Consider the following 115343-nt stretch of genomic DNA (forward strand, 5'->3'; position numbering starts at 1 on the left):
CTTGGTGATCTTTGTCGGATCGATTCCTTGATCGATCAGGTCAAGTCTAAAGCGGTCGGAAACCGCCAATACATGATCGGCATATTGAAATGACCTTACATGCAGGCCAGTAAACAGTTTTCCCTTTAAACCCTGGCCCAAAAAGTCATGATGGGGCGCACTGTGAACCGTGAGGAGCCAAGGTCGTTTTATGAGGCGCTTCAAAAAAGCACCGTATATATTGGCCCGCGGACCATGGGTATGGATGAGGTCTATATCATTTAGACGGATAAAGTCCCGTAAACGTTTCAAAATGGAAAAATCATATTTGGAATGCTGAAGGAAAAGTTCGGTTTTTATCCCTGCAGTCACCGACCGCCGGTATAGTTCCCCTTCTTCAAACACCCCAAGCATGCACTCCTCTTTTTTCAATTGGCCCAATAAGGACATGATATGGAACATGCCGCCTCCAGTTTCGTTACCAGCATTTAAATGCAAGACCTTCATCCAGTCCACTCCTTATGTTCAGGAACGCTGCACCTTTTTCCTTAAACGCTTTACTTTGAAAACGAACCTTGGCAGTGCAAGCATCCGTTTCCACCGAGAAGGTTGTTGGATCAGCCGGTACAACCATTCAAGACGCATCTTTTGCCAAAAAACCGGGGCACGGTTCACTTTACCTGCAAGGACATCGAAGCTTCCGCCCACCCCCATGAAGACTCCCTTTTTAAATAAGGGATAGTGCTTTGACACCCATTTCTCCTGCCGAGGAAAGCCCAATGCAGTCAAAATGATGTCAGGTTCAAGTTCCGCTATGGACATAGCCAAGCTTGCGTCCTTTATATCAATATAACCATGGTGGTATCCAACTAAATCAATTCCTGGGTATTGCCGTTTCACTTTAAGGGCGGCTGCTTCGATCACATCTTCTTCCGCCCCAAGCAAATATATTTTCAAAGCCTTGCGATCAGCGACTTGGAATAGTTCATTCATCAAATCGAATCCCGTAATCCGCTCTTGCAAAGGTTGATTTAGCCATTTGGAGGCCATAATAATACCAACACCATCCGGCGTGATGTAATCAGCCGATAAAATGATGTCCTTATAATCCTGATGGTCATTGGCATATTCAACGATTTCCGGGTTTGCTGTAACGACAAACGTTTTATCCTGGTTCATTATTCTTGGATAGATGATCTTATTCACAAATTCATCCATATTGCTATCGATGAATGGAATCGAGAGGATCTCTACAAACTTTTCAGTCATTTCACTTCAGCCTTTCATATGTACTATACATCCAAAGGGTGGGGTATTATTCAAGAAATTTTTTCATACACATCATAGAACCTGATTTTTGATACAAAGGTGGTTACTCATTTGAAGCTTCTCGAAAAACATGCCTTACCCATCCTTGTACTTTGCCTGCTCGTGCCAACGGCAATTCCTCACCCGATCATCGGCTATGTAGCGACGGCATTGATGCTCGTTTTCATCGGTATAAATAAAAAAAGTCTATTATGCCTTCTATTCATTTACTTCCCTGCCCGGCCCTTATTCATGGAATTGAATGGCGGACTAACTTATTCAGGTGACCTGATCATACTAACCTTATTCGTTTCATTGCTTATGGAAAGATTCAAAAATAACGATTGGTCGTTTTCCAAGTATCATTTCACCATACCCTTTTGGCTCTTTTGTTTAGTGGGTGCATTAGCTGCACTCGTAACGGGTGTCGGGTTCCTGCCCATCCTCTTTGAACTAAGGGCCTTGCTTATAACATTCTTGCTTCTTTACATTATCGGCGAATTAAATCTAGAAAGAAAGGATATCTTTCACTTTTTGAAGGCAACCCTAGTATTTACCATCATCCTTTGCCTTCATGGACTGGTCGAGAAAATTTTCTCGCGAACGATCCTCCTTCCGCACGCATGGGAAATGTGGAATCTCTCTTCAGCCAATCGAATGAGGATTTATGGAGCTGCAGCCAACCCTAATGTTTTCGCCACATACTTAAGCATTCAGCTGTTTCTTAGTTTCTTCCTGTTTCGGTCACTGAAAAAATACAACATTCTCGTCTTCCTGGCATCTATCTTGCTTTCCGGGACACTATTGCTCACCTATTCTCGGGGTACGATGATTGCCTTCGGATTGGCGGCGCTCGTCTTCGTAATATGGACGAGAAATAAATCGTTTCTTATATATGGATTAGGGGCCTTCGGGTTCGGCCTGCTTCTCATTTACTACCCGGTTTTGTTCGCTTCAAGCAAAGTGGAGCTATCCGCAGCCGTCCCGATGGATAACCTGGTGATAGGGAGCACGACTGCTTCCGATCATGACCAGGCCCTCTCCAGCCGTTTTTCGGAAATTTTTTCTGATAAAATTCTGCACCAAAGTACAGAGTGGGGACGCTTATATGTCGTTTTCAAAGGAATCGAAATCTTCATGGATCACCCGATCATCGGTACGGGGCTAGCCACCTTCGGGGATTCAGCCACACTGGCCTACCCTTCACCGCTTTATGAAAAATATCAAGTCGGGGAAAGGATGTATACCGATAATCAATACATTCAGATCCTGGTTCAAACAGGCGTGCTTGGTTTTCTTGCCATTTTTGCGTTCATCATTTTTGCCTGCCGTAAAATCTTGAGATCGGGGAAGGGCACTTTTGCCATTTTCATTGCCTGTCTCCTGCTGGAAGGCCTATTGGCAGGACTTTTTTACAATATCCTCGAGGATAAGACGTTTACCGTGTTTTTTTATAGTTGCTTAGGATTCATTTTACAAAAGGACATCATTTTAAAGGATTGAAAATATGCCTACTCGCTCATATTTACTTAAATCGGTCGGGCTCGTCACCATTATCACAGCAGTTGGAAAAGTTCTCGGCTTCGGCCGGGAATCGATCATAGCCGCCTATTTCGGGGCGTCATCAACGGCAGATGTTTTTTTCGTGGCAAGCCTCATTCCCACCATTCTGTTCACGGCTCTCGGCAGCGGCCTTCAGGCTGGCGTCATCCCCCTTTATTTGGAAAAGAAAGCGGAAAATCCGTTGAAGGCAGATGATTTCATCAGTTTATTAGGTTCCTTCTTCATGCTGGTCGCAGCAGTCATGACGATGGCCTGTGTGATTTTCACCAAGCCGATCGTGATGCTGGTTGCCCCCGGCTTCTCGGATGCCGAGCTTGAACTAACGGAATCACTGACCCGGATCATGCTGCCTAGTTTACTTTTTTTTACGCTATCCTACATGGCGACGGGCGTCCTCAATGCGAATAAGCGTTTCATTCTGCCTGCGCTTACTTCCACTGCCCAAAACACGGTCATCATACTGGCTACCGTAATGTTTGCCTCACCTCTTGGGGTGGAAGGTTTGGCCTGGGGCTTTGTACTCGGGGCGGCCAGCCAATTCCTTATTCAATATCCATCATTGAAAAGATACAACATCCGGCCCATCATCTCTTTCCTGGCTCACGGACGGCAGATCGTTCAAACGCTGTACACCTTTTATCCGATCATCATCGCAGCTTTGGCCATCCAGTTGAATAGCGTCGTGGACCGGATCATTGCCACCTCACTCGAAACTGGAAGTGTATCGGCGCTGAATTATGCGAACCGGCTGTTATGGCTGCCTTTAAGCATTGTCCTCACGCCGCTGATCACCGTCTTGTATCCTTCCATCGTAGAGCGGGCCCTTATTAGCTACAATTCTTTCCTGGGGTTGACCTTAAGAGGGGTAAAGTCGCTTGTTTTTTTAGCGATTCCTTTCATGATCGTCATGTTGATCAGCGGAAACAGCTTGATCACTCTTGCCTTTCAACGCGGGGCCTTTGATGCTTCGGCTACTGAAACGACAAATACGGCTTTTTTCTTTTATTCAGCCGCCCTCCCTTTCTTCGCACTTAGGGATTATTTAATGAACGCTTTCTACGCTTTGAAAAAAACAAAAGTGGCCATGTATTCCTGCTTGTTTGCCGTATTCCTTAACGTCCTGCTCAGCTGGCTGCTATCACGGCATCTCGGTGTCGGCGGAATCGCCATAGCTTCAGGGATTTCCATGCTCCTTCAATCTCTGTACCTATTTTGCTTCTTATGGCACAAGGGAGATAGGCGGACGGATGCCGCTTCATTCAGGGATGCCTTGTCCGAAGTTGGCAAACTGAGCATCATCGGCACCAGCATTTACGGATTTGTTCTCTGGCTTCACCCGATTGCCTTGACGTTCCCCATCATTGTGGAGCTCGTGTTTGTCTCGGTATTGGTATTCGGTCTGTATCTCGCATTATCGATGGTTTTTAAAGTGAGCGGCCTGCAGGCATTGAGCAGGTTCAAATCGAAGTGAAAGGAAATGGAGTGTCCATTATGAATATATTGATTACAACGATATTCGACTACCCTCACGAAGGGGGGCTATCGAGCCATATTACGACATTGAAAAAAGGACTGATTTCCAGGGGCCATACTGTAGATGTCTTATCTTTCTCCCAGTTACCCCCGCTCAAGAAAAAAATGCTCGCCCAGGCACCAGGTTTTTTATTGAATAAAATGAAGCAAGGAAGCGGTCAGCTTTTCAATGACAAGCAGCGCCAAAAAATATTGGCAGGATCGATAAAAAGCTTGAATAAGCACTATGATGTCATTAATGCACAAGACATATTCGCCACGCTCGCCTCCATTGAATCCGGGATTCCAACCGTACAAACCGTCCATGGGTATTATTCATTCGAGGCAGTCAGCAGAGGGGCCCTCCTGCCGGATAGTGAAGAAGATCTGACCATTCGGGAGCTTGAAAGAAAAGCTTATCGATCCGCTGCAAAAGTCGTGACGGTCGATCAGCGAATCAAAGACTATATACATCATTTGGCACATATCGAGGCGGAAACGATCAAAAATTTCATTGACGTGACAGCCTTTAAGCCGGAAAGTGCGAAACGGGAGCAAACCCGACAAGCCTTCCAGATCCCCCTACATAAAAAGATGCTATTCGTGCCTAGGAGGATGACAGAAAAGAACGGTGTCATTTATCCGCTTTTGGCACTGCCTGAGGTGCTAGAAACCTACGAGGATACAGTATTGGTCTATGCCGGTACAGGAGAGCAGCTCACCCGGCTCAAGGAAACGGCAGCAAGACTCAAACTAACCGATTCCGTTCTATTCATCGGGTCTGTGCCATTCGAGAATATGCATAATCTCTATGAAGCGTCAGATATCGTCCTCATCCCAAGCGTACACTCGCATGGGGTGGAAGAAGCGACCTCCATTTCTGCATTGGAAGCGATGAGCTGCCGCTCACCCGTCATTGCCAGTGCGATAGGGGGGCTGAAGGAAATCATTGTTGACGGTGAGGACGGCATTCTTGTAGAAGAGAAGAATACGAAGGCACTTGCCCAATCGGTCTTGACAGTGCTGCATGACCCTCAATTTGCTTCCGCGTTAGCCTCGAAGGCACGATTAAAGATGGAAAGCGAATACTCGCACCTCTCCGCAGCCAAACGATTCGAGATCGCTTACAATGAAGTGCTTTAAATAAAAAAACAAGCAGTCCCAAAAAAATTCGGGCTGCTTGTCCATTTCATACGAGCTGTGAACTGCGTCTTTTCATTTGTTCTTCTCGGTATTTTTTCTGTTCATTTTTAGACATGGCATTATATTCCTTCAAGAATGCTTCATATTTCGGCATGACTTCATCCATGGGACCATATGCTTTTAACTCTCCATATTCAAGCCATAAGGCCTTTTGGCAAAATTTCTTCATCTGACCGATTGAATGGCTGACAAAGAACATCGTTTTGCCTTTTTCCTTGAATTCATTCATTTTCTCCAAGCACTTTTCAGCAAAGTTTTTATCTCCTACCGATAAGGCCTCATCAATGATCAGGATCTCAGGGTCTATATGCACGGATACGGAAAAACCAAGCCTAGATTTCATACCGCTGGAGTAAGATTTCACCGGCTGGTCAATGAACTTCCCTAGCTCTGAAAACTCGATGATTTCAGGCTCGAGTTCCTTGATCCGATGCTTATCGAATCCAAGCATCAGCATTTTCAGCTCAATGTTTTCCCTGCCCGTTAACTGATTATTCAGACCCGAGGCAACGGCGATCAAAGCTGTCTTCCCGTTTGTTTTGACATTTCCGTCAGTAGGCGGGATAATGCCTGCAATGATATTGGACAAAGTTGATTTCCCGGAGCCATTCACCCCGACGAATCCGATAACATCGCCCTTTTCCGCTTCAAAACTTACATTTCTCAGGGCAAAATACTCTTCGCCATAGCTTTTAGGCAAGAGGAGATCGAGTAATTTTTCCGAGTTTTTATTATATAATTTATACTTTTTCGTTACATCTTTTACTATTACCGATTTTTCCAACTTTTCTCACTTCCAGTTTACTTAAAGTCAACAAAGCGATCTCTAAATCTAACATGCAGCGAAGAACCTATCATAAACAAAATGATAACGACTGCCCAGAAATAAAGCGTATATTCCCAATGCTCGATCAGATACCATGATTCCCCTAACAACGAAGCTCGATACCCATCCACGATATAATAGAGCGGATTCAGCTTCATGATATTAAGTATGATAGGGTGCTCCTTGGCATCCAACACCCAAAGGATTGGCGTTAAATAAAACAAGACTTTCATTAAGGACGCGATTAGATTATGAACGTCACGAATGATGGTTGATACTGTTGAGGTAATTAAACCAAATGAAAATAACAGCGCAACCGTCGCAGCAACGTAATACGGCAGTTGTATGATATAAACTGTAGGGAGGTATCCAGTGAATCCTAATAGGATGATGACGACCCCGAGCAGCATGAGATGCTGATACAGTTTGGCAAAGATGACATATGAAGGAATGACACTCATCGGAAAACTCATCTTGGATACCATATTAAGTCGGGAATAGATGGATTTGGACGTTTGGGTTGTTGCTGGATTCACAAAAAACCAAACAACGATCCCTGCCATCAGCCACGGAAGGAAATTGTCTCCGCGATTTAAGATGATGAACCCGAATACAAACCAATAAATCGAAATCTGGATCATCGGATTGATGATTTCCCATAAGACCCCTAAATAGTTATTACTATTGGCACTTTTCACCTCATAGACAGATAAGCGTCTTACCAAATAAAAATTGTTGATTTGCTCTTTTAAAACGGTCAAAGCTGAACTCATATATTACACAGACCTTCCTAAAAACACTTTTTCTACGACACGGCGTGAAGCCTGGCCATCCTCGAGGGCACAATACCGTTCGTGAAAATGATTGATATCATTCGTATTTTCAAATTTAATCTTCTTGATACTATCGATGACCGCATCGGATGTTTTTACTAAAGAACCAGGTGCATTTCTTTCGAAATCAAAGTAAAACCCGCGCAGCTTGTCCCTATAGTTTTCGATATCATATACAAAGAAAAGCATTGGACGGTGCAGATTTGCGTAATCGAAGAATACGGATGAATAGTCCGTTATCAATAAATCGGAAATCAGATACAAATGACCGATATCTTCGTAACTGGATAAATCGTAGGCGAACCCTTGATACGCCGATAAATCCATGTTCTCGGAAACCAAATAATGAAGTCGGAGCAAAATGACATACTCGTCCCCCAATTCCCGTTGCATTCGATTCAGATCCAGTTTTATTTCAAACTTATATTTACCCCTATCATAAAACTCATCGTCCCTCCAAGTAGGTGCATATAACAAGATTTTTTTCTCTAAGGGTATGCCCAACTTCTGTTTCAATGAGTCGATTGTATCACGATTATTCCCATTGTAAAGTAAATCATTACGCGGATAACCAGTTTCCAGAATTTTAGAAGGATCGACATTGAAAGCACGGGCGAATATTTCGGTTGAATAAGCGTTCGGTGAAATTAAATAATCCCATTTACTTGATTCGGCATGGAAGTTTTCTTTATATTTTTCCGACGTCGTCCCCGGCATATGAACTTCCTCCATATCTGCCGCAAGCTTCTTCAGTGGCGTCCCGTGCCACGTTTGCAAATAGATCGTATGCCTCGGCTTCGGAATCCAAAGCGGCAGCCTGCTGTTCGTTACCCAATAGCGGGCTCTGGTCATCTTAAGCAGCCAACTCAATGAAAAACGATGAAGATATGGAATGCCAGCCTCATCAAAATGAGCTTTATACCTTTTATCGACGCTCCAATACATTTTATATTCAGGATGGTGACTCTGCAAGTATTCATATATCGCCCGTGGATTACAGCTGTACTGCTTGCCCAAAAAGCTCTCGAAAATGACGAGCTTTCGGTCTACCGGCAATATCGTACCCGCCAATGCAAAAAACAGTTTATAGGCACTCGTGAGCAGGCCTTTCGCTTTCGAAACTATTGATGCCACATGTTTCCCCTCCAAAAAAAGAACCGACTGTTAAACAGCCGGCATATTTATAATGAAACTGAATGTGCAGGCTAATCAGCAGGATTGCCCTTTTCAAACACTTCATTCACAACGCGTTTAGATGATTCCCCACATTCCAAATAACAAAACTTCTCGTAGAACTCTTCAAACCGTTCACTTAACTTGAAATCGCTCCTTGAGATATTATTAACCTCTTCAATGAGTCCTTCCGTAGTTTGGGTCAAAAGTCCCGGAGCCTTCTCTTCAAAATCAAAATAGAAGCCCCTTAAGTTATCACGGTAGTCCTCTATATCATACGTAAAGAAAATCATAGGTCTTCTCAAGTTTGCATAATCGAAGAAAACGGAAGAATAATCCGTTACCAATATATCCGAAATCAAATACAACTCGCGTATATCCTCTAAATGAGAGAAATCATAAGCAAAGCCTTCAAATCCGGAAAGATCCATGTTCTGTGCAACTAAATAATGCATGCGCATGATCACAATGTAAGAATCTCCAAGTTCTTCCTGCATTCGCTTTAAATCCAGCTCCAAGTTGAATTTATACTTCCCTTTCCTGAAAAACTGATTATCTCTCCATGTCGGTGCATACAAGATGATTTTTTTATCAAGGGGAATATTGAATTTTCCTTTAAGCTCATTTATCTTTTCTTCATTGTTAAATCTATACAAAAAATCGTTACGGGGGTATCCTGACTCGATCATCTTCCTATCGAATTGGAATGCCCTTTGAAAAATCTTGGTCGAATACGCATTGGGCGAAACCAGGTAATCCCAGTTGCTTGCTTCCTTCAGGAAGTTCGTTTTATATTTATGTGTACTTGTTCCCGGCATGTGAACTTCATCCATATCCATTGCAAGACGCTTAAGGGGCGTTCCGTGCCAAGTTTGAATATAAATTGTATGTTTAGGCTTCGGAATCCATAATGGAAACCTTACGTTGTTAATCCAGTATTTTGCCCTCGTCATCATTAATAACCACCGGATGGAAAAACGCCTGACATATTCAACGTCTTTTTGAGAAAAATACTTAGTTGAAGCGCGATCGACACTCCATACCAATTTATACTCCGGATTATTCACTTTCATGTATTCATATATGGCTCTGGGACTATCGCTATATTGCTTGCCATGGTAGCTTTCGAATACGACCAATTTTTTATGGACTGGAATGAACAAGCTAACGGCTGCAAACGCGGATTTATACCACCTTTTCAATCGATTGCTTCTTCGTGTCTTTACCCATTTGCTTTTTGCCTTTTTAATGATCTGCGCTTTATAGTTATATTTATTTGCCGATAAAGAAAGGAACTTCGATAATTTGGTAGCTTTTAGTATCAATTGTATCATTTTATCATTAATTTTTATAATTCTATGTTCAGGCAGACCCTTCAGATTAACGCATTTCATCCGGACGCTTCTTAGTTCTTCCATTTTCCCATCCTTCTTATAGTGCATAACGATATGGAACATGAAATACTTCGGTTGCTCTACATCCATCTCGGAGCGCAGGTCGACATCACCTTGAAATCCAATATGCTCATGAAGCTTGATTCCAGGGAATGCTTCAAGGAGGTCCTTTCGGTCAAGAGATGTTAAAGGGAAGGTCATTTCATCATCATTTATATTATTCCTGACAAGCAGTTCAACTTTTTCGAATTGAATTTCATCTGTTTGAAATAGTGGGGGGTAATTAAAATGCCCTTTGAAGCCAAGCATTCCATCCTTTCGAAGCTCAATATCTTCAATGAAGGAAAACAATTTATAATCATTTGCAAAAAAGGATAGGTTCCCTTTTTTAGTCGCCAATGGATAAAACATTTTCTTTCGTTCCTCATGCAGGATGGAAAAGAAATTAAGTTGGCGATCGTTACTTTTTATCCTTGATTTGACAGGTTGGCCTTCAATCTGGCGAACGATGTGCAAGTCCCACATTTCACCATCCACAAGGCGTTCCTGCTGGGAATCATAAGGCAGCTTCACTTCAAATAATATATAATCATTCATTTTGTTCTTCACATAAAAATCCAAACGAATTTCATCATCAACATTATATCGATTCGTTAATATAAACGAGGAATCTTCCAACCCCTCAAGAAAACTTTGTTTCATGGCAATTTCTATATAATAAACATCTTCTTTAAGGCGGACATTCATCACTGTTCGATTCTTTAAAATATAATTCTCCATTTTGAAGTAATTCCCCTCTCGGCTGCAGACATGATATGTGCTTCAAATAAGAATATTATAGGATTACAAACATCTGATTTCAAACTTACTTTTACCTAAATTCATTCATTTTATTAATGAGGAAATAAATTTCCCCCTGAAGTTGCTGCATCCAAAATCCTTGTCTCGAATAATAAAGGAAACCTAAACAAGTCTAGCAAAAAAAACATATCCGGTCTATTTGACTAGCACTTTTTAACATAAATGAAATATACTATCTCTTTTAAGAAATAAGATATATGTTATACTTGAATTCCAGCTACCCGTTCTTGATTGACAAATCAATGATCACATCGAATTTACACAGAAATGTAAAAAATATGTGATTCTTTTGTAAAGTTCATGCGATATAATTGATTGGTCCAAGCCAAATATCAAGCATATTCTTTTCACTGTTCGTTGCTTCGTGACGACTGTGAAAAAATTATTTTAATATAAGCAGGAGGAATAAAAATGAAGAAAGTAATCACTTATGGTACCTTTGATTTGCTTCATTGGGGTCATATCAATCTATTGAAGCGCGCAAAAGATTTAGGAGATTATCTTATCGTTGCCATTTCCACGGATGAATTTAATGCTTTAAAAGATAAAAAAGCTTATCATAGCTTTGAAAATAGAAAAATGATACTTGAATCGATCCGCTATGTGGACGAAGTCATACCTGAAAACAAATGGGCTCAAAAGAAGGAAGATATCCTTCGTGAAGGTGTAGATATCTTTGTAATGGGAGATGACTGGAAAGGTAAATTCGATGAATTGGCTGAAGTTTGTGAAGTGGTCTACCTTCCAAGAACAATCGGCATTTCGACCTCCCAAATTAAAGATGACCTTCTGCAAGTTACCAATGGCTAAAGAATTCGCTATAGCGATATATCTTTTTTGCTTCAAGGTTTCATTCGCTATCTTTAAGCTTTTTCCTTTACATGACAAAACGACCTTCGTCACATCATTTGGGGATAATTGCCAATATATTGCGGATGAAATGGACAAGCAGAACATTCCTGCCCAGAAAGTGTTTCTAATGAAACCAGGCAGTCTTATACATGTGAAGGACGGTGGGAAATCCATCGTCCTTCCGTTTGAATCAAAAAATATCATGGCCCTGCTTCAATCGATTTACCATCTCGCTACATCGAAATGGATCATCATTGATAATTATTTTGGCTTTCTTTCTGCCATATCATTCAAAAAGCAAGTTAAATGTGTACAAGTTTGGCATGCAGCAGGTGCCGTTAAACAATTCGGTGCAAAAGATCCTTCCATTCAAAACCGTTCCGCCGGTGCAAGGAAAAGATTTTTAGATGTATATGACAAGTTCGATTATGTTACGGCAGGCTCAGAGAGAATGGCAGAAATTTATCAAGAAAGTTTTCAGTTAGAGGCATCCCGCATAGTGAAGACCGGGATTCCCCGAACCGATTTCTTTTTTGATATTGAAGCAAAAAATTCGGCACGCAGTGCGTTTCTAGCTAATTTTCCGGAACTGGAGCATAAGAAAATCATTTTATATGCCCCTACTTTTCGTAATGACGGATTGAATGATGGAGAGATTGCACTCGATTTGGAATTACTGTCTAAGGAACTGCAAGACGAAAATTATGCACTATTGCTTAAACTGCATCCAGCTGTTAAAGCAGATCATGATTTGCAGCGCAAATTCCCTGGCTTCGTTTATTCCGTCACTAGTGATACTCATATCAATCGGCTGCTGGTTAGCACCGACCTTTTAATAACCGATTACTCTTCCATTCCGTTTGAATTCTCGTTTTTAAACAGACCGATGATATTCTATGCGTACGATTTAGCTGCGTATGTACAGGAGCGGGGCTTTTGGGAGGATTACACCTCATCCATGCCAGGGCCAGTTGTATCCACTACGAAAGAGCTTGTGAAGGAAATCCGTGCCGCCGAGCACTCCATAAAGAAAATCGCTCCCTTTAACCAAAAATGGAATCAATACTCGACTGGAAGCTCAAGTCGGAATGTAGTTGACTTTCTCTTTAAATAAATTCATTCACCCACTTCATAATTTGAAGTGGGTCACTTTGGGTTCGAATCTTAAATTCCGGACCCCTTGTGAATTTCTCTTCGAATGTCCGCTACAATTTTATGAAATCAGCGCTCTACGGACCCCCTTTATAAAATTACCCGGTGGAAAAGGCTTCTTTCCGTGGTTTTCATGAAATATTGTGGGAATTTTTCACTGTCAATTAACAAGTAAATCAGTGGTATTTTAACAGCGTATGACAAGATTCGTTGACCTGAGTAAAAACATGAAAAAAGACTCACAATATAGAAAATATTGTTGGTTTAATCAACAAAATCAAACCAATATAAACCAGTATAATACTACTATTTTCCTCTTGTAACAAAAATGTAATATGTTTCCGCCCATTTATTTTGATAGAATAGGGAAAAAGACATATTAGAGGTGGAAAATCTTGAAAAAAAGTGTAGTCGCATTTTCGACAATTGCCATTTTATCTTCAACCTTTGTTTCTCCTGCCCTTGCCAGTACATATACGGTCAAAAGCGGCGATACCTTAAGCAAAATTGCACAGAAGCATAATACGACGGTACAAGACTTAAAACAGCTTAATCATCTAAAAACCGACTTCTTGAAAATCAATCAAAAATTATTGACATCAAACTCCAAAACAACATCAAACAATTCTTCGGTTTCCATGAAAAAAACAAAGAATACCACATATACCATTGTCTCTGGCGATACGTTAACCCGGATAGCGAACAAGCATAACCTGACACTAGCTGAATTGATGAAATTGAACAACCTTAAATCCGACAGAATTTATGCAGGCGCCAAACTTATCGTATCTAAATCATCTACAACCACTACCGTTGAATTACCCAACAGCTCCAAGCCATCCAATGATGCACAGACCCCAGTGAATTCGGCTACCTACACTGTGGTGAAAGGTGACACTCTCTCAGGAATTTCCAGAAAGACCAATGTATCAGTAGCGCAGCTTAAAGCGGCCAATTCGTTAAACTCGGACTTAATCAGAGTGGGGCAAAAACTAAAATTAAGCAAAACATCCGGTTCTGCCACTCCAAGTACAAATGATGACAAGGTGGAGGCACCAAGCTCAGGCAGCAAAGTTACCAAGCTCGTTTCCGAAGCGAAAAAATTGATTGGAACACCTTATTCGTGGGCTGGCGCCTCACCATCGGGATTCGATTGCAGCGGTTTCATTTACTATACATTCAAGAAGGCCGGATATGAAGTCTCCAGGCTTTCATCTTCCACATACTATGATATGGGCAAAAGTGTTAGTTCACCAAAAAGCGGTGATCTTATCTTCTTTGCAACCGGTTCAAATAAACACGTAGTTAGCCATATGGGCATCTACTTGGGTGGAGGTCAGTTCATCCACGCCTCGTCAAGCAAGGGCGTAACAATCACTTCTACTTCAAACTCTTATTTCCAGAGCAGGATCATTGGTTATAAAAGTTTATAACTTGCCATGTCCAGGCTTGCACTTATGGCCTGGACATTTTCATGTCAAAACGACACATCCCCATTCCTTAGAATAAAAAAACGGCGGCGAAGGGATCAGTTACTGACATCCTTCGTTTTTTTGATTGAAAATAGGTAAAATTGAACTCTACCTACAAAAACATACTATTCTATTTTCACCAGAAAAAAGGTATAGTTAGTACTGGGTACTTTTTCATGCCCTCCACTATAGCAGGATGGTTCAGGGAGGAATATAGATGAGATCTGAACGTAAATTAAAGAAAAAGAAACGCAAAACGCGTAAAATAATCGGCTTTACCTTACTTATCCTTTTCATAGGCGCAGGTGTTTATGCCGCGTCCGTTTATCAATCCCTGGCAGGCGCAATTCAAACGATGCAGGGCACGGAGCATAAAACGGATAAGCGTGTAGATGATATCAAGTTCAAAAGCAAAGATCCATTCTCCGTGCTTATCCTTGGTGTGGATGAAAGGAAAAATGACAAAGGTCGATCAGATACGATGATTGTCATGACAGTCAATCCTAAACAGGAATCCATTGAATTATTGAGTTTGCCAAGAGACACACGTACAGAAATCATCGGTAAAGGCACGAATGATAAAATGAATCATGCCTATGCATTCGGCGGAGTTTCCATGTCGATTAACACAGTCGAAGCGTATCTCGACATTCCGATCGATTATTACGTCAAAATGAACATGGAAGGTTTCCAAGATATCGTCAATGCTGTCGGCGGTGTCACCGTCGATAATGATATGGACCTTGCTTACAAAGGCTATAACTTCAAAAAAGGGACCATTGATTTGAATGGGAAAGAGGCCTTGATTTATTCCCGTATCCGTAAGGAAGATCCTCGCGGTGATTATGGACGCCAAATGCGGCAACGCCAGGTTATCCAAGCTGTCATGAAAAAGGGTTCAAGCCTTTCGACACTCACCAATTATGATGATATCTTCAAAGCATTAGGGAAAAACGTTGAAACCAATTTAACCTTCAACGAAATGCTCAGCATCCAGAATAACTATAAATCTTCACTGAAGAATATTGAACAATATACACTTCAAGGTGACAATCAACGAGTGAATGGCATCTTTTACAACATTGTCCCCGACGATAAAAAACTTGAGGCCCAAAACCGGATCAAAACACATTTGGGATTATAACCTGAAGAGGATGGAGATCCATCCTCCCATACCTCAGAGCAAAAGGGTTACGGAATGGTCTCATACCGTAACCCTTTTGGTTTTTTGTTGGTCTACCCTTCCTTGATTGGAGAGCGGCAAGTCCTTTCGGAATTTTCATTGGCGAGACTCTTGCGGGATATACGCTCCAGTGTAGATTCGGAACGAAAAGGCTCCCCTACCGCCTTTGCATAGAGTGCCTGCAGCGGAATGGAAAGGTCCAAGTTTCCCTACTAAATTATTTGAAAAGTCATTAATCATCTAGTGTTTTCAATCCCCGATTGATTAAAATAGTCGGTAAGGATTACTTGATCACTCAGATCGATCTCCTTTTGATCTTTTGGTGAAAATTCTTCTACCTTGCCTTCTGCATTTATTTTCATTTGGGAGCCATAATCCCCTTTCAATATCAAGGCACCTCCCGCCTCACCATTCAGCATGCTTTCGCCAAAGTATGTAGAGCTCTTAATATCAAATAAATCATAAAGCGTCGGTAAAATATCGACCTGACCCGCTACCTTTTCAATCGTTTTTCCTTCCATATCCTGCTGATACACGATGACCGGGATAGGCATATACTTTTCGATCCACTCCTCATCACTAATCTTATGCCCATAGTACCCTTCTACCTCATGCTTATCTTTTAAAAATAGCCCATCATGATCACCGTATATCACGATCACACTATCTTTCAGTTTGCCTGCATCCTTCAACTTACTAATGAATCCGCCGATGGCCGAATCCGTATAATGCATCGCCTCGAAATATTTAGTCAGGTAGCTTTCTTCCTTTCCCTCCTCAGGTTTCAATGTTATTCTTTCCTTCGGCAGCGAAAAAGGTACATGACTTGTCAATGTTACAAAAAAGGCATAATAAGGACCTTGTTTATCTTTTAAGATCTTATAGCTTTGATTGAAGAAGCTGCGGTCTCCCAACCCCATCGATATCATCTCATCTTGCTGCATATCCTCTATCGAAAAATAGTCGGAAAACCCCAATGAAGGATACGCATGCTGGCGATTCCAAAAGTCCTCCTCGTCCCCATGGAAGGCAAAGCTTTGATAATCCGTCTTTTTTAATTCTTTAGCAAGACCAGGAAAGGCATTATAAGGGAACCGAAAAAAAGTAGCGCCTTGCTTCAAAGGATATAAACCGGTATTCGCGATCAGCTCGCCATCAGACGAATTCCCGAATACTGTCTGAGGATATACATGCGGAAAATACAATCCGCCTTTGGCAAGCTCATTCATGAAGGGTGTGACTTCCTGGCCTCCACTCTTCTGAAATAGCGTAAAGGCCTGTAATGACTCCACTTGGATAAGAATGAGATTCTTTCCTTTCAACGAGCCTGACAAATCATGAACAAGCTTTGCTTTATTATTGAAGTAATCGGAAACGGCTTTTTTATCATTCGCTGACATCACCTTCTTGCCTGAGTCAGAAAAAAAGGAATATGTATCCAATGCATGATGCCCAATCGGACCCCAGTTGCGCAAAAATGTATTCGCCTCATAGCGCCGGGTTATATCGACCTTATCGATGAAAATATTTTTTATTGGCTTAAGTCCCGCGACCATCAGGAATAGCAGTGCCGGTATTAAAGCCATGTGCTTGAGGGGGTATTTTTTCTTCATGAAAGACTCTGCGATGGGAATGCCCACGAGGAGGAAGATGGCATCCTTCAAGTCCATCATGCTGAATATACTTTCACCCAACCCATTCAGGTTGCTTTTTTGCATCCACAAATAAGAATTCATGGGTGTCGCGTAATAACGATAAAACCAAATATCGGCCATGAAAAAGGACATGATCGAAAGGAGGAACAGTGAAAAAACCACGCCTTTCACGATCCTGCTCACTATCCACTCCTTCAAATAAACAATAAAGCCTGATATGCCTATGATGATTGTGAGGATCCCGATAGAGAGATGATTGCCCATATTGGCATTCGTATAAATGAAAAGCATGGTCACGATTGATACCGACAAAACTTCGAATAGCCGCTCCTTCAATCGCTTGTTTAGGTTATCCTTCATGCTCCTGCCACTTTCCTCTTCATGATTTCCAGGGTGAAGCCTGGTTACGGAAGATTCTTATAAATATTACTTAGCGTTGCCATTTATGAGATATTGCAGCCGGAATGGCACAAAAAAAGCCTCCATCGAAGGATGAAGGCCATAAATCCTTGAATTTCACAGTCGTTTTTCCCTACACTTACTTCCATCCAAATGCAATCTGCCATTCCTCATCAGGGATCGATTCTGCTAAAATATCCCCTGCCTCGAATAAAAAACGCCATACTATACTTGAAAGTGCAGGTATCTCACCGAGCGATGAAAGGTCAAAAGCTTTTTTTGCCCATACACATCCATTTTCATCCACGATCATTATATCCACGATTTCAAACCGGATCGCTTTCTCCAATGAATTTCTTATAAATGCGACGATGATCACATCTTCCTCTTCCCTAGTAAGCTTCACCCCGGAAATCGAAATTTGATTGGGCTTTAACGCTGGCAGCTTTTGATGGTGGAACCTATAGACATACTCCTCTTGCTTCGTAATGTCGCAATCTCCATGGAACATTAAGGAAGTTCGAACAAATTCAGCCTGAACGTCATGTTCATTCGAAGCTGCAATGGCATTCCTCCCATTAATCCCTTTATCCCTTTTCCCAAAGAAACTCATCATTCATCACTCTCCATAGCACCATCATCCTCCTGGTTGCTCTTCATGAATTCCAGGAAATGCACACTGATTTCCGATTCAATTTTATTCAACAGAAGGTTAAATCGACTAAGCGCTTCTCGTTCAAACAACATATACGGATCCTGTTGCCCATATCCGCTTAAACCAATCCCTTCCTTAACACCATTCATTTCGTCTAAATGATTCATCCAGTTCGAATCAATATGATGCAGGATGAAAGCACGTACCTGATCATCCCAGTCTGGATCATCTTGATAAATGTCCAGCACCGGTTTCAATTCGGCTAACGCACCCATCGCTTTGGCTTCAACCAGCTGGACATCGCCATTGCGAAAATCACTTTCCTGCCAGTCCAAGGAAGGAAGAACAAAGGAAAGCTCTTCAATTAAGGCGGATGGCCCAGATGCATCCGTATTCTCCTGATCATATTTCAAAGTGAGCCTGCGAATGTACTTTTCGATATATTCCAATAAAATTGCATGCAGCCGTTCCGTCTTCAAATCAAGAATCTCATCTCTCATCGCATAAATGATTTCACTTTGCTCATTCAGGGCACGCTCCAGCTTGAATGAATGGTTTCGGCTTGATTGATGCTGCTGCTCAACCGTTTCCTGCACCTTCCTCACGAACTTATCGGGGGCAGGACCAACCACCAGTCCTGTTTCATCCGTTTTGATTTTCTTTAAGTATCGATCCATTTCTTCTCGATCGTAGTAATTAAACAACGCATCTTCCAAAGAAATGATGAATTGCGAGGTGCCTGGATCGCCCTGTCGCCCGGCACGACCCCTTAGCTGCATATCAACCCGATTGCTTTCATGCCGCTCCGTACCGATGATATGAAGACCGCCCAGATTCCTCACGGCTTCATCCAATATGATATCTGTCCCTCTACCAGCCATGTTCGTAGCCAGCATCACCTCGTTTTTCCGCCCGGCCTTGGCGATGATTTCAGCTTCATCACGTTCCGTCTTTGCATGAAGGATCTGATGCTTGATTTTCACCCGCCCTAAATGAACCGATATTTTTTCAGATTGCTCGATAGAGGTCGTTCCGATCAGAATCGGTCTTCCCGTTTCATGAATTCGTTTTACAGCCTTGACGATTTGATTGATTTTTCCGATTTCATCCCGATAAATCAAATCCCGCTCATCCGAGCGAATGATGGGGTTATTGGCGGGAATTTCAATCACGGGAAGCTGATAGATTTCCCGGAATTCCGCCTTCGATGGCAGGGCGCTGCCTGTCATGCCAGACATTGAATCATATAAACGAAAATAATTTTGGATGGTGATCGAAGCCTGCGTTTCATTCTCTGCGGAAATCTCCAGACCCTCTTTTGCCTCTATGGCTTGATGAAGACCATCGCTGAAGCTTCGTCCCTCCATGACCCTGCCCGTGAACTTATCGATCAATGAAATGTGACCATCCATGATAATATAGTCTACATCCCGTTTCATGATCACATAGGCTTTAAGTGCCTGAGATACATTGTGTAATAACTCCTGATGCTCCAGGTCATACAGATTGTCGATGCCAAAGGCTCCTTCAATTTTGGAAGCACCTTGATCCGTAAATGAGGCAGAACCCGATTCAATCGAGACTTCATAATCGGCGTCTTCTATAAAGGTTTTCATGATTTGTGCCGTGATTTCATAAAGCGCAGCCCCTTCACTAGACTTACCCGCAATGATCAAGGGTGTCCGTGCTTCATCAATCAAGATGCTGTCAATCTCATCGACAAGAGCAAAGCTATGCCCTCTTTGCACCTTTTCCTCTCTCCTGAAAACCATATGATCACGCAAATAATCGAAACCGAACTCGGTTGCCGTTCCATAAGTGATATCTGCCGCATATGCTGCACGCTTTTCGGCGGCGTTCAAGCCGGAAATGTTCAAGCCAACAGATAGTCCTAAATATTCATGAATTTGTCCCATCAGCTCTTTATCGCGCCTTGCCAGGTACTCATTGGCCGTTATGATATGAACACCCTTTCCTCGCAAAGCATGTAAGTAGCTGGGTAAAGTTGCGACAAGTGTCTTCCCCTCTCCCGTATTCATCTGGGCAATGGCACCCTCATTCAGGACAAAGGCGCCCATCAGCTGAACATCATAGGGCCTTAGCTTCAACACCCGTTTAGAAGCCTCCCGAACGACCGCGAAAGCCTCGATTTGAAGTTCCCTTAAATTTTTACCAGCATTCAATTCATTTGTGAATCTTTCCTTCATTCTCCTTAACTCTTGATCTGAGCATCTTTCAAATTCACCCTCCAGCCGATTCACTGCACCTACCCATTTATCTATTCGCTTTAAGTCTTTGGAGCTTTCTTTAAAGAACTTTTTCATACCCGATAGCATATGGTCCCCTCTTCTACGATTTCAATTGAACTCTACTGAAAGTATATCAGTTATTTATTTACTGTTTATAAAAAAATTACCTACACATTGTAATCAATAGTAAATCTTTTTTCATATTTTGCCGCTTGCTCCAATATCGTCTCCATGCCGTGAATCCAGTCTTTTTTTTAAGCAAAAAATATTATTCGATTTTCAAAAGTAATATAACATTTCTTCATCACTTCAATGGCAAGTTAATGAATGAATACCCACTCATATTGATTTTTCATTTTCAAATCCGACTAAAGGAGCGTTTATTAGACAAATGAAACATTATTCTTTAATACTTTCTTACTAATTATCAGGATAAATCTTAAAAAAATTTGTAACATTGAAGGAGGATTTAGCAAATCCAGTCAGAATATACTGTGTTATGAATTGGAGCGGGACATTTCCCACCCCATTTCATAATCATCAAGTATGTAGGGGGTAATGTATGAAAGGTTCAGGGTTACAGTTTAGCGGCTCCACAAATAAGGCTGGTTGGATCATCGCCATACTAGCAGTCTTATTCATTCCATTCATTTACGCAGCAATCATTCTAACTGCAAAGTGGGGTCCGTACGATCATTTGTCTAATTTGCCGGTTGCCGTAGTCAATAAGGATGCAGGTAGTACGCTGGGAGATAAACCGGTTAATGTCGGTAAAGATTTAGTAGCGGAGCTAAGGAAAAGTGATACCCTTGGCTGGGATTTTGTCGATGATAAAAAGGCAAAGAAAGGGCTTGAGAATACAGACTATTATATGGTCATCGAAATTCCGGAAAACTTCTCTCAGAATGTAACGACGGTCTTAGACGAAAATCCTGTTAAACCTGAATTAACATACATTCAGAACGAAGGGCTGCATTACATGGCGGCTCAAGTCACCAAAAGCGCCACTGAACGCATTCGTGAGAATCTGTCGAATAAAGTGACGGCCAGTTATACGACCGCCCTTCTCTCACAAATGGCCGGAATTGAAAACGGTTTCAACGACGGAGCTGGTGGCTCACAAAAAATCAATGACGGAGCTGGGAAACTAAAAACCGGAACGGCCCAAATCCTCGAATCGTTGCAGCAAAAAGCTCCTGATATCGAAAAGCTGGCAGGGGGTGCAGCCCAATTAAAAGTCGGAACCGGAACCATGTACAGCTCATTGGCCGGTAAGCAAGCGGATATCGGTAAATTGGCGGATGGCGCTAACCAAGTCGATACCGGTATGCAGCAGGTAAACGGCGGCGCCCGGAAATTAAATGCAGGTGCCCAAAAATTGAATGTAGGCATGACCGAATTGAATTCCGGTGCCCAAAGGCTCACCGGCGGCATTGTTCAAGCCAATACGGGAGCCCAAAAGCTTAGTGGCGGGGCCAGCCAGGTGGATGATGGCGCACATGCCGTATATGCAGGGGCAAGGAAGTTAACCGGAGGCGTCAATCAAGTCAATGATGGCGCTCAAAACCTAAAGGATGGAGCAGGCTCCCTTTATACCGGGGCAAAGGAATTATCCGGGGGTGCCAATAAAGTGAATGATGGTGCACAACAGGTGAATGATGGTGCCGGCTCCCTTTCTGCTGGTGCTAAGGAATTATCCGGTGGCGCCAATAAAGTGAACGATGGTGCTCAAGAGTTAAACTTGGGCACGAAGGGTTTAGTCATTGGCGTAAAGGATTTGAATGGAGGAGCAAAGCAAGTATTGGATGGCCTCGTTAAGGTTGAAGCGGGCAGCAACGGATTGAAGTCCGGTTTATCACAACTGGAAGCTGGCAGTAGCAATGCTGCCAAAGGAGCGGCTGCCGTAAATGCAGCAGTTGGCCAGTTGGCCCCGGGTTCAAAGGATGTAGTGCAAGGTATCAAAAAGCTTGGAGAACAAGTTCCAGGCCTTAAAGACAGCCCTGAATATCAGCAGTTAGTAGCTGGAAGTGAAATGGTCGCGGGAGGTTTAAGCGATTTGGCTGGCCAAACCCCAACCTTGGCTGGGGGAACGGACCAAATTTCACAGGGATTGAAAGGCGCTTTAGAGGGCTCCACTGATTTAGAGGCAGGACTGAATGGGTTGCTGGAAGGACAAAAAAAGGTATATGGAGGAACCCAAGATGTCGTCCAAGGGGCAAACCAACTATCCGCTGGTGCCGAAAAGGTTGCCGATGGGACAAGCCGTGTAGCATCAGGTAATGAGGAATTGGCTGATAATTCAGGTACTTTGGCCAAAGGTACGAAAGCTGTGGCCGATGGAACGAATTCAGTAGCTTCAGGAAATAAGAAATTGGCTGATGGTTCAGGCGCGGTGGCAAACGGCTCGAGAGCACTTGCCGATGGCACCCGTTCAGTAGCTGAAGGAAGTGAAGCCTTGACTGCTGGCTCAAGCGCGGTGGCAGACGGTACCCGTTCGGTGGCTGATGGCAATAAAGCATTGGCTGAAGGCACGAGCACACTGGCTGATGGCTCGGTTGCACTTGCCGATGGCATCCGGTCAGCAGCTTCCGGAAGTAACGAACTAGCAAATGGTTCAGGCAAACTGGCTGACGGGACTGGTGAGCTTACAGCCGGAACCGGAGCCGTAGCTGCCGGTAACCAAACCGTAAAGGCTGGCTGGAATCAGTTAACAGCCGGTGCATATAAATTGAATGAAGGGATGATCCAGGTAAGTGACGGTACGAACACCGTAAAAGCTGGTTGGGGCCCTTTAGCTAATGGTGTCCAACGAGTCGATGGCGGGTTGGGTGCAATCAAAGATGGCAGCAAGGAGCTGGCGGCTGGACTTTCAGGCGGCGCCGGTAAATTGAGTAACATCCATGCGAATGAGCAAAATATCGCCATGTTCGCCGCACCTGTCCAATTGAGCGGGGAGGCCATCCATGCATTCCCTAAATATCGCTATGCTAATGCGCCATATATCCTTTCATTAGCGCTATTTGTAGGTGTTTTGGTCATGGCATGTCTTTTCGACTTACAAAAGCCTGCCATTACAGAAGTCTCGGGCTTCAGATGGTATGCCAATAAGCTAGGAACGATGGCGGTGTTTGCCGCGGCACAGGCGCTAATCGCCTCCATTTTCGCTTCCTTTTATTTGAAATCAACGTTAACGAATGGCATCCTGCTGGTTTTATTCGCGATATTCGTCAGCTTAACCTTCCTGGCGATCGTGTTTTTCCTAGTCGTACTGGCAGGTAATATAGGCAGATTCATTGCATTTGCATTCCTAGTTTTACAACTATCCACAACTGGTTCAAGCTTGCCTGTTCAGATGCTTCCTGAAAACCTGGAAAGAATGAGTCATTTTCTTCCGCTTACGCATTCAATCAATGGCTTTAAATCAATGATAACCTTAAACAATCATGAATTATTTTGGTCAAGTGTAAGCGTTCTTGGCGCCTTCCTTCTCGTGTTTATCCTTCTTTCGCTAACAGCGATCTGGTTCAAGACAAGGCGCACATCGCAACAAGCACATGTGGAAGCATGACGCCCATCCCCTCCTGAATATCAGGAGGGGATTTTTTATGGACTTTTACAAATAATAGGGAGACACATAGCAAACGGAGGGTTATAGATAATGGAAATATCAAAAAAATCATCATTACTTCAAAAACTTTTCCAGCCCGAGCGCTTTGGGTTACTCATTCTTTCCTGCCTAATCGGCATCTCCCACCCCATTCAGGCTGAAACGAAAAACACACCGAAAAATGTCATCTTGCTAATCGGCGATGGCATGGGGTTAGGTGCCATAGAAATTGCCCGGCAATTGGAGTACGGTAAAACAGGTGCATTGCATATGGAAAAACTGGAGCACGTAGCCTTGATGCGCACTTATTCCGCCAATAATTACGTGACCGACTCCGCTGCTGGCGGGTCCGCGATTGCCACTGGCGTCAAAACCAACAATGAGTCAATCGGCGTCGATGTGAATGGCAATGAGGTGGATAGTGTATTGGATGCATTTCAAAACGATGGCAAAAAAGTCGGGATCATCTCGACCAATATGGTCGTAGATGCCACCCCTGCGGCCTTTGGTGCAAGTGTACCGAACCGGTGGACAGGCAGCGCCCATATCGCGAGGCAGCTCTTCGACAACCGAATTGATGTCATTCTCGGCGGAGGCGCCAGCTATTTTGGCGCAGATAAGCAAAACGGCGTGGACTTAATCAAGAAATTCAAAAATGCGGGCTATGGGATTGCAACGACTAAAGAGGAACTCAGTTCCATGGATAAAACAAAAAAACTATTGGGGCTATTTCACCCCACTTATATGAATTTCAAGCTTGATAAGGAAGTATTGAATTCCCAAGAACCATCACTGCCCGAAATGACCGCCAAAGCGATCCAAACTTTATCCAAGGGTGATAAGGGGTTCTTCTTGATGTCAGAGGGCGCACGGATTGACTCGATGGAGCATGCAGCCGATTTCACAGGCATATGGAAGGAAACGATCGAATTCGATCAGACCGTGAAAGAGGTTATGAATTGGGCCAAGAACAGAAATGATACATTAATCGTTGTGCTGGCCGACCATGAAACAATGGGAATATCTGCTTCGGAAACGATGGATATTGCGGCATTGAAAAAAATCCCGGTATCAACTGAATATATGTCCAAACAGCTTACATTCAATGGAAATAATGAAATCAATCCAGAAAGTGTCGCTTCCGTATTCAAGAAACATGCCCATATATCCCTTACCGATCAAGAAGTGCGTCAATTCATTGACAATGTTAGAAAGAATCGGACGCTCGTCTACCCGCAGCATCGAATTGATTGGGAAATCGGCAGCACCATCGCCAGGCACCATAAAGCTGGTGTAGCTGACCGGAGCATTCGCGCTGCCAGCTCAACTGGAGGTCACACAGCCAATATGATTCCCGTTTTTGCCGCAGGTCCAGGCAGTGAAAACATAGATGGGGTCATTGAAAATACCGATATTTCTAAAATCATCACAAAAGCTGCCGGCGTCCCGTTCACACCTGGTGAACACAAAGCAAAAAGCGAGGAATGAATACATTCCCCGCTTATGGTGAAGGTTGCCAGCAGCACTCTTTTTTATTCATTTTTTTACACAATCATTAAATCATGACCGCTCCACAACCGCCTTAGGATAAGGGAGAGGCTGAAGTGCAATGAAACGCTCTTAGTCCTCACTCTTCCTTTTCATTATGGACGTTGTTGGTGAAATATCAGCGATTGAGATGATCCATCATTCATGAATGAAGTGCAGTGCCTTTAACCTTCATTTCTTTACATGTTTTTTGGGCACAAATCCGACTTGGCTTCCCTTTTTCACTTTATACCACTCACCTTGTTGAGCCAATATCGTTAGAGCTTGATCCTCATATAGCGTTCCAATGGAAATAGCAGTTGGATTCGCCTTTTCTTTTATAAGTAATTCGCTTGCTGTCACGATGCCTGTCGTCTTCCTGATCGGGAATTGTGTTGATACGGCATTCGGGTTAACTCCCCCATCCTTGGCCGATATCAAGACCGTGAACATCCCGTCGGATATATTTCCAAAATCCCAGTTAACTGATTGACGCCCTTTACTGAACTGCCTTTCGGCAAGGACCCCCACCACTTTACCTTTGCTGTTCTTGATTTCCACGGCCAATTTCGAATCTTCATTTATCGTAAATGCTATATTCACTTTTTCGGTACTGTAGTCACCCGTTGTTTCGACATCGGTAATCATGGGTGCCGACGTATCTTTTCTTAAGTCGATCTCCAGTGTCCCCCTTGCTTCATTTCCGCTTCTGTCCCTTGCAGATACTGCTGCTGTATATGGACCATCGCCTACATCACTCACTTTCCAGACCGCCGTGTGGCTTCCCTTTTTCAATGATTGGTTACTGATTGGAGTAGCTACCGTTCTGCCTTCACCATCTTTAATCATGAGTGATACAGCTGCATCTTCTTTAAGTGAGTAGGCAATGGTGACTTGATCCTTCACATGATCCGGATTCGCTTTCATCATTATTGATGCCTCACTATTGGTGTGAACCTCTTCCGTTACCTCTGGTGCCTCGCCATATTCCTTGATGATAGCAGTATTGGGATAATAAAATGCCAAGATCTCCTGATATGTTTGACCTGACTCCGCTCTTGTCTTCGCGCCAAACTGGCTTAACCCGACTCCATGTCCGTAGCCTGACCCTTCAATAGCTATTCTGGAAGAATCGGAAGCCATGTCGTCTACCAAATAGCTTTTCATCACATCCCGACCAAGCATTCCCCTGATTTTTGAAGCCGGTACATTAGTAAGCTCCACTTTTTGCTCGGAGAGTTTCCCGCTTTTATCAACGAGACCCCTTACATAGAAATTCAGTTGGATGGACCCCTTCGTAGCTCGCCCGCCCGTTTTTTTATCAGAAAAGCTTAAAACGGGAACCTTCGTTATTTTAATATCCCGGTTCTTATAACCATTCCTTTTCAGCCAAGCCTTAAGATTAGGCACAATCGTTTTATCTTTTTCCTGTACACTTGTCCACCACTTATCCGGCTTCGTTAAGTCTTTGGTTGACAGGTCGATTTGTTGCTTATCAAGAGTTATCATCCATTTGGTTTTCGGATCATAGGCATCTTGTTTAATCGATAAATAGGCTAGAGGGTTTCCGCCTGACCAAACATTGGAATTCAATTCGGTCACGCCCCCGTTGCTTGAGGAAAAGAATGCCTCAATTATTTCTCCATCATGCTTGAGTACCATACCCGCTGTCTGTTCAATGGCTGAATCCGTACGGCTGTCACCTTCCGCCCCTCCATACACTTGATAGGAAATCGTATCATCGATCAATCTCGATTGATGGTGAGTAGCATATGTCCGGGCTGCAACCGCTTGAGCTTTCAGTGCTTCTGGGTGCCATAGGGCAGGCATTTCCATCGGGACCACACCCTTTAAATAGTCCTCGATAGGCACATGATTGATAGGCTGAATATAGCCTTCCGCCACTGTAAATAAGAATGAGCCATGATACGGCCGGCCATTTAGGGATAACAGGGCATCATCCTTAACCGGGGTGATATTTAATAAAGCAAATATTCCTAGTTTAAGCGAACCTTTATACACGGCAAGTTTTCCTGATTCCACGTTCAATTTCATCTCTTCTCCTGCCTTGATGAATATCTCTCCTCCGGAAGTTTGATAGTCCCCTGTTGCGGTTAGTTTGACACTCGTTATATTTCCAATATAATTCTTCAATTTCACTTCCATCGTTGCATTATCTTTAGCTGCAATTGCTCCATTTGTAGGAAATATAGCAAAAATGATAAAGAAAGTTATTAATAAACCCTTTGGTAAACTTCCCATTCTTTTCAACCTCTTTCCTATCTAGTTATCTTTCAACTATTTTCAACTTCTATCATCCGATTCTTTTTTCCTAATTCTAAAATAAACCTCGTTTATACATTCTGGATATCTTGCTTATAATCCTTCATTCCACATTACAACTTCCTTGCCGAACTCGCATGAAAAAACTGGACATGGAAAATCCACATCCAGCTTTTTAACCGTTTTACTTCAAATACTTTTTCAAAACGGGCTTCATATGATCAATAACGACATGGCTGCCGCCCCTTCCTTTTACATCTTCAACCATCCAGGCCATGAGAAGTTCCGGATTTTCCGTGTCCATGGCTACAAACCAGCCATTTTCCGTTCCATCGGAATTTTTGGATGCCTTGATTTCAGCCGTTCCCGTTTTGGCTGCGAATTTGATGCCAAGATCATTTATACCATGTCCGCTTCCCTTAGGATGTTCCACTACCTGTGTCAGCATTTTGGTGATCGTGTTCGCCTGCTCAGCAGTTATGGCATTTTTCTTCCATATTTCCTTTTCTTTTTTATCTCCTGTCAGCAACGTCGGCTTGACGATGTTCCCTTCATTTAAGAAGGCTGAGTACGTCATGGCCAGATGAAGCGTGCTCATTTGGACCTGTGCCTGACCATATCCGGCGTCAGCCAAGCGACCTTCACTGTCGATTTTTCCAATGCTCGATGCTTTGATCGGATAATCGTAGTTCAATGGTTCATCAAAACCAAATGCTTTCAGTCCGCTTGTGAATTTTTCCTTACCAAGCCCCAATGCTTTCTGGGCAAAATAAATATTATCAGAATAAATTAACGCTTTCTCCATATCGATGGCGACGCCCGGGTCAGAGACCCTTGTTATGGAATGGTCTTTCCATGTGGATTTAGCCCACGTTTTCCCCTGGATGCTGATTGCCTCGTTCGGATCGACTCCATTTTTCAAGGCGATTGCTGCCGTAAGGGCCTTGATCGTCGAGCCTGGTGCGAAGGTCGAACTGAAACGATTAAGCAGCGGCTTCCGGGAATCTTCCTCCAGCGCTTTTTGCTCTTCCTTTGTTATCCCCAAAATATATTTATTGGGGTCGAATGAAGGACTTGATACGAGTGCAAGCGTTTCGCCCGTTTTTGGTTCAAGAGCCGTTGCTGAACCAACTTCGTTCTTATATTGCTCGAAAATATCTTTTTGAAGCTCCGCGTCGATGGTTAATGTAATGGTTTCTCCCTCTTCGGCAGGCTTTTCAGCAATCACTTTTTCTTCGCCAGCTTCTGTTTTAATATAGATCTTGCCTCCTGGCTTTCCTTTCAAGCGTCCTTCCAAAACTTCCTCAAGGCCACGCTTGCCAATAACGTCGCTTGCGGTATACCCTTTACCTTGCAATTTCTCCAAATCTTCGGCAGATGCCTCACCGACATATCCAATCAAATGGGCCGTAGCTTCTTTGTAAGGATAAATCCGGGCTTCCGTATTATTGACTGACACCCCAGGAATGGCCAAAAGCTTTTCCAATGCTGCAGTATTGTCACTCGACATTTTCTTGATTGGCACAAAATAACCTGGTTTCACCCAAGATTGCTTTAACTTCCCATTAAGCTCGTCAGTGGACATATTGAGCATTCCAGCGACCTTTTTGACCGTTTCGGTTTCGCTTGTCATTTTCTCCGGCACAATCCCCACTTCGGAGACTGTTCCATTCATGGCAAGACCGCGCTCGTTCCGGTCGACAATTTCCCCGCGGACGGCCGGATATGTTTGAACCGATATCTTTTCACCAGCTTTTAACTGTGGGAATATGTAGCTTTCATTCCATTTGATGTACCAATTCTCCTCATCACCCTCGCCTTCCTTGACAAGGGTAGCTTGATGCTCAGAACTGACTGCCCCTGCCATCGTCGACAAATCAACGGTATAAGCAAGGTTCACTTTTTCTCCATCTTTATGCTTTTTTTCTTCTTTAGGCTGTTTATAATCCACTTTTAGGCGGTCGACCTCTATGCCCTTATAGATTTTTTCATAACGCTTCGCAAATTCATCCGCGCTAATTTCCTTCTTCGTTTCAGGTGACAGATATTCATACATTTTTGTGAAATCCTGTTTATTCCAAAGCTTGGTGTATGCCGCAAAGCGCTCTTCCGGGCTTGGCTCATCAGTACAGCCGGCCAGGAACAGTACGCTCATCAACAATAAGCTGGAAACTAAAGCTAGTTTCTTCATAAGTTCCTCCTAATAAATAGTTAGAATGATATACGTATAGTTTATCAAAATATTAGAGGAATGGGGAAATATGTATGAACATTTTCTTCATTTTGCTACTTTATCATTTTTTTGCTGAAGCAAAAGTCCTGTACACCAAGACCATGCCCAGAATATAGAAAACCTACAGGCCTATCTATATATCTTAAACCCCCGCACAAAAAAAAGGACTGAAACGTGCTCAGTACAGGTAATCCAAACTTTGGAAAATTGGAAAGAAGCATTTAAATGCAAAAACAAAAAACCGCAGACCCCTTTCATCTTCAAGGTTGTCTGCAGTTTGAATCCTGAACCTGAAATCAGGGCTATAGCATTCTTTTTTTGCGGCTTTTTTTCTCATGAAACCATTTCTTCAAGAAGAAAAATCCTAAAACGGATGAAATGATAAGCCCGCTTGTCGTCACGAATACAGCTACCCATTCATACAAGGTATAATCCATATACGTTTTCCAAGGTAATCTTTTCTTCCAATCCTCAATGTAAAGATTCATCCCGAATATTCCTGAAACGACCGTATAAATCGTTAAGATCTGCAAGAGATAATTACTGCTCTTGCCAGATAGTTTATCCTGATTCTGATAAAGGTAAGAAAGCGTTTCTTTCACCTCTTTATAAAGAGGAGCAATCCTAAAGGTTTCATCCGTTATTTTGAATAGCTCCTTGCCAGCCGCCGTGCTGTTAACTTCAGTGAATAAATACTTGGTAGTAAACTCCGTGATCATGAAGATCAGTTGTTCCGTATTGGACTGATCCTTTTCGATATCAATTTGGGAGTGCTCATGAACCAACTTGAGCAGCACAATTTTATAATAGAAGAACAGCAATATGGAATAAAAGTTTTGGCCGTACATTTCATTTGCCAATTGCAATTCCAGCTTCCCTTTCGCTTTCGTGACACAAGCGAATTGGTACATGCTTGTTACATAAAAGGTTTCCTCGCCCCACCTGTCATACACCCGCTTCTGATAATACTTATCAATATAAGCAGGGTTCAAGGCGCCGATGTATGGTTCTCCATCATTGTCGTATCCATTCAGTTCACTGGCCCGGAATAAATCTTCTTTACTGATGACACGATCCTCGGGGAATGCAATATAGCTGACGACATACATTCTTTCGTCGATAAAGAAGGGTAAGCTGCCGAAATAAGAGGGATCCGTCTGTCCTTCATCAATATATTGCTCCATGGGCGGCAAGAGTTCGTTAAAGATGAAATCCTTCACTTGTTCATAATGATTTTTCCTGCAGCCGACTTTTGTTTTCCGTTCATCTTCAGCAATCGGTTCAAGGATTCGAAAGGTATCGGCAAAATAAAGCACATCATTATACGAAAGGCCTTCAGGCAATGTAACACGCAGATTCATCATGCCAATATGAAATGGGCATATGAAGATATCGATAGAATTAATAATGAATGAGGTAGTTAAAAAGGGGGATTCGAAGTTGCAATCAATATCGAGCTTTTTTGTAAAACGCCGCAATCCTTCTTTTTCCTTCAAATTCGCTGGAAAAAGTATCGGCTCGATGTAGGGCATGAAATACTTTTCCAAATTACGGTGTGAAATCTTATGCTCTCCGTAATATTGGCCTTGCTGGTCCATATCTCTTAAATTCAAGAAAGCGAAATTGTCTTCAAGCAACTTATCAACAAACGATTCGATCTTTTTCCCTTCAAGCGCGAACGGAAAGAGGTACTGCTGGAAACTTCGCTTCGTATGATCATTTTTTTCTAGCTTAATTTCCATGATTATATTCCTCCGATTAACCTGGGATGTTCTAAGTTCACTTCACCTTGTTTCTTATGTTTACCCAAGTATACGTAAACAAAACGGAACATATTATAGAAATGAATTGGACAATTACCATAAGAAAAAAATCCCCCAAGCAAACGCTCGGGGGCCATCGAAAAGGGCTCTTCAACCCTCTTCACTTTAGGGTACTAGAAACTGATGTTTCTAATGAAAAATCCGATATTCGGACCATTTTAGCATGTATTTTCAATATGATAAAACACCGAATACATTCATATTTGGCCTTCTCACCTTATTAACGGCTAATTAAGCAGTATAAACAGGAACTGGCAAATGAATTTATAACTATAGGAATAATGATCATTCTTTCTTTTGTCAGCTTAGCCTCTTTGAGAAATCATGTTTTATAAAGGCGGAAAGGGGTAAATGAAAAAAAAGCAAAGGAGAGACACCCCCATGAAATCCGATAGCAATAAGCAAGCCTTGAAATGTATTAAAAGAACACATGGTTCAAAACCAACTGAACGAAAACAGATGAGCGATTTCATTAAAAAAATGAAAATGAATCATCAAAATTCTCATTTAAAAGGTAAAAACTCATGACATAATGGAAGGTCATGAGTTTTTGCGATTAAAATGCGATTTCTTTTCCCTGCAGGTTTTGCCTCACACATTTCTTGATACCGATTACATCCAGAAAATGTTGAATTTTCTTCATGGACGTTGCCTGATATTCATCAACGATGGAGAATTCTTTAATATAAGCGATTTTTTCTTGTACATCTGTATCTATATGATCTTGGTTGGATTCTTTTCCATTTGATTTTTTGCATGTGTACACTACAGCCTCACCAATTTTCCTGGTCGCCTTATCAAAATAAAAAGAAAACACAATGGCACATTCATCATCATAAAAAGAGGGTTGAACTTTCATATTAATATCAAGCATTAATTTACACCTCTCTCCTTTTTGTTATCTACACTATAACAAAATTCGTAAAGGTAAATGGGTGTTCCAAACCACACTCCCGCTTCCTCTGCACCCACCAAATGGACCTTATATCCCCCATGCATGGATAATTATAACTACAGGAATATGCGCAAAAGAATAACCATTGAAGTTAGGCCAAAAAAAGACACTCCCTTTAGGAAGTGTGTATGATACATTAGTTATTTTATGCTTTAGTGAATACTGAAGGTAATTCAAAAACGCTTGGCAATTCATGTGGTGTAACGCCACCTACTAATACGATAGCAGTTACTAAAAGAAAGGATACCGCGATTCCCTTAAAATTTTTCTTCATAGGTACTTCCTCCTTAATTTTATTAAAAATATTGGTTATAATAGAAATAAATTCTATAGTTGTATTTAACCATACTTTTGGTATAACAGTTTTGGCTATTCTGATAACGAGATTTATATTACAAAGGGTAAATTCTATTTTATACTTCTATTTTCCACTAAAAATATAACTCTAGGAATATTTTAAGGAGAGTTAACATGGATTTCTTTGCAGTAGGAAAAAAAATAAAAGAACTTAGAAAACAAATTGGTCTTTCTCAAGAAGAACTTTCAGAAGGCATTTGCACTCAAGCCCAAATCAGTAAAATTGAAAAAGGCGATGTCTATCCATATGCGACTACTCTTTACTTAATTTCTAAAAGGTTAGGTGTCGATGTGAATTACTTTTTCGACATCGGTATGACACCTAGATTGGATTATGTGCAAGAGGTTTCCCACCAGTTAAAAATCGCCCGAAGAACAATGAACTATCAAGAAATGAAGGAAATTGTTAGAACGGAAGAAAAAAATCCTTTATTTACTCAAAATAAACAAAATCACCAATTACTCATATGGCATAAAGGCATATATGAGTACATGATGAATAAAAATCTCGATAAAGCCATTCAGTATCTCGAAGAAGCGATTGCTTTATCAGATTTAACGGACAAGGTTTACTCTGAGCGGGAAATTGAATATTTAATTAGTATGGGCGTTATATATTTTGAAGAGAAGCTCTATGAAAAGGCCCGATATATTGATAATTTGGCTCTTACTCATCTAAACCACTTACCCTTTTTGAATGATAAAACGATAAAAACAAGATTATTTTATAATTCTGCCAGGGTTTCTACACGCTTGGAGGATTATAATGCATCCATTGCCTACTGTAAGGAAGCCATCAAGTGGTGCTTACAGGAAGATCACTTGTATCTATTAGGGGAGTTACATTATCATCTAGGTTATAACTATGAATTGCAGACAGATTATAAAAATGCTAAAAAGTGCATGGAACGAGCCCGATTGATCTTTGATTTACAAAAAGAAAAACGATTTGTTACTTTTATTGATGAAAAATTCAAAGCTTGGGAAATCAATTTAAAAATTCATTAAGAAAAAGCCATTCCTACTGGAATGGCTCTTTCCATTCGCCAGGAATATATATAATTTGACACTGATCATTTCCAAAACCTCTATTCTACATTTCAAATTCCAAGCCAAAATGAAGTATAATAAAAAGATGCTTCAAAAAGGCATCTGCCCTCAACATTTAGTTTCGTATAAAGATGATGATGGTTTTGAGGCCCCGTTAATGTAAATGTCCATCATTACCCTATAGAGGCCTTTATATCCGTTACGCACCGCTTATATTCAGGGCGGTTTTTGACGATATTGACTTTTATGGAAGTTAAATGAAAACTGGTCTTGTTGTTTTGAATGAACTTGTTCGTTTATATGGGGATAAGATGGAAATTGGTATGTAAAGCTATACATGCAGGCATGAATACAATTGTCAATGCACTGATCATGCATGGATCAGGCAAAAATATAATCTTGTTAAACAGGGGTAAACCCTGAAGGAGGAGAGTATGGAGCGGGAGTTGTTGTTAGTTGGGGAGCGGCTGGGCGAATTTTTGGAGGCCGATAATCCAGATGATTCGGACGTGGTGAATCAAGGGCTCCATTTATACCGTCAGGGGCTTGTTGAAATTAAAGAAGAAGCGGCCGATACGATAGCGGCCGAGGTACAGGATGTAACGCGCCATAAGGCCAGGCTGAATCTCCTCTTCCCTCAAGAGGGCAGCTGCACATGTGAGTCAAGATTCATTTGCCGGCATCAAATGGCCGTTTTCTTTTCAGCGTTCTCCGAACACGCGAGTGTTTCCGATTGGCTGAGCGAATGGAAAGCACCAAAACTGGAATCGCCTTCCCAGGCGCTGCAGCAAGTGAAACGTGCAAGTGAGTTACTGAAACAAGCGGAGGAGAAATCCATCATTTTAGATAAAAGCTATCCATCATGGAAGCAATTCGTGAACGTCACCTTCTCGGAGCATGTCGAACCTCATATTGGCGAACCAAACTATATGATGGAAAACCATATACAAACATACTTTAAACGCCTTAGCTCCAAGGCTCCCATGGAAAGGGAGTGGAAACTGCTCTACCAGTTCGTTACGCAATTTTGCACGATGCAGCTGACACTCAAAATGATTCAGCTACATACAAGCCAGACACACACGATCAGGGTCTTTTATGCAATCGCCGTCGACCTGGCGGAAGAATTGCATGAAACAGTACAGCCGCTTAGCCGGCAAGCGAGACCATTTGCCTTTGATCCCTTCGTTTTCAGCATCAAGGAAGATGTTGCTAAGCTTTTGGATGGAGTATTCGGTCTTGAATATGAAAAAATCGATCTCTACAGGGAAATTTGGACCTATTTATTCTCCAACTCCTCTTGGCGCAGAGAAGAGCTGGAACGAATCAAAGAAGAGCTTCCAGACAAGTATATGGGCACGACTGAGAGAACGTCCTATTCCCTCGCAGCCATTCACCTATCCCTTCTGGAGAATCAAGATAAACAGGCCTTTGAGCTTCTCCATGAATTAAAGAAGGAAGCCTGTCCATATATTTTCTATTGGCTGAATCTCCTGGCTGAATCAGATAACCGTTCACGCGGCATCCCATTCATTGAATTCATCATCGCCAATGTCCAGGAATTCCTCGCAGATCTATCCGATTATTATCAGCGGGTAGACTTCGTAAGGACCTTTACGACTGTGATCAGCAGCTACTGTCATAAATTGAAACGAATGGACTTACTGGAGAAATTTTACAGAGCCTCCCTTCCTCACAGCTATTGGAACTATGCTAATTTTCTTTTTGAACAAGGACAATACAAAAAATGGGTGGAAATGCATATTTACTCTGAAATCAGCATTGATTTAATCAGCAGTGAGTCCATCAAAGAAGTAGTCTCTAAAGAGCCGGAGCTAATCCTGCCCCTTTACTACCATGCGGTACAGGAAAAGGTTTCGTTAAAAAACAGACCTGCCTATAAGCAAGCTGTCCGATATTTAAAGAAGATGCGCACCATTTATAAAAAGACCAAAAGGGAAGACATATTTGAACGCTATATATTATATGTTGCCGATTCAACTAAACGGCTTCGCGCTTTCCAAGAAGAATTAAAAAGGGGTAAGCTTATCGATGTTTAATCCAGGGAAATTAAAAATAAAAATAGCGGCTCTCGAAAACGGAGCCTACGCCCTTGGTGTCGTCAACGAGGACCAGGCCTTCCTTAACACGAATCATATACGCCGGCTGCTCTTCAATTGGGATGACGCAAGCTTTTATGGCACGAAAATGACTACGGATACCATGGATGGCAATCCTGTTTTCATTCTTGATGCGTGGGGGCTTCTCAACTTTTTTGCGAAGGAGAGCTTCAACTCCTTCATAGAATGGGAATGGTCCGAGATTTCTTCCCTTTGCCTGTCAGCTGCGCCCGTTCTTCATGAATCCATCGAGGAGGGCATCCCGGTACCCGATTTCACCAATTTGCAGCTTGACGCCATTGGCTGGAAGCTCCCGGAAGAAGTCGAGGAGGAATTCGTCCCTTCATTTTGGGAAGAAAGCATCGCATTGGATCTCCCTTCGCCTGAAGCGGAAACCAATCGGTCATTCATCGAAAAGTGGTATAACGGTGCCGCTAACATGTATTTAAGGAATTATTCACCTATGCATCATAAATGGAGCGAAGCCATCGGGGCATTAAGTGATTCGAGACTATCGCCCGAAGAATTGCAGGCCTTTTTTGATAAAGAAAGCTGGCAGGAATGGCTCGGAACAAAGCCAGATCCGAAACCCTTCACCATTGGCCTGCGGTTAACGGAACCACCTGACGGCAATGGACCCTGGATACTCGACGTAACCCTTCGTTCCAAAAGGGATGAGAATATCGTCGAAACCTATACCGGAAAAAAACTGCCGCGCGGCTGGAACAAGTATGCGAGCGAAGTCGTGCGGGCCACGAAACGCTGGCAGCTCGTCGTGCCCTGGTTAGGAGAAAATGGACGGCTAAAAAGGGAGATTTCGGAAACGGACGCATGGGAGTTCTTGACGGATGCAAGTGAAAAACTTCTGTTCCTTGGCGTCGAAATCCTCCTTCCATCCTGGTGGCTTGCCTTGAAGGAGTCCTCCTTGAAGGTGAAGGCCAAAGTAAAGAGCCAATCGAACCGCGGTCCTTCATACGTAGGTTTGAAAGCTTTGATGGATTTTGATTGGCGCTTCTCATTAAATGGCAAGGAGCTCAGCGAGGCGGAGTTCGCGGAGCTCGTCGACCAAAAAAGACGGCTCGTCTTCATCCGCGGTCAATGGGTCAAGCTGGACCCGGCTTTCATTAAGCAAATTCAGGTGCTGATGGAAACGGCTAATGAAAAGGGGCTACAGCTGTCAGACTTACTGCAGCAGGAATTATTGAATGGCAAAAATGAAACTGAGGATATCGATTCTGAAAATGATGATATGCTCCGAATTCAATTTGAATTGAATCAGGAGCTCCGTAAGATGATAGGAAGGCTCAGGGAAGCTAAAAACATTTCCATCCTTCCCGTTCCCGATGAACTGCAAGGTGACCTGCGCCCCTATCAAAAGCTGGGCATGAGCTGGCTGCTTTTTTTAAGGGAGCATGGCTTTGGTGCTTGCCTTGCGGATGATATGGGGCTGGGGAAAACGGTCCAGATGATTGCCTACCTGCTTCATGTCAAAAACAACGAAGGGGCAGGTAAAGAGCTGCCCATCACATCCAATGATGAGCAAACGAGTGAAACGATCATCGTCGAAGAGGAAATCGGCAGAGCGGAGAGTGTAGCGGAAGATATCATTGCACCCACTCTGGAACCCGTTTCCGTACAATCAGCGCTCATCGTCTGCCCTACTTCGGTCCTTGGCAACTGGCAGAAGGAATTGGAAAAATTTGCACCGACCCTTAAGGTCCACCTGCATTACGGTTCTAATCGATCAAAAGGCGAGGACTTTGCCAAGAAAGCTGCACAGCACGATATTGTGTTAACCTCCTATGGCCTGACGCATCAAGATGTCGTTGAACTGTCCTCCATTCAATGGAGCAGCGTCATCCTTGATGAAGCACAAAATATCAAGAATGCCCAAACCAAGCAATCCAAGGCGGTCCGCAAGCTCAATGGCCGGCATCATATCGCTTTATCAGGTACGCCGATGGAAAACCGCTTAAGTGAGCTATGGGCGATTTTCGACTTCATTAACAAAGGCTATCTCGGAACGCTGGCCCAGTTTCAGGAAAAATATGTGGCCACCATCGAACGGGATGAACAAAAAGATAAAATCAAGGAATTACAGCGTTTAATACAGCCGTTCCTGCTCCGTCGTACAAAACGGGATAAAGATGTCGCACTCAATCTTCCCGATAAGCAGGAGCAGAAGGAATTCGTCCCGCTTACCACCGAGCAAGCATCGTTGTATGAACAACTGATCAAGGATACCTTCACCGATATTGAACAGCTGTCAGCCTTTGAGCGAAAAGGCATCATCCTGCAGATGCTGAACAAGCTAAAGCAGCTTTGTAATCACCCTGCTCTTTATTTAAAAGAGCTTGATAAGGAAAACATCATGAAAGCGGCGAATCGATCGGGCAAACTCGAGAAGCTTACCGAGCTTGTCGATGCCGTCCGCGAACAGGATGAAAGCTGTCTCATTTTCACGCAATATATCGGGATGGGCAACATGATGAAGGAATTGCTGGAAAAACGTTACAACATCGAAGTTCCATTCCTGAACGGGAGTGCCAACAAGAAGCAACGTGATGAAATGATTACACGATTCCAAGATGGAGAATTCCCTATATTCATTCTCTCATTGAAGGCTGGCGGCACCGGCCTTAATCTAACAGAAGCAAACCACGTGATACATTATGATCGCTGGTGGAACCCGGCTGTCGAGAATCAAGCCACCGATCGCGCTTACCGAATTGGACAGCAACGATTCGTTCATGTTCATAAGCTGATCTGTACAGGGACCCTGGAAGAAAAAATCGATCAAATGCTAGATAAAAAGCAAGCATTGAACGACGAAATCATTAGCAGCGACAACTGGATCACCGAGCTTTCCACAGAGGAAATCAAGGATCTTGTCGCTCTTCAATAAGCTCGAAAGGAGAATGCCCATTCGAATGGGCATTCTCCTTTTTCGATTGGAACCGCCGCCGCATCCAGCTCGTACACAAATCGAATGAACGTCGATTCAAAAAAGCGAACTCATCATATAGAGAGCCGTAATCCAGATGATGATTGCCGAAATTTTATTTAACAGCTTAAGGAACTTCCCTGATGTATCAGCCTTTTTCAACAATCGCCCTGCAAAACAAAGTCCATGGAACCAACACCATGACACCGCGACGCACGTTGCGGTGAAAATCACTTTATCCGTTCCTGAATAAACAAGCGAGCTCGAACCGATCACACCGATCGTATCCAAGATGGCATGTGGATTCAGCAATGACACCGATAAAGCAAAAACCATTTGTTTTTTGGCGGACATTTGCTTTGTTTGAGCACCCGCTTGGAGATTTGTACCGGAAGCCCAAATCTGAAACCCCATATACAATAAAAATATGATGCCAATAATGATTAATGCCAGATGCAGCCAATCATATTGCATGACAATCAACGAAACACCCAAAACGGCCAACAGTATGAGTGCTGAATCACAGATGGCAGCTGTGATCGTTGCTGGCAATGCTTTTTTTATGCTCGGCTGGATTGCGCCTTGATTGAAAATAAAGACATTCTGCGCTCCTAATGGGAGGATCAGGCCCAATGCCAATAATAATCCATGAAAAAATGGTCCCATACGACTACCTTCCTCCTTCATTTTCAGTATAATGAAAAAAACAGAGGATTTGACCATCCAATTGGGAGGGTCCAGACCCAACCAATTGAGAAAATATCATCCATGAAAGGAGTGGTTTTCGTATCGTTATCGATTGGAGACCGAACAGGAAATCAAGCCTATCCCTTCACCAGCAAATAGTGAATTGGATGAAACAACAGATTACAAGGGGTGAATGGCCAGTGGCGACCAAGCTTCCATCGCAACGCTCATTGGCAGATTCTTTTGGTATAAACCGAAGTACGGTCATTACGGCCATTGATGAATTGATTGCAGACGGTCTACTGGATACAAAGGTAGGGTCCGGTACATTCGTATCGAATAATACTTGGAACGTTCTAGTCGCAAGCAATCAGCCTGACTGGGGGAACTATGTCCGAAATGGCCTGCATGAACCTAATTTACAAACGATTCAGGACATCAATCTCCATGAAACGGACACGACCATGATCAGATTGGGCACTGGCGAGCTTTCCCCTTCACTACTGCCAATTAAGAAAATCGAGCAGACGCTGCAATCCATTGCTTTTGATGCACAGTCATTAGGGTATTCCGAGCCAAAGGGGGATAAAAGACTGCGGCAAAGCATAAGTGATCATTTAAAGGAAAAAGGAGTAATCGCAAGTCCCAGCTCGCTCATGATCGTATCCGGAGGGCTTCAGGCACTACAATTGATTGCAGTCGGCTTGCTTCAAAAAGGCTCATTGGTCTTACATGAATCGCCTTCTTATATAAATTCGGTTCATCCCTTTCAATCTGCAGGCATGCAGTTGACGGGGTTATCAAAACAAAGCAGGGAAACTATCCCGAAACAAATAAAGAAAATCAACGGGAAACAGAAAGCGTCTCTTTTTTATACGGTTCCAACGTTTAACAACCCAACCAATGCAACATGGACAAGGGAGGAGCGATTGGAACTCCTATCTCTATGCAAAAAGGAACAGGTTCCAATTATTGAAGACGACGTTTATAGTGATTTATGGTTTGAAAAAGAACCGCCGCCCCCCTTAAAATCCTTTGATGACGATGGTCTCGTCTTGCACATTGGCAGTGTATCGAAAACATTAAGCCCAGGGTTACGCATCGGGTGGATTGCAGGGCCGATGCCTGTTATTGAACGTTTGGCAGATATTAAAATGCAAATGGACTACGGATCGAGTGCACTGTCGCAGCAGCTTGTGGCAGCATGGCTATCACAAGGCGAACATTCCAAGCATTTAGATTGGCTGCGGGGTGAATTGATCGCACGCAGGGATTTAACACTTGCTCTTCTCAAGCAACATTTTCAAGGAATGGCTAAATGGCAAATACCGCAAGGCGGATTTTATATATGGTTAGAATTATGCAAACCGATTGTAAACCCAACCCTCTTCAAGCAGGCGCTAAAGGAACACCTGCTCATCAATCCAGGGTACATATATGAACCGAATAACCATACCCACCTTCGGCTCTCGTACTCATATGCATCTGAGGAACAACTCGCTTATGGGATTCAAACCCTTTCGGAAATCATTCGGCGTTTGATCTAATCATGGGATACACATTAATCGGGCCAATAAAGGGCTGCCACGGCAGCCTTTTTATTTAGCTAAAGAATTGCTCCACTTTTTACCGTCTTCCCGCTCAAATTGTTGATGAAAAAAGAATGGTGTTTTCCATGATCGATCATGATATGCTCCAGAATTGCATTAAGCGCCCTGCCTTTATCAAGCTGATATTCTTCCGAACTTTCCTCGATCGTGATCACTTCTTTATGCGGGTCATAATTAATTGATGTTTTGGCACCCTTCTCAAAGAAAGACAGGGTTACTAACTGGCATAGTGGATAATTTTGATAAGTTGAATCTGGGAGGGGCCTTCTTTCAAATGGAGAACTGACATGTTGAAGTGCATCAAAAAAACTTGGTTTTGCCAAGGAAGTGGGGTTACTGTCCCTTCTTTCGATCTTCACAGTGATTCCACGAACATCATCATATTTCATAGAGATCCTCCTTTCAATAGGTTCCTTATACCTAATTCTTTTTACTCATATGAATTACCTGCTAAATTATAAAAATAATTTACTATAACCAAAAAAAATGCTCCATGCAACTGTCACCGTAAACAAAATAGCTTGTAAACCCGTTTTAATGCACGAATGGTTGTTTTTTGGAACGAAGGCTGCGAGATCCCTTCGGGAAGTGCGACTAAGGGGAAGAAAGCAAGGAGGCCCATGGACCGCCTCTGGACAACCTAGCTCCGCGAAAACAGCTTATGGTACGTAACTCGCGTGTTTTAGACTTGCATCGATTGAGGTAGGTTTTCTTTAAATTGCTATTTACAGACGCAATCGGGATTGTTTCTCGTCAACTTCTTGTGTTACGCTCAAATTCGGCCCGGGTTCTTCGCATAATCATCGCTTTCTTACACCATTTTGGCGCGTTACTCGCCAATTTAGCTACTTTACTCGCCAATTCGACACTTTTACTCGCCAATTTAGCTACTTTACTCGCCAATCCGACACTTTTACTCGCGAGTTTAGACTCAATGATGGTTCCACCTTCGCCTTCGCCCAAAGTGGAGTGCAGCCTCCAAGTATCAAAACAAAAAACTGTAGACAAACTCCGGATTGCCCGAGTTTGTCTACAGCATAAGATTTATTTCTTTGCTTTGAATATGTTGAATTCCTTCTTCGATTCATTTCCAGCAAGATCGGTCACTTTAAATTCAATCTTGTTGTTGCCCGATTTAAGCGGCAGCTCCAGCTTCTTTATTTCCTTCTTAAAAGCTCGCATTTTGTATGGTTCCTTGAATTCATTATAGAACACTTCGCTTCCATTCAAGTAAAGGCGGATTTCATCGAAATTATCCTCCACCGTCACGTCCACTTTCGGGTTTTTCGCTTTTACGCCCACAGTTGCCGGTACGCCTTTAACCTTTAAACCTGGTTTTGTCGTATCAACCATGAACAGCTTTTTAAAGGAAACCGTGTTATCCCAATTGTCTGTCGCTTTAACTGTCATGCTTTGAACGCCATCTGCATATTTCTTTTCATATGAGAATTCATATTTCTTATTCGTTTTGTTATACGTTACAGGGACCGTTTGATTATCGATTTTAAATTCCTTGATCTTCGATGCTTCCTCGATTTCCCCTGTTATTTTGATTTTGCTTTTATTGTTCACGCTTAAGGTTTCAGGACTTTTAATTTTTACAGCTGGTGCATAATTATCGATTGGGGCTGAATCCTTGGCTAATTCAGTTTCAGCGACCTTTTTATTGCCTGCATTGTCAATCGCCACAACCTGAACCTTTTCCCCTCTTAGATCAGGCAGGGTGAATTGTTTCGATGTCGCCGGAAGCGGCTTCTCAGTGATCGATTTTCCATCGACCTGAACTTCATAATAAGCTATTCCCGATCCATTCAGATTATCTTTACCTTGGATCGTTAACACGTTACCCTTTTTCGAAATCCTGACCGTTGGTTTCACTGTATCGATTCTGATCGGCATTTTAAACGTCTGCCATTGTGCTCCCTTGTAATCTATCAGAGCTTTAATTTCAAAATAATAGACACCATCTTTGGCGAATGCATTATTGACCTTCCCATCCCATTTCCGGGCTGGATCTAGTGTATAAGCAGTTCCTTCCCCACCATCATAATAGTTCTTGCTCACATTATTCTCCGTGCGAAGTTTCCGCACTTGTTTGTTTTCACTATTCAAGATGCTGTACTCTACCTTTTTGGCATTCCTCAAGAATGATAGAAGCGGAACGAAGTCGTCCTGTGAGCCGTCACCATTCGGGGAAATCGCTATGCGTTTGCTGCTGAATGTATCGGCTGCTGGATCGTAGCCAAGGTAATCGAAATCTTTACCTACTGTCGTCACAGCACCTGCCACGCCATAGAAAGACTCTTTTTCATATTTTGTTCCATCAAGGATCGGTGCCTTATCCCACTCTCCCTTGAACCCTACATACGGTACATGCAGCTCCGGATTAGTGTCTGCTGGATCCTTCAAAGTAACGAATCCTTCTACAAAATATCCATTCGGGAAGACCTTATTAATGTCGACAAGCGTCTGAAGATCATCGCCAAGCACTTTTCCTTTGGATATGTCGACTTTCACTTCAAAGGTGACCGATTTTTTCGCTGGTACAGTGATTTTGTTTGTGTCTTTATTATTGATTTTGATTGAAGCGTCCTTAATTTCCTGCGCTTCCAACTGATGAGCGGAATACCCGAGTCGACCTTTGAATGAATAGTCCGTTTGGATATTTCCTTTTACATCGTATTTGACTGCTTTGTTGCTGAAATTCTCAACCTTCAATTTAAATGCGAACGTATTGCCGACCTCTTTCATGGCTACCTTCGCTTCTTTCGTATTAGCCTCCGTCACGACGGCTGGCGTGGACAATGCTGAATGAAGCTGCATGACTCCAGCTCCCTGCCTGCGTGGCGAGTAAGGATTTTCCCAACCAAATGCCTTGTTGACGACTCCTTGATCCTTGACGGGCTTTGACGTGTTCATCATCAAATTCTTAGCCAAATTGGTCCGGGCAGGCCCTGTTAATTTAAACTCTTTATCGACTCTTTCCAGAACAAGGGCAGAGCCGCCTGAAACATGTGGTGCTGCCATCGAGGTGCCACTCATCATCCCATATTCATCGTTGTTCAACGTCGAGTATATTTGTCCTCCCGGAGCAGTGATTTCTGGTTTGAAGTCCAAATTCGGCGCAACGCCCCACGAACTGAAGGCACTCATTTTTCCAGCTTCCGGGTTTGCCGATTTTGTTTTATCGCCATTGAAGCTGACCTTAACCTTTTCTCCAGCAGTTAAGGTCGTTTTCAGCTTAGCTCCATCTGATTTCAGCATGAACAGCTGGGGAATCGTTATGCTTGCATCCGTCGCCATCGAAATGTAGCCATCGGCATTGTTAAAAATAATCACGCCTGCTGCCCCTGCTGCCTGTGCATTTTTAGCTTTATCGATAAACGAGAGCGTGCCGCGCTCAATGAGGGCAAACTTGCCCTTCACATCAACTTTCGCAAGCTCCTCTGGCGTCCCGATTCCTGCCGCAGCAAGGTCATACGTTTTTTCCTTTAAAGCATTGGGATGCACGCTTGACGCCGACATGAACGGAGCCTTGCCTTCTTTACCGCCAATATCATAAGTCACCGCATCCAAATCCATAAAGTTATTCTCGACGGATGCCACTTGGACCGAATCATAAGCAAGTCCTGGTGAGCCTGATACGCCAATATCAGGGTTGGAGGCTGATGGATTGGCAAATCCGTTACCGAAGTGAGCCGAGTTACCTGCCGAGATCGACATGAGTATTCCATTATTTACAGCTCTCGATACCGCCTGCTGTTCGGGATCGTCCTCTGATACAAAGCCTGCAGTCGAGCCAAGGCTCATATTCAGTACATCTGCCCCTAAAATGATGGCATCGTCAATGGCCTTGATATAAATATCTCCCCATGTCGTCTTCATGGCAGGATCATTTCCGAATACCTTCAAAGCAAGCAGCTGGGCTTCTGGAGCAACCCCTTTAATGCCTCCGTGCGCTTCATCTCCATTTGCGCCAGCCGTTCCTGCGACATGCATCCCATGCATCGAGGCACCTTCACCAAGATCAAGGATTTCTTCATTTTCATCCATGTAGTTGTATCCATAAGGAACTTTAGGCGTAAAGTAGTTGCCCAATAGATGGCTAGACTTCTTCATCCCCTTTACTTCACTTTCACTTAGCTCCGCCTTATTCTCTTCGTTCAGGACCATATCACGGTGTGATGGATCAATTCCCGTATCGATGATCCCGATGACCATTCCTTCCCCTTTATAACCATATTCCCGCCAAGCTTCCTGGGCTTGGACAAGTTCTTTACTATAAATCATATCGGGCTTTTCCACAGGCCGCTCATATTCATTCGCAATATGTACTTCAGCAACTTCAGGCATGGCCTCGATCTTTTTGATTTCACCATACTGGATTTCACCGCTGAACCCATTGACTACTGTCGTAAAGCTTTCCAATTCCTTGAACGCGATTTTTTTCTCTTTCACCTTATTTTTCAACTTCTTCTGGTTAGCCAGCTTTTCAGACTTCAATTGCTGTTTCTTCGTTTTTGATAATTGCTTAAATAGCTTGCCTTCCTTGGAAGCTATTTCAATCGCGGGCGCTTCCTTCATCTCTACGATGACCCTGACTTTCTCGTTACTTTTATAATTCTTTCCGATATCATCTTGCTTCAACTTCAGGATACTCTGCTGATCCTTCTTGCCTTCGCCAGAGCCGCTCGGTAAATTCGGAAGCTTGGCTGCGGAAACGCTTGCAGTAAATGCTAATAAAAAGATTGCTAGAATGGACAAGCTGCGTTTAATCAATGAACTTTTCCTCCTCTAAAATAATCAATATTTGGAATTTTATTACTAATTATAAAAATACCACAACTTTTGGGGTGATTTTAAGAGATAAAAGTCACTATTTTCCTATTTGAAAATAGGATTTTGTCATTATTTTTGATATTTTGATAGATTTAAATAAAAACGCCAGAAAGATGGTGATGTTAAACTAACATCACCCTTTATTCTCTAGTTTTTCATTCGCGGATCCAAAGCATCACGCAGGCCATCCCCCATAAGATTGAAGCCAAGGACCGTAAGCATGATTGCTAGTCCAGGAAAAAGGACCGTCCAAGGGGCCTGAATGATAAAAGATCTTGAATCGGCTAGCATTTTCCCCCACTCTGGTGCTGGCGGCTGTGCCCCAAGACCGAGGAAACCGAGTGCTGCACACTCAATGATGGCAGTGGCAATCGCCAGGGTCCCTTGCACGATAATCGGCGCAAGGCTATTTGGAAGAACGTGATGAAGAAGGATCCGCCCATCTCCCATTCCAATGGCCTTTGCAGCCGTTACGTATTCTTCTTCTTTCACCGTTAACACCCGTGAACGTAAAAGCCGCCCGAATATCGGGACATTAACGATGGCAATGGCAATGAGCGCATTGCGAAGGGAAGGTCCCAAAACCGCTACCACCGCAATGGCAAGCAGGATACTTGGAAACGCCAAAATGATATCAAAAACCCTCGAAATGATCGTATCTATCCACTTTCCATAATAACCGGCGATGATTCCAAGGAAGGACCCGACCAAAACAGATCCGGCTACAGATAAAAAGCCGACTCCAATCGATATTCGCGATCCATAAATGACCCGGCTTAAAATATCACGGCCGAATTCATCCGTTCCAAACCAATGTTCTGCAGATGGCGCCAAATGTTTATCACTTAGCTTTTGTCCCTCGAATGAATATGGTGCAATGAGTGGAGCGAAGATGGCGATCAAGATGAAAAATAAAACGATGCCGAGACCTACCAGGGCCACCTTATTCTTCTTAAAGCTCTTCCATCCTTCCTTCCAGGGAGAGATGACTTGATCCTCTGCCTCTTTATGAGGAAGAATTGGCGATGTATTCGTTGCTATTTCAGGCATGAGTTTCCCTCCCTATTTATACTTGATCCTAGGATCGATCGCTGCATACAACAAGTCCACAATTAAATTGATCATGACGAATAAAAAGGCGATGACAAGAATCCCGGACTGTATGACCGGATAATCCCGGGATAGGATTGCATCATAGATATATGTACCGATACCTGGCCAGCCAAAAATGTTTTCCGTTAAAATGGCCCCGCCCAAAAGCAATCCTGTCTGCAGACCGATGACCGTCACTACGGGAATCAAGGCATTCTTCAAGGAGTGCTTGTAAACGACCCAAAACATTTTCATTCCCTTAGCACGGGCGGTGCGGATGAAATCCGACCTCATGACTTCGAGCATGGATGAACGTGTCATCCTTGCAATGATTGCCATCGGAATGGTCGCAAGCGCCAATCCCGGCAAAATGAGATGCCTGATCACTTCAAAAAACTGATCGAGCCTGCCATTCATGAGTGTATCAATCAGGTAAAGTCCAGTTATGGCCTCGACGGGGTCCCTGATGTTATCCCGGCCTGTCGTCGGAAGCAAGTCCCATTGAATGGAGATGATGTATTGCTCCATCAATCCAAGCCAGAATATCGGCATGGACAAGCCCACCAACGCGATCACCATCGCCACATAGTCAAACCATGAGTTTTGGAACCAGGCCGAGATGATTCCCGCATTTACCCCAATGACGACAGCGATGATCATGGCAATCAATGCCAGCTCTATCGTGGCCATTAAATATGGCCCAATTTCCTCGGAAACAGGACTATTCGTTTTTAGCGATACACCGAGATCACCCTGCACCAATCCTGCTAAATAGTCCCAAAATTGAACGAACCAAGGCTTATCCAGTCCTAGTTGCTTGGTCATTGCCGCAACAGCCTCTTCTGTTGCTTGCTGCCCAAGAATCACCTGTGCAGGATTACCTGGAATCGCCCGAATCATCATGAATACAATAAAAGCCATTCCGAGCAGTACTGGAATGAGAGATCCTAAACGTCGTACGGTATAGGAAAACATAACAATCACCCTCCTTTAGCATAACGGTCCTTTTTAGCGTCCTTTATTCTTTTGAAATGCAATCCATAACAAAACCGGGAAGCATGCAAAACTACATACTACCCGGTCCTTACGGTTAATTTTCTAAAGAAACGTTAATAAGGGATTGCGAACCAGTTGGATGTGGAACAAACCCTTTGACAGTCTTGGATCCGGCTAGCTGAGGTAAAGAATGGACAAGTGGAACCCATGGTGCATCATCATGGATGATTTCCTGGGCTTTTCCATATAACTCATTACGCTTGGCTTCATCTGCCGTGGACTGGGCCTCGATCAATAGATCGTGCACTTCATCATTTGCATAACGGGAATAATTGTTTGAGCCGATATTGTCTTTATCCAATAAGGCATAAAGGAAGTTATCTGCATCTCCATTATCCCCAGTCCAGCCTAGCATGAAGGATTGAGCCTCACCAGCCTGCACTTTCTCTAGATATGCAGCCCATTCGTATGAAACGATATTTGCCTCAATACCTACCTGCTTTAAGCTGGCTTGAATGGCCTCGGCCACTTTTTGACCATCTGGCATATATGGACGTGGTACAGGCATTGCCCATAGATCCATTTTGAATCCTTTTTCATATCCTGCTTTTTTCAGAAGTTCCTTCGCTTTTTCGACATCATAGTCATAGTCTTCGATATTGTCATTGTATCCAGAAACGGAAGGCGGCATTGGATTCTTTGCAGGCTCCGCTGTTCCTTCGAAGAAGTTATCGATGATTTCCTTTTTGTTGATCAAATGCGAGATGGCCTGACGCACTTCTTTTTTGTCGAAAGGCTTTTTCTCAACATTGAATCCAAAGTAGCCGACATTCATGGATGGACGTTCGAATAACTGCAATTTGTCATCACCTGTAACTTTACTGATATCGCTTGGGTTCAAACCGTCCATTAAGTCAATTTCACCTTTGATTACAGCATTTAAACGTGCAGAGTTATCTTTAATGACTTTAAACGTGATTCCATCAAGTTTTGGCAGTCCTTTTTGCCAATAGTCTTCGTTTTTCACCACTTCGATCGTATCGCCAGGCTTCCATGACTTGAATTTGAAAGGACCTGTTCCAGAAGGGTTCTTCGTAAAGCCGTCTCCCTCTTTTTCCAAACCAGCCGGACTGGCAATGGCAAATGTAGGCATGGCAATGTTTTTCAGGAATGGCGCCTGCGGACGGTTCAATGTGAATTCAACCGTGCTTGCATCAACTGCTTTCACTTCCTTGATGACATGGCCTTCATCACCTTCAAATCCTCCGAACATGGAGGCATAATAAGCGAATTTCCCTTCATCCTTGCTTTTTGCCCAGCGTTGAAAGTTCTTTACGACAGCATCTGCATTGAAATCGGAGCCATCATGGAACTTGATTCCCGTTTTCAATTTGAATGTGTAGGTCTTTGCGTCATCAGATACATCCCAAGATTCGGCAAGGCCAGGTTTTATCTCTGTATTATCTTCTCCATATTTTACTAGCGTTTCAAAAATTTGTTGTGTGACGATGAACGATTCACCATCAGTTACGATAGCTGGGTCAAGACCGACGGCATCTCCGCCTTTACCATAAATCAATGTACCGCCCTTCGCTTCCCCCGATCCTCCTCCTTTGCCGTCCTCTTTCGATGTGGACGAGGAGCATCCCGCTAGCGCCAATGACAGGGCCAGGATACAAGTCAACAATAAAGCTAATGATTTCTTCATTTTCTTCCCCCTTATTTTTCAAGATTTATGTATACGCCGTCATGTCAGTTATATAAATGACAAGCAACGTAGTGACCAGGTTTATGTTCATGCAAGATCGGCTTTTCCGATTGACACTCCACCAGCGCTTTTGGGCACCGCGTATGGAAGGGACAGCCGCTTGGAGGGTTCGAAGGACTTGGAACATCGCCCTGCAGGATCACCCTATCTCCCTTGTATTCCACATCGGGAATCGGCACGGCTGATAATAAAGCTTGTGTATATGGATGGAGGGGATCTTCATACAGTTCCTCACTCTCCGTCAACTCGACTATATGTCCCAGATACATGACACCGACACGGTCAGAGATATGCCTCACAACTCCAAGATCATGGGCAATGAAAAGATAAGTCAAATCAAAATCTTCCTGCAAATCCTGCAGGAGGTTCAAGACCTGCGCCTGAATCGAAACGTCCAATGCAGATACCGGCTCATCGGCGATGATCAATTTCGGGTTAACGGCGAGTGCCCTGGCGATGCCGATGCGCTGACGCTGGCCCCCGCTGAATTGGTGCGGGTACCTTTTCGCATGGTAACCGCTTAAGCCGACAACCTTTAGCAGCTCCTTTACACGGGCCTTGCGAGCCTTTTTATCTTTCACTCCATGGACGATAAGCGGTTCTTCCAAGATCTTTTCCACTGTATGTCTAGGATTCAGCGAAGCGAATGGGTCCTGGAATACCATCTGCATTTCACGGCGCATTTTTCTCATATCCCGCGAAGATAAAGATGTCAGGTCCTTCCCTTCGAAATAAACATTCCCCTCACTCGGCTCGAGCAATCGAAGCAATAGCCTTCCCGTTGTCGATTTTCCGCAACCGCTTTCACCCACAAGACCCAAGGTTTCCCCTTTATAAATGGAAAACGATAAGCCATCCACGGCCTTGACCTCCCCAACGGTCTTTCCTAGCACGCCTCCTTTAATCGGAAAATGCTTCTTAAGGTTTTCCACCTTAACCAATGTTTGATTCATGCAGGGCTGCTCCTTTCCCATCTTCATAAAGCCAGCAACGGACTTGCTGACCATCGCCAAAATCCAATAGAGAAGGTGCCTCATTCACACATTGCTCCATGGCATGTGAACAGCGCGGTGCAAACTGGCATCCAAGGCTGCTTGTCCCCGGTTTTGGGACATTACCGGGAATTGAGTAAAGGCGCTCTTTCTTTATCCGCATGTCCGGTATCGACTGAAGTAATCCGACTGTATAAGGATGCTTCGGATTTTGGAAAATCGTTTGCACATTCCCTTCCTCTATTACCTTGCCTGCATACATGACAATGACACGTTCACACATCTGGGCCACCACACCAAGATCATGGGTGATCATCATGATGGCGGTATCCGTCTCTTTATTTAAGTTCTTCATCAATTCCAAAATTTGCGCTTGGATCGTCACGTCCAACGCCGTGGTCGGTTCATCCGCGATAAGTAGCTTCGGCTCACAGATCATGGCCATGGCGATCATGACCCTCTGTCTCATCCCGCCTGAAAGCTGATGCGGATATTCATTGATCAATTCCTCGGCGCGGCCAAGACCAACCAGCTTCAGCATTTCAACAGCCCTGAGCCTAGCCTGTTTTTTGCTCCACTTTTTATGGATTCGGAGCGTCTCCACCAATTGATCTCCAATTGTGAACACAGGATTCAGACTTGTCATCGGCTCCTGGAATATCATCGCTATATCATTCCCGCGAATCTTTCTCATTTTCGCTTCAGAGGCATTTGCGATATTCTCCCCTTTAAAAAGGATTTCCCCTTCCACCTTGCCCGTCGGCGAAGAAACCAGTCCCATTATGGACAAAGAAGTTACGCTCTTTCCGCATCCCGACTCCCCTACAATCCCTAGCACTTCGCCGGGATTGACGTGGAAATCGATTGAATTCACAACCGGAATCACCCCATCGTCCGTACGAAAACTGGTTCGCAGCCCATTGACCTTAATAATCGGTTCTTCCATCAAATCACTTCCTATTTATAACTTTTTTCCCATTATATTATTTGGTTTATTATTGCATCAAAATTAAAATATTACAATATATTTTCTAAAAATTCTAATTTGATTGAATTATTTTTTATTTTTTATGAAAAATGTTAATTTTGGCATAAAAAAAGACTGCTTTTGGCAGTCATTAACAGGAGGGAAATCAACAAATTTGATTTCACAAGGAAGTAAATCGGAGTATAAAGCGGTGAAAAGCCATTTAGCTATAGGGGGATTAAGAGGGAAATGCAGCTCGTTATCTTCCTCAAGCTTTGCGGAGTTTTTTTCTGTCAGCTAAAAGTCCTGCACTTTTTTCGAGAGCCGAAATCCTTTCTGTTAATTTTTCATTATGGTCATATAAATACTTGTTTTGCGTTTCCAATTCAATATGCATCGACTTAACCTGGCCTATTTCATATTCATTATCCCAGGTTCTTACTTGCGTCTTCGCCACATGACCAATCAATACACTAAGGCGTTCTTCCATATGCTTATTGGTCTGCAAGATTTTATATAGGGAATCTTCTTTACGAAGGCAATCCTTACATTCTTCGCTCATTACTTTACCTCCAAGTTTATAACCCAATATGCTGAAAGTCCTTTGGCTTCATGTCTTGCTGTTTAGGTCCAATGAACTGAACCAAGTCCGCGACCACTTCAGTTGCATATATATTTTTGCCATCTTTGTTTTCGTATGTCCTCGTTTGAATCCTGCCCGTAATCCCGATCAAGGTCCCTTTTTTACAATACTGGGCAGTATTTTCAGCCGACTTTTTCCATATGATACACTGTACGAAGTCCGCTTCATAGTCACCAACCGTATTACGGAAATGACGGTTGACCGCTAACGTGACATTGGAAACAGCCTTGCCATCGGGGGTATATCTTAACACAGGATCCTTTGTAAGCCTGCCGACAAGGGTTACTTGGTTAATCATCTTTTCTCTCCTCTCTCTTTAAGATGTTTTAATCATACTCGTTCTTCAAATAAATAAAAAATGACTGAAATGGCGTTATTTCGGTCTTTCCCTAATCGAAAATGGCTTGGAGTTGGTTCAAAATCAATTTACCCTGGGTAAAATCAGTTAATAATCAAATAGTTAACAAAATTAAATATTTTGCAAAATTATATCCTATCGTTCATAATTTAGACAATTGCTGGGTTTTCATTTCATTAAATCATCGTTTTTTAGTATGATATAATTACCTTTATAAGGATTAATCGACGTGTATCATTTTGGATAGATTAAAAATTACGTATGAGAGAGGTATTTACCGCTCTTTTGGCAAGAAACGGAGGAATTGGATGAAATCGTTTAAATTGATCTCGTTGCAAATTGTTACGGAGAATTTACACGTGATTGATATTGCATTAACAGACGGGCTGATAATAAACAAGGAAAACGACGCTAGAACCTGGCTACTGGAAGCCTTTGTGGAGGAAGATCATTTCAAGGAGCTTGAACCATCACTTCCCAATATAGACGGAGAGGTGTATATCCAGGCTGTCATTACAAAAAAAGATAATGAACCGGCTTTGTTTCACACAGCCTTACGAACGATCAGAAAGGTAGGCAACCATTATAGCCTCTTATTCGTTGGTGAAATTAAAAAAACGCGCAGCAAATATGCAGAACTCCTGCTGGAGGATTTGGTCCAAAAAGGCCTAGTCGGTGATGAATTAATAAATGAATTCAAGCAAAAAATCCGCTCGAAGCCTAAATTGGCAACGAATAAGTAAAGATTCTGCCCTCGATCCCCCTAACCGAATGCAAAAAAAAAGACTGACATAGTTGAAAGGATGTTCATCCTTCTTCACTAGGCCAGTCTTTTTTACTTAATTACTTATTGTTATCTTTTTTATCATCTTTAATTAGGTCATCATCGTTATCCATGCCATTATCATCATTTTCCATCATACCGTCATCATCTTTATCCAGATCATTCACATCATTATCATTCATATCGTTATCATTTACGCCATTGTTATCATCTTCCATGATATTGTTATCATCTTCTGGCGCGGGATTGTTATCATTATCATTCGTTCCACATCCGGCAAGGAACATTATGGATAATAAAGATCCCCCAATTAGTGCTAAAATTCTGCTTTTCATCATTTTTGGCAACCTCCCTTCTTTCTTAATCATTAGCTATTTTGCCCCGAATGTGAAAATAACTTGCGTCCTAATTAAAATTTAAAAAGAAAACATAAAAAAATGCCGGACAAAAAGGCCGGCATTCAAAGGGAGAATAAAAAATAGTCTAACATTCAGTTTGCATTAATGAGCTTTGCAGTGCTCTTAATATATACACCTCTTGACGATCGTTTAAACCAATATTTAGAAAATATGGAGAAGATTTATTTGTCACCAAAGGCAAACATGATTTCGGCTTCACATGCTATCTCGCCATCTACAGTTGCGACCGCTTTCCCCTTGCCCATCGAGCCTCTCATTCGCACTATTTCAACTTCCAGGCGCAGTTGATCGCCCGGTTTGACTTGCTTTTTAAAGCGACAGCCATCAATTCCAGCAAAAAATGCCAGGCGTCCGTAATATTCCTCTTGTTTCAATACCGCTACAGCACCAACCTGCGCCAAAGCTTCTACAATCAATACCCCAGGCATCACTGGATAGTCAGGAAAATGGCCATTAAAGAATTCCTCGTTGGCAGAAACATTCTTCAACCCTACCGCTCTTTTCCCTTCATCTATTTCGATAATCCGATCCACTAATAAAAATGGGTAGCGATGAGGGATGATTTCTTTTATTTGTGTGATATCAAGCATGATTGTTCCTCCTACGTATTCATTTTTTTAACAACATGACGAGACTCGCCCCTGCCCTGAAGACAGAGGTGCAGTGAGCCAGTCATATAAGTCCGTTAACGCGTTTTTCACCTCGATGAACAAGGGACTTACGCGCCCTTGTTCACTATATCAATAATATGGGTCCATGTGGATTTTTGGAAAACATCCAGTGCATGTCCTCCCCCAATGACACTGTAGCCTAAAAGCGCACCTGATAATGCAGCAATGAATATCAATCCAATAACAATGAGTAAACGAAGCCAAATTGGCAAAAGACGCACCCTGATTCTACGGCTCGGTTTCGTCTCGACTTCAATTATCTCTTCTTCAATCTGTTGTCTCATTACGCGATTTTGTTGTTCCATATAGAATGTGAAAGCTCCTTTATCTAAGAAAACCCGCCGACTTATTTTTCCTATACTCCAGGAATTCGGCAACTATGCAAAATGTTAGGCCCAAACGATTCTCTTGTTATGAATCCATTATAACCGATTTGCTGTAAATTCGCAGGAAGGCATTTTCATTTTCCAGATGACTTAACGGATACCATTGATTAATCCACTCATTTGATCTGCCATCGTGATGGATCGGGATTGGAACTGGTACGATCGCTGAACATTGATCAAATCAGACATTTCTTTTGATAAATCGACATTGGATGACTCTAGTGCACCTTGGCGTACAGCTATTTGATTTCGGGAAGCACCGGTTAAAGCAGTCATGATATCATCCACGTTTACATCAAGGCGATTGATGTTTTCAGGCAGGCCAAGTAAATTTCCGCCTAGCCTGTCAAGAAATTGCGGCTTCTTGACCGAGACGATGCCAAGTCCGAAGCTTTCTTCACCATTTTCCTCAGTTTCTACCTTCAGGACTCCATCTTCCGTAATCTTAATGTCCGTAATATTCCCAGCAATAAGGATGGGTTCACCATTTTCGTCGAGAACCTTATGTCCGGCGGATGTAACCAGTATCATTTGATCGGGATCATTGGCATTGGGTGATAAGTAAAATGCACCATCCCGTGTCAGCCTTGTATTGACCCCTTTACCATCCTGAACGCTCACAGTGAAGAATTGGTCTTCCTTAGTCAATGCAGCATCAAGGTTACGGTCTGTCGTCTTTATTGCTCCCTGTGAAAGCACCAATTGAGATTGGCTTAGCATAGCGCCTGTTCCCTGCCGGATGCCAGGTGCCGTCAGCCTTCCTTTTTCCTTGGACTCATTCGGTTGATTATTGAAACTCTGTGTCAATAAGTCATTGAAGCTCGTTTGGGTCTTTTTGTAGGCATTCGTATCAACATTGGCGATATTATTGCTTATTTGGTCAATTTTGCTTTGAAGTTGGTTCAGCGTATTTGTCGCTGTCATCATGGTCCTATTCAAGAGTATTCCCCTTACATGTTCAAATTTCCAGAGACGTTTTTCTTCTTATGTCGACTTAAAGCCTGCCAACTTCATTGACCGCTTTATCCAAACTTTTATCATAGGCTTGAAGGACCTTCTGACTGGATTCAAACGAGCGATATGCGGACATCATTTCCGTCATCGTTCTCGATTGATCGACATTTGAGCCTTCCAGGAAGCCTTGCTTGGTGGAAAAACCGCCTTCAACAGCCGCATATGCGCTAGGCAATTCCTCATCCCCCACAGCCTTATACAGGCCTTCCCCGTCCTTCATCAGCTGGGAAGATGGATCATCTGAATAGCCGATGCCCAGTCGTGCGGTTTGAATATTCCCCTCTAAAATGACACCGTCATCCGTAACGGTGAACCTGTCGCTCTCTAGCTTGATCCGTTCCTTATTTTCATTCAGGACATAGTGACCTGAAGGGGTAGTTAAATATCCTTGCCCATCAAGGGTAAAGCTGCCGTTCCGTGTATAACGGAGTCCGCCATCTCCATCCTGGACAGTAAAAAGCACAGAACCTTTCCGTCGATCTTCATTGATCGGCAGGTTCTCATCAGCCAAGGCCATATCGGTATTGAGCCCTGTTTCCTCCAATGTACCCTGGGTGAATAACGGGTTAGCCTCCTGTACGTAGACGCCGGTACTGAGGGCCCCAACCTTGGAGATTTGAGGGATTCCCAATTTATTTTCAGTAGGAATCGTTTTGCCCCCCATGTTGCTGATAAGCAATTCCGGAAATGACCTTACACTCGTCTGATCCGCTTTATACCCTGTTGTATTTGCATTGGACATATTGTTTGTGAGTAATTCAGTGCGCCTTTGCTGTGTAATCATCCCGGAAGCAGCTGTATAAAACCCTCTTAGCATCTTCTTCACTCCTCATTCTTTAAAAACTCATACCGTTCATTCTTATATATTTCTTATCGGACTGAACATCGGTATCTTAAGGGAAAAAGAAAAGCTTTAGGCAGAAGTAGTATTGGCTAGGTCAGATTTAAAGGAATGGTGTTAAATAACCGAATAAAAGAAGAGGGCCTATTGCTCATCAGTACTAGAACCGCACGCACTTTCACTATGCCTCATGTTTGTCTGAACCTTAGACCCTTATCTTATGATGCAGATTCCCATCCGCTTTTTAGTTGAATTTGTGCCTTGGCAATTTGTCCATATTATCAAGCATGATTCCAGTTCCGATTGCTACACAATCCATTGGATGCTCGGCAACGAGTACAGGTACTTTAAGTTCTTCGGCAAGCAGTAAATCGATACCGTGAAGCAATGCTCCACCGCCCGTTAAGATGACGCCGCGGTCGATGATATCAGCCGAAAGTTCAGGCGGTGTCCGCTCAAGTACGCTTTTGGCAGCTTGTACAATGACGGAAACCTGCTCGCGAAGAGCTTCCTCAATCTCTTCAGAGTTGACCGAGATCGTTCTAGGCAAGCCCGACACCATATCACGGCCACGAATATCGATGACTTCATTACGTGAACCAGGGAAGACGGTTGCAACTTCGATCTTGATGTTTTCCGCCGTACGCTCACCAATCAGAAGCTTATACTTCCGCTTGATATAATGCAGGATTTCGTTGTCGAATTTATCACCGGCCATTTTAATGGATGAAGATGTAACGATATCACCCATTGACAGCACGGCTATATCCGTTGTACCCCCGCCTATGTCCACGACCATATTCCCGCTCGGCTGAAAAATATCCATGCCTGCGCCAATTGCAGCCACTTTAGGTTCTTCTTCAAGGAATACTTTCTTTCCGCCGCTTTTTTCAGCAGCTTCTTTAATTGCCTTTTGTTCGACGCTCGTTATGTTTGTCGGGCAGCAAATCAATATTCTCGGCTTGGAAAGGAAGCCCTTTACATTCAATGTATTGATAAAATGCTTAAGCATCGATTCTGTTACATCAAAATCCGCAATGACTCCATCTTTCAAAGGGCGGATGGCAATGATGTTTCCCGGGGTCCGGCCCACCATTTTACGAGCTTCTTCCCCGACAGCAAGAACACGGTTCGTATTCTTATCAATCGCCACTACCGAAGGCTCATTTAACACAATTCCTTTACCTTTGACATGTATAAGAACATTGGCTGTTCCAAGATCTATCCCAATATCTCTAGCAAACATTTCTTAAATCCTCCTTGAATATCCTCACATATAACCTACTTCTGTCCTAATTGTTTATTTTACCATATTGCATTGACACAAGTAAGTATGAATTATAAATAAACGTTAACGGATACTTTTATTTCCTATTTTACCAAAATGTAAATATTTTCGATACCATATGTACCATCCCCGTTTTTTGCCCATAAAAAAATCCCGGCAGTGAATCGCCGTCAAGGATTGGATTACATCCTTCCCCTAATAGCTCGATTCACATCCAAATGCCGGGATGGGTACCTATATTATTTGACGATTTCTTCTTCTCTTTCAGAGCGTTTATATTTTAATTTCGTTGCTTCTCCGCCTCTAAGGTGACGAATGGATTTATGGTAATCCAATATATCCTTTACTTCGTTAGCCAAATCAGGATTAATTTCTGGCAGCCTCTCCGTCAAGTCTTTATGGACTGTACTTTTTGAGACTCCGAACTCTTTTGCAATGACGCGGACCGTTTTTCTAGTTTCCACGATATACTTTCCTATCTTGATAGTTCTTTCTTTGATGTAATCGTGCACACCACTCGACCTCCCCAAATTGGATGTGAGAAGTGTGAAATGAGATTCGTATTTTTCGAATCGAATACCGCTGCCCTATAAACAATGAAAGATAGAATTATTCACCTATTAGATAATTTGTAATAAACGATTCCTCACCTCAAACACTCTCTTTTCATGGTTTATAACATCTTATTAGCTTGGTTAAGAATATATGCCTAATGGGACAGGGCGTTCGGATTTATTTCTGAGTACCACCTGTTCAATTTTCGGGAAAAGCGAATTATTTCCCAAGAAATTTGTCGGAAATCCAAACATTTAAGCATACGTTAACGGATTTCCTCTATAAAAAAGGAAGCCGTCCTGAGGGATGGCTTCCTTTTACCAAATTTTTCAGTTGTTGTCATTCGTAACGCCAAAGGTTTTCGTTTTGATTTATGAAAAATCTTATTTAATTAGATTGATTCAACGAATCTTTTAAGGAGCCGCTCTCTTCGGTTGTATCTTCACCTGGAGTTGAGCCTTCCTTATCCGTGCCATTTTCTAAATCTGTGCTTTCGTCAGTTTCGTCAACGGCTGGAGTTTCATCCTTGCCAGTTTCGGATTCTTCGACTGCAGGTGTTTCTTCTTTTTTGGCTGAGTCGTCAAGTTCGCTTCCTTCCGCTTCAGTTGCAGCTTGAATGGCAGAAGCTTGTTTATCGAAAAATTCAATCGGATTCAGCGCGATGTTATCTTTTCTGATTTCGAAGTGGACATGTACGCCAGCTTCTTCATTGATTTGGCTTTTTCCCGCTTTTGCGAGAGATTGACCTTGTTTCACCTTGTCACCGACAGCTACCTTAATGTCTTTTACGGATTGGTAACGAGTAACGACATTATCTTCATGCTCTACTTCAATTAGATTTCCAAGTAATGCATCATTTTGAACCTTTGTTACATTTCCACTTAAGGAAGCCTTAACATCGAAAGACTTTCCGTCTTCCATTGCAATGTCGATCCCTTTATTTTGCTCATATCTATTGTTGTAGAAAACCAATGCATCTTCTTGCGACTTTTCATCTGCATTCACATCATAAAACTGTTTCTTGATTACCGTTTCATTCGCATTCTCTACAGGCATTTTGGTTGTTTCGAGATTACTATTGACCTCTACAGAAGGCTCACCATAGTTTTTACCTGTTTCAGCTGAGTCCTCTTTGCCATCTTTAGCTGAATCATTGAAACTATTTTGTAATAAGAAGGCCGCGGCTAAGATTATGGCTGCACTTGCGATATAGATTGCTGCTAACGCCCAACGTTGTTTCAGTATACGTCGGATTGTGGAAGTTGGTTTCTTTTCTTCCTCTCTCATATTAATCACCTCAGCAATCATTCTGAACATTTTGTTAAGAATATATACACTCAGGAAAAAATTTTTTTAGATTTATTTTGTGGAAATGAATCCGATTTTATTCGTGGAATGGTAAAATGTTTGGTATCTCACTGTTGAAGGATGTTTAATTCATGAAAAAAGCCTTTAGAATCGTGTTAACACTATTGCCTTTCCTATATATGATTGCGATTTGGATAATGTCGGGCAACCCCGATGACATGATACTTGATCTTCCATCATCCTCGGTCGACCGATTTATAAAAGAGGCACTTCATCTTGTCGAATTTGCCATTTTGTTCATTTTATTCGTTTCGGCCCTTGCCGCAAACCATAAATTGAAACCAGGCTTAAGCCTGGTTGCGGCCCTTGCTGCATGTCTTTATGGAGTTTTGGATGAATACCATCAATCCTTCATTCCGTACCGCTCAGCAACCTTAATAGATATCATTAAAGATATCATTGGAGTGGCTGCTGTCTATTTTCATGTTCAATATCACTATTTTAAGCATGGACGCGGATTTTTGACCACCATAGAAAAAATAAGCGCAAAAAAATGAGAGATGGGGATTTCCCATCTCATTTTTTTGCGGTCATCGTATTCAGCCACTTATTCGATGACTGAACTTTGACCCCTTTATAGTAATACTTTACGATATCTTCATAGTTTTTTCCTTCCCTGGCCATTCCATTGGCACCATATTGGCTCATCCCAACGCCATGCCCCGACCCCTTTGTCGTGATGACGATCCGGTTGCCTTGGCGCTCCCAGTTAAAATCCGATGATGTCAAGCCAAGCTTTTCACGTATCTGTTTTCCCGTCAATTTCTTTCCCCCGATTTCAACGATGCCCACACGATTGCCTGATGTTCTTTCAACCACCGTGCCTATCGTTGTCCCCGAGGAAAGACTTACACCAAGTTTGTTTTCAAAATCGGCTGTGTTCACGACGACTTTATTATAAAATTTTGGTGATTCTTCTTTATCCCATGGACTTGAAACACTTCTTAAATAGGGGAAATCGGCTTGCCAATAGTCCTCGGAATTCTCCGTGTAGCCGTTGCTCGTGGAAAAAAAGGTGGCTGTGATCGGTTTTCCATCATAGGTCAGGATTTGCCCCTCCGTTTCCTTAATGGCCTTGCTGATTTTTTTCATCTTCGATTTATATTCAGAGCCCCATTGATTTTTGAGCTCATCGTCATTCTTATAAACTTGATGCATGACCGTATCGCTCACATCGGCACCGTCCGGCAAGCCCGACCGACTCTCACCAATAAGCTGATTGACAATGTATGTCCTTGCCGTCAACGCTTGTGCCTTCAATGCTTCTTCCTCAAAATCCGCTGGCATTTCAGATGCAACCACGCCAGTCAAATACGTTTCCATCGGCACTTTTTCAATCTTTTTTGCATTTGAACGATAAACGGCAACTTCAACGGAATTCATTTCATTTGCACTTACTTCATTACCTTCCTTCTTCACTTTCTTCTCTAACTGTTCGGCTAATTCCCCACTTGTCTTATCATTTGAAAATGGAAGCACAAGCACTGCTGGAATCATGATAATTACGAATGCTACTGCAATGAATAGTATGATCATCGGTTTGATTGCTTTCAAACTCCTGAGCCTCCCTACACTTGTTTTCTCTGCCGTGCCTACCTGTTTCGGCAGGATCTGTACATAACAAATGTATGTCGATGGACGAGCATTTATGAATAGAAAAACGGCAACTCTTCTGCAGGAGTCCAGGCATGTAGGATCAAGACAAAAAAAACCATTCACGATTTAATGACTCAAACGTGAATGGTTTTATATGCTATCTTATGCGTTCAGATCGGCAATTTTCTTTGTTTCGGCAGGTACATCTTCGTTAATGCGTTCCACATCGGCACCTAATGCTGCCAATTTACCGTGGAAGTTCACGTAGCCTCTGTCAAGATGCTTAAGTTCTGTAACACGAGTGATGCCATCCGCAACCAATCCGGTCAGGATGAGCGCTGCTGCGGCACGTAAATCTGTTGCAGCTACCTCTGCACCTTGGATGTTAGTCGGTCCATTAACGATAACGGAGCGGCCCTCGATTTTAATATTGGCATTCATGCGACGGAATTCCTCAACATGCATGAAACGGTTTTCGAAAACGGTCTCCGTAATCATACTCGTTCCATCAGCACGCAACAATAATGCCATCATTTGTGACTGCATATCAGTCGGGAAACCAGGATGCGGCATTGTTTTGATATCAATCGCCTTCAAGGTTTTTGGACCGATGACGCGCAAGCCATCTTCTTCTTCAAGGATCTTGACGCCCATTTCCTCCATTTTGGCAATAAGGGAAGTAAGGTGTTCAGGAACAGCTCCTTGAACAAGAACATTACCGCCAGTAAGTGCTGCGGCTGTCATGAAAGTACCTGCTTCGATACGGTCAGGTATAATATTATGTTCAACGCCATATAATTTATCGACGCCTTCGATTCTCATCGTACCCGTACCGGCACCTCTTACTTTGGCACCCATTTTATTAAGGAAGTTCGCAAGATCTACAATTTCAGGCTCTTTGGCCACATTTTCCAGAACGGTAATACCCTCAGCAAGTGTTGCAGCCATCATGATATTCTCAGTGGCGCCCACACTCGGGAAGTCTAGATACACACGTGCACCTTTAAGCCTTCCTTCTACCTCGGCATCAATGAAGCCATTGCCGACCTTTACTTTTGCTCCCATCGCTTCAAAGCCCTTCAAATGCTGATCGATAGGACGTGAGCCTATTGCACAGCCACCCGGAAGAGCAACGCGGGCCCGGCCATTCCTTGCTAATAAGGAGCCCATCACTAATACGGAAGCTCTCATTTTACGTACATATTCAAATGGTGCTTCTTCTAATAACTCTCTTGATGCATCTACAGTTACTTGATTGTCATGAAAGGCAACATCTGCATTTAAGTTGCGCAATACTTCATTGATTGTATATACATCGGAGAGCGTAGGAACATCTTTAATGATACTTTTCCCATCACTTGCTAATAATGTTGCAGCGATAACTGGCAAAACGGCGTTTTTAGCACCTTCTACTTTAACTGTCCCGCTAAGCCTTTTTCCGCCGCGGACGATGATTTTTTCCAAAAGTATTCCCCTCCGCGTCCATTTTCTCTATATTAATATTCAAACGTTATGATTGGTGTGCCAACTACAAAGTTCGTTCGTTCACCCAATCCTTCTGTCCGTAGCCCAAACTGCAAATTTAATTTTTCTTTTGTCAAAGGTTGTTTAAACAATGTTGAATGTGCAGATATTGATGTAAAGTTTGTTTCATGCACACTCTCAATTTCCCTTGCTTGGAACATATCTAACAGGTCTTCAGTTTTAGAGTTTAAAACCGAATCCATATTATCATTGATAGACCCTTTAATACAAGAAAAAATTGAAGGAGTCCCTATAAATAGGTCATTTACCCTGTTCTGGAATGTCGTTGTAAAAAAGGCCGCATCGCCCTTTTCCCACTTCTGTCCCTTCACTTCATAAATGACATAGGTAACTTTATCAAATTCCTCTTCCGTTGTCATTATTTTGATAGATTCGGTTAGACCTGAATCGACATTGTAAGTTAACGCCTCAGCCTTCCAGCCGGAAGCATCATCTTCCCGGTGCCATTGAAATTGAGGGTATTTTTGTTTTAAAGCGTACACTTCGCTTTCGAACTCTTGTTTAGTTGCAATCTCTTTATTTATTTCTCTAGCGAGTACAGACCAATCACCTATGTCTAAATCCTTATCTTCTTGTAACAGTCCGACCAATTTGACTATATCTGGTTTAGTTTCTGCCACAATCGTACTATTCCCAATTAAAATCACCATCAAACCAAGAAATACTATGTATATTAACATTTTTTTGTTTATATTATACATGTTGAATTCCTCCCCTCTTTATGCATTATTACCATAAGGAGAGAAATCATACTTCGAGTTTTCCGACAATTAGTGATACCTTCCAACTTGCAGAGGTAGGCATGGCGAATAAAAGAGTAGGATCGTATTTTGCTATAAACAAAGTCTTACAGCTTATCAGTCATCACTGAACATATACGGGAGCTGGTTTGCAAACCCCAGGTAGTCAAGGAAGAAATTACTCACAACCGAACCGATGGCAACCGTCAATAAAATATATAAGACCCTGGCCTTGATGACCGAATTCGATCTTAACATTTTATCAAAATGTAATGCCTGTAGAGCCCACCAGGTAACTGCAATGAAAAACAAATGTGCAATTATTCCTGTTAAAGCCTGCTGTCCCATTGCTGAAAACATGTACATACCTCCTAAAAGACACCCGTCTTCCATTCTAACACAAAACCCCTTCATATTTGGAATATAAAAGGAAGAATTGCAAAATATCTTTTTAAAACTGTAAATAGAGGCTTGGTCCAATGGAACAAGCCTCTATCTACTTGCATTATATCATTTACTTGAAATAAAGTCTGTAAAATCACCAAATTGTTCATGAATAAAATCGAAGGCAATATTTGGAACAACCCCCAACAGTACGGTGCCGATTGCACAAATGATCAGGACGGCGGAAACACCTGAGCGAATCTTTAAGACCTTGTCTGAATGAACCGGCCGGAAAAAGACCTGGACCAATAACCCGAAGTAATAAACATAGGAGACGATGGTGCCTGCAATCATGATTCCGGCAAGGACGAAATGGCCTGGCTGCGTAATGAATGTTCCGAGGAAAATATTCAGTTTGCCAATGAAACCGGTCGTCCCCGGAATCCCCGCCAATGAAAGGATATAGATGGTGAATGCAACCGCCAGAAAAGGAGATTTCCTTCCTAATCCCGCAAGCATGCCAATATCGTCTGAACCGCTGTGGCTGGAAAGTAGTTGAATGACGGCAAATACGCCGATGTTCATCAATACGTATGCCAGTAAATAATACCAGATTGTATCCACAAGGAAATATCCTCCGCCCAATGTAGCCACAGCCACAAGAAGGTATCCCGCATGGGCAATGCTTGAATAGGCAAATAATCGTTTTAGATTTTGCTGCCTTAAAGCTACCACATTACCGATGATGATGGTCAGACCTGCCATTGAAGCTATATAGCCATCATTTTTTTCCAAAAAGTCGAGTGCCCCGAAGGCATCGCCGGGAGCGGTCAGGAACAAGGAAAGAAAAATGCGCAATAATATGACAAAACCCGCCATTTTCGAAATGACGCTTAAGAAGGCAGCCACAGGTGTCGGTGCCCCTTCATAAACATCCGGCGCCCACATATGAAAGGGAGCGGCGGCAATCTTGAAGGATAAACCGACAAAAACCATGAAGAATGCGAGACCCATGATATATTGCAGCTGTCCGTCCGTCATTCCAGCCATCGTCCGGCTCATCTCGCCCAGATTGACCGAACCCGTCACCCCATATAAATAGCTCATTCCGAATAAGGTGATCGCCGTGGATATACCGCCGTTAATCACATACTTCATCGATGCTTCATTAGCTATACGATCGCGTTTACGTATTCCAACCAATATATAAGATGAAAGTGAAAGCAGCTCCAGTCCGACAAACAGGGTTATTAAATCGCCGCTTGAGGACATGATCATCGCACCAAGCAAAGCGGTCAGGAACAGATAATAAAATTCACCCCGATGCTCTCGCAATCCTTCTTTCGGTTCATATCCTTCCGCGAGAAGGATGATAAGTCCCGCACCAATTAACAACAGGAGCTTAAAGGCTTTTGCAAAAGAATCCAAACGAAACGTATCCGACAAAATACTGACAGTTTCAAACGAAAATAGGCTTACCAGCGACAAACCTGCCAAAATGATACCGGTTAGCGCGAGCCATGCCAATTTCCTTCGATTAAAGTGCACCGGCCAGAACAAATCCAATATCGAAAGAGCCATGGTCGTTCCAAGGATGATGAATTCCGGCATCATCGCTCCCCAATCATACGAAAGCATCGTGTTCCAATCCATCTATCATCGCCCCCCTAAAGCAAGCATCATGGCTTCAATCGTACCTTGTAGAGGCCCGCCTAACAAATTTGGATATACCCCAATCGATATGATCAGGCCTAGAAGTACCCATACAGGTACAAACTCCCAGCTCTTAAGGTCCCGCTTCTCTTTTTCTACCAAGCTATCATTCTTGCCGAACGTCATTTGCATGATCGCCCTCAGAATATAGACAGCTGTTAGAACGAGCCCAATCACACCGATTGCTGCAAGTAATGGCTGACTTTTGAATAAGCCGAGAAATACCATGAATTCACTGATGAAGCCGGACATGCCCGGCAAACCGAGTGATGCCAGCCCGCACGCCAGCATAAAACCGGAAAAAATCGGCATCGACCTCGCCAGCCCCCCAAGCCTGGGAAGCAGCACGGTCCCTGTCCTTTCGGATAATGCACCCACTAGGAAAAACAGCATCGCGGCAATTAAGCCGTGGGAAATGACCTGAAAGATTGCCCCTTGAAGGCCTGCTTCATTCAAGGCTCCCAACCCCATCATGACGATCCCCATATGCGAAATCGATGAGTAAGCTAATACAAGCTTGAAGTCCGTTTGCACCATCGCCAGCAATGCTCCATATAAAAAGCTGATGACCCCCATCAGTACAATGACAAATGCCAAGCTTTTATATTGTTCAGGGAATATTCCCATTCCAAACCTGATGATCCCATAAGCCCCTATTTTCAATAAGACGCCAGCATGGATCATGACGATGGCAGGAGGCGCCTCTGCATGAACCCGCACCATCCAGCTGTGAAATGGAAATACGGGCAGCTTGATCGCAAACGCAATGAGAAAGGCAAGACATAAGCCATACTTCATCGAACCCGAAATCGGTGCAAACAGAGATACACCGCCCATTGTCATCATTTGTGTCAAAGCCGCAATATTGGTTGTACCTGTCCTGGCAAACAAAATCAGGATGGCCACCAGCAAAATGGCCGAACCGATGCCGTTATAAATCAGAAAATGATACGATGCCTTTTCCCTCTCGAGAGAACCCCATCTTCCGATTAAGAAGAAGGCGGGAATCAATGTCATTTCAAAAAAGATGAAGAAAAGAATCAGATTTTCTGCGGTAAAGACACCGAGCATCCCGATCTCCAAAATCAAAAACAACAAGTAATAGCCTTTCCATCCTTGCTTTATATATATCGATGCCAATGCCGCCAGTGAAGAAATGATGGTCGTCAGTAATAGGAAGATGAGGCTCAGGCCATCCAGCCCCAGCTCGAAATTCACGGTGAAAAGTTTGGGATCATACATCTCCAAATTTCCAAACCTGATCCAATCCACCTTCATGCTAAAGCTGGAAAGAGCCATTCCCGAATAATATTGGCTGCATAAAAAGAACGAGAGGAAAAGGGGGGGAAGCGTTCCGAAAAAGCCAAATTGCTTGATGGTCCTTTCCTCATTTTTCGGCATGAGGGCAACCATCACAATTCCCAGCAATGGTGAAAACACTAAAAGCGAGAGCAAATAGGCATTCATCTTAAATACCCCCCAGTTAAAGCAAAAATGACCAGTAATACCGCAAGTCCCAAAAACGCAATCATCCCATATTGCTGTACCTGCCCCGATTGCAGTTTAGATCCTATTTTCCCCAACCCTTCTATTGAACCGGTTACAGTCGCTATCAAGCCACCGATGATGAACCTTTCAATATAAGATAGAAATAAGCTAATTCCTTTCGTTATATGAACTATAGTAAAATAATAAATTTCATCGATATAATACTTATTTTCCAAAACTCGATATAACGTGGAGTTTTCTTTGACGAGCCCGCCCCGGGACAGCTTCGTTTTAGCGTACATCATATAGGCTAGGACGATTCCGGCAAGCGCCACAAGCACGGCAAGGATCATGATCCAAATAGGTCCCTCACTATGTCCGGCACCAAGCACGGCTTCATTCCCCTCTACAAGCCACTCACCAAGGAAGGTCCCGAACCACGGGGTTTGGATATACCCACCGATCACAGCAAGCACCCCTAAAACAAGCATGGGAGCCAGCATGGCTGCAGGTGATTCATTGACCTGTTTCACTTGACTGCGAGACTCTCCGGCAAAGATCATGAAAAATAGCCGGAACATGTAAAAGGCGGTTAAAAAAGAGGTAATCACCGCGAGTGAAAACAAGAAATAGTTACCATTCATCCATGCCGCCATCAAAATTTCATCTTTACTGAAAAAGCCCGAGAGCAAGGGAAACCCGGAAATCGCCAGAGTTCCAGTCAAGAACAGCGGCCCTGTCCATTTCAGCCTTGCCCATAGCCCGCCCATCCTTTCGATATCCTGTGTATGTATGGCATGAATGACACTGCCTGCAGCCAAAAACAACAATGCTTTAAAGAAGGCATGGGTCATTAAATGAAATACACCGGCCACATATCCCGCAGCACCCAAAGCAAGCATCATGAAACCAAGCTGGGAGATTGTCGAATAAGCCAATACCCGCTTGACATCCTTTTGCACAGAAGCGATACTCGCGGCAAAGATCGCTGTGAATCCTCCTGTTATGGCAACAGCTTGCATAGCCGCTTCACTTGCGAGGAATAACGGAAACATGGTCGCTACCAGATATACGCCTGCGGCCACCATCGTCGCTGCGTGAATCAATGCGGAAACCGGCGTTGGGCCCTCCATGGCATCAGGAAGCCATGTGTGAAGCGGGAATTGCCCCGACTTCCCAACGGCACCAATAAAAATGAGGATGGCGATCAACGTCAAACTCCCATCTGATATCTCACCCGATTGAACGGCTTGAAAAATCGCTCCATATTCGAAGCTGCCCGTTTCCCAGAAAAGGAGGATGATTCCGATCAATAGCCCTACATCACCGATCCTGGTCATGATGAAGGCCTTTTTCGCTGCAGCCTTAGCTTCCTGTTTATAAAAGTAAAACCCGATCAATAGGAAGGAGCCAACCCCGACCAATTCCCAGAAAAAATAAAGCTGTAGTAAATTCGGCGCCATGACCAGTCCAAGCATGGCAAAGGTGAAAAAGCCCAGATAAGCATAAAAAATGGAGAATCGCTCTTCACCCTTCATGTACCCCAACGAATAGATTTGGACAAGCAGGCTGACAAAGGAAACGATTACAAGCATCAAGACATTAAGCTGATTGATTTCGAAACCGGCCGTAAGCTGTGTCCCCCCTATGGTAAGCCAATCCATCGTTGTTTTATAAGTAGGTGCCGTGAACCTTTCCATCAAGGTTAGCATCGATAAAACGAATGAAGCCAACGTAAAGATTATTCCTATATATGCCCCCCGCTCCCGTAGCCGGCCACCTGATAGAAGCAGAACCATAAACGTGACGAGTGGAAAAATCGGTATGAGCCAAGCGTTCTCCATCATCGTATCAAATCCCCTTCTTCGTTCATATAAACCTTCAATGCTTCATGATATCCATTTCATCGACATTGACCGTCTTCCGATTGCGGTAAAGGGACATTAATATTGCCAGCCCAACAGCCGCCTCGGCTGCAGCGATTGTAATCGTGAATAAAGAAAACACCTGGCCCGTAATCGATGGTGTCACCCCGAATTTACTGAAGGCAACTAAATTGATATTGGCGGCGTTCAGCATCAGCTCGATCGAAATCAGAACAATGACAGCATTCCTTTTCGTCAAGGCGCCATAAAGACCTATACAAAAAAGAACGAGTGCCAATACGAGATAAGCCGACAAGGGAACTCCCGTCATGATCGATCTCCCTCCTCATTATCTTTTTTAGCTAATACGATGGCACCGACTAATGCCACCAGTAAAAGCACCGACATCACTTCAAACGGAATCACATACTTAGAAAAAAGTTCGATTCCTATTTGTTTCGTATTTTCCTCATGCAAGGCGGTTGGCTGTACCGGTATATCCAAATCATAGATTCCGAGATACACTGCGACAGCGAATCCAGCTATCGCCAACAGCAGAGTGAATTTCCTCCAGCCCCCTTTTGACGGTTCATCGTTTTCCCGATGCTTCGTCAGCATGATCCCGAATAACATCACGATCGTAATTGCCCCAGAGTAAATCAGGATTTGGACAATGGCGACAAATTCCGCCGAAAGCAGCAGATAAATGCCCGCAATGCTTAAGAAGGTAAAAACGAGTGCAATGACCATATGCACCACTTTCGTTAATGTGATTAGCAGCACCCCGCCCAATATGGCGACGAGTGCCAAGCCAAAAAAGGCAATCAGTTCGCCGGATACATTCATGTTTTATTCACCTTCCGGATATTTTCATCGTTTTCATCAAGCCACTCCAAATTTTTGAATAAATGATCACGGCTATATTCCGCCAGCTCAAACTGATTCGTCATGACGATGGCCTCAGTGGGGCAGACCTCCGTGCATAAATCACACAAGATGCATATTTCGAAATTAATGTCATACGTGTCGATGATTTTGCCCTTTTTGGAGGGGTCGGGATGTTTTTTTCCGGTTAATTGTATACAGTCCGTTGGGCAAATCGTCACGCATTGATTGCATACGATGCACTTTTCAGGGTAAAATTTTTGGATTCCGCGGAATCTGTCAGGGAGCGGCAGCGGTTCATTCGGGTAGTCATACGTCACTTTTTTCCGGGTTAAGTTCTTTAATGTATAGCTTAAACCTTTAGCTAAACCAAGCATGTTAATCCCTCACTTTCCGATCGGCTTACGTTTTTTAAAAAAGGCTGACGATTTCTTTTATGATTGCCGTCAAGAATATATTGGCTAATGCAACTGGGAGCAGCACCTTCCAACCGAACTCCATTAGTTGATCGGCCCTTACCCGCGGGAAGGTTACCCGAATCCAAACCAATAGATAGAACACCGCACTGAACTTGAGACCGAACCAAATGGCCGCCGGAATAAAATCCAAAAACGGAATAGAATTCCATCCTCCTAAAAATAATACAGTGGTTAACGTAGCCATTGCAAACATATACACATATTCCGATAGCATAAAGAAGGCCCAGCGAAATCCAGAATATTCAACATGATACCCTGCTACAAGTTCGGATTCCGCTTCCGGAAGGTCAAATGGGACCCTATTCAGTTCAGCCACCGACGCAATCATGAAGATGATAAAAGCAATCGGTTGAAGGAAAATGAACCAAACCTTCTCTTGGACAGCCACTATATCATTCAGGTTCAGGCTGCCTGTCAAAAGGACGATTCCCACTAGCGACATCACCAAGGGAATTTCATAAGAAATCATTTGCGCGGCTGCACGCATCCCGCCAATCAACGAATATTTATTATTGGATGCCCAGCCCGCCGTGACGATCCCGATCGTCGATATGCCCGATATTGCCACATAATACAGCAAGCCCACTCCAATATCCGCAAATTGGAAAGCTTCGGTGAACGGCAGGGTGGCAAGGACCATGAAAGCCGGTGCAAAGGCGATCACCGGTGCCAGTATATAAAGGGGCCTGTCGGCTTTTTTCGGTATCGTATCTTCCTTGATCAGAAGTTTCAAAACATCGGCAACGGTCTGCAAGAGACCCCATTTCCCGCCAATTTGGTTCGGACCGACCCGCAGCTGCATGAATCCCATGATTTTTCGTTCCGAGAGGATTCCATAGGTGACAAACCCCAAGACAACGAATAACAGCAGGACCGCCAAACCGAAATAAATGCCAAAGTTCAGCAGGCTTGGGGCGGAGTGGAGTAAATCCTTGATCATTTATCCATCCACCTCCCCTAAAACGATATCGATGGCTCCTAATATCGTTATTAAGTTCGCCATATTTTCCCCTTGCAATAATTTGGGCAGAATTTGCAGATTATAAAATGAAGGCCTGCGAAACTTCAAGCGATACGGCTCCTTTTTCCCTTCACTCGCAATATAACAGCCGATTTCCCCTCTTGGTGATTCAATTCGTACGAAGGCTTCACCCTTTGGAACCTTTATGATTTTCGGCACCTTGGCAAGGACCGGCCCTTCTGGAAATTGCTCAACTGCCTGCTCGAGAATTTTCAATGATTCTTCGATTTCCTCCATTCTGCAGTGATACCGTGAAAAGGCATCACCCTCTTCATGGGTGGGAACATTAAAGGTGAACCGGTCATAAATGGAATATGGTTCGTTTTTCCGCAAATCCCACTTGACCCCCGTACATCTTAAGTTGGCACCGCTAAGCGAATACTGCAGCGCTTCATCTTTTGTATAAATCCCTACCCCTTTCACCCGATTCACGAAGATTTCATTCCCAGTCACAAGCTCATGGTAACCGGCAAGCTGCTCCCTCATATAAGGAACAAACTCGGCAACCTTTTCAATCCAGCCTTCGGGTGCATCCCATTTCACACCACCCACTCGCATATAATTGAATGTTAGCCGTGCCCCTGACAATTCCGTCAACATATTAACGATCATTTCGCGCTCACGGAAGGCGTATAAAAAGGGACTCGTAGCTCCTATATCAAGCAAGTATGTTCCCCACCAGACAAGGTGGCTCGCCACTCTGCCTAGCTCCATGGCAATCACCCGCAAATATTCAGCCCTATCCGGAACTTCCAACCCCATCATTGTTTCAACAGCATGGCAGAGCACATAATTATTTGTCATGGCCGCCAGATAATCAAGCCGATCGGTATATGGAATGATTTGTGTATATTGCAGGTTTTCCGCCAGTTTTTCCGTGCCCCGATGCAAGTAACCGATAACAGGGGTGGCCTCTTTTATAATTTCGCCATCAATTTTGATGACAAGCCTAAATACACCATGCGTACTCGGATGCTGAGGCCCGACATTGAGAAGCATTTCTTCCGTCCTTAACATTGGGATTACACCTCCACATCATAAGGCTGATAATCTTTTCTAAGCGGATACCCTTTCCAATCATCACCAAGTAAAATCCGCTTTAAATCAGGGTGCTCAATAAAATCGATGCCTAATAAATCATACGCCTCACATTCCGGCCAATTGGCCCCGCTCCATAATGGGACAAGCGATGGAATGGCAGGAGCATCTCTATCCAGCTTCACCTTAAGGGCAATTGACTGGTTCATTTCGAATGAGTGCAAGTGTACATAGATTTCCATATGGGTTTCAAAATCGGTGCCGTGAAGTTCCGATAAGTACGAAAAGTTAAGCCGTTCATCATAACGCAGGAGCTTAGCTATCGAGTAGTATGTATTAGGATTCGCCACTATTGTAGGTACATCCTTTGATAGCTTATTAATATAGTGGTCTATTAGTGCATCTTGTCCTACATGCTTTTCAATAGCGGAAACAATTTGATTGAGTTTGGGCTGGTTTGGGGATGGTTCATTCTTTGTGTCATCTTTCGTCTTTTCCTCCGCTCCGGCTCTAGTCTTGGCAGCGGCGGCTGCCTTCGCCTTCGCAGCTGCAATGGCCTTAGCCTTCTCTTGCTCAGAGTCTCCATCACTACCTGCAGATTTTTGCTTTCGCGCGAGCGCGGCCGCCTTTGCCTTTGCTGCTGCCGCTGCCTTTTGCTTCGCTAGGTCCTGTTCCTCTGGCGACGTCTCCGTCCCTTCCTCCTTCGCCCGCTTTCGCGCGAGCGCGGCTGCCTTTGCCTTTGCCGCTGCCTTTTGCTTCGCTAGGTCCTGTTCCTCTGGCGACGTCTCCGTCCCTTCCTCCTTCGCCTGCTTTCGGGCTAGCGCGGCTGCCTTCGCCTTTGCCGCTGCCGCCGCCTTTTGCTTCGCTAGGTCCTGTTCTCCTGGCGACGTCTCCGTCCCTTCCTCCTTCGCCTGCTTTCGCGCGAGTGCGGCCGCCTTCGCCTTTGCCGCCGCCGCTGCCTTTTGCTTCGCTAGGTCCTGTTCCTCATCCATCTATATCACCCGCTTTCCGGTTTTCGCCTCGTAACGGATTTTTTCTTTTAATTTGTTGATTCCATATATAAGTGCGGCCGGATTTGGTGGACAACCTGGGATATACACATCGACAGGCACTATTTGGTCCACCCCTTTTACAACGGAGTAGGAATTCACATACGGACCACCTGCAGTTGCGCACGAGCCCATCGCAATGACCCATTTAGGTTCAGGCATTTGGTCATATAATCTACTTATGATGGGTGCCATTTTTTTCGTTACCGTACCTGAAACGATCATGACGTCAGATTGCCGGGGCGAGGTCCTGAAAAATGAACCGAAGCGATCCAAGTCGTAATGCGATGATCCCACACCCATCATTTCAATCGCACAGCACGCTAAACCGAATGTCATTGGCCAGAGTGAGTTGCTCCTCGCCCAGCCCTTAATTTGTTCAAGCGTTGACAAAAAAATGCTTTGCCGCATCTCTTCCATTTCGGCAGGGGTAAGATCGTCTAATTTCAATTCCATTTCAACACCTTCTTTTTCCAAGCGTAGATTAGTCCTAACATCAGGATGATGACGAAAAATAGCATTTCAATAAGTGCAAATAATCCAAGTTCATCATAGGCCACTGCCCACGGGTAGAGAAAGACCGTCTCTACATCAAAAATGACGAACATCAATCCGAATAAATAATAACGAACATTGAATTGAACCCTTGAATCAGAAAAAGGTTCGATTCCACTTTCATATGTCGTATATTTCATATCTGTCGGTTTATAAGGCCTAAGCAGCTTGCCAAGAAATAATGCGATAACAGGTAGTAATATGCCGAGACAAAGAAAAACAAATACGATTAAGTAATTATTTTGGTACAAATGCAGCTGTCCCATATTCATCTCCCTTAAGTCAAAAGTTAATGGGTACATATTAAATGTGCTTGTCTTCTTTTTGTTGGATGCCGTATATAATATTTATGCAGGGTAGAAATCTTTTAGAAGCAACGTGACAGGAGGAGGAGTAAAGTTTAAAAATGTAAGCGTATACATTATATCATCATGACTATCAAATGTCGACGAGTCAAGGATTTATATGGAAAATAGTATGTTCCACGATTCGATTCAATTCATCAGGTTTTTTCTAATTCCGACCTTTCATGACAATAATGAAAAATAAAAAACACCTGAATGAACCAGACGGGTTCATTCAGGTGTTTTTTAATAACAGGTTATCGCATTTCTGCAATTTGGATTCGGTTGATTGCACGTTTAAGAGCTAGGTCAGCCCTTTTAACATCATTCGAACCATCATCGTTCTGCAATCTTTGTTCTGCACGCGCTTTTGCTGCTTGAGCACGTGTAAGATCGATAGTTTCAGCTCTTTCAGCAGATTGAGCCAAAATGGTTACCACATCAGGGCGGACTTCCAAGAAGCCACCATTTACAGCTACATAGTCTGTGTTGCTTCCATTCTTAAGACGGACAGCACCAATGGTAAGCGGGGCTACGGTTGGAACGTGTCCAGCCATGATTCCCATCTCACCGCTTTTAGCTTTAGTGCTTACCATTTCAACTTCTGCATCATATACTGGGCCATCGGGAGTAACAACATTGACTTTAATGGTCTTCATTTCATTCCCTCCTAGGTCCCTTTAATTAAGCCATTTCTTTTGCTTTAGCAATAACTTCTTCGATGCGGCCAACTAGACGGAAAGCATCTTCAGGAAGGTCGTCATATTTTCCAGCTAGGATATCTTTGAATCCTTGGACTGTTTCTTTCACTGGTACATAAGATCCTTTTTGACCAGTGAATTGTTCAGCCACGTGGAAGTTTTGTGACAAGAAGTTTTGGATTCTACGAGCACGGGCAACGATAACTTTTTCGTCTTCGCTTAATTCGTCCATACCCAAGATCGCAATGATATCTTGAAGTTCTTTATATTTCTGTAAAGTCGATTGAACTTGACGAGCCACTTTATAATGCTCAGCTCCAACGATTTCAGGGCTAAGAGCACGTGAAGATGACGCCAACGGATCAACCGCAGGGTAGATACCCATTTCAGAAAGTTTACGCTCAAGGTTAGTTGTTGCATCCAAGTGAGCGAAAGTAGTAGCCGGAGCCGGATCCGTATAGTCATCGGCAGGTACATAAATCGCTTGAATGGAAGTAACGGAACCTTTATTCGTTGAAGTGATACGTTCTTGCAATTGACCCATTTCCGTTGCAAGGGTTGGTTGGTAACCTACCGCAGAAGGCATACGGCCTAATAGGGCAGAAACCTCGGAACCTGCTTGCGTGAAACGGAAGATGTTATCGATGAAGAAAAGAACGTCTTGTCCTTGTTCGTCACGGAAATATTCAGCCATTGTCAAACCACTTAAAGCAACACGCATACGTGCTCCAGGTGGCTCGTTCATTTGTCCGAATACCATCGCTGTTTTCTTGATAACACCGGAATCAGTCATCTCGTAGAAAAGGTCATTACCTTCACGAGTACGCTCACCTACACCAGCGAATACGGAGATACCGCCGTGCTCTTGTGCGATGTTATTGATAAGTTCTTGGATAAGTACAGTTTTACCAACACCGGCTCCACCAAAGAGACCGATTTTTCCACCTTTGATATAAGGGGCAAGTAAATCTACTACTTTAATACCCGTTTCAAGAATTTCAACTTGTGTTGATAATTCCTCGAAAGTTGGTGCTTGTCTGTGAATCGGATCACGACGCACCTCTGCTGTAAGTGGTTCGAATAGGTCAATGTTTTCCCCTAAAACGTTGAAAACGCGACCTAGAGTAACTTCACCTACAGGAACGGAAATTGGAGCTCCTGTATCAAGTGTCTCTGCACCACGGGTTAACCCATCAGTGGAAGACATTGCTACAGTACGAACTGTATTATCACCTAGTTGAAGGGCCACTTCAAGAGTTAGTCCTGTACCAGACGCTGTATTTTCGATTCTTAACGCGTTATAGATCTTAGGAAGTTGTCCGTCTTCGAATTTCACGTCAACAACCGGACCCATAACTTGAGTAACGCGTCCTATATTCATCGTTTTCCCTCCTAACGTTGCTTATAACGACTATCGAGATTATGGACGGCCAAGCTTAGTCCGGGCTGGCCGCCCCTTAATAATTTTATTCCAAAGCAGCTGCTCCGCCGACAATCTCTGTTATTTCTTGAGTGATTGCTGCCTGACGTGCACGGTTATATTGTAATGAAAGTGAGTCAATCAACTCTTTTGCATTATCTGTTGCATTTTTCATTGCAGTCATACGTGCAGAGTGCTCACTAGCTTTACCATCTAACAAAGCACCATAAATCAAACTCTCTGCATACTGAGGTAGTAACACCTCAAGAATTTCTTCTGCATTCGGTTCAAATTCATAAGTCGTCAATGTTGAATTGGAAGTATCAAAGTCAGATAACGGAAGGATTTGCGTTTCCGTTACTTCCTGCTGGATCGGGCTGACATAATGGTTATAGTACATATAAAGCTCATCACATAGCTCATTCAGATATAAATTCACTGTGGATTTAGCAAGGGAGCTGATGTCAGCGAAAGATGGCTGATCGGGAACTCCAATTACTTCAAGCTCAACATGCATATTGCGGCTGACAAAGAAATCACGGCCAACCCTTCCGATTGCGATAATGACGAACTCATCATTGGATTTATGGCGTTCAAGAATGGTCTTATGAACTTGGCGAAGGATGCTACTATTGTAGGCCCCAGCCAAACCACGGTCCGATGTGATAACCAAGTATCCGGTTTTCTTAACTGGACGTGAAGTAAGCATTGGATGAGAGGCATCCGTACTTCCGTTCGCAATACTGGATACCACTTCTTGAATTTTTTCCATATATGGAACATATGCTTTAGCATTAGCTTCGGCACGGTTCATTTTAGAAGCAGATACCATCTGCATCGCTTTTGTAATTTGACTCGTCTTTTTCGTTGAAGTAATCCGAGACTTAATATCGCGTAAAGAGGCCATTCATTCTCACCACCCTTTAAAAATTAGTTAGACCTTATTATTCAGAAATAACGAAGTTCTTTTTGAACTCGTTAATGGCAGCAACGACAGCAGCGTCTTCAGGAAGACCTTTAGTTGTGCGAATGTGATCTAATAATTCCGGATGAGAACGATCAAGGAACACATAGTATTCTTCTTCAAAACGAAGGATATCCGATACTGGAATATCATCTAAAAGACCTTTAGTCAAAGCATAGAAAATCATGACTTGTTTTTCAACTTTAATCGGTTTGTTTAGATCTTGTTTAAGAACTTCAACTGTACGAGCACCACGGTTAAGTTTTGCTTGTGTTGCAGCATCTAGATCTGAACCGAATTGAGAGAATGCTTCCAATTCACGGTAAGAAGCCAAGTCCAAACGCAATGTACCGGCAACTTTTTTCATCGCTTTAATTTGTGCAGATCCACCAACACGGGATACGGAAAGACCAGCGTTAATCGCAGGACGAACCCCCGAAAAGAACAAGTCGGATTGCAAGAAGATTTGTCCATCCGTGATGGAGATAACGTTCGTTGGAATGTAAGCAGAGATATCGCCTGCTTGTGTTTCAACGAATGGAAGAGCAGTGATTGAACCAGCACCTAGAGTGTCGTTCAATTTTGCTGCACGCTCAAGTAAACGGGAGTGCAAGTAGAATACATCCCCTGGGAATGCTTCACGGCCTGGAGGACGGCGAAGTAGCAAGGAAAGTTCACGGTATGCAGATGCTTGCTTAGAAAGATCATCGTACACGACAAGAACGTGCTTACCAGCGAACATGAACTCTTCACCCATAGTCACACCAGCATAAGGAGCTAGGTATAAAAGTGGTGCAGGTTGAGAAGCGGAAGCGGATACTACGATCGTGTAGTCCAATGCACCGTTTTTACGTAGCGTTTCGACTGTTCCACGAACTGTTGATTCCTTTTGTCCGATAGCAACATAGATACAGATCATATCTTGGTCAGCTTGGTTAAGGATCGTATCGATCGCAACTGATGTTTTACCAGTTTGACGGTCACCAATGATCAACTCACGTTGTCCACGACCGATTGGAACTAATGCATCGATTGCTTTAATACCTGTTTGAAGTGGTTCATGAACTGATTTACGGTCCATTACACCTGTTGCAGGGCTTTCGATTGGACGAGTTTTTGTTGTAGCGATCGGACCAAGGCCATCTAATGGCTGTCCAAGCGGATTCACGACACGTCCGATTAACTCTTCTCCTACAGGCACTTCCATGATTCTGCCCGTACGGCGTACTTCACTGCCTTCTTTAATGTCTCTGAATGGTCCGAGAATAACAACACCTACGTTATTTTGCTCGAGGTTTTGTGCTAGACCCATTGAACCATTGGAAAATTCTAAGAGCTCCCCAGACATTGCATTATCTAAACCATGAACGCGTGCGATACCATCACCAACCGTGATGACTGTACCCACATCGCTTACTTTAATTTCCGACTGATAGTTTTCAATCTGCTTTTTAATCAGCGCACTGATTTCTTCAGCTTTGATGCTCATGAATTTCACCCCTATCTGTGAATATTAACCTAATAGTTGTTTGCTAAGGCGATCTAACTTACCGCTGATCGTCCCGTCATAAATACGGTTGCCGATTTGGAGCTTCATTCCGCCAATGATCGTGCTATCCGTAATATTGGTAATGCGTAAATTCCGTTTGCCGATTTTTGCAGCAAAAGCTGAAGACACTGCTTCTGCTTCAGCTTCAGTTAAAGGATTGACTGTATATACAGTCGCATCCGCAACTGAATTTTCTTCATTAGCTAGTTCAATGAACTCTGCTGCCATGGGAGCCACTTCAGCTGTGCGATGACGTTCAACCATAAGCATTACAGTGTCTTGAACGGAAGGTGATATTCCTGCAAAGGCGTTTTTCATCACTTCACGTTTTGCATCGCCAGTCATTTTAGGATGAGCCAAGAAATTCAAAAGCTCCGTATCCTTCGTGAAAACTTCATGCACTATGCGAAGCTCTTCTTCAAGTTGGTTAATGAGATTTTGCTCTTTCGCAATTTGGAAAAGAGCTACAGCATAACGTCCTGCTACAGTTATATCGCTCATTTACCTTCTCCTGCCTCTTGAATATATTCATTTACTAATTTTTCTTGATCAGCTTGTGATAGTTCTTTTTCAATCACCTTAGATGCGATCATGACAGATAGAGATGCAACTTGCTCGCGCAATGCGGCAACTGCTTTTTCTCTCTCTTGTACGATTTCACGTTTTGCTGCTTCCTTAACACGTTCAGCTTCGGCACGCGCTTGATTGATGATATCTTCGCGTTGAGCCTCGCCTTGTTGTTTAGCATTCTCTATAAGTTGTCCCGCTTCTGTGCGAGATTGTTTTACGATTTCACGCTGTTCTTCCAAATACTTCAGCGCTTCTTTTCTACTAGTTTCAGCTGCTTCGATTTCGTTTGCGACATGCGCTTCACGTTCTTTCATGATGCCCATCAATGGACCCCATGCAAACTTTTTAAGCAACGCTAACAATACGATAAAGATGAAAAGCTGGTATATGATATCTCCACCATTAAAATGGCCTGCTTGACCAAGTACAAAACTGCTTGTTAACACGCTCGGTTCACTCCCTTCATGAAATTCACTATTGAAGTTCTGTATTTTCTATTGACAGTATCCTGCCATAATGATCATCTACTTTAACACAGAGCAATGGCGAAGGTTCTCCTTGGATCATCTTCGCCATTATTGAACTTTTTCAAGTTATCTTATTTACCTAAAACAATAAACGCGATAACTACCGCGATGATTGGTAATGCTTCAACTAAAGCGATACCGACGAACATAGTCGTTTGAAGCATACCACGAGCTTCTGGCTGACGAGCCATTCCTTCAATTGTACGTCCAACGATAAGACCGTTACCAATACCCGCACCTAGTGCACCTAATCCAACTGCGATAGCAGCAGCTATAAGACCTAAAGAACCTGTCATGATAAATTTCCTCCTTGAAATGTTGTTTTATTTTTTTTGATCAATATAATGTTCAAAATGAACAATACTTATAATTAATGGTCGTCACTTACTTTATGGGAAAGATAAACCATTGTTAACATAGTGAAAATGAATGCTTGGATGGAGCCGACAAACACACTGAACCCTTCCCAAGCCAACATTGGAATCGCAGCACCAATTGCACCAAATGCGCTGCTTGTGCCTAAACCAGCCAGCAGGGTTAATAGTAACTCACCCGCATAGATATTTCCGTATAGCCGCAATCCAAGAGTTAACGTATTGGCAAGCTCTTCAATAATCTTTAACGGAAACAAGAAACCCATTGGTTGGACGTATGTTTTTGCATAATTCTTCATACCTCTCATCTTGATACCATAATAATGGGTCAATCCCAATACCATGACTGCCAAGGCTAGAGTTATTGCTGGATCAGATGTAGGTGATTTCCACCAAAGCTCTCCTCCTATTACAACGGAGAAAGGCAATCCTAGCATATTCGAAACAAATACGTACAATATTAATGTCATTCCCAACATAAGGAACTGACCACCCGTACGCCAATCCATATTGCTGTTGATGATGTTTTTCACAAAATCCATAACCCATTCGATAAAGTTTTGCATTCCTGTTGGCTTCATCGCAAGTTTACGAGTTGCCGTTACAGCAATAATGAAGACGATGAGACTTGCGATAGTCATCATTAGTACATTAGCCAAGTTGAAATGTATTCCAGTCTCCATAAATTCCCACATAGGAGCTTCATGATTCAACAGTATTCACCTCTCTTCTTTACTACCTACGTATGTTTTGTATAAAATAATCTATCATAATGACAAAATAAACCGTCATTAATCCCACAACCACGCAGACCACTTGAAACTCATAGGGATACTTCAATGCAATTATTGCAGCTAAACCCGCCACAGACATTCTAGTTAAACTACCAAGGGAGCGCGTTTTTTTACCTTCCGCTACTTCTTGGGCAAACTTTTTGTTTTTTTTGACCATCGACCAAAAAATAAACAGGCTGAAGGCAGTACCAAGCAACAATCCTTGGAAGACTGAATCATATGATGTGAATGCCACCCCAATCACATAAATACCCATTAGATACAGCATGTATTTCAGCTGCCTATTGAACATTTTTTCCAATTCTAGCATTTTGTCATGTAATCTCCCTAGAAATATTGTAGATCTGTGGGTTAGCAAGGTAAATTTGCCCGTAATAAGTCCAAATAGAAAGTCGATAAAGCACTCCTATTTGTCACGTTATTGACGTATGAAACCCCTCTCATTCTACATCCTTTGTTAGCATACAATAGGCTAGAATCAATGTCAATGAGTGGTTAGTGAAATTTGTCACAGGTTTGTAATTATTAACGAAACGTTCACAAATTATCTTTTTTATGCTATTGACATCCGATTTATTTTACATATCGTCCTATGTTCACTCAATATGTAACGTCTTTTCCACCCGATCTTCCCTTCCATTCTTCCTCGCAAAGATAATTGCTTTATATATTCCTTTAGGTGGCAAATCCTTTCTCAGTACATCCTTTTTGATCAAACCAGATGGTGCTGGCTTCGACCAATCCAAATATCCAGCAAATTTCAAGCTTTCTTCTTCATAAAGGGCAATCCCGAATTCATCAGCGCCCCTCGGAAGGTACATTTCGTATCGATATGTCCCAGCCCGATCTCCTTGTCCAAAGTCAAAACCCATCACCCTTGGATAATCAGGCTCTTCTTTCACATATAAATACGGGAGGGAAATCCTTTTCGTTCCTTCCATTATAAGCAGGTACCCATCGAAGACTCCCTTTTCCAATTCAGAAGGGTTTACCTGAAGCCCAACTTTCAGCCTTTTCTTTTCCTTCGGTTTCAAGGTAAGGGATTTCGGCAGCTCCCATGTGAGCCCCTTCTCCTTCAATGGCACCTTAAAGGAGTAATTCCTAATCTTCGTTCCTGTGTTTTCTATTAATACCGTTTCATGATGCTCTTCTATCCCACCCTTTTTCGTATACATCCCAAATGATAACGAGCTTGGATTCAAAAGAGTATCCGCCTTCAAGGCCTCGTCGATCTGGATGCGTCCCGCTCCTTGTTCGTATGTGTGATATAATTCGCCGGTAGATTTCCTTAATGGCTTGGATGTACTCATCAATGCCGATTTCACTTGATCAGGTGTCCAGTCCGGATGTTTTTGCAAAATAAGTGCGCACGCTCCTGCAACATGCGGCGCTGACATGCTTGTTCCATCTAGTGACATATATCCATTCGGGATGGTGCTTTCAATCTCGACTCCAGGAGCCAATACGTCCGGCTTTATTCCCCACGACACAGTTACCGGACCTCTTGAGCTGAAATCAGCGAGCCTATCCTGTTCTTTTTTATATAAAAAGCGAACGGTTTGACTGTGTTCTTGCTCCATTACTTTTTTAAGACTCAACCCATCTCTTCTATTAATAGAAGCTACTGGGATGTTCATTTCTTTTTCCAGGCTTCCAGAAAAGGTCCCGCCTGTATTATTATAGATAATTACGCCTTTCGCACCCGCCTTCGCTGCATTGGATGCCTTCTGCTGGAATGTGAGTATCCCCCGCTCCAGCAAAACAATCTTATCCTGGGCGTGCTTCAGGTCTTTTTCACTCCCAAGACCTCCGTCTATCACATCTTCGGAAAATGCCAGATTCCATCTCCTGGATCCTTGAAATGAATGCAATCGCGTATGATGCTTTTTCGCACCTAGCCCGTAAATCATGAATGGAACCTTTAAAGGAGGAGTGGATGCTCCAACGGAAATCGCTTTTTCTGCAGTCCCTGGCGAACCGACGGTCCAAACCTCCGGACCGGAGTTGCCATTTGACGTCACGGCTACGATGCCGCTTTCGACAGCCTTATTCAACGCAAGCGATATTGGTAAATCAGGGCCATTTACATTATTGCCGAGAGATAAGTTCAAGACATCCATCTTATCCTTCATTGCCGACTCGATAGCCGTCAAAACCTGCTCAGTATCCCCAGCACCTCCTGGCCCCAACGCCCGATAGGCATATATCTCCGCTTCCGGGGCTACGCCCTTCAGTTTTCCATTGGCAGCTATGATACCTGCAACGTGCGTTCCATGTAGTGTATCCAGCTCACCGTGTTTTTTGGTTTCCATCGGATCACCATCACCATCAACCAGATCCTTCCCTCCCTTATAAGCCCGTTGTAAATCCGGATGTGTATAATCAATCCCTGTGTCGATCACCCCAACCTTGACTCCTTTACCAGTAATTCGGTGGTTATCTTTATCAAGGAAAGCTCTCACTCTCTCTCCTCCTATGTATGGAACACTTTCATCTAAGACAGTATGATACGTCGATACTTCGGTAACAGTCTGAATATCATTTTCCTTTTTAAACTGCTCTATATCTTTTACGTTCCCCCGTAACGAAAACCCATTTAGGGCTACGGAATAAACCGTGCGTAACCGAAGCGTTGGATATTTTCCAAGCAATTCATCGATTTTTTTTTGCTCGAAAGCTTTATCCATCGTGACGACGACCGTCACTTCCTTCGATTCAGATAGTTTCGGCAAAGGCGGTAAAATGACGGATGCCGCCCCCTGTTCGATTGAATAAGTAAATAATAGAAGAAAAACAAATATATATATGAACAATTTCTTTTTCATTTTCAACATAATCATCCCCTTAGCTGTTAGCTTTTCTCAACAACCTTGGAGTATGCAAACAAAAAAGGAAAAGCCGTCTCGCTTTTCCTCTCCATTTATTTCATTCCCAAACCCATTCTTAAATTTGAAACAATCGCAGAAAATAGCTGACCTATTCAAGTAACTCGTGACGACTTCCTCAAACGAAACCGCCTACGTGCACAAGTACAGTTTCTTCGATTACAGGGACTGAAATTCCATCTCCGTATTTACACACATTAGAATGCAACGGAAAAGTCCAACCATCAAAACCAAAAAAACTGCAGACAAAACGAGTTTGTCTGCAGTCTGAAAGGAAGAACCGTTAAACTTTTCCTTCATTATGAATCAAATCTAGCTGGCGGTACATTCACTTGCTTGAAATAATAACGGATCGCTTCCGCTATACGAACCGAAGCATTCCCATCACCGTACGGATTCGAAGCCTTGGACATTTTTTCATGCTCTTCTTCGTTCGTCAGCAATTCATGTGCCATATTGAAGACCATCTGCTCATCTGTGCCCGCCAATTTCAAGGTGCCAGCCAATATCCCTTCAGGACGTTCAGTCGTATCCCTTAAAACAAGCACCGGTACACCAAGTGACGGCGCTTCTTCTTGGATTCCTCCAGAATCGGTCATGATCAAATAAGCTCTTGAAGCGAAGTTATGAAAATCCAATACATCCAATGGCTCGATTAAATGAACCCGAGGTTCCCCTCCGAGAATTTCATTTGCCAGTTCCTGAACCAATGGATTCAAATGGACCGGGTAAACGACTTGAATGTCATCATGCTCGGCAATGAGCCTCTTGACAGCCCTAAAGATATTCCGCATCGGCTCCCCTAAATTTTCCCGGCGATGAGCAGTCAGCAAAATGAGCTTGTCTGCTCCCAATCCAGTTAAAACGGGATGGTTATACGATGAACGTACCGTCGTTTTTAAAGCATCGGTCGCCGTATTCCCCGTCACGAAGATATTGTCCTTCTTGTTTTCGTTCAACAAATTCGCTTCCGCTTTTGAAGTCGGAGCAAAATGCAAGTCCGCCATCGTCCCGGTAAGCTGGCGATTCATTTCTTCCGGGTATGGGGAATACTTATTCCAAGTGCGCAACCCCGCTTCCACATGGCCAATGACGACCTGATTGTAAAAGGCAGCCAGACTGGCGACAAACGTTGTAGTCGTATCACCGTGTACAAGAACGATATCGGGCTCGGCTTCCTTCATGATCGAATCAAGACCGTTTAATGCCCTCGTTGTGATATCGGCAAGTGTTTGCCTATCCTTCATTATGTTCAGGTCATAATCGGGCCGGATCGAGAATAATTCAAGAACTTGATCTAACATTTGACGATGTTGAGCCGTAACGGCAACGATCGGCTTGAAATGTTCTGGGTGTTTTTGGAATTCCAAAACTAACGGTGCCATTTTGACGGCTTCCGGTCTCGTACCGAAAATTGTCATGACCTTTATCGGTTTGTTCATTCGTGACACCTCAGTTTCCATCCATTATTTTGTGCCGAATAAACGATCTCCCGCGTCTCCCAGACCTGGAACGATATAACCATGTTCATTCAGCTTCTCATCAAGTCCTGCAATATATATATCCACATCAGGATGCGCTTCTTTTAATGCATCCACACCTTCTGGAGCTGCAATCAGGCACATGAATTTAATATTGACCGCACCGCGCTTTTTAATGGAATGGATCGCTTCGATGGCAGAACCGCCGGTAGCCAGCATTGGATCAACGACGATACATTCCCTTTCTGCCAAATCACTCGGCATTTTCGCATAATATTCGACAGGTTTCAATGTTTCCGGATCACGGTATAGACCGACATGTCCGACCTTAGCGGCAGGAATCAATTTAATGATTCCGTCCACCATCCCGATGCCCGCACGCAAGATTGGAACGATCCCCACTTTTTTACCTGAGAGCATTTTCACCTTCGCTGTGCTAACCGGTGTTTGGATTTCCACCTCTTCAAGCGGCATATCCCTAGTGATTTCAAATGCCATCAATGAAGCCACTTCATCAACTAGTTCGCGGAATTCTTTTGTTCCTGTATTTATATCGCGTATATAGGCTAATTTGTGTTGAATTAACGGGTGATCGAAAACAAAAACTTTTCCCATTTGGCATCTCTCCAATTCCATTGCATAATTTTGCTCTTTTTATAATTCCCCTAAATGAATAGAAAAATTTTCGTGTCTTAAAATTCACTTCAACCTATTTTACAGAAAAAAGGTTCAATCTTCAATAATGGTTTAGATGTCAGACCTATTTTCACAATTCAGATTCTTCAATTATAATAACAGAAAAAACCACTCCCTATAAAAGGAGTGGCCCGGACATTACAATGAAGGATATAATTCGAATTTACTCGTTAACGATTCCACACGTTGTTTCGCTTCTTCAAGCTTAGCTTCATCTTCATTATTCTTCAGAACAAGTCCGATGATCGAAGCTATTTCATCCATATCTTCCAAACCGAAGCCACGTGATGTCACAGCGGCGGTACCGATACGAATTCCACTCGTGACGAATGGTTTTTCCGGATCATATGGAATTGCATTCTTGTTAACGGTGATCCCGATTTCATCAAGAACGTGTTCAGCTATTTTTCCAGTCAATCCTGTCGAGCGTACATCAAGAAGAATCAAGTGATTGTCCGTCCCATCAGAAACAAGGGTGAACCCTTCCTTCTTCAAGCCTTCGCCCAAGCGTTTGGCATTGTCGATGATCTGCTGTGCATACACTTTAAAATCGTCTTGAAGCGCTTCGCCGAACGCAACAGCCTTAGCGGAAATGACATGCATCAAAGGCCCGCCTTGAATTCCCGGGAAGATTGATTTATCAATTTTCTTGCCAAATTCTTCTTTACAGATGATCATCCCGCCCCGTGGTCCGCGAAGGGTTTTATGAGTTGTTGTCGTTACGAAATCCGCATAAGGAATCGGGCTTTGGTGCAATCCAGCAGCAACAAGTCCTGCGATATGGGCCATATCGACCATTAAGTATGCTCCAACTTCATCCGCAATCTGGCGGAATCGCTTGAAATCAATTTCTCGTGGATACGCACTCGCACCCGCAACGATCATTTTCGGCTTGTGCTGACGCGCTTTTTCCAATACATCATTATAATCGATACGATGATCTTTTTCGTCTACACCATATTCAACAAAGTTATAATTGACCCCACTGAAGTTTACCGGGCTTCCATGTGTTAAATGCCCTCCATGGGAAAGGTTCATGCCAAGCACCGTGTCGCCTGTTTGAAGTACCGTGAAGTAAACGGCCATATTGGCTTGAGCACCAGAGTGCGGCTGAACGTTCACATATTCGCCACCGAAAATCTCTTTTGCACGATCACGAGCCAAATCTTCAACGATGTCAACATACTCACAGCCGCCATAATACCGTTTCCCTGGATATCCTTCAGCATATTTATTGGTTAGGACCGAGCCTTGAGCTTCCATGACTGCCTCACTCACGAAGTTCTCAGAAGCAATAAGCTCAATCTTGCTTCTTTGACGCCCTAATTCCAGTTGAATTGCGTTAAACACTTGCTCATCTTGCTTGGCTAAACGATTCATTCCGTAATTCCTCCTCAAATGTGCGTGATTCGCTTTTTAGTATTTATGTGCAACATGTCTTCAAAAAGACATGAAAAAGCCTGTCCCATAATTATTAGAAAATTCTTCTCCATTTTAACATGTCTATTTTAGAAGTGATAGTGTAATTTTATCGAACGTTAAATGTTTTTTCATTTGCAAATGTTCGTATTTAACTTATTATTTTTATATAATACTCCATTTAACCTATGTCCTACAGCAAAAAAGCTTTCGTTTACCTTGGAGTACAGTTTACTTACATTATTGGTCACTCAAAAATGGCATGGCTAAAAGGAGCTTGTCCACCGTCAGGAGAGGAAAAGGACGGCTATATCTATCTACAGGTGGGCAGATTACACACATATGAAGGCCATCCAATAAGCGCTGGGGAATTCATCAAACAAAAAGGGCTACGGAATGAGATCTCCGAAGCCCTATCTAGTTCATGCCTGACGTACCATCCGCTAATTTATTGGCAACTTTTGTTGTCGGGAATATCCTGATAGACGGCCCGCTCGCCGCCGATAAGTTTGGGGCGGGTTTTTGCCATCGTCACGTGTGCGTGACCTATTTCCTTGATGGCAGATCGAAGCGGAACGGCGACATGCTTTAAATGCATGCCTATGAAGGTGTCCCCAATGTCTATGCCCGCTTCCGCTTTGATATGCTCCACGACAACGGCATCTTCCCATTGTTGAAAGGCGTATGTCGCCATCGACCCTCCAGCCGTTCTGACCGGTATGACCGATACTTCTTCATAACCTCTTTGTACGGCCGCTTCCCTTTGCAAAACCAATGCCCTATTCAGATGCTCGCAACATTGATAAGCGACATGGACACCGGTTTTTTCTTGAAAATCCTTCACGGCGGAAAATATCAGGCCGGCCACATCGAGCGTACCTTCAGTGCCGATCCGTTTTCCGATTACTTCACTTGTACTGCAGCCAATGACAAGTAATTGTTTCTCTTTTAAAGCCGCCTCTTCTTGAAACTCATGCAAAAGTTTCCGAAACTGGGTTTCCCATCCCTCAAGCTCATTTGAAATATTAGCATCACTTGACATGTAAACGCATCCTTTCAATAAGAAAACTTGCTATCCGAAGAAAAGTGGATCTCTGCAAATCTTTTTCAAAGCTTTACGCTTCAGCTATGTTTACCTTCATAGTCAGAAATTTTGCCGATTCTATTTTGATGGCGACCGCCTTCAAATTCCGAGGTCAGCCATGTTTGAGCGATTTCCCGGGCAAGTCCAGGGCCAATGACACGTTCCCCCATCGCCAGCATATTGGTGTCATTATGCTGACGGGTCAGTTTCGCGCTATAGACATCATGTACCAGGGCACAGCGTATCCCTTTGACTTTATTCGCTGCAATACTCATCCCAATCCCAGTACCACAAATCAAGATTCCCCGATCGAACTCACCATTCGCCACTTTTTCTGCAACAGGCAGCGCATAATCCGGATAATCCACTGAAGTGCTGCACTCACAGCCAAAATCCTCAAACGGGATCTGTAACTCTTTCATTAAATTCTTTATTTCTTCACGGATATGAATTCCACCATGATCCGAGGCAATCGCAACTTTCATGATAATCCTCCTCTTGCTTCTTATTTGATTTCATTGTGTCATAAAATTATGAAAAGATAAAGGATGGCTACCGTCCATAAAGAAGCAGGAAACCGCTTCGGTCTCCTGCAGGGAAAAATCAAGTGTGAAAGCGTGTAATGGTGCCTTTCAGCTTTTCCGCTTGGCTTTTAAGTTCCATCGCCAATTTTTCGACGTTTTCCATCATGCTTGCCTGTTCATTTGTCGTAGCCATCACTTCTTCAGCACCGGCTGAAGTCTCCTGAGCAATGGCAGCCACTTCCTGGGACTGTCTAGATGTTTCCTCGACACTTTCCATTTGACGGTCAACAAGCTCTGTAATATCCTTTACCGCCGCGACAACATTATGTACCGTTTTTGTCATGCCTTCTATGGCTATATCCGTTTCCGTCCCTTTTTGAGCTTCTTCATTTGCCGATTTGACTTGATTGCTTATCTGTTTGACAACAGCCTGGACTTCAACTTGAATATTTTGGACCAGGGCCGAAATGCCTTGCACAGCCTTGGCACTCTGATCCGCTAACAAGCGGACTTCTTCAGCGACAACAGCAAATCCTTTTCCATGCTCTCCTGCCCTGGCAGCTTCAATGGATGCATTCAATGCAAGCAGATTCGTCTGTGCCGCAATATCGCCGACAAGCACGATGATTTGTTCGACTTTTTTTGCATGCTCCTCCAAGCGCTTGACCGTCTCCAATGACTGTTGATTTTCATCCGCCAGCTGCTTAATGCCATCGACCAAGGAGTTGACCACCGCTTTACTCTGAATGAGTTCTGCGGCCATTTCACCTGAAAGGCCGACGGATTCCTGCGCTTTTGTTTGAACCTTCTGGGCAAGAATGGTGACCTCGTCAATCGATTCAGCCGTACTCATTATCGAAGCGGCTGATGTTTCAGCCCCCTTCGATATTTCACCAATCGTCATTGCCACGTTTTCTGCCTGTTCCGAAGCTTTTGTTGATTCTCGGGAAATATGGATGACCTTTTCGTTCGTTTCATGAAAATTCACTTCGATACTCTGGACCATTTCCCTTAGATTGGAGAGCATATGGTCGAAGGCGATGCCCAATGAACGGATTTCATCGTCCGTCTTTGGCAGCACCACCTCTTCACTTATACTGCCCTCTGCAGCACTCAACACGACTTTTTCCAGTTTTTTCAGGGGCTTGGTAATGACACCCGCTGCAAAAAACGCAAGAATACCAGACCACAATATCCCCAATAACAGCGTTCCTACACCAAAACTAAGTGAATTCATTTTGGCAAAAAACATAGGTTGGACCACGAAGATAAAAAACGCTGAGATCGAATAGGTGATCAGAGCCAGGACCGTGATGAATATAACTAATTTTTTTCGCAAACCAAACTTGTAACGCAATCTTTCCGCCATTCCGCTTCCCCCCGTAGACTACTTACTCTTTCAGCTTTATGACTAATGTTGCGATTAAATCATGCAGCTCCTTGAACGTTTCCCGATAAATGCCTTCCGAACCACCAAATGGATCGATTATGTCTCTATCATGTTTATCGTCAAGAACGTATTCTTTTAAAGTAAAAGTCTTATCGATCATATTGGGGTATCCACTGATGATGACCGCTTTATGCCCTTGGGTCATGGTGAAAATATGAGTAGCCCAATCCATTTCTTCTTTCGTCAGGTGCCTCGATTGATGACGATGCACAATGTCATTTTCAACGAGAATATTTTTAGCGTGCATGGAAGCCTCCTGCCCCGACGATGCATGAACCCCAGCCGACCTCACTTCGACACCAGGAATGTTTTTACTTGTCAATATCGCTTCTGCCATTGGGCTCCTGCAAGTGTTTCCTGTACAAACAAATAGTATTCGGATCATTTTAAAGCCTCCCTTTTTACTCATTATAAGCCATCGTTCATTTTTCTTAGTCAAAAATAACGGCACTCCCCGTATAAAAAAACCTTGCACTTGATCGAGTCGAGATTTCCAAAAAATAAAAACCGCCCCGGTTACGGAACAGTTGAGGAAGGACCGATATGCAGTTGGATTTATTTATAGAGAAAACAATAATTTCAAGCCAAAGGCACAAAGGATGCTGCCGCCAAGAATTTCACTATACACACCGAGCAACCCCTGCATTTTTCTTCCCAGTAAAAGGCCTGCCCACGTTAAAAGGGTGGCAGCAATCCCAAAGCAAAGGATGGTCACAACCGTTTTTGCACCATAAATCCCCAAGGTCAAGCCTACCGAAAAGCTATCCAGGCTTACACCTAAGGCGAAAATCAATAAGCCTTTGCCGACGGGAGCCAGCATCTTGTTTTCCCTTGAACCGGATTCATCCTTTTTTCCCGGAATGAACATTTGTATTCCAAGAATTATCAACAAAAGACCACCGGCGTACGTGGCGAAGGTCCCGAATTTTTCTGAAATGAAACGGCCTGCCCCCATACCAAGCAAAGGCATCCAAATATGAAAAATGCCTACAACCAGCCCTATCGAAAATATTTGCCTTAACCTCAGCTTGAACATTCCCATTCCAAGGCCGACTGAAAAGGCATCCATTCCCAACGCGAATGCCATAAGCAATAAGGTGATGATTTCTCCAGCAAATGTATTCATCCCAATCCTCCCTCGGACGTGCCTACTACATGTTATGCATGTCCGAAAAGAAATAGAAGGATAAAATCAGCCCTTATTCATACATGTTTTTCGTCAATGATTTGGTGACCTGCCGCCTTTTCAAGACGATTCATGACTGCAGCACCTATACCTGATTCAGGAAAACTTTCACTGAAAATGATATCCACATCCAATTCATCAAACTGACGCAAAGCATCATATAACCCTGCGGCAACTGTGTGCAACTGCGCCAAGGAACCGGGGACAACCACATAATCGGCGATATATTCAGCTTCGTGCTCAAGAGCCGTAATGATGCCTACCTTTAACCCATCCCTTCTTTTTTCATCCACAAGTCTTTGCAGGAAAGCTGGTTGACCTTTGACTAAGTATAGAGGGGCTTTCGGTGCATAGTGAGTATATTTCATACCCGGAGCCTTTGGCGCCGTATCCTGATTCTTCAAAGCGACATCCTGCTGCACGGCCCCGATGACGGCCTTCAGCTGTTCCAGGGTCACCCCGCCTGGCCTTAAAATGATAGGGACCTCCACTGTGCAATCAAGGACTGTGGATTCTACACCTACACCTGTAGTACCGCCATCGACTATGCCTGCAATCCGCCCCAATAAGTCATCCTCTACATGTTTAGCCGAAGTGGGGCTTGGTTTACCTGAAGTATTGGCACTCGGAGCAGCAATGGGCAGATCGCTCGCGCGAATGATGCCGAGGGCAACCTGATGATCAGGCATCCTCACGGCAACCGTGTCCAAGCCGGCTGTTACAAAATTCGATAGCTTGCCCGGTTTACGTCTTAAGATCAACGTCAAAGGTCCTGGCCAAAATTCAGCCATTAGCCTTCGCGCCTGTTCGGGAATGTCTTCGACAATATCCTCCAACTGGCCTTCAGAAGCTATATGGACGATCAAAGGATTATCACTTGGACGCCCCTTCGCCTCAAACACTTTTTTGACCGCTTCGTCACTTTTGGCATTCGCTCCTAGTCCATATACGGTCTCTGTCGGAAAAGCAACCACTTGGTCCGCCTTTAATAATCCAGCCGATTCTGTAATTTGGGGATAACTTTGTAAATTATCCACATTTTTATCCACTGACCAAACTTTCGTTTTCATTTTTAACACCATCGCCTTTTACCTTTTCTTTTTTTATCCAATTGCTATTATATAAACGATATTTTCACTAAATCGCACAGATTTTACTTAAAAGTACTTTGAAAGTATAAAAGAACTATACACAGAATTCAAGCTTTATCCACAAATTGTGGATAAATAGATTGAAACGGTGGATAAGTTTGTGGATATTAATCATTAATGACAGACTTTTTTGATATTTTGTTAATAACTCTGTGGATATGTTGTTCATCAAGGAGCTTCACAAGAAAAAACGAGGGCCATTGCCCTCATTTTAGAATAGATCTTTGAAAATTTCTGCAAATAGCGACTTCACTTCCACCTCAGGTTCTTTTTCCCCTTCATACAATTGTTGACCTTGTTCACGGGATACCGCTAATTCTTCTGCATTTTCAACCGCCGCGTCTTCCTTCGCTTTTCCTTCTAGGTCTGCAACCTGTTCCTCGGGTGCTTTTGCTTCTGATTTCACAACCTCTTCTCCCTTGACCGTATCAACATGTGCTGCCGGTTTCTCCGTTGCCGCTGCGACCTCTGCTTTTACCTGTTCGTTCGGAGGAGAAGACTGTTTCTCTTCGCTCGTTGCCGCATACACCTTTCCTGTCGAGGCTGACTGCCCTTCCTCTTCATCCTCGGTTATGGGACTTTGACTCACTGCCGTTCCATTCGAAAAATCGAGAAAGCACAATGGCGGAAACAAGACACACCACCAATTGGCCCCTTCACCTTCACCGAGCGTGATGATCACTGCTTCATATTCCCCTGCCGGATATAAATATTGCCCATAAAGTTTTGTCGGAAATTCTGCTTGGCCAAAATCGACTTTCACTGACTGTTCCAAACCATTCTCCTTTACGACCGCCTCCGCCTTGGCTTGAATATCAGGCAGATGAGCGGTGATTACATCCCTCGCCTCATCCAAGGAAGTAAGCTCCTGAACCCACTTCGTGATATCCTTATTAACCTCATCCCGAATCAACCTCTTAACTGCTTGATCCTTTTCTTCATCGCTATTTGCAAGTATCCGCAAACGGATTGCCTCATCCGGTATCACTTTCGTTTCCTCGGCACCGGCCACTTCCGCTTTCGGCATATATATACTTACGATCGTTCCTATCGTTAAGATTAATAGATAAATAATGGCTAAATGTTTAGTTTTCATCGCCTTCGCCCCCTCACATGAATCAGTCTCACCATTTTCCAGCTATCTTAAACTAGTAAAATAAAAAAAATGATAATCAGGTAGATTCCATGTGCAAGCCATACAAAAAAAACGTCCCGAATGAGGGACGAATCATGTTAATGCAGCAAAGACCATTCGATCTTTTTCATTAATATCGTTTTCAACGGATACCCTTGCTGCCGGAAACGTCCGCAGCAACATGTCGGCAACCGCCTGCCCCTGCCCAGCACCCACCTCGAACCCTATCAGCCCAGGTACGTTCATGATCAGCGGCAACTGCTCCATAAAACGGCGGTAAAAGTCCAGACCATCGCTGCCAGCAAATAACGCCCGATGCGGCTCATGCCCCGTTACCACTACAGACATGGATTTTTGATCATCAATCGGGATATACGGGGGATTCGATAAAAGGATGTCCACCTTTTCATTTAGTTCAATGAACGGCAAAAGCAAATCACCCTGAATAAATTGCACCTCTGCACCAAGGGCACTGGCATTTCCCTTCGCCACCTCTAAGGAAGGTGCCGCTATATCCGTGGCTGATACCGATAAGCTTGTCTCTTCAAGCTTCATCGTAATGGCGATTGCGCCGCTGCCTGTGCCAATATCCGCCAAATGGAGCTTCTGCCCTTTATTAAAAAGGGCCGGCATCTTGCGGAGTGTGTAATAAATCAACTCTTCCGTTTCAGGTCTCGGTATCAACACTTCTTCATTCACAAAGAAGGTCCGTCCATAAAATTCTTCACTTCCGATTATATACTGGATCGGCGTCCCCTCAGCATGCAGCTCCACAGCCGCCCTAAAACGCCCTAAATCAGCTTCACTCAGCTCATCATGCAGGTTCGCCAACAGCATGGAACGGGTTTGTTTCAACAAATGCTGCAACAGGATTTCGCCGGCATTGGCATCACGATCATTATCCTTTAAAAAAGAAGAAGCCCATTTCAGGGCTTCAAACACTTTCAGTGAAGAATCACTCATCTGCATTTTCCAGCCTTGAAGATTGGTCTTCCATGATCAAGGCATCCACGACCTCATCAAGCTTACCTTCCATGATTTGATCCAGCTTTTGGATCGTCAAACCGATACGGTGATCGGTAACGCGGTTTTGCGGGAAGTTGTAAGTACGAATCCGTTCCGAACGATCGCCCGTACCGACAGCAAGCTTCCTGTTTTGATCATATTCCGCCTGCACTTCACGATGGATTTTATCATATACCCTCGCCCGCAATACTTTCATGGCTTTTTCTTTGTTCTTGATTTGTGATTTTTCATCTTGGCAAGAGACGACCGTATTGGTAGGGACATGGGTCAATCGCACCGCAGACATTGTCGTATTGACACTTTGCCCTCCAGGTCCACTTGAAGCGAAAGTATCGACCCGCACATCCTTATCGTGGATTTCGACTTCCACTTCCTCCGCTTCAGGCAAAACGGCTACCGTGGCCGTAGAGGTGTGGATCCGTCCGCCAGACTCGGTTTCAGGCACCCGCTGAACGCGATGGGCCCCATTTTCGAATTTCAATTTGGAATAAGCACCATTTCCGTTAATCATGAAAATGATTTCCTTGTAGCCTCCAAGCCCAGTGGGACTTGCCTCAATCACTTCTGTCCGCCAGCCCTGAACCTCGGCAAAACGGCTATACATGCGGTAAAGGCTACCTGCAAACAATGCCGCTTCATCTCCGCCTGCAGCGCCGCGAATCTCCATGATTACGTTTTTATCGTCGTTGGGGTCCTTAGGAATGAGCAATATTTTCAGCTTGTCTTCCAGACCTTTTATCGTCTCTTCAAGCTCGCTGATTTCCTCTTTTACCATATCACGCATATCCGCATCAAGTTTATCATCCAGCATCGCCTTGGCTTCCCGGAGTTGCTCACGAACCGCTTTATACTCCTTATAAGTCGATGCAGTTTCTTGAATGCCGGATTGCTCCTTGGAGTATTCCCTTAGTTTTTTGGAATCATTGATGATTTCCGGGTCACTTAATAGTTCATTCAATCTTTCATATCTATCTTCTACTGCTTGCAATCGATCAAACAAATCATTCACCTCATAAATTTCCCCATTAAATCTCTCAATGGGAAGTAATCCATCTTTTTTTTACTATAAATAATTAGTTCAGTGCCCAGCTCAGTTCACTTCTAGGTTAATTATAGTATAGGTGAATAATCAACGTCAAAGAGGATTCAAAAATGTGGTCATTTCTTTAATTCAACATCTATCTTGTATTGAGGCACCACACCCGTGATCAGATCTTCCAGTCGTTTCTTTTCTTCCTTTCTTTGGTGATCGGTCTTGATTTTTCCCTTATCATGGACCGTAACATGAATCGTTTTGCCATTAATCCAAACCGATCCTGCTTCATAATCCGTTTCAGACTTAACGGCATCCCGAATGACAGCTATCTCCTGCCCCATGGATGGAGAATTGTTGGATGTATGGTGAGGGGTGTTGAGGATCTGGTCGGAAGGCCGTTCTGCTTCATTTTCCCAATCCTTATTGGAAACATGCTTTAAACCGCTGCCGACAAAATCCTTCCCATCACGACTTTGATCGCCATATTCCGAATCATTATTTATTGCTTGATCATTTTGACCGCATGCTGTTAGTGCAGCGAGCACGAAAGCGGCCATCAATACCATTCTGATTTTCATTTTTTTCCCTCCATTTTGATTGGTCAACAAGATCTTTTCCTCGTTATCCTTCCCAAAATGGGACAATAATTAATCTTTCATTCCGCTTCCATGTATTGGTCGATACAACCCGCAACTTGTTCATCGTTCCATCGTGTTCTTTGCTTCCATTCAATTTTACAAATAAATCATCCCATTAAAAAAATGCCTTAAGATCTCATCGATCATAAGGCACCCTCCGATTAAATATGTTCTTTGACTCCAGCTGACTGCTTACCTGGCACTTCGTGATGATGACGGCAACGGGGTTCGTATGACTCCGATGCACCCACAAGGATGATCGGTTCATCATAGGAGGCCGGTTTGCCATCAATCAAACGCTGGGTCCTGCTCGCAGGTGATCCGCACACTTCACATACTGCCTGTAGCTTAGTCACTGATTCTGCTAACGATAGCAGAACAGGCATGGGACCGAATGGTTCACCTCTGAAATCCTGATCGAGTCCAGCCATAATCACTCGATAACCGCTGTCCGCAAGATGCTGGGCAACCCCGATAATTTCATCATCAAAAAATTGCACTTCGTCTATTGCAATGATATCCAGGGGCTTGTCCAAGTACTTAAAAATATCCGTTGAGTGGGCAATCGGCTTTGCCATCACAGAAGAGCCATTATGTGATACGACAGCCTCTTCCGCATAGCGATTATCAATAGCTGGTTTAAAAACAGCGATTTGCTCTTTGGCAAATTGAGCACGGCTGACTCGTTTAATCAATTCCTCAGATTTACCTGAAAACATGCTTCCGCAAATAAGCTCGATCCAGCCCGTTTGTTTCATTACATACATGGAAACAGCTACTCCCTTCCACCTGTCGATCCATTGGCCAAAATTGAAGCGGACCCGGTTTTATATGAATTGTTACTTGTTTACAGAAAAGAAAAAACAGGCAAGAAAAATACTTGCCTGTTTTTTAAAAAGTCCGGCTTATTTAATACCGTATTTTTTGTTGAAACGATCAACACGTCCGCCAGCTTCAGCGAATTTTTGACGACCAGTATAGAATGGGTGGCACTCTGAACAAGTCTCAACTTTGATCTCTTCTTTAACTGAACCAGTTTCAAAAGTGTTTCCGCAAGAGCAAGATACTTTTGAAAGCTTGTAATTTGGATGAATTCCAGTTTTCATTCTTTTCAGCTCCTTCTGCCCTGAATCATTCGAAACAGAGTTTTATACTTCAAGGTGAGTGTCAAACACCCTCACATTTATTGTAAAAACACATGAACTCATTATATCAACTTAAAACTAGTTGTGCAACAGTTTGTTTCTTTCTCTGTTTCAAGAGCGTTTAACGCTCGCTGGTCCCTTTTTCATTTCGGACATTTCTTCATCCAACTTACTGAAAAATTCATCATTGCCTTTAGTCTGTTTTAGACGGCGGAGGAATTTCTCCGAAAAATCCGGTGAATCCGACATCGTCTTCCTGATTGCCCATAGTTTATCGAGACGGTCTTTCGGAATGAGCAATTCTTCTTTCCGCGTGCCAGAACGGCGGATATCGATTGCCGGGAAGATTCGTCTTTCGGCAAGGGCACGATCTAAATGAAGTTCCATATTACCAGTGCCTTTGAATTCTTCATAAATGACATCGTCCATTCTTGAACCAGTATCCACTAATGCCGTAGCAAGGATCGTCAAGCTGCCGCCTTCCTCGATATTCCTCGCCGCACCGAAAAAGCGTTTTGGGCGATGGAATGCAGCAGGGTCAATACCACCTGACAACGTTCGCCCGCTCGGCGGGATGACAAGGTTGTAAGCACGGGCCAGACGGGTGATGCTGTCCATCAGGATGATGACATCCCGCTTATGCTCGACAAGGCGCATCGCACGCTCTAAAACCAGTTCCGCAACCTTGATATGGTTTTCCGGCACTTCATCGAACGTTGAACTAACCACGTCACCAGCAACTGAACGTTCAATGTCTGTCACTTCCTCAGGACGTTCATCGATCAAAAGGACGATCAGTTCCGATTCAGGATGGTTCGTCGTTATCGCATTGGCAATTTCTTTAATAAGCATTGTCTTACCAGCTTTTGGCGGTGCGACAATCAGACCGCGCTGGCCAAAACCAACCGGCGCCAACACATCCATAATCCTGGTTGATAGGTTCTTCGGCGTAGTCTCCAGCTTGATTTGCCTATTCGGGTACAGCGGTGTTAAGCCTGGGAAATGAACTCGCTCTTTAGCTGACTCTGGATTATCCCCATTGACAGCCTCGACGTGGAGCAATCCATAATATCGTTCATTTTCCTTCGGCGGCCTTACCTTACCGGAAACCTTATCTCCATTCCGCAAATCGAATCTGCGGATTTGGGATGCGGAAATATAAATATCCTCCGAGCTTGGAGAATAATTGATTGGCCGCAAGAAACCGAAACCCTCTGAAGGGATGATCTCAAGGACGCCCTCCATGAATAGAAGACCATCCTGCTCGGCCTGCGCTTTCAGGATAGCGAAAATAAGTTCCTTCTTTGAAAGTTTGCTGTAATAGGAAACTTTATATTCACGAGCGTGCTCATAGAGATCCTTTAGTTTCATGTTTTCTAAATTAGAAATAGTTAAATTCATTATGACACCACACTTTTATTAATTAAACGTTTTCACCCATACAAAAAAAGAAATGGTTTGTTAGATGGAAGAAAAACCGCAATCCATGTACCCGACCAGAGTTTTCTTAGAAAGGATGATACATTTTCACATGTAAAGAAGAAAATTATTTGAAGGCTTCTTGAAGTTTGGAGTGAAAGGGCAGATATTATATATAGTGAACATTAATAGTAGACCAAGCTTTATTTTACTTTTTTTATTTTAATTATTCAACTTAAATTTTTTTAAAGAGAAAGCGAGCGATGAAACCGCTCGCTTTTTTTCGTTGGTGAATTTTCAAAACGCAATCAGTCAATCAAACCATTCGGTTTAATTTTCAGGCTGTGACGTCCATCAATGAAACGAACGGTTCCTGATTTTGCGCGCATGACCACGGATTGCGTCTCGCCGTAGTGCCCTTTGAATTGAACACCACGCAATAGTTCGCCATCCGTCACACCTGTTGCAGCAAAAATGGCATCATCTCCGCGAACGAGGTCTTCCATTTTAAGGACCCTTCCTAAATCAAGGCCCATTTTGCCACAGCGCTCCACTTCTTCTTCACTTTGCGGAAGGAGCTTGCCTTGGATTTCCCCGCCCAGGCATTTCAAAGCAACTGCGGCAATGACCCCCTCGGGTGCTCCGCCTGATCCGAATAGGATATCAACACCAGTGAGATCGAAGGCCGTATTGATGGCACCTGCTACATCTCCATCGTTGATCAATTTAATTCGTGCTCCCGCCTCACGAAGCTCGTGAATGATCTTCGAATGACGATCACGATTCAATACTGTTGCCACTACATCTTGGATATCTTTATTCTTTGCCTTTGCCACAGCCTTAAGGTTGTCCAATATGGAAGCATTGATATCTATCTGGCCAACAGCCTCAGGTCCAACGGCTATTTTATCCATATACATATCGGGTGCATGAAGCAAGTTCCCCTTATCCGCTATTGCCAATACAGCCAATGCATTCCAGCCGCCCGATGCGACGATATTCGTGCCTTCTAAAGGATCGACCGCAACATCGACCAGCGGCCCGAGACCGGTACCAAGCTTTTCGCCAATATAAAGCATTGGCGCTTCATCCATTTCCCCTTCACCGATTACAACCGTCCCTTGCATGGGAATCGTATTGAAAACATCGCGCATGGCAGTTGTTGCAGCATCATCCGCTTCGTCCTTCTTTCCTCTTCCCATCCAACGTGCAGAATTCAAAGCGGCCGCTTCCGTTACGCGAACAAGCTCCATCGATAAACTTCTTTCCATTTCCGGTTCCCCCTCATGTACACTAGCATGATTTATTTATATATTAGTATAACACATTATATCATATATAGTAACACAGTGGGGCAACAAGAAAAGGGATCAGCTTTTAAGCTGCTCCACTTCTTCTTGTGTCATTTCTTCACGCCAAATCGTTGCACCTAAACCAGAAAGCTTCTCCACAAGATGGCTATATCCACGATCTATATGCTCAAGGCCCGTCACCTCTGTAATCCCTTCAGCCATCAATCCTGCAATGACCAACGCGGCTCCGGCACGCAAATCACTCGCCTTCACTTTTGCACCATGAAGTTGGACAGGACCATCGACGATGCCTGCTCTGCCTTCGACCTTAATCTTCGCATTCATGCGTCGCAATTCATCAATATGCTTGAAGCGCGCACCATAAATCGTGTCGGTCACCATGCTGGAGCCGCACGCTTTTGTCAACAGTGACGTGAAAGGCTGCTGAAGATCCGTTGGAAACCCAGGATACACAAGCGTCTTAATATCAACCGATTTATATTTTTCACCAGGCGAGACGAATATCTGGTCATCACCTGCTTCAATATTGATGCCCATCTCCCTCATTTTGGCAGTCAACGACTCCAAATGCTGGGGAATGACATTATCGATCAAGATGCCTTCACCGACAGCGGCTGCCAAGATCATGAAAGTCCCCGCTTCAATCCGGTCTGGTATGATGGTATGTCTGCAGCCATGCAGCCTATCGACACCGTCAATGCGGATGATATCCGTTCCCGCACCCTTGATTTTCGCACCCATATTCGTCAAAAGGGTGACAACATCAATGATCTCAGGTTCTTTCGCAGCATTTTCGATCACGGTACGGCCTTTGGCCAATACGGCCGCAAGCATGATATTGATGGTTGCCCCGACACTGACGACATCCAGATAGATGCGTGCGCCCCGCAACTCGTCGGCCCTTAGGTAAATGGCTCCCTGTTCATTCGTCACTTGGGCGCCAAGTGCTTCAAAACCCTTTATGTGCTGATCTATCGGACGAGGGCCCAAATGACACCCGCCAGGCAAACCGATCACTGCCTTTTTGAATTTACCAAGCATTGCACCCATTAAATAATAAGAAGCACGTAGCTTCTTCACTCTTCCATTGGGAAGAGGCATTGAAATCATCCTGCTTGGATCCACAGTCATTTCGCCATCATCAAAGGAAACCTCGCCGCCAATTTCCTCCATTAACGCTTTTAGCATCTGTACATCCGAAATATCGGGCAAGCCTTCGATCGTTACAGGAGAGTCCGCTAAAATCGTTGCAGGTATAAGGGCGACAGCACTATTTTTTGCTCCGCTGACACGAATGCTCCCCTTTAAAGGATAGCCACCGGCAATTTTAAGTTTTTCCATAATATACTCCCTTCCACGCTAAGCACTTAGAAGCCACTTTAAAAAGTAATATTTTTCCACAAGAAAATTGCATAATCCGACAGCATTTACTATCTAGTTTCTTAGTTTACACAAAAGCAGAAAAAACATGTAAAAAAAGGTAAAAAATTTCTAATTTATGTTATTTATCATTCGACCAATGCAATCTACAGCGACTTAGCGGTAAGGCATTATGCTTCTAAACGTGAATTCCAATCCTTCAAGAACGCTTCAATTCCTTTGTCAGTCAATGGGTGGTGGAATAATTGCATTAATACTTTATAAGGAATCGTTGCAATATGAGCCCCTTTAAGAGCGGCATCCGTAATATGCATCGGGTGGCGGATGGAAGCGGCAATGATTTCCGCCTTGATATCATGGATCGCGAAAATGTCAGCAATGTCCGAAATTAAATGCAAGCCATTTTGACCGATATCATCCAAACGCCCTAAAAATGGAGATACATAAGTAGCTCCTGCCCTTGCTGCCAATAATGCTTGGTTGGCACTGAAAATAAGGGTCACGTTCGTTTTGACTCCTTGCTTTGTAAGGGCGGCAACAGCCTTTAATCCATCTGGAGTCATTGGCACTTTGATCGTGATATTAGGCGCAATCGCAACAAGTTCCTTCGCTTCAGCCATCATTCCTTCAAAATCGAGTGCAATGACTTCCGCAGAAACGGAATCCTTGACAAGGCTGGTAATTTCCCTTAAACGGTCATGAAAAGAAACGCCCTTTTCTCTTGCAACAAGGGACGGGTTAGTCGTTACTCCTGCTAATACGCCAAGTTCATGCGCTTGTTTGATTTCTTCCATGTTTGCTGTATCTATAAAGAATTTCATAAAATACCCTCCGTATGTAATCTTATTTTTCTTTCTCCATTACCCCTTGAATTCTAATTGTTCAAAAAATAGCATCGGCATTTACCTTAATTTTAAAGAAACCATTGGGGGAAAGTTCCCACCAATGGAGTTATGGCCTGCATCAGCCTGCACTTAAGGGCTTGGGACCCTGGACCGATGTTGTATTATGCTTTACCGTTTGAACCGAACTCACGGATTTTGCCAACGACCGTTTCTTTGATCGCTTCACGGCCAGGTACCAAGAATTTACGTGGATCGTAAACTTCCGCATCGCTATTCAGGATCTCACGTACAGCTTTCGTGAATACAATTTGATTTTCCGTATTCACGTTAATTTTTGATGTTCCAAGCGAAATCGCTTTTTGGATGTCTTTCGTCGGGATGCCTGTCCCGCCATGAAGAACTAATGGCTTGTTCGTTAAATCACGTACTTCTTCCATTTCTTTATAGCCAAGGTTCGGTTCACCTTTGTATGGTCCATGAACAGATCCCAATGCTGGTGCGAAGCAGTCAACATTCGTTTCTTTGACTAATTGTTCACATTCCTGAGGGTCTGCATATACAACGCCATCAGCAATTATATCATCTTCTTGTCCGCCGACCGTACCCACTTCCGCTTCAACGGATACATTGCGTGCATGGGCGAATTCAACAACCTTCTTCGTCGTTTCGATGTTCTCCTCAATCGGATGATGAGAAGCATCAATCATTACTGAAGTGAATCCAGCTTCGATCGCTTCTTTACATTTATCATAACTTGAACCATGGTCAAGGTGAATGGCCACAGGAACGGTAATTTTCATGTCTTCCAACAAACCTTGAACCATCATGACAGTCGTTTTGAAACCACCCATATGACGGGCAGCCCCTTCGGAAACGCCTAGGATGACTGGGGATTTTTCTTGTTCCGCAGCAGCTAGAATAGCTTGGGTCCACTCCAGGTTATTGATGTTGAATTGACCTACTGCATACTTTTCATCAAGAGCTTTATTAAGCATATCTTTCATAGAAACTAAAGGCATTTGATTTCCTCCTACTAGTGGGTGTGATTATCTTAAAGTTATTTCTTTCTAGATATTCCCTAAAATCAACGTAGCATACGCTCATCAATCAGAATATCTCTCCTCTTGTAGCATATCAATACATCAAAAAAACAGCAACAAATACACTATATCCAACGTTAAAATTTATTCCAAAAAAATGCGGCACATCTAAAAAAAAGATGGCCGCGGCAATTCTATAGCCAATAGTGTTAACCATTCATGACCATTAATTTGACTGAATCGGGAAGTATTCACGAACGGCTTTTCTAATATCATCAATATCGAAAGGCTTAGCAAAATGGGTCATTGCCCCTAAATCCTTCGCTTCTTGGATCATATCAAGCTCGCCATAAGCGGTCATGATTATGACCCGGATATCAGGATCGACCACCTTCATCCGTTTCAGGATTTCTATACCATCCATCCCGGGAATCTTCATATCGAGCAACACAAGATCCGGTGAATGATTATTCAGTACTTCCAGGGCTTGAATTCCATTTGCAGCTTGAAATGTATCATACCCTTCTTTATGTAAAACCTCGTTCAATAAAATACGGATCCCGAATTGATCATCAACTATCAATATTTTCCCTGACATTTTATCACCTCTTCTCTACATGATATAAAAATATCAGCCTAATCGGCATATTGCCCATACATGTATTTACTTTCACATTTTCACAAACTTGAATTCTATGTTCCTATTCGATAATTGTAACAAAATTCCTGCCCGATGGCTAAAATGAATTTATATTTTTTTGGTTTTTTTGACCCATTTAGTCAAACAAAACAATACGATCTAAATTCCTGAAGCCTGTCAATGCACAGGAAAGTCCTTTATAATAAAGGGACTATTTTTTAAAAAGGAGTCCCTGATCATGTTAAAAATTTTCTCGACACAACTAAGCGGTATATTCAAAAAAATGATGGACAATGAAGCCTTTGGAATGGAGGATGCCGGGCGCCTGCTGGCACAGGCCGCTGTTGGGGATGGCTCCATCTTCATACAAGGTTTTGGTGAAATGCAAGGTGTCACCTCCGAAGCCTTGGACGGGGCAGAGCCCTTTCCGAAAGCAAAAAGATATGAACACGGCGAAACTATTTCAAGAGAAGATCGATTTCTTATATTCACCAGGTATTCGGATGATCACGAAGCATTGAAGCTTGCACATGCACTTAGGGAAGAAGATATACCCTTTGTCGCAATATCAACCTCCGTATCGTCCAATGAAGAATCTCTCATGGAGCTGGCTGACGTACATATCGATTTACGGATCCACCGGGGATTGATTCCTGATGAAACCGGAAACCGCTTCGGCTACCCCACCCTCATTGCCGCCCTTTTTGCCTATTATGGAATTAAATTCACTCTTGAGGAAATTATACAAGAATATCAAAATGAAGAAGATTAATCTTATTGATCTACAAAAAAGGTATCGGAATGGCCCCATCCCGATACCTTTTTTGATTTACATTGGAACAGAACCAACTAGCTCTCGAATAAACCCACTACCTGCATTGTGAGAACCGGTCCATTGTCCCGTTACTCACGATTTGGTTGCATCCAATTTACAAGGCCATTTCTCGCAATAATCCCGCTTTTCACATGCCAATTGGGGCCGTTCCTCGCACATTTCTTCCGTTACTCGCCAGTTTGGAGATTAAATCGATATAATCACCGCTTTCTTTCACCATTTTGGAGCGTTACTCGCCATTTTAACGACTTTACTCGCCAGTTTCGTGCTTTCACTCGCGAGTTGCGGTTTGCATCGAATTGAACAAAAAAACTGCAGGCAATTTCGATTATTCATCGAGTTTGCCTACAGTCTGACTTAGCCACTTGATTATTAAAGTTTCTCGCTGCGCTTTAAAGACATCCCAACAAAGTCACGGAATAGTGGCTGTGGACGGTTAGGGCGTGACGTGAATTCCGGATGGAATTGAGAAGCCACAAACCAAGGATGATCCTTCAATTCAACGATTTCAACAAGACGGCCATCTGGGCTTGTTCCGGAGAAGACGAATCCAGCCTCTTCCATCGCCTGACGGTAATGATTATTGAATTCATAACGATGACGGTGACGTTCATACACAACCTCGTCATTATACGCCTCGTAAGCCTTGGTTCCCTCGATAAGCTTACATGGGTATAAGCCAAGACGAAGTGTACCGCCCAAATCTTCTACATCCTTTTGTTCTGGAAGAAGATCGATGATTGGATCTGGAGTATCCGCTTGAATTTCAGCAGAATGAGCTTCCGGCAACCCTAATACGTTGCGCGCATATTCAATGGACGCCAATTGCATGCCCAAACAGATTCCGAAGAACGGTGTTTTTGTCGTACGGGCATATTCCGTCGCGGCAATTTTCCCTTCGATACCACGATCTCCAAAGCCGCCAGGAACAAGGATGCCATCTGCATCTTGAAGAAGTTCAGCAACATTTTCTTTCGTTACGTCTTCCGAATTGACCCAGTCGATTTCAACATCGGCATCAAATGCATAACCTGCGTGCTTAAGTGCTTCCACTACAGAAAGATAAGCATCTTGCAGTTCAACATATTTTCCGACAAGAGCGATTTTCGTTTTTTTCGATAAAGACGTAACCTTTTTGACTAGTTCCTTCCAATCTTCCATATCCGCCTCGGCGCAGTCCAATTTCAAGTGGTCACAAACGATTTGGTCCATATTTTGTGCTTGAAGGGCAAGAGGGATGGAGTAAAGCGTATCTGCATCAAGGCATTCGATAACCGATTTTTTATCGATATCGCAGAATAAAGCAATTTTATCCTTCATATCTTGTGAGATCGGGCTTTCTGTACGTGCAACGATGATATTCGGCTGAATGCCAAGGCTGCGCAATTCCTTCACACTATGCTGAGTCGGTTTCGTTTTCATTTCACCAGCAGCTTTAATATAAGGAACGAGTGTACAGTGGATATACATAACATTATTGATTCCGATATCACTCTTGATTTGACGGATCGCTTCAAGGAATGGAAGGGATTCGATATCCCCTACAGTACCGCCAATTTCAGTAATGACGATATCCGCATTCGTTTCATTGCCTGAACGGAAAACCCGCTCCTTGATTTCATTCGTAATGTGGGGAATGACTTGAACCGTTCCACCCAAATAGTCGCCGCGGCGTTCTTTTCTAAGGACGGTCGAATATATTTTCCCTGTAGTCACATTGCTGTGCTTACCAAGGTTGATATCGATGAACCGCTCATAATGGCCCAGGTCCAAATCCGTCTCCGCACCATCATCCGTAACGAACACTTCACCATGTTGATATGGACTCATCGTTCCTGGATCCAAGTTGATATAAGGGTCAAATTTTTGGATCGTAACATTCAATCCCCTATTTTTTAAAAGTCGTCCCAACGAAGCGGCCGTTATCCCTTTTCCTAAGGAAGAAACTACTCCACCTGTCACAAAAATATATTTTGTCATCTCATATCCTCCTACTAGAATGTTTTCTTCATCAATACGCCGCCTTTCCGGCGGTTAAAAACCAAAAGACGCAGAGCGGTATGCCATTAATCACTTAAGATCTTCAGTGAGAGTCATGCTTGATGCATGAACAAGGATAAACTTCCGCAAAATGACAGCAAAACATAAATATGTTCTCTGTAGTTTTTACAATTCTACGAGAAATCATTTTTAAAAATAAAAAAATGATGTCATTTATACATTCCATCATTAAAAACAAAAACGCTCCTCTTACAATAAAAGTAAGGGAGCGATATAATTTAATCATTGTGTCCTTTTTTAAGGAGCCCAAAAATGATTCTACAAATTTCGCCTTAAAAAGTCAAGGGCGATTATTTATTTTTCATTCTCTTCATCCAGCTCATCTTCATCTTCATCTTCGTCCTCATCATCTTCCAGGACGAATGATTCATCTTCAATTATTTCTTCTTCGAGATCGTCATCATCATCCACGTCATCGTCCAATAGCACTTCGTCGATAACTGGAGAACCTAGGATATCATCGTCATCCTCATCCTCATCCTCGTCCAGATCATCAACATCTTCATCGAAATCAAGATCTTCATCATCAAGTTCGTCGAAATCATCGATGACGACAGCAGCCTTTTTCGCTTTCTTTTTCTTTTTCGGTTTTACGACATGGACCACTTCTTCTTCGATTTGATCAACCGGGTACCAAGTTTTCAATCCCCAACGGTTGTCCCCAAGTGAAGTGAAACGGCCATCAACATTTAAATCGGTATAGAATTGGGCAATCTTTTTTGCCACTTCCGCTTTTGATAAATGATGCAGCGAAGCCAGTTCACTGATTAGGTCTTTGAATGGAATCGGTTCATTTCTTTCCACTAACAAATCATATGCCATCTCTATTAAGGACATTTCCAATAATTGCTCTTTTGAGTATTGTTTTAAACTCAAATTCCGCACTTCCCTTCTCTATTCAAACACTGGATTCGGTGTTTTTTCACATAAAAAAATAATCTAAAACAGTATTTCGATAAAATAACGACAATTCCTGCTAGACATATACTCCATTATAAACAATCCAAATGGGTTTATGCTAGTTCTATCTGATACTTTCACAGATTTACCTTAACGCGTATGTTACCTGGAGTGCTTGACCATTTACTTTCTTTCTTGGTTTTTTGACGATAAGCTGCCGTAAAGAAAGCAACGGCCATGATGGAAAAGGAGATTGCACCCAATTGATGCTCATACAGCTCAAATAAAGGAATGATGGCAAAAAAGGAACCAAGTATTCAACCGAGCAGCTTAAGATTCATTGTTTCAACTCCGTGGGCTGATTCATCATTTTTGCCCCTTTTCCTGATAATTATAAGGGGAAATTCAATTTTTGCCAAAAAAAGGGGCGTAGCCATTCAGAAAAAGGGACCCCTTCAGTCCGGAGTCCCATTTGCATTTCCTACATATTTCTGCGGTATTGCCCTCCTACATCATAAAGGGCACGGGTTATCTGGCCAAGACTGGCCACTTTCACGCAATTCATGAGCTCGGCAAAAATATTGTCACCATTCATGGCAGCGGCTTTCAGCCTGGTTAGCGCTTCATCAGTGAACTGGTTATTTCTTTCCTGAAATGCTTGCAAGTTCGTGATCTGCCCTTCTTTTTCTTCCTTCGTTGCACGGGCAATTTCCATGCTGTTCACGGCATCTTCAGAGGGTGGGTTTGGATTCAAGTACGTATTGACCCCGATGATCGGCAATTCTCCCGTATGCTTCTTCATTTCATAATGCATGGATTCATCCTGGATCTTGCCGCGCTGATACTGCGTCTCCATTGCTCCAAGAACGCCGCCTCGATCATTGATGCGATCGAACTCCTGAAGAACGGCCTCTTCAACCATATCCGTCAATTCCTCGACAATGAAGGACCCGGAAATCGGATTTTCATTTTTTGAAAGTCCATGCTCCTTCGTGATGATCATTTGAATCGCCATGGCACGACGTACAGATTCTTCGGTAGGCGTAGTAATGGCTTCATCATAAGCATTCGTATGCAGGGAGTTACAATTGTCCTGCAAGGCCATCAACGCTTGAAGTGTCGTTCTGATATCATTAAAGTCGATTTCTTGGGCATGAAGGGAGCGGCCTGACGTTTGGATGTGGTATTTCAGCTTCTGGCTGCGGTCATTCGCACCATATTTATCTCGCATGACCGTCGCCCAAATCCTTCTTGCCACTCTCCCGATGACCGTATATTCCGGGTCAAGCCCATTTGAAAAGAAAAACGACAAATTAGGGGCAAAATCATCGATGTTCATTCCGCGGCTCAAATAATATTCAATGTAAGTAAAGCCATTCGCCAAAGTGAAGGCCAGCTGTGAAATCGGATTCGCTCCAGCTTCGGCAATGTGGTAACCCGATATGGATACAGAATAGTAATTCCTGACTTTATGATCGATGAAATAAGCTTGGATATCTCCCATCAACCGTAAAGCGAATTCCGTAGAAAAGATGCATGTATTTTGACCTTGGTCCTCTTTCAGAATGTCCGCTTGAACTGTTCCGCGTACCGTTTGCAAGGTGAACCCCTGTACTTCCTGCGCTTCCAACTCCGTAAGGGGGCGGCCGACCTCTTCCATTTTCCGCTGTATCTGCTGATCGACTGCCGTGTTCATGAACATGGCCAAAATGATCGGTGCCGGTCCATTGATGGTCATGGATACGGATGTCGATGGGTGGCAAAGATCAAAACCTGCATATAATTTTTTCATGTCATCGAGCGTACAAATGCTAACGCCGCTTTCCCCTACCTTGCCATAAATATCCGGACGATGATCTGGATCCTCGCCATATAATGTTACGGAATCGAAAGCCGTACTAAGCCGTTTGGCCTGATCATCTTTAGATAAATAATGAAAACGGCGGTTGGTCCGGTCCGGCGATCCTTCACCCGCGAATTGCCGTTTTGGATCTTCCCCTTCACGTTTGAATGGGAACACCCCAGCTGTATACGGGAAAAAGCCCGGAACATTTTCACGGGATAGCCATCCTAAAACCTCACCATAATCGACATATTTAGGCAAGGAAACTCTCGGAATCATTAAACCTGATAAGCTTTTCGTTTTAAGCTTCGTGACGATTTCCTTATCCCTGATTCTTGTGACAAACTGCTCCCCTGCATATTTTTCTTTTAAATCGCTCCATCCTGAAAGCGATTTTTTCGATTCAGGGGATAGCTTGGCGGCCGTTTCCTTTTTCAACTCTTCCAAAGACCCCAGGATTTCTTTGTTATTATCATTTTCCTTCACCGCATCAATCGCACCTTCAAGCTGAAAAAGCCTGCGGGCGATACGCACTTGCTCCTCCGAGCGTTTATGATACGTTCTGACCGTATCACTTATCTCCCGCAAGTAATAACGGCGATCATTCGGAATGATGACATTTTGCTTGTAAACATCCGCTTCCTTCGAAAAGGCAGTGCTCCAACCCGTCCCTGCTTTTTCATGAAGTTTTTCTATCAAGGCAGCGAATACTGCATTTGTCCCAGGGTCATTGAATTGGGAGGCGATCGTGCCATAAACCGGCATTTCCGATGGATCTTGATCGAAAAGCATCCGGCTTCGTTGATATTGTTTTTGCACCTGATTTTTAGCATCCTCGGAGCCTTTGCGCTCATATTTGTTAATGACGATCAAGTCTGCATAATCGATCATATCGATTTTTTCAAGCTGGGATGGTGCACCGAACTCACTCGTCATCACATACATGGAAACATCACAAATCTCGGCAACCTCTGCATCACCTTGGCCAATACCGCTCGTTTCGACGATGATCAGATCGAAGCCAGCTGCCTTCACGACCGAGATGGCATCTTTGATCGCCAGGGACAGCTCACTTTTTGAATGACGAGTGGCCAGGCTCCGCATATAGACACGCTCTGAAAAAATGGCGTTCATCCTGATCCTGTCGCCCAGCAAGGCACCACCCGTCTTTTGTTTTGTCGGATCGACGGATAAGATGGCCACTTTCTTTTCCTTGATTTCATTAAGGAAACGCCTGATCAATTCATCGGTCAGTGAACTTTTACCCGCGCCCCCCGTGCCTGTAATTCCAAGAACAGGCACCTTCCTTTCGGATGTCTTGATTTGCTCGAATAGACTTTCCACCGCTGCGGCTGATTCAGCTGAAGCCTCCAGCCTGCCTTCAGCAAAGGTGATATATTGGGCAATCGCATTCGTATCGCCCGCAATCAGTTCATCCAAACGTTCCTGCAAAGACGGTTTGACAGTGGAGAAGTCACATTCCTCCATCAATACATTTATCATGCCCTGAAGGCCATATTCCCGCCCTTCATCAGGGGAAAAAATACGGGCAATCCCATAATCATGCAGCTCCTTGATTTCCCTTGGAATGATGACACCGCCTCCTCCGGCAAAAATCCGAATATGCTCGGCCCCCCTTTCCTTCAAAAGGTCATACATATATTTAAAATATTCTACATGTCCTCCTTGGTATGACGACATGGCAATGCCTTGAACGTCTTCCTGGATGGCTGCATTCACGATCTCCTCAACGGAGCGATTATGTCCTAGATGAATGACCTCCGCCCCGCTCGACTGCAGGATCCTCCTCATGATGTTGATCGATGCATCATGGCCATCGAATAAACTCGAAGCTGTCACGAATCTGATATGGTTTTTCGGTTTATACACATCAACTGTACTCATATTGCTCCCCCTTATTGAAACGACTTGATATCAGCACCTTTTTGAAATGATACATTTTGAATCAATAATTGCGTCTGCACATCGATGTACTCCTGAAGCGTATATTCCTTATGCAAGGCCCACCTTCTAAAACTCCACATCTGTCCCTGGACAAAGATGTTATGGGATAGAAGGCTGATTTGTTTTTCCGTCAGCAATAGTTCCCCGTTCTCAACACATTTCGTTATGACTCTTTCGAACATGCCCACCATTCGGATTTCTTTGTTCAGCACGTAAGGCAGGGCATCCTTCGTCAATGCCTTCACCTCTTGATACATCACCAGCACTTCGTCCTGCATGTCATCCATCACCTTATAAAAATAGGCGATCGTCATCTTCAAACTATCAAGTGTTCCATCACTCTGATCGATTTCTTTTTGAAGCTTTTCCTGAACTTCATCATAAATGAAGTCACAAACGAGATATAAGATATCTTCCTTTGTTCGGATATACTCGTATAACGTGCCAATACTAAAGCCCGACGCTTTGGCAATTTCCCTGGTAGTCGTCCGATGGAATCCCTTTTCCTTAAAAAGAGTCACCGCTCCTTTGATCATTTGGGTACGCCTTTTTTCAACCAGCCGCTCATCCTTTACCGACGCAAGAACTTCTCTTTTATCTATTTTCAATTTTCAAACCCCTTTTAGAAAGCGCATCATTTACTCAATAAAGACATTCTCCCGAAATTGAAAAGGGCATTCCGGCAAGGCGGTGCCTCAAGCGGAAAACCTCATTTTCAACTCTATTTCGTAACCATCCTTGAAATGACCAGCTTCTGGATTTCCTGTGTTCCTTCGTAAATTTGGGTTATTTTCGCATCGCGCATATATCGTTCTACAGGGTAATCCTTCGTATAGCCATACCCCCCAAAAACCTGTACGGCTTCCGTCGTTACTTTCATGGCTGTATCACCAGCGAATAGTTTCGACATGGCCGACTCTTTTCCATATGGTAGACCAGCGGATTCCAACCAGGCAGCCTGGTAGGTTAATAGCCTTGATGCTTCAACACCTGTTGCCATATCAGCCAATTTAAACCCTATTCCTTGCTGTGCAGAAATGGGTTTGCCGAATTGGACGCGCTCTTTTGCATAATTGACCGAGGCATCCAATGCACCCTGGGCAATGCCTACAGCTTGTGCGGCTATTCCGTTACGGCCGCCATCAAGCGTCATCATCGCAATTTTAAAGCCCTCCCCTTCCTTGCCAAGCAGGTTTTCCTTCGGCACCCGGCATTCATCAAAGATGATTTCCGTCGTCGGTGATGAACGGATTCCAAGCTTCTTCTCTTTTTTTCCTACACTGAAACCCGGAAAATCACTTTCAATGATGAAAGCACTCGTTCCTTTTTGTTTCGATTCGGGATCTGTCAAAGCAAAAACAACATAGGTATCGGCAATTCCGCCGTTCGTAATGAAAATTTTCGAGCCGTTAATGATGTATTCATCACCAACAAGCTTAGCAGTCGTTCTCATGCCTCCTGCATCGGAGCCTGAACTAGGCTCGGTCAGGCCATATGCGCCGATTTTTTCACCCTGTGCCATCGGTCGGAGATATTTTTGCTTTTGTTCCTCGGATCCGAATTTATAGATTGGCCAGCCTGCAAGAGAAGTATGGGCCGATAACGTAACCCCAGTGGAGGCACAGACACGGGACAGTTCTTCGATCGCTATGCAATACGCCAAGTAATCGCTCCCGATTCCACCGTATTCCTCTGGCCACGGAATCCCCGTCAAACCTAGTTCGGCCATTTTATCAAAGATCTCACGGTCGAATCGTTCCTCTTCATCCCTCTCCGCAGCTGTAGGAGCCACTTCATTCTGGGCAAAATCGCGCACCATTTTCCTGATCATTTCATGTTCTTCGGTTAGTTTGAACTGCATGATAATCTTCCCCTGCCTTTTTCCTTGTATTTAAAGATTTTTATTGATGACCATCCTTTGTATTTCACTGGTGCCTTCATAAATTTCCGTTACCTTTGCATCCCTGAAGTAGCGTTCGACCGGATATTCCGTCGTATAGCCATAACCCCCGAATACTTGGACGGCTTCTATCGCCACATCGACAGCGGTCCTCGAAGCGAATAGCTTAGCCATCGCTGCCTCCTTACCGCACTTCAAGCCCTCTGAGCGTAAAAACGCTGCCCGGTAGACAAGCAGTCTTGAAGCTTCTATGCCTGTGGCCATGTCCGCCAGCTTGAAGCCAATCCCCTGCTGCAATG

The 115343-nt window shown here is 43.5% G+C and carries 101 protein-coding genes and 1 pseudogene (2 of these 102 only partly in view); 17 read left to right on the top strand and 85 right to left on the bottom strand.

The genetic code is table 11. The features are described from left to right. Positions 1–486, bottom strand: the 5' portion of a protein-coding gene (locus ABE28_RS22515; protein WP_064467169.1) for a glycosyltransferase family 4 protein. Its footprint begins 618 nt before the window's first position; only the first 486 of its 1104 coding nucleotides appear in the window; it begins with the start codon at positions 484–486; the stop codon falls past the left edge of the window. A gap of 18 nt (positions 487–504) precedes the next feature. After that, positions 505–1248, bottom strand: coding sequence for a WecB/TagA/CpsF family glycosyltransferase (locus ABE28_RS22520; protein WP_064467168.1), 744 nt, complete (start codon positions 1246–1248; stop codon positions 505–507). Between the two features lie 111 nt (positions 1249–1359). Between ABE28_RS22520 and ABE28_RS22525 the strand changes: the two genes are divergently transcribed. From ABE28_RS22525 to ABE28_RS22535, 3 genes are read left to right on the top strand one after another with little or no spacing between them, the layout of a single operon-like run. Next, a complete protein-coding gene (locus ABE28_RS22525) occupies positions 1360–2790 on the top strand; it encodes an O-antigen ligase family protein (protein WP_064467167.1) in 1431 nt (476 codons plus the stop codon). Positions 2791–2794: 4 nt separating this feature from the next. After that, positions 2795–4321 carry a murein biosynthesis integral membrane protein MurJ gene (gene murJ, locus ABE28_RS22530; RefSeq protein ID WP_064467166.1) on the top strand — a complete coding sequence of 509 codons (1527 nt, stop codon included), beginning with the start codon at positions 2795–2797 and terminating at the stop codon, positions 4319–4321. Positions 4322–4341: 20 nt separating this feature from the next. Further along, positions 4342–5505 (top strand): glycosyltransferase family 4 protein, encoded by a 1164-nt coding sequence (locus ABE28_RS22535; RefSeq protein ID WP_064467165.1) that lies wholly within the window; start codon positions 4342–4344, stop codon positions 5503–5505. A 46-nt stretch (positions 5506–5551) separates the two neighbouring features. On the opposite strand, the gene tagH is transcribed toward ABE28_RS22535, so the two are convergent. From tagH to ABE28_RS22555, 4 genes and pseudogenes are all read right to left on the bottom strand, one after another. Then, complete coding sequence (tagH, locus tag ABE28_RS22540; protein ID WP_064467164.1) at positions 5552–6349, bottom strand: teichoic acids export ABC transporter ATP-binding subunit TagH; 798 nt, start codon at positions 6347–6349, stop codon at positions 5552–5554. A gap of 17 nt (positions 6350–6366) precedes the next feature. Next, on the bottom strand, positions 6367–7164 hold the full coding sequence (locus tag ABE28_RS22545; protein WP_064467163.1) for an ABC transporter permease: 798 nt from the start codon (positions 7162–7164) through the stop codon (positions 6367–6369). A 3-nt stretch (positions 7165–7167) separates the two neighbouring features. Next, a pseudogene (locus ABE28_RS22550) lies at positions 7168–8376 on the bottom strand (CDP-glycerol glycerophosphotransferase family protein); the annotation flags it as partial. Positions 8377–8429: 53 nt separating this feature from the next. After that, positions 8430–10571: a CDP-glycerol glycerophosphotransferase family protein gene (locus ABE28_RS22555; RefSeq protein ID WP_064467161.1), complete on the bottom strand. Its 2142-nt coding sequence runs from the start codon at positions 10569–10571 to the stop codon at positions 8430–8432. A 492-nt stretch (positions 10572–11063) separates the two neighbouring features. Between ABE28_RS22555 and tagD the strand changes: the two genes are divergently transcribed. The 4 genes from tagD (at position 11064) to ABE28_RS22575 (ending at position 15272) form a co-directional block, all read left to right on the top strand. After that, a complete protein-coding gene (tagD, locus tag ABE28_RS22560; RefSeq protein WP_064467160.1) occupies positions 11064–11462 on the top strand; it encodes a glycerol-3-phosphate cytidylyltransferase in 399 nt (132 codons plus the stop codon). Continuing rightward, the gene (locus ABE28_RS22565) at positions 11455–12618 is read left to right on the top strand and encodes a CDP-glycerol glycerophosphotransferase family protein (RefSeq protein ID WP_064467159.1); all 1164 of its coding nucleotides are present in this window, start codon (positions 11455–11457) and stop codon (positions 12616–12618) included. The genes tagD and ABE28_RS22565 overlap by 8 nt, the downstream gene beginning before the upstream one ends. Before the next feature lie 433 nt (positions 12619–13051). Then, a complete protein-coding gene (locus ABE28_RS22570) occupies positions 13052–14089 on the top strand; it encodes a C40 family peptidase (protein WP_064467158.1) in 1038 nt (345 codons plus the stop codon). Positions 14090–14345: 256 nt separating this feature from the next. Next, on the top strand, positions 14346–15272 hold the full coding sequence (locus tag ABE28_RS22575; RefSeq protein WP_064467157.1) for an LCP family glycopolymer transferase: 927 nt from the start codon (positions 14346–14348) through the stop codon (positions 15270–15272). Positions 15273–15547: 275 nt separating this feature from the next. Here the strand turns inward: ABE28_RS22575 and ABE28_RS22580 are convergent, their stop codons facing one another. The 3 genes from ABE28_RS22580 to secA form a co-directional block, all read right to left on the bottom strand. Beyond that, on the bottom strand, positions 15548–17326 hold the full coding sequence (locus ABE28_RS22580) for an LTA synthase family protein (RefSeq protein WP_064467156.1): 1779 nt from the start codon (positions 17324–17326) through the stop codon (positions 15548–15550). A 178-nt stretch (positions 17327–17504) separates the two neighbouring features. Next, on the bottom strand, positions 17505–17981 hold the full coding sequence (locus tag ABE28_RS22585; protein ID WP_064467155.1) for an SLAP domain-containing protein: 477 nt from the start codon (positions 17979–17981) through the stop codon (positions 17505–17507). Beyond that, positions 17978–20356, bottom strand: a complete 2379-nt coding sequence (gene secA, locus ABE28_RS22590) for a preprotein translocase subunit SecA (protein WP_064467154.1) — start codon at positions 20354–20356, stop codon at positions 17978–17980. Before secA ends, ABE28_RS22585 begins: the two co-directional genes overlap by 4 nt. A gap of 475 nt (positions 20357–20831) precedes the next feature. Between secA and ABE28_RS22595 the strand changes: the two genes are divergently transcribed. Further along, positions 20832–23837 carry a YhgE/Pip domain-containing protein gene (locus tag ABE28_RS22595; RefSeq protein WP_064467153.1) on the top strand — a complete coding sequence of 1002 codons (3006 nt, stop codon included), beginning with the start codon at positions 20832–20834 and terminating at the stop codon, positions 23835–23837. Between the two features lie 90 nt (positions 23838–23927). Then, a complete protein-coding gene (locus tag ABE28_RS22600) occupies positions 23928–25364 on the top strand; it encodes an alkaline phosphatase (RefSeq protein WP_083232205.1) in 1437 nt (478 codons plus the stop codon). 231 nt (positions 25365–25595) lie between these two features. Here ABE28_RS22600 and ABE28_RS22605 read toward each other — a convergent pair whose 3' ends face one another. From ABE28_RS22605 to ABE28_RS22615, 3 genes are all read right to left on the bottom strand, one after another. Then, the gene (locus ABE28_RS22605) at positions 25596–27665 is read right to left on the bottom strand and encodes a SpoIID/LytB domain-containing protein (RefSeq protein ID WP_064467152.1); all 2070 of its coding nucleotides are present in this window, start codon (positions 27663–27665) and stop codon (positions 25596–25598) included. Positions 27666–27870: 205 nt separating this feature from the next. Further along, on the bottom strand, positions 27871–29877 hold the full coding sequence (locus ABE28_RS22610; RefSeq protein WP_064467151.1) for a penicillin-binding transpeptidase domain-containing protein: 2007 nt from the start codon (positions 29875–29877) through the stop codon (positions 27871–27873). A gap of 344 nt (positions 29878–30221) precedes the next feature. Further along, entirely contained in the window at positions 30222–31661 is a 1440-nt protein-coding gene (locus tag ABE28_RS22615) for a hypothetical protein (RefSeq protein ID WP_064467150.1), read from the bottom strand. Positions 31662–32093: 432 nt separating this feature from the next. Here ABE28_RS22615 and ABE28_RS25355 point away from each other — a divergent pair, with 432 nt between their 5' ends. Beyond that, positions 32094–32270 carry a hypothetical protein gene (locus ABE28_RS25355; RefSeq protein ID WP_156775890.1) on the top strand — a complete coding sequence of 59 codons (177 nt, stop codon included), beginning with the start codon at positions 32094–32096 and terminating at the stop codon, positions 32268–32270. Positions 32271–32298: 28 nt separating this feature from the next. Here the strand turns inward: ABE28_RS25355 and ABE28_RS22620 are convergent, their stop codons facing one another. Next, positions 32299–32616: a hypothetical protein gene (locus tag ABE28_RS22620; RefSeq protein WP_064467149.1), complete on the bottom strand. Its 318-nt coding sequence runs from the start codon at positions 32614–32616 to the stop codon at positions 32299–32301. A 226-nt stretch (positions 32617–32842) separates the two neighbouring features. Next, on the bottom strand, positions 32843–32971 hold the full coding sequence (locus ABE28_RS25890; RefSeq protein WP_257390666.1) for a hypothetical protein: 129 nt from the start codon (positions 32969–32971) through the stop codon (positions 32843–32845). A 197-nt stretch (positions 32972–33168) separates the two neighbouring features. Between ABE28_RS25890 and ABE28_RS22625 the strand changes: the two genes are divergently transcribed. The 3 genes from ABE28_RS22625 to ABE28_RS22635 all read left to right on the top strand — a co-directional run bounded on the left by ABE28_RS22625 (position 33169) and on the right by ABE28_RS22635 (position 39129). Further along, positions 33169–34062 (top strand): helix-turn-helix domain-containing protein, encoded by an 894-nt coding sequence (locus ABE28_RS22625; RefSeq protein WP_064467148.1) that lies wholly within the window; start codon positions 33169–33171, stop codon positions 34060–34062. Between the two features lie 476 nt (positions 34063–34538). Continuing rightward, positions 34539–36164, top strand: coding sequence for a hypothetical protein (locus ABE28_RS22630; RefSeq protein ID WP_064467147.1), 1626 nt, complete (start codon positions 34539–34541; stop codon positions 36162–36164). Further along, on the top strand, positions 36157–39129 hold the full coding sequence (locus ABE28_RS22635) for a DEAD/DEAH box helicase (protein ID WP_064467146.1): 2973 nt from the start codon (positions 36157–36159) through the stop codon (positions 39127–39129). The genes ABE28_RS22630 and ABE28_RS22635 overlap by 8 nt, the downstream gene beginning before the upstream one ends. Before the next feature lie 96 nt (positions 39130–39225). On the opposite strand, the gene ABE28_RS22640 is transcribed toward ABE28_RS22635, so the two are convergent. Continuing rightward, a complete protein-coding gene (locus ABE28_RS22640; RefSeq protein ID WP_064467145.1) occupies positions 39226–39834 on the bottom strand; it encodes a LysE/ArgO family amino acid transporter in 609 nt (202 codons plus the stop codon). A 179-nt stretch (positions 39835–40013) separates the two neighbouring features. Between ABE28_RS22640 and ABE28_RS22645 the strand changes: the two genes are divergently transcribed. After that, positions 40014–41402: an aminotransferase-like domain-containing protein gene (locus tag ABE28_RS22645; RefSeq protein WP_306807314.1), complete on the top strand. Its 1389-nt coding sequence runs from the start codon at positions 40014–40016 to the stop codon at positions 41400–41402. Positions 41403–41461: 59 nt separating this feature from the next. On the opposite strand, the gene ABE28_RS22650 is transcribed toward ABE28_RS22645, so the two are convergent. From ABE28_RS22650 to ssb, 10 genes are all read right to left on the bottom strand, one after another. Beyond that, positions 41462–41854: a hypothetical protein gene (locus tag ABE28_RS22650; RefSeq protein WP_064467142.1), complete on the bottom strand. Its 393-nt coding sequence runs from the start codon at positions 41852–41854 to the stop codon at positions 41462–41464. 364 nt (positions 41855–42218) lie between these two features. Further along, on the bottom strand, positions 42219–42428 hold the full coding sequence (locus ABE28_RS22655) for a hypothetical protein (RefSeq protein WP_064467141.1): 210 nt from the start codon (positions 42426–42428) through the stop codon (positions 42219–42221). A gap of 81 nt (positions 42429–42509) precedes the next feature. Continuing rightward, positions 42510–46244: a S8 family serine peptidase gene (locus ABE28_RS25995; protein ID WP_306807315.1), complete on the bottom strand. Its 3735-nt coding sequence runs from the start codon at positions 46242–46244 to the stop codon at positions 42510–42512. Positions 46245–46451: 207 nt separating this feature from the next. Further along, the gene (locus ABE28_RS22665; protein WP_064467140.1) at positions 46452–47354 is read right to left on the bottom strand and encodes an ABC transporter permease; all 903 of its coding nucleotides are present in this window, start codon (positions 47352–47354) and stop codon (positions 46452–46454) included. Between the two features lie 12 nt (positions 47355–47366). Beyond that, positions 47367–48371 carry an ABC transporter permease gene (locus ABE28_RS22670; RefSeq protein WP_064467139.1) on the bottom strand — a complete coding sequence of 335 codons (1005 nt, stop codon included), beginning with the start codon at positions 48369–48371 and terminating at the stop codon, positions 47367–47369. Positions 48372–48486: 115 nt separating this feature from the next. Beyond that, positions 48487–50100, bottom strand: coding sequence for an ABC transporter substrate-binding protein (locus ABE28_RS22675; RefSeq protein WP_064467138.1), 1614 nt, complete (start codon positions 50098–50100; stop codon positions 48487–48489). A 44-nt stretch (positions 50101–50144) separates the two neighbouring features. Then, on the bottom strand, positions 50145–51113 hold the full coding sequence (locus tag ABE28_RS22680; protein WP_064467137.1) for an ABC transporter ATP-binding protein: 969 nt from the start codon (positions 51111–51113) through the stop codon (positions 50145–50147). Then, positions 51094–52098 (bottom strand): ABC transporter ATP-binding protein, encoded by a 1005-nt coding sequence (locus ABE28_RS22685; RefSeq protein ID WP_156775892.1) that lies wholly within the window; start codon positions 52096–52098, stop codon positions 51094–51096. Before ABE28_RS22685 ends, ABE28_RS22680 begins: the two co-directional genes overlap by 20 nt. A 289-nt stretch (positions 52099–52387) precedes the next feature. Then, entirely contained in the window at positions 52388–52681 is a 294-nt protein-coding gene (locus ABE28_RS22690) for a hypothetical protein (RefSeq protein WP_064467135.1), read from the bottom strand. Between the two features lie 16 nt (positions 52682–52697). Further along, a complete protein-coding gene (ssb, locus tag ABE28_RS22695) occupies positions 52698–53060 on the bottom strand; it encodes a single-stranded DNA-binding protein (RefSeq protein WP_064467134.1) in 363 nt (120 codons plus the stop codon). A gap of 368 nt (positions 53061–53428) precedes the next feature. On the opposite strand from ssb, the gene ABE28_RS22700 reads away from it, so the two are divergent. Then, entirely contained in the window at positions 53429–53863 is a 435-nt protein-coding gene (locus tag ABE28_RS22700; protein ID WP_064467133.1) for a YwpF family protein, read from the top strand. Positions 53864–53963: 100 nt separating this feature from the next. Here the strand turns inward: ABE28_RS22700 and ABE28_RS22705 are convergent, their stop codons facing one another. The 8 genes from ABE28_RS22705 to ABE28_RS22740 form a co-directional block, all read right to left on the bottom strand. Further along, entirely contained in the window at positions 53964–54242 is a 279-nt protein-coding gene (locus tag ABE28_RS22705) for a hypothetical protein (RefSeq protein WP_257390667.1), read from the bottom strand. 242 nt (positions 54243–54484) lie between these two features. Continuing rightward, entirely contained in the window at positions 54485–54913 is a 429-nt protein-coding gene (gene fabZ, locus ABE28_RS22710) for a 3-hydroxyacyl-ACP dehydratase FabZ (protein WP_064467132.1), read from the bottom strand. Positions 54914–55041: 128 nt separating this feature from the next. Continuing rightward, positions 55042–55299 (bottom strand): DNA-directed RNA polymerase subunit beta, encoded by a 258-nt coding sequence (locus ABE28_RS22715; protein ID WP_064467131.1) that lies wholly within the window; start codon positions 55297–55299, stop codon positions 55042–55044. Between the two features lie 171 nt (positions 55300–55470). Beyond that, entirely contained in the window at positions 55471–56319 is an 849-nt protein-coding gene (locus ABE28_RS22720; protein WP_064467130.1) for a flagellar hook-basal body protein, read from the bottom strand. A gap of 55 nt (positions 56320–56374) precedes the next feature. Further along, positions 56375–57211, bottom strand: a complete 837-nt coding sequence (locus tag ABE28_RS22725) for a flagellar hook-basal body protein (protein ID WP_064467129.1) — start codon at positions 57209–57211, stop codon at positions 56375–56377. A 268-nt stretch (positions 57212–57479) separates the two neighbouring features. Continuing rightward, on the bottom strand, positions 57480–58481 hold the full coding sequence (locus ABE28_RS22730) for a rod shape-determining protein (RefSeq protein ID WP_064467128.1): 1002 nt from the start codon (positions 58479–58481) through the stop codon (positions 57480–57482). 281 nt (positions 58482–58762) lie between these two features. Next, positions 58763–59035 carry a sporulation transcriptional regulator SpoIIID gene (spoIIID, locus tag ABE28_RS22735; protein ID WP_034315767.1) on the bottom strand — a complete coding sequence of 91 codons (273 nt, stop codon included), beginning with the start codon at positions 59033–59035 and terminating at the stop codon, positions 58763–58765. 430 nt (positions 59036–59465) lie between these two features. Beyond that, positions 59466–60365: a stage II sporulation protein SpoIIQ gene (locus ABE28_RS22740; RefSeq protein ID WP_064467127.1), complete on the bottom strand. Its 900-nt coding sequence runs from the start codon at positions 60363–60365 to the stop codon at positions 59466–59468. Positions 60366–60517: 152 nt separating this feature from the next. On the opposite strand from ABE28_RS22740, the gene ABE28_RS22745 reads away from it, so the two are divergent. Continuing rightward, positions 60518–60943 (top strand): VanZ family protein, encoded by a 426-nt coding sequence (locus tag ABE28_RS22745; RefSeq protein ID WP_064467126.1) that lies wholly within the window; start codon positions 60518–60520, stop codon positions 60941–60943. Between the two features lie 19 nt (positions 60944–60962). Here ABE28_RS22745 and spoIID read toward each other — a convergent pair whose 3' ends face one another. From spoIID to ABE28_RS22975, 46 genes are all read right to left on the bottom strand, one after another. Then, entirely contained in the window at positions 60963–62000 is a 1038-nt protein-coding gene (gene spoIID / locus ABE28_RS22750; protein WP_257390668.1) for a stage II sporulation protein D, read from the bottom strand. Positions 62001–62204: 204 nt separating this feature from the next. Further along, positions 62205–63506, bottom strand: a complete 1302-nt coding sequence (gene murA, locus ABE28_RS22755) for a UDP-N-acetylglucosamine 1-carboxyvinyltransferase (protein WP_064467125.1) — start codon at positions 63504–63506, stop codon at positions 62205–62207. Positions 63507–63538: 32 nt separating this feature from the next. Then, positions 63539–64288, bottom strand: coding sequence for a YwmB family TATA-box binding protein (locus ABE28_RS22760; RefSeq protein ID WP_064467124.1), 750 nt, complete (start codon positions 64286–64288; stop codon positions 63539–63541). Between the two features lie 156 nt (positions 64289–64444). Continuing rightward, entirely contained in the window at positions 64445–64687 is a 243-nt protein-coding gene (locus tag ABE28_RS22765; RefSeq protein WP_061141263.1) for a DUF1146 family protein, read from the bottom strand. 150 nt (positions 64688–64837) lie between these two features. Continuing rightward, positions 64838–66364 carry an NADH-quinone oxidoreductase subunit NuoN gene (gene nuoN / locus ABE28_RS22770; RefSeq protein ID WP_064467123.1) on the bottom strand — a complete coding sequence of 509 codons (1527 nt, stop codon included), beginning with the start codon at positions 66362–66364 and terminating at the stop codon, positions 64838–64840. A gap of 3 nt (positions 66365–66367) precedes the next feature. After that, complete coding sequence (locus tag ABE28_RS22775) at positions 66368–67891, bottom strand: complex I subunit 4 family protein (protein ID WP_064467122.1); 1524 nt, start codon at positions 67889–67891, stop codon at positions 66368–66370. Next, positions 67888–69759 carry an NADH-quinone oxidoreductase subunit L gene (gene nuoL, locus ABE28_RS22780; RefSeq protein WP_064467121.1) on the bottom strand — a complete coding sequence of 624 codons (1872 nt, stop codon included), beginning with the start codon at positions 69757–69759 and terminating at the stop codon, positions 67888–67890. Before nuoL ends, ABE28_RS22775 begins: the two co-directional genes overlap by 4 nt. Before the next feature lie 34 nt (positions 69760–69793). Continuing rightward, entirely contained in the window at positions 69794–70108 is a 315-nt protein-coding gene (gene nuoK, locus ABE28_RS22785; protein ID WP_064467120.1) for an NADH-quinone oxidoreductase subunit NuoK, read from the bottom strand. Then, positions 70105–70623, bottom strand: a complete 519-nt coding sequence (locus ABE28_RS22790; protein ID WP_064467119.1) for an NADH-quinone oxidoreductase subunit J — start codon at positions 70621–70623, stop codon at positions 70105–70107. Before ABE28_RS22790 ends, nuoK begins: the two co-directional genes overlap by 4 nt. Then, positions 70620–71039 carry an NADH-quinone oxidoreductase subunit NuoI gene (nuoI, locus tag ABE28_RS22795; RefSeq protein WP_064467118.1) on the bottom strand — a complete coding sequence of 140 codons (420 nt, stop codon included), beginning with the start codon at positions 71037–71039 and terminating at the stop codon, positions 70620–70622. Before nuoI ends, ABE28_RS22790 begins: the two co-directional genes overlap by 4 nt. A 34-nt stretch (positions 71040–71073) precedes the next feature. Next, entirely contained in the window at positions 71074–72081 is a 1008-nt protein-coding gene (gene nuoH / locus ABE28_RS22800; protein ID WP_064467117.1) for an NADH-quinone oxidoreductase subunit NuoH, read from the bottom strand. Beyond that, a complete protein-coding gene (locus tag ABE28_RS22805) occupies positions 72082–73179 on the bottom strand; it encodes an NADH-quinone oxidoreductase subunit D (RefSeq protein ID WP_064467116.1) in 1098 nt (365 codons plus the stop codon). It abuts the gene before it with no gap. A 5-nt stretch (positions 73180–73184) separates the two neighbouring features. Continuing rightward, the gene (locus tag ABE28_RS22810) at positions 73185–74192 is read right to left on the bottom strand and encodes an NADH-quinone oxidoreductase subunit C (protein ID WP_064467115.1); all 1008 of its coding nucleotides are present in this window, start codon (positions 74190–74192) and stop codon (positions 73185–73187) included. Further along, positions 74193–74705, bottom strand: a complete 513-nt coding sequence (locus ABE28_RS22815) for a NuoB/complex I 20 kDa subunit family protein (protein ID WP_064467114.1) — start codon at positions 74703–74705, stop codon at positions 74193–74195. It abuts the gene before it with no gap. Continuing rightward, a complete protein-coding gene (locus ABE28_RS22820) occupies positions 74696–75070 on the bottom strand; it encodes an NADH-quinone oxidoreductase subunit A (RefSeq protein ID WP_064467113.1) in 375 nt (124 codons plus the stop codon). The genes ABE28_RS22815 and ABE28_RS22820 overlap by 10 nt, the downstream gene beginning before the upstream one ends. Positions 75071–75405: 335 nt before the next feature. Beyond that, a complete protein-coding gene (locus ABE28_RS22825) occupies positions 75406–75807 on the bottom strand; it encodes a F0F1 ATP synthase subunit epsilon (protein WP_064467112.1) in 402 nt (133 codons plus the stop codon). Positions 75808–75832: 25 nt separating this feature from the next. Then, positions 75833–77230: a F0F1 ATP synthase subunit beta gene (gene atpD, locus ABE28_RS22830; protein ID WP_061141276.1), complete on the bottom strand. Its 1398-nt coding sequence runs from the start codon at positions 77228–77230 to the stop codon at positions 75833–75835. A gap of 85 nt (positions 77231–77315) precedes the next feature. Beyond that, the gene (locus ABE28_RS22835; protein WP_064467111.1) at positions 77316–78176 is read right to left on the bottom strand and encodes a F0F1 ATP synthase subunit gamma; all 861 of its coding nucleotides are present in this window, start codon (positions 78174–78176) and stop codon (positions 77316–77318) included. 37 nt (positions 78177–78213) lie between these two features. Beyond that, on the bottom strand, positions 78214–79722 hold the full coding sequence (atpA, locus tag ABE28_RS22840) for a F0F1 ATP synthase subunit alpha (RefSeq protein ID WP_057911913.1): 1509 nt from the start codon (positions 79720–79722) through the stop codon (positions 78214–78216). Between the two features lie 24 nt (positions 79723–79746). Then, the gene (locus ABE28_RS22845) at positions 79747–80283 is read right to left on the bottom strand and encodes a F0F1 ATP synthase subunit delta (protein WP_064467110.1); all 537 of its coding nucleotides are present in this window, start codon (positions 80281–80283) and stop codon (positions 79747–79749) included. Then, a complete protein-coding gene (gene atpF, locus ABE28_RS22850; protein WP_064467109.1) occupies positions 80280–80798 on the bottom strand; it encodes a F0F1 ATP synthase subunit B in 519 nt (172 codons plus the stop codon). The genes ABE28_RS22845 and atpF overlap by 4 nt, the downstream gene beginning before the upstream one ends. Before the next feature lie 152 nt (positions 80799–80950). Next, the gene (gene atpE, locus ABE28_RS22855) at positions 80951–81175 is read right to left on the bottom strand and encodes a F0F1 ATP synthase subunit C (RefSeq protein ID WP_061141280.1); all 225 of its coding nucleotides are present in this window, start codon (positions 81173–81175) and stop codon (positions 80951–80953) included. Between the two features lie 74 nt (positions 81176–81249). Next, positions 81250–81966, bottom strand: a complete 717-nt coding sequence (gene atpB, locus ABE28_RS22860; RefSeq protein WP_064467108.1) for a F0F1 ATP synthase subunit A — start codon at positions 81964–81966, stop codon at positions 81250–81252. 22 nt (positions 81967–81988) lie between these two features. After that, complete coding sequence (locus tag ABE28_RS22865; protein WP_064467107.1) at positions 81989–82357, bottom strand: ATP synthase subunit I; 369 nt, start codon at positions 82355–82357, stop codon at positions 81989–81991. Positions 82358–82643: 286 nt separating this feature from the next. Next, positions 82644–84881 (bottom strand): S8 family serine peptidase, encoded by a 2238-nt coding sequence (locus ABE28_RS22870; RefSeq protein WP_306807316.1) that lies wholly within the window; start codon positions 84879–84881, stop codon positions 82644–82646. 350 nt (positions 84882–85231) lie between these two features. Beyond that, positions 85232–86374 (bottom strand): non-hydrolyzing UDP-N-acetylglucosamine 2-epimerase, encoded by a 1143-nt coding sequence (wecB, locus tag ABE28_RS22875; RefSeq protein WP_064467106.1) that lies wholly within the window; start codon positions 86372–86374, stop codon positions 85232–85234. 24 nt (positions 86375–86398) lie between these two features. Next, the gene (gene upp / locus ABE28_RS22880; RefSeq protein ID WP_061141285.1) at positions 86399–87028 is read right to left on the bottom strand and encodes a uracil phosphoribosyltransferase; all 630 of its coding nucleotides are present in this window, start codon (positions 87026–87028) and stop codon (positions 86399–86401) included. A gap of 219 nt (positions 87029–87247) precedes the next feature. Next, complete coding sequence (glyA, locus tag ABE28_RS22885) at positions 87248–88489, bottom strand: serine hydroxymethyltransferase (protein WP_064467105.1); 1242 nt, start codon at positions 88487–88489, stop codon at positions 87248–87250. 487 nt (positions 88490–88976) lie between these two features. After that, a complete protein-coding gene (locus ABE28_RS22890) occupies positions 88977–89570 on the bottom strand; it encodes a TIGR01440 family protein (protein ID WP_064467104.1) in 594 nt (197 codons plus the stop codon). Positions 89571–89650: 80 nt separating this feature from the next. After that, positions 89651–90097 carry a ribose 5-phosphate isomerase B gene (gene rpiB, locus ABE28_RS22895; protein WP_064467103.1) on the bottom strand — a complete coding sequence of 149 codons (447 nt, stop codon included), beginning with the start codon at positions 90095–90097 and terminating at the stop codon, positions 89651–89653. Positions 90098–90215: 118 nt separating this feature from the next. Next, positions 90216–91505: a methyl-accepting chemotaxis protein gene (locus ABE28_RS22900; RefSeq protein ID WP_064467102.1), complete on the bottom strand. Its 1290-nt coding sequence runs from the start codon at positions 91503–91505 to the stop codon at positions 90216–90218. Between the two features lie 22 nt (positions 91506–91527). Then, positions 91528–91971, bottom strand: a complete 444-nt coding sequence (locus ABE28_RS22905; RefSeq protein WP_064467101.1) for a low molecular weight protein arginine phosphatase — start codon at positions 91969–91971, stop codon at positions 91528–91530. Between the two features lie 174 nt (positions 91972–92145). Continuing rightward, positions 92146–92712, bottom strand: a complete 567-nt coding sequence (locus ABE28_RS22910; RefSeq protein WP_064467100.1) for a manganese efflux pump MntP — start codon at positions 92710–92712, stop codon at positions 92146–92148. A gap of 77 nt (positions 92713–92789) precedes the next feature. Further along, entirely contained in the window at positions 92790–93842 is a 1053-nt protein-coding gene (locus ABE28_RS22915) for an L-threonylcarbamoyladenylate synthase (RefSeq protein ID WP_064467308.1), read from the bottom strand. Between the two features lie 292 nt (positions 93843–94134). Further along, positions 94135–95019 (bottom strand): stage II sporulation protein R, encoded by an 885-nt coding sequence (gene spoIIR, locus ABE28_RS22920; RefSeq protein ID WP_064467099.1) that lies wholly within the window; start codon positions 95017–95019, stop codon positions 94135–94137. A 132-nt stretch (positions 95020–95151) separates the two neighbouring features. Then, entirely contained in the window at positions 95152–96021 is an 870-nt protein-coding gene (prmC, locus tag ABE28_RS22925) for a peptide chain release factor N(5)-glutamine methyltransferase (protein WP_306807317.1), read from the bottom strand. Further along, positions 96014–97084, bottom strand: coding sequence for a peptide chain release factor 1 (gene prfA / locus ABE28_RS22930; protein WP_064467306.1), 1071 nt, complete (start codon positions 97082–97084; stop codon positions 96014–96016). The genes prmC and prfA overlap by 8 nt, the downstream gene beginning before the upstream one ends. 158 nt (positions 97085–97242) lie before the next feature. Next, complete coding sequence (locus ABE28_RS22935) at positions 97243–97698, bottom strand: hypothetical protein (RefSeq protein WP_064467098.1); 456 nt, start codon at positions 97696–97698, stop codon at positions 97243–97245. A gap of 221 nt (positions 97699–97919) precedes the next feature. Beyond that, entirely contained in the window at positions 97920–98525 is a 606-nt protein-coding gene (locus ABE28_RS22940) for a thymidine kinase (RefSeq protein WP_064467097.1), read from the bottom strand. A 138-nt stretch (positions 98526–98663) separates the two neighbouring features. Then, a complete protein-coding gene (rpmE, locus tag ABE28_RS24745) occupies positions 98664–98864 on the bottom strand; it encodes a 50S ribosomal protein L31 (RefSeq protein WP_053348458.1) in 201 nt (66 codons plus the stop codon). Positions 98865–99014: 150 nt separating this feature from the next. After that, positions 99015–100304 carry a transcription termination factor Rho gene (gene rho, locus ABE28_RS22950; RefSeq protein WP_064467095.1) on the bottom strand — a complete coding sequence of 430 codons (1290 nt, stop codon included), beginning with the start codon at positions 100302–100304 and terminating at the stop codon, positions 99015–99017. Between the two features lie 326 nt (positions 100305–100630). Further along, positions 100631–101593: a class II fructose-bisphosphatase gene (gene glpX / locus ABE28_RS22955; RefSeq protein WP_064467094.1), complete on the bottom strand. Its 963-nt coding sequence runs from the start codon at positions 101591–101593 to the stop codon at positions 100631–100633. A gap of 99 nt (positions 101594–101692) precedes the next feature. Then, positions 101693–102976: a UDP-N-acetylglucosamine 1-carboxyvinyltransferase gene (locus ABE28_RS22960; protein WP_064467093.1), complete on the bottom strand. Its 1284-nt coding sequence runs from the start codon at positions 102974–102976 to the stop codon at positions 101693–101695. 209 nt (positions 102977–103185) lie between these two features. Continuing rightward, a complete protein-coding gene (gene fsa, locus ABE28_RS22965; protein ID WP_064467092.1) occupies positions 103186–103836 on the bottom strand; it encodes a fructose-6-phosphate aldolase in 651 nt (216 codons plus the stop codon). 185 nt (positions 103837–104021) lie between these two features. After that, positions 104022–104879: a class II fructose-bisphosphate aldolase gene (locus tag ABE28_RS22970; RefSeq protein WP_064467091.1), complete on the bottom strand. Its 858-nt coding sequence runs from the start codon at positions 104877–104879 to the stop codon at positions 104022–104024. A 247-nt stretch (positions 104880–105126) separates the two neighbouring features. Continuing rightward, complete coding sequence (locus ABE28_RS22975) at positions 105127–105498, bottom strand: response regulator (protein ID WP_064467090.1); 372 nt, start codon at positions 105496–105498, stop codon at positions 105127–105129. Between the two features lie 280 nt (positions 105499–105778). Here ABE28_RS22975 and ABE28_RS22980 point away from each other — a divergent pair, with 280 nt between their 5' ends. After that, entirely contained in the window at positions 105779–106312 is a 534-nt protein-coding gene (locus ABE28_RS22980; RefSeq protein ID WP_064467089.1) for a DUF2529 domain-containing protein, read from the top strand. 435 nt (positions 106313–106747) lie between these two features. Here ABE28_RS22980 and ABE28_RS22985 read toward each other — a convergent pair whose 3' ends face one another. The 6 genes from ABE28_RS22985 to ABE28_RS23010 all read right to left on the bottom strand — a co-directional run. Then, on the bottom strand, positions 106748–108355 hold the full coding sequence (locus tag ABE28_RS22985; RefSeq protein WP_064467088.1) for a CTP synthase: 1608 nt from the start codon (positions 108353–108355) through the stop codon (positions 106748–106750). A 375-nt stretch (positions 108356–108730) separates the two neighbouring features. After that, the gene (gene rpoE, locus ABE28_RS22990) at positions 108731–109312 is read right to left on the bottom strand and encodes a DNA-directed RNA polymerase subunit delta (RefSeq protein ID WP_064467087.1); all 582 of its coding nucleotides are present in this window, start codon (positions 109310–109312) and stop codon (positions 108731–108733) included. Positions 109313–109817: 505 nt separating this feature from the next. After that, positions 109818–113084: a fused isobutyryl-CoA mutase/GTPase IcmF gene (gene icmF / locus ABE28_RS22995; protein WP_064467086.1), complete on the bottom strand. Its 3267-nt coding sequence runs from the start codon at positions 113082–113084 to the stop codon at positions 109818–109820. A gap of 11 nt (positions 113085–113095) precedes the next feature. Then, positions 113096–113746 carry a TetR/AcrR family transcriptional regulator gene (locus tag ABE28_RS23000; protein ID WP_064467305.1) on the bottom strand — a complete coding sequence of 217 codons (651 nt, stop codon included), beginning with the start codon at positions 113744–113746 and terminating at the stop codon, positions 113096–113098. Between the two features lie 119 nt (positions 113747–113865). Then, on the bottom strand, positions 113866–115005 hold the full coding sequence (locus ABE28_RS23005) for an acyl-CoA dehydrogenase (protein ID WP_064467085.1): 1140 nt from the start codon (positions 115003–115005) through the stop codon (positions 113866–113868). 30 nt (positions 115006–115035) lie between these two features. Next, positions 115036–115343, bottom strand: the 3' portion of a protein-coding gene (locus tag ABE28_RS23010; RefSeq protein WP_064467084.1) for an acyl-CoA dehydrogenase. It continues 823 nt past the right edge of the window; 308 of the gene's 1131 nt are visible here — the last part of the coding sequence; the start codon falls outside the window, past its right edge — the gene reads right to left on this strand; the stop codon is at positions 115036–115038.

Source organism: Peribacillus muralis (assembly GCF_001645685.2).
GTDB classification, from domain to species: domain Bacteria; phylum Bacillota; class Bacilli; order Bacillales; family DSM-1321; genus Peribacillus; species Peribacillus muralis_A.

What these genes read in the sequence shown, in the direction of transcription:
- ABE28_RS22520 (WP_064467168.1), bottom strand. Translation starts at nt 1,248, where the DNA reads ATGACTGAAAAGTTTGTAGAGATCCTCTCGATTCCATTCATCGATAGC.
- murJ (WP_064467166.1), top strand. Translation starts at nt 2,795, where the DNA reads ATGCCTACTCGCTCATATTTACTTAAATCGGTCGGGCTCGTCACCATT.
- ABE28_RS22535 (WP_064467165.1), top strand. Translation starts at nt 4,342, where the DNA reads ATGAATATATTGATTACAACGATATTCGACTACCCTCACGAAGGGGGG.
- ABE28_RS22545 (WP_064467163.1), bottom strand. Translation starts at nt 7,164, where the DNA reads ATGAGTTCAGCTTTGACCGTTTTAAAAGAGCAAATCAACAATTTTTAT.
- ABE28_RS22555 (WP_064467161.1), bottom strand. Translation starts at nt 10,571, where the DNA reads ATGGAGAATTATATTTTAAAGAATCGAACAGTGATGAATGTCCGCCTT.
- tagD (WP_064467160.1), top strand. Translation starts at nt 11,064, where the DNA reads ATGAAGAAAGTAATCACTTATGGTACCTTTGATTTGCTTCATTGGGGT.
- ABE28_RS22565 (WP_064467159.1), top strand. Translation starts at nt 11,455, where the DNA reads ATGGCTAAAGAATTCGCTATAGCGATATATCTTTTTTGCTTCAAGGTT.
- ABE28_RS22575 (WP_064467157.1), top strand. Translation starts at nt 14,346, where the DNA reads ATGAGATCTGAACGTAAATTAAAGAAAAAGAAACGCAAAACGCGTAAA.
- ABE28_RS22580 (WP_064467156.1), bottom strand. Translation starts at nt 17,326, where the DNA reads ATGAAGGATAACCTAAACAAGCGATTGAAGGAGCGGCTATTCGAAGTT.
- ABE28_RS22585 (WP_064467155.1), bottom strand. Translation starts at nt 17,981, where the DNA reads ATGATGAGTTTCTTTGGGAAAAGGGATAAAGGGATTAATGGGAGGAAT.
- secA (WP_064467154.1), bottom strand. Translation starts at nt 20,356, where the DNA reads ATGCTATCGGGTATGAAAAAGTTCTTTAAAGAAAGCTCCAAAGACTTA.
- ABE28_RS22595 (WP_064467153.1), top strand. Translation starts at nt 20,832, where the DNA reads ATGAAAGGTTCAGGGTTACAGTTTAGCGGCTCCACAAATAAGGCTGGT.
- ABE28_RS22600 (WP_083232205.1), top strand. Translation starts at nt 23,928, where the DNA reads ATGGAAATATCAAAAAAATCATCATTACTTCAAAAACTTTTCCAGCCC.
- ABE28_RS22605 (WP_064467152.1), bottom strand. Translation starts at nt 27,665, where the DNA reads ATGGGAAGTTTACCAAAGGGTTTATTAATAACTTTCTTTATCATTTTT.
- ABE28_RS22610 (WP_064467151.1), bottom strand. Translation starts at nt 29,877, where the DNA reads ATGAAGAAACTAGCTTTAGTTTCCAGCTTATTGTTGATGAGCGTACTG.
- ABE28_RS22615 (WP_064467150.1), bottom strand. Translation starts at nt 31,661, where the DNA reads ATGGAAATTAAGCTAGAAAAAAATGATCATACGAAGCGAAGTTTCCAG.
- ABE28_RS25355 (WP_156775890.1), top strand. Translation starts at nt 32,094, where the DNA reads ATGAAAAAAAAGCAAAGGAGAGACACCCCCATGAAATCCGATAGCAAT.
- ABE28_RS22620 (WP_064467149.1), bottom strand. Translation starts at nt 32,616, where the DNA reads ATGCTTGATATTAATATGAAAGTTCAACCCTCTTTTTATGATGATGAA.
- ABE28_RS25890 (WP_257390666.1), bottom strand. Translation starts at nt 32,971, where the DNA reads ATGAAGAAAAATTTTAAGGGAATCGCGGTATCCTTTCTTTTAGTAACT.
- ABE28_RS22625 (WP_064467148.1), top strand. Translation starts at nt 33,169, where the DNA reads ATGGATTTCTTTGCAGTAGGAAAAAAAATAAAAGAACTTAGAAAACAA.
- ABE28_RS22630 (WP_064467147.1), top strand. Translation starts at nt 34,539, where the DNA reads ATGGAGCGGGAGTTGTTGTTAGTTGGGGAGCGGCTGGGCGAATTTTTG.
- ABE28_RS22635 (WP_064467146.1), top strand. Translation starts at nt 36,157, where the DNA reads ATGTTTAATCCAGGGAAATTAAAAATAAAAATAGCGGCTCTCGAAAAC.
- ABE28_RS22640 (WP_064467145.1), bottom strand. Translation starts at nt 39,834, where the DNA reads ATGGGACCATTTTTTCATGGATTATTATTGGCATTGGGCCTGATCCTC.
- ABE28_RS22650 (WP_064467142.1), bottom strand. Translation starts at nt 41,854, where the DNA reads ATGAAATATGATGATGTTCGTGGAATCACTGTGAAGATCGAAAGAAGG.
- ABE28_RS22665 (WP_064467140.1), bottom strand. Translation starts at nt 47,354, where the DNA reads ATGCCTGAAATAGCAACGAATACATCGCCAATTCTTCCTCATAAAGAG.
- ABE28_RS22670 (WP_064467139.1), bottom strand. Translation starts at nt 48,371, where the DNA reads ATGTTTTCCTATACCGTACGACGTTTAGGATCTCTCATTCCAGTACTG.
- ABE28_RS22675 (WP_064467138.1), bottom strand. Translation starts at nt 50,100, where the DNA reads ATGAAGAAATCATTAGCTTTATTGTTGACTTGTATCCTGGCCCTGTCA.
- ABE28_RS22680 (WP_064467137.1), bottom strand. Translation starts at nt 51,113, where the DNA reads ATGAATCAAACATTGGTTAAGGTGGAAAACCTTAAGAAGCATTTTCCG.
- ABE28_RS22685 (WP_156775892.1), bottom strand. Translation starts at nt 52,098, where the DNA reads ATGGAAGAACCGATTATTAAGGTCAATGGGCTGCGAACCAGTTTTCGT.
- ABE28_RS22690 (WP_064467135.1), bottom strand. Translation starts at nt 52,681, where the DNA reads ATGAGCGAAGAATGTAAGGATTGCCTTCGTAAAGAAGATTCCCTATAT.
- ssb (WP_064467134.1), bottom strand. Translation starts at nt 53,060, where the DNA reads ATGATTAACCAAGTAACCCTTGTCGGCAGGCTTACAAAGGATCCTGTG.
- ABE28_RS22700 (WP_064467133.1), top strand. Translation starts at nt 53,429, where the DNA reads ATGAAATCGTTTAAATTGATCTCGTTGCAAATTGTTACGGAGAATTTA.
- ABE28_RS22705 (WP_257390667.1), bottom strand. Translation starts at nt 54,242, where the DNA reads ATGATGAAAAGCAGAATTTTAGCACTAATTGGGGGATCTTTATTATCC.
- fabZ (WP_064467132.1), bottom strand. Translation starts at nt 54,913, where the DNA reads ATGCTTGATATCACACAAATAAAAGAAATCATCCCTCATCGCTACCCA.
- ABE28_RS22715 (WP_064467131.1), bottom strand. Translation starts at nt 55,299, where the DNA reads ATGGAACAACAAAATCGCGTAATGAGACAACAGATTGAAGAAGAGATA.
- ABE28_RS22725 (WP_064467129.1), bottom strand. Translation starts at nt 57,211, where the DNA reads ATGCTAAGAGGGTTTTATACAGCTGCTTCCGGGATGATTACACAGCAA.
- ABE28_RS22730 (WP_064467128.1), bottom strand. Translation starts at nt 58,481, where the DNA reads ATGTTTGCTAGAGATATTGGGATAGATCTTGGAACAGCCAATGTTCTT.
- ABE28_RS22740 (WP_064467127.1), bottom strand. Translation starts at nt 60,365, where the DNA reads ATGAGAGAGGAAGAAAAGAAACCAACTTCCACAATCCGACGTATACTG.
- ABE28_RS22745 (WP_064467126.1), top strand. Translation starts at nt 60,518, where the DNA reads ATGAAAAAAGCCTTTAGAATCGTGTTAACACTATTGCCTTTCCTATAT.
- ABE28_RS22760 (WP_064467124.1), bottom strand. Translation starts at nt 64,288, where the DNA reads ATGTATAATATAAACAAAAAAATGTTAATATACATAGTATTTCTTGGT.
- ABE28_RS22765 (WP_061141263.1), bottom strand. Translation starts at nt 64,687, where the DNA reads ATGTTTTCAGCAATGGGACAGCAGGCTTTAACAGGAATAATTGCACAT.
- nuoN (WP_064467123.1), bottom strand. Translation starts at nt 66,364, where the DNA reads ATGGATTGGAACACGATGCTTTCGTATGATTGGGGAGCGATGATGCCG.
- ABE28_RS22775 (WP_064467122.1), bottom strand. Translation starts at nt 67,891, where the DNA reads ATGAATGCCTATTTGCTCTCGCTTTTAGTGTTTTCACCATTGCTGGGA.
- nuoL (WP_064467121.1), bottom strand. Translation starts at nt 69,759, where the DNA reads ATGATGGAGAACGCTTGGCTCATACCGATTTTTCCACTCGTCACGTTT.
- nuoK (WP_064467120.1), bottom strand. Translation starts at nt 70,108, where the DNA reads ATGACGGGAGTTCCCTTGTCGGCTTATCTCGTATTGGCACTCGTTCTT.
- ABE28_RS22790 (WP_064467119.1), bottom strand. Translation starts at nt 70,623, where the DNA reads ATGAATGTATCCGGCGAACTGATTGCCTTTTTTGGCTTGGCACTCGTC.
- nuoI (WP_064467118.1), bottom strand. Translation starts at nt 71,039, where the DNA reads ATGCTTGGTTTAGCTAAAGGTTTAAGCTATACATTAAAGAACTTAACC.
- nuoH (WP_064467117.1), bottom strand. Translation starts at nt 72,081, where the DNA reads ATGATCAAGGATTTACTCCACTCCGCCCCAAGCCTGCTGAACTTTGGC.
- ABE28_RS22805 (WP_064467116.1), bottom strand. Translation starts at nt 73,179, where the DNA reads ATGTTAAGGACGGAAGAAATGCTTCTCAATGTCGGGCCTCAGCATCCG.
- ABE28_RS22810 (WP_064467115.1), bottom strand. Translation starts at nt 74,192, where the DNA reads ATGGATGAGGAACAGGACCTAGCGAAGCAAAAGGCAGCGGCGGCGGCA.
- ABE28_RS22815 (WP_064467114.1), bottom strand. Translation starts at nt 74,705, where the DNA reads ATGGAATTGAAATTAGACGATCTTACCCCTGCCGAAATGGAAGAGATG.
- ABE28_RS22820 (WP_064467113.1), bottom strand. Translation starts at nt 75,070, where the DNA reads ATGGGACAGCTGCATTTGTACCAAAATAATTACTTAATCGTATTTGTT.
- ABE28_RS22825 (WP_064467112.1), bottom strand. Translation starts at nt 75,807, where the DNA reads ATGAAGACCATTAAAGTCAATGTTGTTACTCCCGATGGCCCAGTATAT.
- atpD (WP_061141276.1), bottom strand. Translation starts at nt 77,230, where the DNA reads ATGAATATAGGACGCGTTACTCAAGTTATGGGTCCGGTTGTTGACGTG.
- ABE28_RS22835 (WP_064467111.1), bottom strand. Translation starts at nt 78,176, where the DNA reads ATGGCCTCTTTACGCGATATTAAGTCTCGGATTACTTCAACGAAAAAG.
- atpA (WP_057911913.1), bottom strand. Translation starts at nt 79,722, where the DNA reads ATGAGCATCAAAGCTGAAGAAATCAGTGCGCTGATTAAAAAGCAGATT.
- ABE28_RS22845 (WP_064467110.1), bottom strand. Translation starts at nt 80,283, where the DNA reads ATGAGCGATATAACTGTAGCAGGACGTTATGCTGTAGCTCTTTTCCAA.
- atpE (WP_061141280.1), bottom strand. Translation starts at nt 81,175, where the DNA reads ATGACAGGTTCTTTAGGTCTTATAGCTGCTGCTATCGCAGTTGGATTA.
- ABE28_RS22865 (WP_064467107.1), bottom strand. Translation starts at nt 82,357, where the DNA reads ATGCTAGAATTGGAAAAAATGTTCAATAGGCAGCTGAAATACATGCTG.
- ABE28_RS22870 (WP_306807316.1), bottom strand. Translation starts at nt 84,881, where the DNA reads ATGTTGAAAATGAAAAAGAAATTGTTCATATATATATTTGTTTTTCTT.
- wecB (WP_064467106.1), bottom strand. Translation starts at nt 86,374, where the DNA reads ATGAACAAACCGATAAAGGTCATGACAATTTTCGGTACGAGACCGGAA.
- upp (WP_061141285.1), bottom strand. Translation starts at nt 87,028, where the DNA reads ATGGGAAAAGTTTTTGTTTTCGATCACCCGTTAATTCAACACAAATTA.
- glyA (WP_064467105.1), bottom strand. Translation starts at nt 88,489, where the DNA reads ATGAATCGTTTAGCCAAGCAAGATGAGCAAGTGTTTAACGCAATTCAA.
- ABE28_RS22890 (WP_064467104.1), bottom strand. Translation starts at nt 89,570, where the DNA reads ATGTCAAGTGATGCTAATATTTCAAATGAGCTTGAGGGATGGGAAACC.
- rpiB (WP_064467103.1), bottom strand. Translation starts at nt 90,097, where the DNA reads ATGAAAGTTGCGATTGCCTCGGATCATGGTGGAATTCATATCCGTGAA.
- ABE28_RS22900 (WP_064467102.1), bottom strand. Translation starts at nt 91,505, where the DNA reads ATGGCGGAAAGATTGCGTTACAAGTTTGGTTTGCGAAAAAAATTAGTT.
- ABE28_RS22905 (WP_064467101.1), bottom strand. Translation starts at nt 91,971, where the DNA reads ATGATCCGAATACTATTTGTTTGTACAGGAAACACTTGCAGGAGCCCA.
- ABE28_RS22910 (WP_064467100.1), bottom strand. Translation starts at nt 92,712, where the DNA reads ATGAATACATTTGCTGGAGAAATCATCACCTTATTGCTTATGGCATTC.
- ABE28_RS22915 (WP_064467308.1), bottom strand. Translation starts at nt 93,842, where the DNA reads ATGAAAACGAAAGTTTGGTCAGTGGATAAAAATGTGGATAATTTACAA.
- spoIIR (WP_064467099.1), bottom strand. Translation starts at nt 95,019, where the DNA reads ATGAAAACTAAACATTTAGCCATTATTTATCTATTAATCTTAACGATA.
- prmC (WP_306807317.1), bottom strand. Translation starts at nt 96,021, where the DNA reads ATGAGTGATTCTTCACTGAAAGTGTTTGAAGCCCTGAAATGGGCTTCT.
- ABE28_RS22935 (WP_064467098.1), bottom strand. Translation starts at nt 97,698, where the DNA reads ATGAAAATCAGAATGGTATTGATGGCCGCTTTCGTGCTCGCTGCACTA.
- ABE28_RS22940 (WP_064467097.1), bottom strand. Translation starts at nt 98,525, where the DNA reads ATGTATGTAATGAAACAAACGGGCTGGATCGAGCTTATTTGCGGAAGC.
- rpmE (WP_053348458.1), bottom strand. Translation starts at nt 98,864, where the DNA reads ATGAAAACTGGAATTCATCCAAATTACAAGCTTTCAAAAGTATCTTGC.
- rho (WP_064467095.1), bottom strand. Translation starts at nt 100,304, where the DNA reads ATGAATTTAACTATTTCTAATTTAGAAAACATGAAACTAAAGGATCTC.
- glpX (WP_064467094.1), bottom strand. Translation starts at nt 101,593, where the DNA reads ATGGAAAGAAGTTTATCGATGGAGCTTGTTCGCGTAACGGAAGCGGCC.
- ABE28_RS22960 (WP_064467093.1), bottom strand. Translation starts at nt 102,976, where the DNA reads ATGGAAAAACTTAAAATTGCCGGTGGCTATCCTTTAAAGGGGAGCATT.
- fsa (WP_064467092.1), bottom strand. Translation starts at nt 103,836, where the DNA reads ATGAAATTCTTTATAGATACAGCAAACATGGAAGAAATCAAACAAGCG.
- ABE28_RS22970 (WP_064467091.1), bottom strand. Translation starts at nt 104,879, where the DNA reads ATGCCTTTAGTTTCTATGAAAGATATGCTTAATAAAGCTCTTGATGAA.
- ABE28_RS22975 (WP_064467090.1), bottom strand. Translation starts at nt 105,498, where the DNA reads ATGTCAGGGAAAATATTGATAGTTGATGATCAATTCGGGATCCGTATT.
- ABE28_RS22980 (WP_064467089.1), top strand. Translation starts at nt 105,779, where the DNA reads ATGTTAAAAATTTTCTCGACACAACTAAGCGGTATATTCAAAAAAATG.
- ABE28_RS22985 (WP_064467088.1), bottom strand. Translation starts at nt 108,355, where the DNA reads ATGACAAAATATATTTTTGTGACAGGTGGAGTAGTTTCTTCCTTAGGA.
- icmF (WP_064467086.1), bottom strand. Translation starts at nt 113,084, where the DNA reads ATGAGTACAGTTGATGTGTATAAACCGAAAAACCATATCAGATTCGTG.
- ABE28_RS23005 (WP_064467085.1), bottom strand. Translation starts at nt 115,005, where the DNA reads ATGCAGTTCAAACTAACCGAAGAACATGAAATGATCAGGAAAATGGTG.